At 40.0% G+C, this 115,343-nt stretch carries 104 protein-coding genes, 1 tRNA gene, 2 pseudogenes, 1 riboswitch and 1 other annotated feature (2 of these 109 running past the window's edge); of the genes and pseudogenes, 49 read left to right on the top strand and 58 right to left on the bottom strand.

The annotated features are described in order from the left end of the window. Positions 1 to 1,955: the 3' portion of a M13 family metallopeptidase gene (locus J6836_RS06395; RefSeq protein ID WP_219247798.1), read on the top strand. It extends 79 nt beyond the left edge of the window; only the last 1,955 of its 2,034 coding nucleotides appear in the window; the start codon falls outside the window, past its left edge; the stop codon is at positions 1,953 to 1,955. 209 nt (positions 1,956 to 2,164) lie between these two features. On the opposite strand, the gene sodC is transcribed toward J6836_RS06395, so the two are convergent. Beyond that, complete coding sequence (gene sodC / locus J6836_RS06390) at positions 2,165 to 2,689, bottom strand: superoxide dismutase family protein (protein ID WP_219247796.1); 525 nt, start codon at positions 2,687 to 2,689, stop codon at positions 2,165 to 2,167. A 517-nt stretch (positions 2,690 to 3,206) separates the two neighbouring features. Here sodC and J6836_RS06385 point away from each other — a divergent pair. Beyond that, positions 3,207 to 4,559: an MFS transporter gene (locus J6836_RS06385; protein WP_219247793.1), complete on the top strand. Its 1,353-nt coding sequence runs from the start codon at positions 3,207 to 3,209 to the stop codon at positions 4,557 to 4,559. 76 nt (positions 4,560 to 4,635) lie between these two features. Beyond that, entirely contained in the window at positions 4,636 to 5,481 is an 846-nt protein-coding gene (locus J6836_RS06380) for a phosphatidylinositol-specific phospholipase C domain-containing protein (protein WP_219247792.1), read from the top strand. A gap of 69 nt (positions 5,482 to 5,550) precedes the next feature. Here the strand turns inward: J6836_RS06380 and topA are convergent, their stop codons facing one another. Then, on the bottom strand, positions 5,551 to 8,157 hold the full coding sequence (gene topA, locus J6836_RS06375) for a type I DNA topoisomerase (protein WP_219247790.1): 2,607 nt from the start codon (positions 8,155 to 8,157) through the stop codon (positions 5,551 to 5,553). A 289-nt stretch (positions 8,158 to 8,446) separates the two neighbouring features. On the opposite strand from topA, the gene J6836_RS06370 reads away from it, so the two are divergent. After that, complete coding sequence (locus J6836_RS06370; RefSeq protein WP_219247788.1) at positions 8,447 to 8,704, top strand: DUF2498 family protein; 258 nt, start codon at positions 8,447 to 8,449, stop codon at positions 8,702 to 8,704. A gap of 92 nt (positions 8,705 to 8,796) precedes the next feature. Here the strand turns inward: J6836_RS06370 and sohB are convergent, their stop codons facing one another. Next, complete coding sequence (sohB, locus tag J6836_RS06365; RefSeq protein ID WP_219247786.1) at positions 8,797 to 9,843, bottom strand: protease SohB; 1,047 nt, start codon at positions 9,841 to 9,843, stop codon at positions 8,797 to 8,799. Positions 9,844 to 10,021: 178 nt separating this feature from the next. On the opposite strand from sohB, the gene J6836_RS06360 reads away from it, so the two are divergent. From J6836_RS06360 to J6836_RS06350, 3 genes are all read left to right on the top strand, one after another. Further along, positions 10,022 to 10,786 (top strand): YciK family oxidoreductase, encoded by a 765-nt coding sequence (locus J6836_RS06360; RefSeq protein ID WP_219247784.1) that lies wholly within the window; start codon positions 10,022 to 10,024, stop codon positions 10,784 to 10,786. A gap of 6 nt (positions 10,787 to 10,792) precedes the next feature. Further along, positions 10,793 to 11,383 (top strand): cob(I)yrinic acid a,c-diamide adenosyltransferase, encoded by a 591-nt coding sequence (gene cobO, locus J6836_RS06355; RefSeq protein WP_219247782.1) that lies wholly within the window; start codon positions 10,793 to 10,795, stop codon positions 11,381 to 11,383. A gap of 455 nt (positions 11,384 to 11,838) precedes the next feature. Further along, positions 11,839 to 13,986 (top strand): two-partner secretion domain-containing protein, encoded by a 2,148-nt coding sequence (locus J6836_RS06350; RefSeq protein ID WP_219247780.1) that lies wholly within the window; start codon positions 11,839 to 11,841, stop codon positions 13,984 to 13,986. A gap of 63 nt (positions 13,987 to 14,049) precedes the next feature. Here J6836_RS06350 and aphA read toward each other — a convergent pair whose 3' ends face one another. The 4 genes from aphA to rnm form a co-directional block, all read right to left on the bottom strand. Continuing rightward, positions 14,050 to 14,763 (bottom strand): acid phosphatase AphA, encoded by a 714-nt coding sequence (gene aphA, locus J6836_RS06345; protein ID WP_219247778.1) that lies wholly within the window; start codon positions 14,761 to 14,763, stop codon positions 14,050 to 14,052. A gap of 351 nt (positions 14,764 to 15,114) precedes the next feature. Then, complete coding sequence (gene rluB, locus J6836_RS06340) at positions 15,115 to 16,032, bottom strand: 23S rRNA pseudouridine(2605) synthase RluB (protein ID WP_219247776.1); 918 nt, start codon at positions 16,030 to 16,032, stop codon at positions 15,115 to 15,117. Positions 16,033 to 16,197: 165 nt separating this feature from the next. Continuing rightward, positions 16,198 to 16,818, bottom strand: a complete 621-nt coding sequence (locus tag J6836_RS06335) for an L-threonylcarbamoyladenylate synthase (RefSeq protein ID WP_219247774.1) — start codon at positions 16,816 to 16,818, stop codon at positions 16,198 to 16,200. A 148-nt stretch (positions 16,819 to 16,966) separates the two neighbouring features. Next, complete coding sequence (gene rnm, locus J6836_RS06330; RefSeq protein ID WP_219247772.1) at positions 16,967 to 17,863, bottom strand: RNase RNM; 897 nt, start codon at positions 17,861 to 17,863, stop codon at positions 16,967 to 16,969. A 140-nt stretch (positions 17,864 to 18,003) separates the two neighbouring features. Beyond that, positions 18,004 to 18,106: a sequence feature (Trp leader region), on the top strand. A 26-nt stretch (positions 18,107 to 18,132) separates the two neighbouring features. On the opposite strand from rnm, the gene J6836_RS06325 reads away from it, so the two are divergent. The 9 genes and pseudogenes from J6836_RS06325 to J6836_RS06285 all read left to right on the top strand — a co-directional run bounded on the left by J6836_RS06325 (position 18,133) and on the right by J6836_RS06285 (position 32,661). Continuing rightward, positions 18,133 to 19,707 (top strand): anthranilate synthase component 1, encoded by a 1,575-nt coding sequence (locus J6836_RS06325; RefSeq protein ID WP_219247771.1) that lies wholly within the window; start codon positions 18,133 to 18,135, stop codon positions 19,705 to 19,707. Further along, positions 19,707 to 20,280, top strand: a pseudogene (locus J6836_RS06320) (glutamine amidotransferase-related protein); the annotation flags it as partial. The gene J6836_RS06325 and the pseudogene J6836_RS06320, both read left to right, overlap by 1 nt. A 67-nt stretch (positions 20,281 to 20,347) precedes the next feature. Next, positions 20,348 to 21,340, top strand: a pseudogene (trpD, locus tag J6836_RS06315) (anthranilate phosphoribosyltransferase); the annotation flags it as partial. A gap of 1 nt (position 21,341) precedes the next feature. Beyond that, on the top strand, positions 21,342 to 22,718 hold the full coding sequence (gene trpCF / locus J6836_RS06310; RefSeq protein WP_219247765.1) for a bifunctional indole-3-glycerol-phosphate synthase TrpC/phosphoribosylanthranilate isomerase TrpF: 1,377 nt from the start codon (positions 21,342 to 21,344) through the stop codon (positions 22,716 to 22,718). Positions 22,719 to 22,779: 61 nt separating this feature from the next. Beyond that, positions 22,780 to 23,970, top strand: a complete 1,191-nt coding sequence (trpB, locus tag J6836_RS06305; RefSeq protein WP_219247763.1) for a tryptophan synthase subunit beta — start codon at positions 22,780 to 22,782, stop codon at positions 23,968 to 23,970. After that, entirely contained in the window at positions 23,970 to 24,776 is an 807-nt protein-coding gene (gene trpA / locus J6836_RS06300; protein WP_219247761.1) for a tryptophan synthase subunit alpha, read from the top strand. Before trpB ends, trpA begins: the two co-directional genes overlap by 1 nt. A 513-nt stretch (positions 24,777 to 25,289) precedes the next feature. Further along, a complete protein-coding gene (locus tag J6836_RS06295) occupies positions 25,290 to 27,461 on the top strand; it encodes a two-partner secretion domain-containing protein (RefSeq protein ID WP_219247759.1) in 2,172 nt (723 codons plus the stop codon). 812 nt (positions 27,462 to 28,273) lie between these two features. After that, positions 28,274 to 30,430, top strand: a complete 2,157-nt coding sequence (locus J6836_RS06290; RefSeq protein WP_219247757.1) for a two-partner secretion domain-containing protein — start codon at positions 28,274 to 28,276, stop codon at positions 30,428 to 30,430. A gap of 551 nt (positions 30,431 to 30,981) precedes the next feature. Then, complete coding sequence (locus J6836_RS06285) at positions 30,982 to 32,661, top strand: ShlB/FhaC/HecB family hemolysin secretion/activation protein (protein ID WP_219247755.1); 1,680 nt, start codon at positions 30,982 to 30,984, stop codon at positions 32,659 to 32,661. A gap of 327 nt (positions 32,662 to 32,988) precedes the next feature. Here the strand turns inward: J6836_RS06285 and ompW are convergent, their stop codons facing one another. After that, positions 32,989 to 33,627: an outer membrane protein OmpW gene (ompW, locus tag J6836_RS06280; protein WP_219247753.1), complete on the bottom strand. Its 639-nt coding sequence runs from the start codon at positions 33,625 to 33,627 to the stop codon at positions 32,989 to 32,991. Between the two features lie 417 nt (positions 33,628 to 34,044). On the opposite strand from ompW, the gene J6836_RS06275 reads away from it, so the two are divergent. Next, the gene (locus J6836_RS06275; protein ID WP_219247751.1) at positions 34,045 to 34,800 is read left to right on the top strand and encodes a YciC family protein; all 756 of its coding nucleotides are present in this window, start codon (positions 34,045 to 34,047) and stop codon (positions 34,798 to 34,800) included. 66 nt (positions 34,801 to 34,866) lie between these two features. On the opposite strand, the gene J6836_RS06270 is transcribed toward J6836_RS06275, so the two are convergent. After that, complete coding sequence (locus J6836_RS06270; RefSeq protein WP_255586337.1) at positions 34,867 to 36,666, bottom strand: SulP family inorganic anion transporter; 1,800 nt, start codon at positions 36,664 to 36,666, stop codon at positions 34,867 to 34,869. A 225-nt stretch (positions 36,667 to 36,891) separates the two neighbouring features. Between J6836_RS06270 and J6836_RS06265 the strand changes: the two genes are divergently transcribed. Further along, on the top strand, positions 36,892 to 37,449 hold the full coding sequence (locus J6836_RS06265) for a septation protein A (RefSeq protein WP_206086118.1): 558 nt from the start codon (positions 36,892 to 36,894) through the stop codon (positions 37,447 to 37,449). A 69-nt stretch (positions 37,450 to 37,518) separates the two neighbouring features. Here J6836_RS06265 and J6836_RS06260 read toward each other — a convergent pair whose 3' ends face one another. Then, on the bottom strand, positions 37,519 to 37,716 hold the full coding sequence (locus J6836_RS06260; RefSeq protein ID WP_219247749.1) for a YqaE/Pmp3 family membrane protein: 198 nt from the start codon (positions 37,714 to 37,716) through the stop codon (positions 37,519 to 37,521). 292 nt (positions 37,717 to 38,008) lie between these two features. On the opposite strand from J6836_RS06260, the gene yciA reads away from it, so the two are divergent. After that, a complete protein-coding gene (gene yciA, locus J6836_RS06255) occupies positions 38,009 to 38,437 on the top strand; it encodes an acyl-CoA thioester hydrolase YciA (protein WP_206086120.1) in 429 nt (142 codons plus the stop codon). A gap of 70 nt (positions 38,438 to 38,507) precedes the next feature. Here the strand turns inward: yciA and J6836_RS06250 are convergent, their stop codons facing one another. After that, positions 38,508 to 39,227, bottom strand: a complete 720-nt coding sequence (locus tag J6836_RS06250; RefSeq protein WP_219247747.1) for a TonB family protein — start codon at positions 39,225 to 39,227, stop codon at positions 38,508 to 38,510. Positions 39,228 to 39,353: 126 nt separating this feature from the next. After that, positions 39,354 to 39,527 carry a YciY family protein gene (locus J6836_RS06245; RefSeq protein ID WP_219247745.1) on the bottom strand — a complete coding sequence of 58 codons (174 nt, stop codon included), beginning with the start codon at positions 39,525 to 39,527 and terminating at the stop codon, positions 39,354 to 39,356. Between the two features lie 291 nt (positions 39,528 to 39,818). Here J6836_RS06245 and cls point away from each other — a divergent pair, with 291 nt between their 5' ends. Both cls and J6836_RS06235 read left to right on the top strand, forming a co-directional pair. Then, positions 39,819 to 41,279, top strand: a complete 1,461-nt coding sequence (cls, locus tag J6836_RS06240) for a cardiolipin synthase (RefSeq protein ID WP_219247743.1) — start codon at positions 39,819 to 39,821, stop codon at positions 41,277 to 41,279. Positions 41,280 to 41,301: 22 nt separating this feature from the next. Continuing rightward, positions 41,302 to 41,634, top strand: a complete 333-nt coding sequence (locus tag J6836_RS06235) for an HI1450 family dsDNA-mimic protein (protein ID WP_219247741.1) — start codon at positions 41,302 to 41,304, stop codon at positions 41,632 to 41,634. A gap of 35 nt (positions 41,635 to 41,669) precedes the next feature. Here the strand turns inward: J6836_RS06235 and J6836_RS06230 are convergent, their stop codons facing one another. From J6836_RS06230 to J6836_RS06195, 8 genes are all read right to left on the bottom strand, one after another. Beyond that, a complete protein-coding gene (locus J6836_RS06230) occupies positions 41,670 to 43,046 on the bottom strand; it encodes an SMI1/KNR4 family protein (protein ID WP_219247740.1) in 1,377 nt (458 codons plus the stop codon). 168 nt (positions 43,047 to 43,214) lie between these two features. Beyond that, positions 43,215 to 44,216, bottom strand: a complete 1,002-nt coding sequence (gene oppF, locus J6836_RS06225) for a murein tripeptide/oligopeptide ABC transporter ATP binding protein OppF (RefSeq protein ID WP_219247739.1) — start codon at positions 44,214 to 44,216, stop codon at positions 43,215 to 43,217. Further along, positions 44,213 to 45,202 carry an ABC transporter ATP-binding protein gene (locus tag J6836_RS06220; protein WP_219247738.1) on the bottom strand — a complete coding sequence of 330 codons (990 nt, stop codon included), beginning with the start codon at positions 45,200 to 45,202 and terminating at the stop codon, positions 44,213 to 44,215. The genes oppF and J6836_RS06220 overlap by 4 nt, the downstream gene beginning before the upstream one ends. Positions 45,203 to 45,213: 11 nt before the next feature. Further along, entirely contained in the window at positions 45,214 to 46,122 is a 909-nt protein-coding gene (gene oppC, locus J6836_RS06215) for an oligopeptide ABC transporter permease OppC (RefSeq protein WP_206086128.1), read from the bottom strand. A 13-nt stretch (positions 46,123 to 46,135) separates the two neighbouring features. Then, the gene (gene oppB / locus J6836_RS06210) at positions 46,136 to 47,056 is read right to left on the bottom strand and encodes an oligopeptide ABC transporter permease OppB (protein ID WP_219247737.1); all 921 of its coding nucleotides are present in this window, start codon (positions 47,054 to 47,056) and stop codon (positions 46,136 to 46,138) included. Positions 47,057 to 47,123: 67 nt separating this feature from the next. Continuing rightward, entirely contained in the window at positions 47,124 to 48,707 is a 1,584-nt protein-coding gene (gene oppA, locus J6836_RS06205) for an oligopeptide ABC transporter substrate-binding protein OppA (RefSeq protein ID WP_442959472.1), read from the bottom strand. Between the two features lie 147 nt (positions 48,708 to 48,854). Next, positions 48,855 to 50,462, bottom strand: coding sequence for an ABC transporter substrate-binding protein (locus J6836_RS06200; protein ID WP_374448108.1), 1,608 nt, complete (start codon positions 50,460 to 50,462; stop codon positions 48,855 to 48,857). Between the two features lie 501 nt (positions 50,463 to 50,963). Then, positions 50,964 to 51,608, bottom strand: coding sequence for a YchE family NAAT transporter (locus tag J6836_RS06195; protein WP_206086132.1), 645 nt, complete (start codon positions 51,606 to 51,608; stop codon positions 50,964 to 50,966). A gap of 498 nt (positions 51,609 to 52,106) precedes the next feature. Here J6836_RS06195 and adhE point away from each other — a divergent pair, with 498 nt between their 5' ends. After that, positions 52,107 to 54,815, top strand: coding sequence for a bifunctional acetaldehyde-CoA/alcohol dehydrogenase (gene adhE / locus J6836_RS06190; protein ID WP_219247734.1), 2,709 nt, complete (start codon positions 52,107 to 52,109; stop codon positions 54,813 to 54,815). A 177-nt stretch (positions 54,816 to 54,992) separates the two neighbouring features. Here adhE and J6836_RS06185 read toward each other — a convergent pair whose 3' ends face one another. Continuing rightward, entirely contained in the window at positions 54,993 to 55,622 is a 630-nt protein-coding gene (locus J6836_RS06185; protein ID WP_219247733.1) for a thymidine kinase, read from the bottom strand. Positions 55,623 to 56,154: 532 nt separating this feature from the next. On the opposite strand from J6836_RS06185, the gene hns reads away from it, so the two are divergent. Beyond that, positions 56,155 to 56,562 (top strand): histone-like nucleoid-structuring protein H-NS, encoded by a 408-nt coding sequence (gene hns, locus J6836_RS06180; RefSeq protein ID WP_219247732.1) that lies wholly within the window; start codon positions 56,155 to 56,157, stop codon positions 56,560 to 56,562. Between the two features lie 440 nt (positions 56,563 to 57,002). Here hns and galU read toward each other — a convergent pair whose 3' ends face one another. Together galU and rssB are read right to left on the bottom strand one after the other, a co-directional pair. Further along, complete coding sequence (gene galU / locus J6836_RS06175; RefSeq protein ID WP_219247731.1) at positions 57,003 to 57,923, bottom strand: UTP--glucose-1-phosphate uridylyltransferase GalU; 921 nt, start codon at positions 57,921 to 57,923, stop codon at positions 57,003 to 57,005. Positions 57,924 to 58,086: 163 nt separating this feature from the next. Beyond that, positions 58,087 to 59,097 (bottom strand): two-component system response regulator RssB, encoded by a 1,011-nt coding sequence (gene rssB / locus J6836_RS06170; RefSeq protein ID WP_219247730.1) that lies wholly within the window; start codon positions 59,095 to 59,097, stop codon positions 58,087 to 58,089. 125 nt (positions 59,098 to 59,222) lie between these two features. On the opposite strand from rssB, the gene J6836_RS06165 reads away from it, so the two are divergent. The 3 genes from J6836_RS06165 to J6836_RS06155 all read left to right on the top strand — a co-directional run bounded on the left by J6836_RS06165 (position 59,223) and on the right by J6836_RS06155 (position 60,895). Further along, positions 59,223 to 59,702 (top strand): YchJ family protein, encoded by a 480-nt coding sequence (locus J6836_RS06165; RefSeq protein WP_219247728.1) that lies wholly within the window; start codon positions 59,223 to 59,225, stop codon positions 59,700 to 59,702. A 97-nt stretch (positions 59,703 to 59,799) separates the two neighbouring features. Then, the gene (purU, locus tag J6836_RS06160; RefSeq protein ID WP_219247726.1) at positions 59,800 to 60,648 is read left to right on the top strand and encodes a formyltetrahydrofolate deformylase; all 849 of its coding nucleotides are present in this window, start codon (positions 59,800 to 59,802) and stop codon (positions 60,646 to 60,648) included. 162 nt (positions 60,649 to 60,810) lie between these two features. Beyond that, positions 60,811 to 60,895, top strand: a tRNA-Tyr gene (locus J6836_RS06155). 1 nt (position 60,896) lies between these two features. Here the strand turns inward: J6836_RS06155 and J6836_RS06150 are convergent. After that, the gene (locus J6836_RS06150) at positions 60,897 to 61,772 is read right to left on the bottom strand and encodes a LysR family transcriptional regulator (RefSeq protein ID WP_219247724.1); all 876 of its coding nucleotides are present in this window, start codon (positions 61,770 to 61,772) and stop codon (positions 60,897 to 60,899) included. A gap of 546 nt (positions 61,773 to 62,318) precedes the next feature. Between J6836_RS06150 and xthA the strand changes: the two genes are divergently transcribed. Further along, positions 62,319 to 63,131, top strand: a complete 813-nt coding sequence (xthA, locus tag J6836_RS06145) for an exodeoxyribonuclease III (RefSeq protein WP_219247723.1) — start codon at positions 62,319 to 62,321, stop codon at positions 63,129 to 63,131. A gap of 52 nt (positions 63,132 to 63,183) precedes the next feature. Here the strand turns inward: xthA and J6836_RS06140 are convergent, their stop codons facing one another. Genes J6836_RS06140 through J6836_RS06130 form a run of 3 tightly spaced genes read right to left on the bottom strand, consistent with a single transcriptional unit; the run spans position 63,184 to position 66,718 of the window. Then, positions 63,184 to 65,109 carry a DNA topoisomerase III gene (locus tag J6836_RS06140; RefSeq protein ID WP_219247721.1) on the bottom strand — a complete coding sequence of 642 codons (1,926 nt, stop codon included), beginning with the start codon at positions 65,107 to 65,109 and terminating at the stop codon, positions 63,184 to 63,186. A 3-nt stretch (positions 65,110 to 65,112) separates the two neighbouring features. Further along, positions 65,113 to 66,156: a selenide, water dikinase SelD gene (gene selD / locus J6836_RS06135; protein WP_219247719.1), complete on the bottom strand. Its 1,044-nt coding sequence runs from the start codon at positions 66,154 to 66,156 to the stop codon at positions 65,113 to 65,115. A 10-nt stretch (positions 66,157 to 66,166) separates the two neighbouring features. Continuing rightward, positions 66,167 to 66,718, bottom strand: a complete 552-nt coding sequence (locus J6836_RS06130; RefSeq protein WP_219247718.1) for an NAD(P)H nitroreductase — start codon at positions 66,716 to 66,718, stop codon at positions 66,167 to 66,169. Between the two features lie 368 nt (positions 66,719 to 67,086). Here J6836_RS06130 and sppA point away from each other — a divergent pair, with 368 nt between their 5' ends. The 3 genes from sppA (at position 67,087) to pncA (ending at position 70,768) form a co-directional block, all read left to right on the top strand. Beyond that, on the top strand, positions 67,087 to 68,943 hold the full coding sequence (sppA, locus tag J6836_RS06125; RefSeq protein WP_219247716.1) for a signal peptide peptidase SppA: 1,857 nt from the start codon (positions 67,087 to 67,089) through the stop codon (positions 68,941 to 68,943). Positions 68,944 to 69,110: 167 nt separating this feature from the next. Beyond that, positions 69,111 to 70,130, top strand: a complete 1,020-nt coding sequence (gene ansA, locus J6836_RS06120) for an asparaginase (RefSeq protein ID WP_219247714.1) — start codon at positions 69,111 to 69,113, stop codon at positions 70,128 to 70,130. An 11-nt stretch (positions 70,131 to 70,141) separates the two neighbouring features. Continuing rightward, positions 70,142 to 70,768 carry a bifunctional nicotinamidase/pyrazinamidase gene (gene pncA / locus J6836_RS06115; protein WP_219249411.1) on the top strand — a complete coding sequence of 209 codons (627 nt, stop codon included), beginning with the start codon at positions 70,142 to 70,144 and terminating at the stop codon, positions 70,766 to 70,768. Positions 70,769 to 70,862: 94 nt separating this feature from the next. On the opposite strand, the gene J6836_RS06110 is transcribed toward pncA, so the two are convergent. Beyond that, positions 70,863 to 71,117: a YeaC family protein gene (locus tag J6836_RS06110; protein WP_255586399.1), complete on the bottom strand. Its 255-nt coding sequence runs from the start codon at positions 71,115 to 71,117 to the stop codon at positions 70,863 to 70,865. Positions 71,118 to 71,286: 169 nt separating this feature from the next. Further along, positions 71,287 to 71,700, bottom strand: a complete 414-nt coding sequence (gene msrB, locus J6836_RS06105; protein WP_219247708.1) for a peptide-methionine (R)-S-oxide reductase MsrB — start codon at positions 71,698 to 71,700, stop codon at positions 71,287 to 71,289. A 355-nt stretch (positions 71,701 to 72,055) separates the two neighbouring features. Here msrB and gapA point away from each other — a divergent pair, with 355 nt between their 5' ends. Both gapA and J6836_RS06095 read left to right on the top strand, forming a co-directional pair. Continuing rightward, positions 72,056 to 73,051 (top strand): glyceraldehyde-3-phosphate dehydrogenase, encoded by a 996-nt coding sequence (gapA, locus tag J6836_RS06100; RefSeq protein ID WP_004254049.1) that lies wholly within the window; start codon positions 72,056 to 72,058, stop codon positions 73,049 to 73,051. 231 nt (positions 73,052 to 73,282) lie between these two features. After that, a complete protein-coding gene (locus tag J6836_RS06095) occupies positions 73,283 to 74,164 on the top strand; it encodes a D-hexose-6-phosphate mutarotase (RefSeq protein ID WP_219247706.1) in 882 nt (293 codons plus the stop codon). 64 nt (positions 74,165 to 74,228) lie between these two features. On the opposite strand, the gene J6836_RS06090 is transcribed toward J6836_RS06095, so the two are convergent. The 4 genes from J6836_RS06090 to fadR form a co-directional block, all read right to left on the bottom strand. Then, positions 74,229 to 74,981 (bottom strand): MipA/OmpV family protein, encoded by a 753-nt coding sequence (locus tag J6836_RS06090; RefSeq protein ID WP_219247704.1) that lies wholly within the window; start codon positions 74,979 to 74,981, stop codon positions 74,229 to 74,231. Between the two features lie 132 nt (positions 74,982 to 75,113). Further along, the gene (gene alr / locus J6836_RS06085) at positions 75,114 to 76,193 is read right to left on the bottom strand and encodes an alanine racemase (RefSeq protein WP_219247702.1); all 1,080 of its coding nucleotides are present in this window, start codon (positions 76,191 to 76,193) and stop codon (positions 75,114 to 75,116) included. A gap of 62 nt (positions 76,194 to 76,255) precedes the next feature. Continuing rightward, a complete protein-coding gene (locus J6836_RS06080; protein ID WP_219247700.1) occupies positions 76,256 to 77,557 on the bottom strand; it encodes a D-amino acid dehydrogenase in 1,302 nt (433 codons plus the stop codon). A 484-nt stretch (positions 77,558 to 78,041) separates the two neighbouring features. Beyond that, on the bottom strand, positions 78,042 to 78,758 hold the full coding sequence (fadR, locus tag J6836_RS06075) for a fatty acid metabolism transcriptional regulator FadR (protein WP_047756875.1): 717 nt from the start codon (positions 78,756 to 78,758) through the stop codon (positions 78,042 to 78,044). A 220-nt stretch (positions 78,759 to 78,978) separates the two neighbouring features. Here fadR and nhaB point away from each other — a divergent pair, with 220 nt between their 5' ends. Together nhaB and dsbB are read left to right on the top strand one after the other, a co-directional pair. After that, entirely contained in the window at positions 78,979 to 80,526 is a 1,548-nt protein-coding gene (nhaB, locus tag J6836_RS06070) for a sodium/proton antiporter NhaB (protein WP_219247699.1), read from the top strand. Between the two features lie 156 nt (positions 80,527 to 80,682). After that, on the top strand, positions 80,683 to 81,204 hold the full coding sequence (gene dsbB / locus J6836_RS06065; protein ID WP_219247697.1) for a disulfide bond formation protein DsbB: 522 nt from the start codon (positions 80,683 to 80,685) through the stop codon (positions 81,202 to 81,204). A 73-nt stretch (positions 81,205 to 81,277) separates the two neighbouring features. Here dsbB and J6836_RS06060 read toward each other — a convergent pair whose 3' ends face one another. The 3 genes from J6836_RS06060 to J6836_RS06050 all read right to left on the bottom strand — a co-directional run bounded on the left by J6836_RS06060 (position 81,278) and on the right by J6836_RS06050 (position 83,262). Then, positions 81,278 to 81,577 carry a DUF333 domain-containing protein gene (locus tag J6836_RS06060; protein ID WP_219247695.1) on the bottom strand — a complete coding sequence of 100 codons (300 nt, stop codon included), beginning with the start codon at positions 81,575 to 81,577 and terminating at the stop codon, positions 81,278 to 81,280. Between the two features lie 39 nt (positions 81,578 to 81,616). Then, entirely contained in the window at positions 81,617 to 81,949 is a 333-nt protein-coding gene (locus tag J6836_RS06055) for a DMT family transporter (RefSeq protein WP_219247692.1), read from the bottom strand. A gap of 119 nt (positions 81,950 to 82,068) precedes the next feature. Then, complete coding sequence (locus J6836_RS06050) at positions 82,069 to 83,262, bottom strand: sugar transporter (protein WP_219247690.1); 1,194 nt, start codon at positions 83,260 to 83,262, stop codon at positions 82,069 to 82,071. 405 nt (positions 83,263 to 83,667) lie between these two features. Here J6836_RS06050 and J6836_RS06045 point away from each other — a divergent pair, with 405 nt between their 5' ends. Then, complete coding sequence (locus J6836_RS06045; protein ID WP_219247689.1) at positions 83,668 to 83,889, top strand: DUF2594 family protein; 222 nt, start codon at positions 83,668 to 83,670, stop codon at positions 83,887 to 83,889. A 176-nt stretch (positions 83,890 to 84,065) separates the two neighbouring features. On the opposite strand, the gene J6836_RS06040 is transcribed toward J6836_RS06045, so the two are convergent. The 7 genes from J6836_RS06040 to J6836_RS06010 all read right to left on the bottom strand — a co-directional run bounded on the left by J6836_RS06040 (position 84,066) and on the right by J6836_RS06010 (position 90,454). After that, complete coding sequence (locus J6836_RS06040; RefSeq protein ID WP_255586336.1) at positions 84,066 to 84,347, bottom strand: hypothetical protein; 282 nt, start codon at positions 84,345 to 84,347, stop codon at positions 84,066 to 84,068. A gap of 168 nt (positions 84,348 to 84,515) precedes the next feature. Then, a complete protein-coding gene (locus J6836_RS06035) occupies positions 84,516 to 84,824 on the bottom strand; it encodes a DUF7677 family protein (RefSeq protein WP_219247687.1) in 309 nt (102 codons plus the stop codon). A 58-nt stretch (positions 84,825 to 84,882) separates the two neighbouring features. After that, positions 84,883 to 85,764 carry a protease HtpX gene (gene htpX, locus J6836_RS06030; protein ID WP_206086163.1) on the bottom strand — a complete coding sequence of 294 codons (882 nt, stop codon included), beginning with the start codon at positions 85,762 to 85,764 and terminating at the stop codon, positions 84,883 to 84,885. Positions 85,765 to 86,181: 417 nt separating this feature from the next. Next, positions 86,182 to 86,913, bottom strand: coding sequence for a cell envelope biogenesis protein TolA (locus J6836_RS06025; protein ID WP_219247685.1), 732 nt, complete (start codon positions 86,911 to 86,913; stop codon positions 86,182 to 86,184). 196 nt (positions 86,914 to 87,109) lie between these two features. Continuing rightward, a complete protein-coding gene (gene prc / locus J6836_RS06020) occupies positions 87,110 to 89,152 on the bottom strand; it encodes a carboxy terminal-processing peptidase (RefSeq protein ID WP_219247683.1) in 2,043 nt (680 codons plus the stop codon). Between the two features lie 19 nt (positions 89,153 to 89,171). Beyond that, on the bottom strand, positions 89,172 to 89,861 hold the full coding sequence (gene proQ / locus J6836_RS06015; RefSeq protein WP_219247681.1) for an RNA chaperone ProQ: 690 nt from the start codon (positions 89,859 to 89,861) through the stop codon (positions 89,172 to 89,174). A gap of 110 nt (positions 89,862 to 89,971) precedes the next feature. Then, positions 89,972 to 90,454, bottom strand: a complete 483-nt coding sequence (locus tag J6836_RS06010) for a GAF domain-containing protein (RefSeq protein ID WP_219247678.1) — start codon at positions 90,452 to 90,454, stop codon at positions 89,972 to 89,974. Between the two features lie 133 nt (positions 90,455 to 90,587). On the opposite strand from J6836_RS06010, the gene yebS reads away from it, so the two are divergent. The 3 genes from yebS to J6836_RS05995 all read left to right on the top strand — a co-directional run bounded on the left by yebS (position 90,588) and on the right by J6836_RS05995 (position 94,508). Then, entirely contained in the window at positions 90,588 to 91,814 is a 1,227-nt protein-coding gene (gene yebS, locus J6836_RS06005; protein ID WP_219247677.1) for a membrane integrity lipid transport subunit YebS, read from the top strand. After that, on the top strand, positions 91,789 to 94,128 hold the full coding sequence (locus J6836_RS06000) for a PqiB family protein (RefSeq protein ID WP_219247675.1): 2,340 nt from the start codon (positions 91,789 to 91,791) through the stop codon (positions 94,126 to 94,128). Before yebS ends, J6836_RS06000 begins: the two co-directional genes overlap by 26 nt. Positions 94,129 to 94,274: 146 nt before the next feature. Then, positions 94,275 to 94,508, top strand: coding sequence for a DUF1480 family protein (locus tag J6836_RS05995; RefSeq protein WP_206086170.1), 234 nt, complete (start codon positions 94,275 to 94,277; stop codon positions 94,506 to 94,508). A gap of 424 nt (positions 94,509 to 94,932) precedes the next feature. Here J6836_RS05995 and J6836_RS05990 read toward each other — a convergent pair whose 3' ends face one another. The 4 genes from J6836_RS05990 to ftnA all read right to left on the bottom strand — a co-directional run bounded on the left by J6836_RS05990 (position 94,933) and on the right by ftnA (position 97,372). Next, positions 94,933 to 95,280, bottom strand: a complete 348-nt coding sequence (locus J6836_RS05990) for a DUF2511 domain-containing protein (RefSeq protein WP_219247673.1) — start codon at positions 95,278 to 95,280, stop codon at positions 94,933 to 94,935. A 65-nt stretch (positions 95,281 to 95,345) separates the two neighbouring features. Continuing rightward, positions 95,346 to 96,242 (bottom strand): copper homeostasis membrane protein CopD, encoded by an 897-nt coding sequence (copD, locus tag J6836_RS05985; protein WP_219247670.1) that lies wholly within the window; start codon positions 96,240 to 96,242, stop codon positions 95,346 to 95,348. 1 nt (position 96,243) lies between these two features. Continuing rightward, entirely contained in the window at positions 96,244 to 96,630 is a 387-nt protein-coding gene (gene yobA / locus J6836_RS05980; RefSeq protein ID WP_219247669.1) for a CopC domain-containing protein YobA, read from the bottom strand. Between the two features lie 238 nt (positions 96,631 to 96,868). Then, positions 96,869 to 97,372, bottom strand: coding sequence for a non-heme ferritin (gene ftnA, locus J6836_RS05975; RefSeq protein WP_219247667.1), 504 nt, complete (start codon positions 97,370 to 97,372; stop codon positions 96,869 to 96,871). A gap of 294 nt (positions 97,373 to 97,666) precedes the next feature. On the opposite strand from ftnA, the gene J6836_RS05970 reads away from it, so the two are divergent. Continuing rightward, positions 97,667 to 97,897 carry a DNA polymerase III subunit theta gene (locus tag J6836_RS05970; RefSeq protein ID WP_206086175.1) on the top strand — a complete coding sequence of 77 codons (231 nt, stop codon included), beginning with the start codon at positions 97,667 to 97,669 and terminating at the stop codon, positions 97,895 to 97,897. 61 nt (positions 97,898 to 97,958) lie between these two features. Here J6836_RS05970 and yebF read toward each other — a convergent pair whose 3' ends face one another. Both yebF and J6836_RS05960 read right to left on the bottom strand, forming a co-directional pair. Next, complete coding sequence (gene yebF, locus J6836_RS05965; protein WP_219247665.1) at positions 97,959 to 98,324, bottom strand: protein YebF; 366 nt, start codon at positions 98,322 to 98,324, stop codon at positions 97,959 to 97,961. A gap of 191 nt (positions 98,325 to 98,515) precedes the next feature. Continuing rightward, on the bottom strand, positions 98,516 to 98,695 hold the full coding sequence (locus J6836_RS05960) for a YoaH family protein (RefSeq protein WP_219247663.1): 180 nt from the start codon (positions 98,693 to 98,695) through the stop codon (positions 98,516 to 98,518). Between the two features lie 124 nt (positions 98,696 to 98,819). On the opposite strand from J6836_RS05960, the gene pabB reads away from it, so the two are divergent. The 8 genes from pabB (at position 98,820) to mntP (ending at position 107,221) form a co-directional block, all read left to right on the top strand. Beyond that, a complete protein-coding gene (gene pabB, locus J6836_RS05955; RefSeq protein ID WP_219247661.1) occupies positions 98,820 to 100,199 on the top strand; it encodes an aminodeoxychorismate synthase component 1 in 1,380 nt (459 codons plus the stop codon). Then, entirely contained in the window at positions 100,183 to 100,743 is a 561-nt protein-coding gene (locus tag J6836_RS05950) for a CoA pyrophosphatase (protein WP_219247659.1), read from the top strand. Before pabB ends, J6836_RS05950 begins: the two co-directional genes overlap by 17 nt. A 278-nt stretch (positions 100,744 to 101,021) precedes the next feature. After that, positions 101,022 to 102,386 (top strand): L-serine ammonia-lyase, encoded by a 1,365-nt coding sequence (locus J6836_RS05945; RefSeq protein ID WP_219247657.1) that lies wholly within the window; start codon positions 101,022 to 101,024, stop codon positions 102,384 to 102,386. A gap of 652 nt (positions 102,387 to 103,038) precedes the next feature. After that, on the top strand, positions 103,039 to 104,004 hold the full coding sequence (gene manX / locus J6836_RS05940; protein ID WP_219247655.1) for a PTS mannose transporter subunit IIAB: 966 nt from the start codon (positions 103,039 to 103,041) through the stop codon (positions 104,002 to 104,004). Between the two features lie 82 nt (positions 104,005 to 104,086). Further along, positions 104,087 to 104,887 (top strand): PTS mannose/fructose/sorbose transporter subunit IIC, encoded by an 801-nt coding sequence (locus tag J6836_RS05935; protein ID WP_219247653.1) that lies wholly within the window; start codon positions 104,087 to 104,089, stop codon positions 104,885 to 104,887. A gap of 13 nt (positions 104,888 to 104,900) precedes the next feature. Continuing rightward, positions 104,901 to 105,752, top strand: a complete 852-nt coding sequence (locus J6836_RS05930; RefSeq protein ID WP_219247650.1) for a PTS mannose transporter subunit IID — start codon at positions 104,901 to 104,903, stop codon at positions 105,750 to 105,752. An 89-nt stretch (positions 105,753 to 105,841) separates the two neighbouring features. Beyond that, the gene (locus tag J6836_RS05925) at positions 105,842 to 106,300 is read left to right on the top strand and encodes a DUF986 family protein (RefSeq protein ID WP_219247648.1); all 459 of its coding nucleotides are present in this window, start codon (positions 105,842 to 105,844) and stop codon (positions 106,298 to 106,300) included. A 150-nt stretch (positions 106,301 to 106,450) separates the two neighbouring features. Continuing rightward, positions 106,451 to 106,639: riboswitch (yybP-ykoY riboswitch) on the top strand. After that, entirely contained in the window at positions 106,640 to 107,221 is a 582-nt protein-coding gene (mntP, locus tag J6836_RS05920) for a manganese efflux pump MntP (protein ID WP_219247647.1), read from the top strand. Between the two features lie 42 nt (positions 107,222 to 107,263). On the opposite strand, the gene rlmA is transcribed toward mntP, so the two are convergent. The 3 genes from rlmA to J6836_RS05905 all read right to left on the bottom strand — a co-directional run bounded on the left by rlmA (position 107,264) and on the right by J6836_RS05905 (position 108,666). After that, positions 107,264 to 108,088 (bottom strand): 23S rRNA (guanine(745)-N(1))-methyltransferase, encoded by an 825-nt coding sequence (rlmA, locus tag J6836_RS05915; RefSeq protein WP_219249409.1) that lies wholly within the window; start codon positions 108,086 to 108,088, stop codon positions 107,264 to 107,266. Positions 108,089 to 108,194: 106 nt separating this feature from the next. Beyond that, complete coding sequence (locus J6836_RS05910) at positions 108,195 to 108,395, bottom strand: acid-shock protein (protein ID WP_219247645.1); 201 nt, start codon at positions 108,393 to 108,395, stop codon at positions 108,195 to 108,197. Positions 108,396 to 108,465: 70 nt separating this feature from the next. After that, positions 108,466 to 108,666: an acid-shock protein gene (locus J6836_RS05905; RefSeq protein WP_219247643.1), complete on the bottom strand. Its 201-nt coding sequence runs from the start codon at positions 108,664 to 108,666 to the stop codon at positions 108,466 to 108,468. 401 nt (positions 108,667 to 109,067) lie between these two features. Here J6836_RS05905 and J6836_RS05900 point away from each other — a divergent pair, with 401 nt between their 5' ends. Further along, positions 109,068 to 109,538 carry a GNAT family N-acetyltransferase gene (locus J6836_RS05900; protein WP_219247641.1) on the top strand — a complete coding sequence of 157 codons (471 nt, stop codon included), beginning with the start codon at positions 109,068 to 109,070 and terminating at the stop codon, positions 109,536 to 109,538. Between the two features lie 66 nt (positions 109,539 to 109,604). Here the strand turns inward: J6836_RS05900 and J6836_RS05895 are convergent, their stop codons facing one another. The 3 genes from J6836_RS05895 to J6836_RS05885 form a co-directional block, all read right to left on the bottom strand. Continuing rightward, on the bottom strand, positions 109,605 to 110,342 hold the full coding sequence (locus J6836_RS05895) for a phosphatase (protein WP_219247639.1): 738 nt from the start codon (positions 110,340 to 110,342) through the stop codon (positions 109,605 to 109,607). A 218-nt stretch (positions 110,343 to 110,560) separates the two neighbouring features. After that, positions 110,561 to 111,817: an alanine racemase gene (gene alr, locus J6836_RS05890; protein ID WP_425299627.1), complete on the bottom strand. Its 1,257-nt coding sequence runs from the start codon at positions 111,815 to 111,817 to the stop codon at positions 110,561 to 110,563. A gap of 222 nt (positions 111,818 to 112,039) precedes the next feature. Beyond that, entirely contained in the window at positions 112,040 to 113,023 is a 984-nt protein-coding gene (locus J6836_RS05885) for an aldo/keto reductase (RefSeq protein WP_219249407.1), read from the bottom strand. Positions 113,024 to 113,123: 100 nt separating this feature from the next. Here J6836_RS05885 and J6836_RS05880 point away from each other — a divergent pair, with 100 nt between their 5' ends. After that, positions 113,124 to 114,017, top strand: coding sequence for a LysR family transcriptional regulator (locus J6836_RS05880; RefSeq protein WP_219247637.1), 894 nt, complete (start codon positions 113,124 to 113,126; stop codon positions 114,015 to 114,017). 199 nt (positions 114,018 to 114,216) lie between these two features. Here the strand turns inward: J6836_RS05880 and J6836_RS05875 are convergent, their stop codons facing one another. The 3 genes in view from J6836_RS05875 to J6836_RS05865 are tightly spaced (at most 8 nt apart) and all read right to left on the bottom strand, a layout consistent with a single transcriptional unit that may run on beyond the window. Beyond that, positions 114,217 to 114,711 carry a hypothetical protein gene (locus J6836_RS05875; RefSeq protein WP_219247635.1) on the bottom strand — a complete coding sequence of 165 codons (495 nt, stop codon included), beginning with the start codon at positions 114,709 to 114,711 and terminating at the stop codon, positions 114,217 to 114,219. 8 nt (positions 114,712 to 114,719) lie between these two features. Next, entirely contained in the window at positions 114,720 to 115,196 is a 477-nt protein-coding gene (locus J6836_RS05870; protein WP_255586335.1) for a structural protein, read from the bottom strand. Positions 115,197 to 115,200: 4 nt separating this feature from the next. Next, positions 115,201 to 115,343, bottom strand: the 3' portion of a protein-coding gene (locus J6836_RS05865) for a phage holin family protein (RefSeq protein ID WP_219247633.1). 136 nt of this gene lie beyond the right edge of the window; only the last 143 of its 279 coding nucleotides appear in the window; its start codon lies off the right edge, out of view; the stop codon is at positions 115,201 to 115,203.

Genomic DNA, 115,343 nt, shown 5'->3' with positions numbered 1-115,343 from the left:
CTTACGGGCAACAAAAAATTGTTTTATCCGATACCATTAACCCTGGAAATGATTTCTACCGTTATGTGAATGAAGATTGGATAAGCAAAGCAAAAATCCCAACGGGCATGCCTCGCATTAACTCTTTTGTTGATTTGTACTTAAATACCGAAAAACAAACTCAAGCAATTATTGATGAACTGCAAAAAAAACCTGAAAACGAGTTGGATCATAATCAACGTAATATCCGTAATTTATACCAAAGTTTCCTGAACGAAGACGCCATTGAAAAAGCAGGCCTTTCCCCTATCAAACAAGATTTAGCTGAGATTGCAAAAGCAAAAAATCATCAGGATATCAGCCAGCTAATGACGAACCCAGATTTCAACTCATTGATTTCTTATTGGGTCGATTTAGATGCAAAAGCCCCTGAAACGTATGTTCTGTATATTGGCCAAGGGGGTTTAGGGTTGCCAAATCGGACTTATTACCTCGATGATACCCCGCAGATGCAAGATATACGAAAAAGTTATATTGCCTATATAGCGACTATGTTGAAACTTGCGGGCGAAAAAGACGTTGAACAAAAAGCACAAAAAATCTTCGAGTTAGAAAAAGCGGTCGCAACGGTGCATTGGAGCCCTGAAGCACGCCGTGACACTATCAAAAACTACCATGCTATGTCACTGCCTGAAATGAAAAACTATACCCAAGGCTTTGATTGGAATGACTTTATCAACCGCTACAACCTGACTGACAAACAACTTGAAAAAGTGGTAGTAGAAACAGACAGCGCTGTTGAACAAACCGCTAAAATTTTCGCGAAAACGCCCGTTTCTACATTAAAAGATTATTTAACATTCCAATATATTAGCGACCATGCTCGCTATTTAAATAAAGCTGTTTCTGATGCCAACTTTGATTTTTATTCGAAAAAACTCAACGGGGTAGAGAAACAACGTACTCGTCAAGAACGCGCTTTACAAACAGTAAATTCATTACAAGGTGAACCATTAGGGCAGATCTATGTTGAAAGATATTTCGACCCACAATCAAAAGAAAAAATAAAAGATTTAGTCAGTTATGTTCGAGGAACATTTAATTCTCGTTTGAAAGATAACGACTGGATGGATGAAAATACCCGCCAAGAAGCCCTGAAAAAACTGGAACAATTCACCGTAAAAGTAGGCTATCCCGATAAATGGAATGATTTCAGCAGTGTTAATTTAAAACCTGATTCACTATTGGATAACTATAAGCAAGTCGTTGCATGGTCTTACAATGATATGTTGAGCAAAATTGGGCAACCTGTGCGCAAGTGGGAATGGGGAATGACACCGCAAACGGTGAATGCCTATTTCAACCCAGTGCAAAATGAAATTGTCTTCCCGGCGGCAATTTTACAAGCACCATTCTTTGACCCAAATGTTGATCCTGCTTATAACTATGGGGCTATCGGCGCCGTTATTGGTCATGAAATGGGTCATGGCTTTGATGACCAAGGCAGTTTATACGACGGCACAGGCCAGCTACGCAATTGGTGGAGTGAAAGCGCCAAAAAACATTTCAAAGAAAAAACCGAAAAGTTGGTCGAACAATACAATGCATTTGACGTTGATGGCTTAAAGGTTAATGGACAATTAACCCTAGGTGAAAACATTGGGGACTTAGGCGGGCTAAATATCGCGTTGAGTGCTTATAAGCAGTTTGCCAAAGAGAATTACCCTAATGGTGAACCACCAATTATTGACGGCACAACCGGCTTACAGCGTTTTTTCATCGCATGGGCACGTACATGGCAAGAGCTGTCGAATAAAGAGTCTGAACGCAATAAAATTATGACTGACCCACACAGTCCAAACCAATTCCGTGCCAATGGTGTCGTGCGTAATATCGATGATTGGTACCAAACCTTTGGTGTCGATAAAGACAACGCCCTCTATTTGGAACCTGAAAAACGTATTCGTATTTGGTGATGGGTGAAAAAAAGCTCGGTATATTTTCCGAGCTTTTAAACCGTGTAGTCAGTTAAGGACTTCCCCTTGACAGTTTAGGCCTTGCTTTAAATAGTTTGCGTTGTGGCTAGGCGGCAAGTGAAGCTAAGCCCTAGGAGCATACACCAGTATGTGATTAGGGTTAGCAAGCGCAGCCAACAACGCCACAGCGTAAAATATGACGAGCAAAGTTATTTGATGACGCCACAGGCCATCCTAGCCCCACCACCACCTAACGCTTCTGGATTATCTGAATAATTATCGCCACCCACATGCACCATTAGCGCACGGTCTTGCACATCTTTCAGTGTTTTTAAACGTGGTGCTAAAACCGCATAATCGGCATTACCTTTGCTATCTGCTACCAAACCAGGTAAATCCCCCAAGTGCCCTGAATTATCATATGGCCCTTTGTGAACACCCGTTTTTGCTGGGTCTAAATGCCCTCCCGCTTTTAGTGCAGGAACGGGTTTACCGTCTTTTTCCCCTGGCTCGCAGCTTGGATTTTCGTGAACATGGAAACCATGAATACCGGATTGTAAACCTGAAAGTTTTGGTGTGAACAGTAATCCATACTCAGTTTCAGAGATAACTACCTCACCAATAGTTTTACCTTCACCGGTCGGTGTTGCTTCTTTTAATACCACTGTGGATTGTGCCGCATAGGCCGTGCCCGCTGTCAGTAAAGCAGCGAGCAAACACATTTTTAACTTCATATTGCCTCCAGTAGATAACATTTATCAATCATTCCTTCGACTTACCTTATGGTATGTAAGGCAAGAATTATTACTGTTAATTCATCAGTATTAATAACTGTACTTAAACTAACATAAATTTGTTATCACATTGGTGTTACATTTAGCTTTAGTTAATAAATGATAGTTATATCACAATCAGCTTTGTTAATTTGCCCTTCCTAAATCACTTTAATAAGAATGACTATACCGTTACCCCTTCGCAGTAAAAATTTCATTTCAGTATGTTTACGTAAAATAAGCTGTTGATAAAAAATGTTAACATGCTGTGAAAACGATCACAGTATATTATTTTTATTTCGCCTACATTTCAGACTATTCATTTCACATGAAATAAATAAGAAATAAAAATTTCATAAAGCCCCGCAACGTTAAAGCAACTTAATTAAAAAAGAAGAGCTGTACCTTACGAATAAAACGAGCTAGCAAAAATAACACTATGTTTTCTTAAATTTTTATAATAAGTGGAAAATAGATTATGAATACTCTTGCCAAAAAGTTTGGTTTTTCAGCACACACCATCATTCAACTTATTTTTATTACCGCCAACGCCCAATTATTGTATGCCTTTTGGGATTTGCGGAACTCCTTACCACTCGGCTTTCCTGTCGCAATGGGGATCACTGACGCACAAGCAGGCCAACTCTATTCAATGCAAGGATTAGTTATTTTGTTAGGTACTCTGGCTCTCGGTTGGGTCGGTGACAGGTTTAAAGTGCGTGTGATTATGTTAATCACTACACTCGGGGTTGGCTGTATTTCTCTTTTTATCGCCTTAAACTCACCAGGCTTAAGTATGCCGACTCTACTGTTATGCTTTTTCTCTATGTTATTACTCAGCGAAGTGTTATTTAAACCCGCCAACTTTAAAGCCGTCAGCTTATCAACCACCAAAGAGCACCAAGGTGTCGCATTCGGTATGTTTGAATTTGGGCGAGGTTTATTGGCATTTTTGATGAGTTTATTATGGGCAGCAATGGTTTACTACGAAGCCAGTAGCCGCACCATGATGATCACATCATCAATTATTGTACTCGCAACTGCGATACTCATTTTCTTAGCTGTACCGAAAGACGCCCGAGTCAGTGAAGATGCGGATACCGTAAACTCTGTAAAAGAAGCCCTGCTTGGTGTATTAAAAGTCATTAAGTTGCCGATAGTTTGGGTAACAGGCCTTAACGTTTTTTGTATTTACGGTACCTTTGTGGCGGCGGGTACTTACTTTGCCCGTTTCTTACAAGCAGGTTATGGTGCCTCCGCAACCGTCGCTGCGGTATTTGTATCCGTAGTGATTGCGCTGCGAATGTTACCGTTATTATCCACATTGCTGGTCACTTTAGCGTTTAAATCCACCGCCCATTTTATGCGTTTTATGTCATTTATTCTGGTGATTTTACTCGCGGCTATCGGTACTTTATTCTACATGAACCCCGCTTCTATCACGGAGTTTATGGCGGGCCAAGCGCCTGATAATATCATTAGCCCAGTGGTTCGTAACACCATAATGGTCTTGATGTTATGTGCCTCTGCATGCTGCTTTATGATCCGAGGCGTCTACTATGCCCCAATCGGTGAATTTGGGATTGATAAAAAGCATGCATCCGCAGCAATGTCTTTGGCTATTACGATTGGTTACCTCCCTGCGCTACTGGCACCATTAATTTTGGGTAAAATCATTTTTAGCCCACAATTAAATGAACAAGGGCAAGTCGTCAAAGAAATTCTCACGCCAACAAATATTATTGGTAATGTTTTTATTGGGTTATCTGTCTTAACATTAATCGCCGCGTTACTGTCTTGGACCGTTATTAAAATGAAAAAATCGCAATAAAACATTATATTATAACGATATGAGCCGTTACAATAACGGCTCATTGTCTATTTAGAAAACGGACTAGGTAAGCACTATGCAAAATAATAATTATATTGATTGGCTCAAATATGTCGCAGATGAATTGTCCGTGACGGATTTATTAATCCCAGGGACTCACGATGCCATCACATCAACTTGTGATCAGCCCTATTACCAAACCCAGACATTATCACTAGCAGAGCAGCTTAACTGCGGCGTTCGTTTTTTTGATTTAAGGTTAACTCGCAATTTGAACATTGCGCACCGTGAATGGCATAGTGACATCATGGCTGAAGACCTTTTCCAGTGTTTTATTTCTTTCCTTGATACACACCCTACTGAATTTATCATTTTACGCATTCAAAATGCCAATGAGAAAAAAGATGATTTTGAGGCCTATAAACAAGCTCTGGTCCCATTTATTGAACCTTACCTAAAACATCTTTTACTACCTGAACAAATCGATGAAAACACCTTTAAATGGCCATGCGTAAAACAGCTAAGAGGTAAAATTTTAGCGATTGAATGTGCGCCTCCTGAACTGGGCGTTTCAACATTAGAGGATGGCACTCGTTGGGCACATAATTGGCATCAGAATCCCTTGATTTCATTACAAGATAATTGGAATGGCCCTGAGGTTCAGGAAAAAATTAATGATATCATGTCATTAATTCATGGTGGCGATAATATCAATGAACAACAACTCATACTCAATCATATTAGCGCGACAAATGGTCATCTAGGCAGCCCAATGGCGTATGCAGATATCATTAACCCTATTATTCGCAATGAATTAGCGACGTTAGATAAGTCTACGCAAAAAGGCATCTTAATTTTTGATTTTATTGATGAAGATTTAGCGAAAAAAACGATTAAAGTAAATCAATTACAATCTGTTTAGTGCAAAAAAAATGCCAATCAATAACAGATTGGCATTTCTATTTTTAACCTGAAAAGTCACCTTAACAAATTACTTTTCTTTAACTTCCCACTTACCGTCAACGTAAAAAGCACTCCAACCTGTTGCTTTACCGTCTTTTTCCGAAGAAACATATTGTTGCTTGGTTTTACGGCTAAAACGAACGACGGTCGGGTTTCCTTCACCATCTTCCGCTGGCGCTTCTGCTAAATAAGCAAGCTTTTCAGGTAGTCTATCCTTAAAGCGTTGCAACTCAGCCACTAATGGCGCGCGTGTTTCTCTGGATTTCGGGAAAGTATTGGCTGCAAGGAACACCCCAGCCGCACCATCACGCAATACAAAGTAAGCGTCAGATTTTTCACACGGTAATTCAGGTAGTGGAACAGGATCCTCTTTCGGTGGTGCAACTTCACCACTTCTTAAGATCTTACGTGTGTTTTTACACTCTTCATTGGTGCAACCCATGTATTTACCAAAACGCCCCATTTTCAGGTGCATTTCAGAGCCACATTTGTCACATTCAATGACAGGGCCATCGTAGCCTTTAATACGGAATTCGCCTTCTTCGATTTCATAACCTTCACACGCAGGGTTATTACCACACACATGTAATTTACGTTGATTATCAATCAAATAGCTATCCATCGCTGTGCCACATTTCGGACAACGACGTTTCGCTCTTAGCGCGTTAGTTTCCGCATCATCCCCTTCAAGTACGTTGAGCACTTCATCTTCAGGGATCAGGTTGATGGTTTTCTTACAGCGTTCTTTCGGTGGTAATGCATAGCCGCTACAACCCAAGAATACCCCTGTGGATGCCGTACGGATACCCATATGACGCTCACAATCAGGACAGGTTATTGATGTAATAACCATTGGATTGGTACGCATTCCACCTTCTTCTGGATCTTTTTCCGCAACATCAAGTTGGGTACTAAAATCAGAGAAGAATTCATCAAGAACCGCTTTCCACTCGGCATCATGGTTTGCAACATGGTCGAGTTGGTTTTCCATTCGTGCAGTAAAATCGTAGTTCATTAAATCGTTGAAGTTTTCTTCCAAACGATCTGTAACGATTTCACCCATTTTTTCTGCATAGAAACGGCGATTTTCAACTTTAACATAGCCTCTATCTTGGATAGTGGAAATAATTGCTGCATAAGTTGAAGGACGACCAATTCCACGTTTTTCAAGTTCTTTAACCAATGATGCTTCACTAAAACGCGCTGGCGGCTTAGTAAAGTGCTGACTTGGCAATAATTCGATTAATGATAGCTCCGTGCCCACTTGAATAGGTGGCAAGGTTTTATCTTCATCGTTTTTGCGCAGTGCAGGCATCACTTTCGTCCAACCATCGAAACGTAACGTACGCCCTTTGGCTTTCAGTTCAAAGTCTCCCGCTTTCACTGTTAAAGTCGTCGAGTCATATTTCGCAGGCGTCATTTGACACGCAACAAACTGGTTCCAAATTAATTGGTACAGCCGTTTTGCGTCATTTTCCATATCTTTTAGTGAATCAGGTAGTACATCTACACTAGAAGGACGGATGGCCTCATGCGCCTCTTGAGAATTATCTTTGCTGCTATACACATTGGCATCTTTCGGCAGATATTTAGCGCCAAAGTTGTCATTAATATAGCCACGAACCATGTCTAACGCATCTTGGCTCAAGTTCGTTGAGTCAGTACGCATATACGTGATGTAACCCGCCTCATACAGACGCTGAGCCATCATCATGGTTTTCTTCACCCCAAAGCCTAAACGTGTACTTGCCGCTTGTTGCAATGTCGAGGTGATATAAGGTGCACTTGGTTTACTTGATGTTGGTCGGTCTTCGCGGTCAATGACCTCAAAGCGCGCTTTTTCAAGTAATTTTACCGCCGCAGTCGTTTGCGCCTTATTAACAGGCTTAAACGATTTACCTGCTTGTGACGTGACTTCCATGCGTAAATTCGCAATGTCTTTGTCTGCTAAATCTGCATGCAATTCCCAATATTCTTCCGGAACAAATGCTTTGATTTCTCGTTCGCGCTCGACAATCAGTTTTACAGCAACAGATTGAACACGTCCGGCAGACAAACCTCGCGCCACTTTTTTCCACAATAATGGGGATACCATGTACCCCACGACGCGGTCCATAAAGCGACGAGCTTGCTGGGCGTTAACCCGATCAATATTTAGCTCACCAGGGGTATCAAATGCTTGAGTGATGGCATTTTTCGTGATTTCGTTAAAAACAACACGACTAAAACGCGAATCATCACCGCCAATCACTTCTCGCAAATGCCATGCGATAGCTTCTCCCTCGCGGTCCAAGTCCGTTGCGAGGTAGATATGATCGGCATCCGCCGCCAGAGATTTCAGCTCAGAAACCACCTTTTCCTTACCCGGTAGAATTTGATAATTCGCCTTCCAACCATGATAAGGGTCTATACCCATGCGATTCACGAGTGCATCACGTGGATCTTTTTTAACTTTCTTTGTTTTCTCGGTAGATGAGCCTGTACTCTTTTGTGAGCCGGTTTGTGAACCAGAGCCGCTTTTCGGCAGATCACGAATATGGCCGACGCTGCTTTTTACAACGTAGCCACTGCCAAGATACTTGTTAATTGTCTTGGCTTTTGCCGGGGACTCCACGATAACAAGAGCTTTACCCATATTTACCTTTACCTAAATATCAACAATGACGCACTTTTACATAAAAATGCGCAAAATGAGAATCTGTTTTTTATATTGCGACACAATCACAATATATCAATATATTTTCAATCAATTATTTGTGTTGAAACAAAACTTATAATCTCAGTCACGTTATTCTACAAGCCATGAAAGTCTTCTAGCTGACTGATTTTAACCATATAAAGGCATTAAGCCATAATTGAAAACCACACACTCTACCTGATAAAATGCTAGAAGCAACCAATTATTTTTTCAAGGGAGCCCTATTATGCAAGACAATCTTCAGTACATTACAAAAACAGAGTTACTTGAAAAAGCTAACGATATCATAAAGAAACATGACGAGTATATTCACGGGATGTTTGTAGACACTGTAGAACAGCATCGTGGTACACTGGTTTTTAAAGGGGAATTTTTTCTCGATGAAAATGGTATCCCAACATTAAAAAGTACCGCTGCTTTTAATATGTACAAACATCTTACGCATGTTCTTTCTGAACAATACCAATTACGTGAAAATGACTAATTAACATTCAATAATTGATAAAAAATTACCGGCATTAGTGCCGGTAATTAATAGTAGAATTAAAACAGAATATTTGCGAGGCGACTATTCATTTATAACATCGGTTTTTGACCACGCTGCCACCAGCGTAATAAAAGGTTATCCACACTGTTTGCTGCACTACCCATGACTTTGTCCATCATTTTTTTACTCATAACATAACGAACACCGACAATCTCTTTCGCGTCAATGGCATCAATAATAATATCATCACTTACGCCAATGCTATCTACCAGCCCTTTTTCCAGCGCCTGTGAACCGTACCAGTATTCACCCGTTGCAACCTTGTCAATATCTAACGAAGGCCGATTTTGATGAACAAACTGCTTGAAAAGGTCATGTGTTGAATTTAAATCTTCCACAAACTTTTTACGACCTTGCTCGGTATTTTCACCTAACAAGGTCAGTGTTCTTTTATATTCACCGGCAGTATGAAGTTCAACATCCACATCGTGTTTCTTTAATAGTCGATGAATATTGGGAATTTGCGCCACAACACCAATAGAGCCAATAATCGAAAATGGCGCTGCGATAATTTTATCTGCAATACAAGCCATCATATAACCGCCACTTGCCGCCACTTTATCCACAGCAACCGTGAGAGGAATATTCTTTTCTTTTAATCGGCGCAATTGTGATGCAGCAAGCCCATAACCATGAACCATACCACCAGGGCTTTCCAAACGAAGTAAAACTTCATCTTGCGCGTCAGCAACTGCAAGAACTGCACTGATTTCTTCTCTTAAAGACGCAACTTCACGTGCATCCATACTGCCTTTAAAGTCTAAGACATATAAACAAGGCTTTTTAACGGAGGTTTGCCCAAGTTTTGCCCCAGTTTTCTCGCTTTTTGATTTTGCTTTCTGCTGTTTTTTGAATGCCTTGAGCCAAGCTTTGTGCTCAGATTCATTCATTTTCACTTGTTGCATTTGGCGTTGACGTTCACGATAATTTTCACCTAAATCAGTGAGTTTTAACGAACCTTTAGCGCCTTGGCGACGCATACCTACACCAAAGACAAAAACAGCCAGCAAAACAATCGCCACCACAATAGTGACAACTTTTGCTAAAAATAATCCATACAAAGAGAAATACTCCACAACATGATCCTTCTGATATTTATCTTCAACGCAAAAATAATCTCACGATTATGGCTAAACAACCAGAAAAAAACGTATTTGTCGCCATAAACTACGTAGATATCTATGTTAGATTAGCCAAAAACTCGAATCAGTGCGATGATACTGTTACATTTACTTCACAAATATAGGAAAGAATATGCTTCAATATCAGCCTAGACAAGACCTATTGAAAGGCAAAACGATACTCATCACCGGCGCAGGCGATGGCATTGGTCGTGAAGCCGCCCTGACCTATGCCCGGTTTGGTGCAGCGTTGATCCTTGTTGGAAGAACACAACGTAAATTAGATGCCGTTAGCCAAGAAATCACCGCAATTTCTGGTAAAGAATCCCCATGCTATGTTTTGGATTTATTAACAGCAACTGAAGAAAATTGCCAATCATTAGCTACTCAAATATCTAAAAACGCCCCTTATCTAGATGGTGTTTTGCACAATGCGGGGATCCTTGGCGTTATCGCCCCCATTGCAGAACAACCGACCCAACTTTGGCATGATGTCATGCAAATTAACGTGAATGCGACTTTTATGCTCACCCAATCCCTACTCCCTTTGTTATTGAAAGCGCCAAATGCATCATTAGTTTTCACCAGCTCAAGCGTCGGAAAACAAGGGCGTACTGGTTGGGGAGCCTACGCCGTCTCTAAATTCGCGACAGAAGGCCTAATGCAAGTGCTTGCTGATGAGTATAAAAATAGCCATTTACGCGTAAACTGCATTAATCCGGGTGGCACTCGAACCAGTATGCGTGCAAGTGCATTTCCTGAAGAAGACCCACAAAAACTCAAAACTCCAGCGGATATTATGCCAATTTACGTCTACTTAATGGGCGATGATAGTATCCGAAAAACAGGAAGCAGCTATGATGCACAACCGGGTCGTAAACCGGGTGCAGCGGAGTAATCGACTATGTCACAAAGCCGACATGAAGAACGCCAACAACGCTTAAAAGAAAAAGTGGATGCACGTATTGAAGCGGCTCAAATTGAGCGTGGGATTATCATTATCTTTACAGGCAATGGTAAAGGTAAAACTACTGCGGCATTTGGTACCGTCTGCCGAGCCATCGGCCATGGTAAAAAAGCGGCTGTTGTGCAATTCATTAAAGGGGGCTGGGATAACGGTGAACGCGAACTCTTAGAACCACTTGGCGCACCTTTTTTTGTGATGTCCACTGGTTTTACGTGGGAAACTCAAAATAAAGAAACCGACACCCTTGCCTGTCTTGAAACTTGGCATCATGCCAAGCGGTTGTTAAGTGATCCTCAATATGATTTGGTTGTCTTAGATGAGCTAACCTATATGCTTAGCTATCATTACCTTGGCTTAAACGAGGTTATGCAAGCTTTACAGAGTCGCCCTGCCAATCAATCGGTTATTATTACTGGTAGAGGATGCCACCGTGATTTAATTGATTTAGCGGATACGGTCACTGAAATGCGCCCTGTCAAACATGCGTTTGATATTGGAATTAAAGCGCAAAAAGGCATTGACTGGTAAACGATTAAAATTAACTTAGCAATAATAAGCTTAAATAAAGCGATTGCTAAGTTTTCTTTTTATGCATGGTAAATCTAATAGTTCGCATTTATTCCAATTTCCGTGTTAAATTATATTTGTCACTTTAAAAAATTAATTACCTCATCAATTTACCTAATGTTTTAGCCAAATTTCATTCTCTTTAATATAAATTGCTACGTGTTATTCCTTGAGTAAATACACCGTAAATCAAAATACCCATCACTGACAACCCAATTGATTTAATTAAGTTTAATGATAAACCTGCGCATTTATCCTAGCTTTATTCACATTTGGTTATTATTCAACAGTCAATAAAAATCCAGCTCATGTTAATATTATTAAATTTATTTAAATTTATATTTCTGCATAATTAAATTGCAATTATGGATTAATAGTTATCTTAGATACTGTCTATTTTAATTTAAGGGATATATATGAAAAATGATTCAATAAATAATTTCAATGTACCTACATTGAAGTTCAAACCTTTATTTCTGTGTGTATCAATGATTATCGGCTCAACGACAATTGCTCAAGCCGCAATTACACCAACAAATGGTGCCGGTGTTATGGTCCAAGGAAATGGCCCTACTGTTGTTTATATTAATCGACCTTCTGATAGCGGCGTTTCTCACAATATTTATAGCCAATTTGATGTCGACCAAAAAGGCGTTATTTTAAATAATAGTGCAGGTATGTCGAATACCACCCTCGGCGGGAAAATTGGCGGTAATGGGAACGTTGCGGGTAAACGCGCTAAAGTGATCCTAAATGAGGTCAATTCAAATACGGCAACAACCTTAAACGGTATGATTGAAGTCGCTGGCGGTAAAGCACAAGTCATTGTCGCGAATGCGTCAGGTATTACCTGTAATAATTGTGGATTTATCAATACCAACCGCAGTACATTAACCACAGGGAAAGTTTCCATAGATGGTAATGGCTTAGTCAATGACTACAATGTGCAACAAGGGAAAATTTCCATTAATGGCAATTTCAATTCAAGTTCACCTACTGACCTAATTGCGCGTTCAGTCGCTATCAACGGTGCAGTCTCAGCCCAACATTTAAATGTTGTTGCAGGAAATAACCGAGTCAATGCAGCGGGTGAAGTCGTAGGAACAACAACCGCATTAGGAAGCAAACCAAGCGTTGGTATTGACGTTTCTGCTTTAGGCGGGATGTACGCAAATAAAATTTCGTTAGTTGCGACCGAAACAGGCGTCGGCGTTTCAAACTCCGGTGATATTATCTCCCAGAATGGTGCTATTACTCTGGATACTGCGGGTACTGTTAATAATATTAACGGTAATATTAACTCTGCAAATACCCTCAATGTCAATGCAGCTGGCCTGACAAACAGTGGCACGATAGCTGGCACAAAAAACGTCAATATTAAGGCTGCTGGCACCGGTTCCGTTAATAACGACCGTGGCCGCATTAGTTCCCTCAATAATGATGTTAATATCAGCACATTAGGTACATTATCGAATAACAACGGCACCATTGAAGCACAGCAAAATGTGACTACATTATCTGATTCTTTCATTAATGATAATGGTGCTGTGAGAGCGACGAAAGGAAATATTAAAGTTCACGCAACCAATGTTATTTATAACCGTGATTATTTAACTAGTCAAAATGACCCAAATAAAGGGTTTATCGCTGGGCAAGATGTTAATATTGATGCAGTGCGTATTGTAAATGAAAATTCCAATATCACCGCAGGCAGAGATGCCACTTTAAATGTTCAAAACTCGATTGAAAATATGGCAAACAGTAAGGTTGTCGCCAAGCGTCGTGCTGAAATCAACACTATATATTTAACTCAATCTAATTCTGAACTGAATGCCATTAATGGCCGTATGGATCTTGATGCTTCCGTGGCATTAACCAATGATTCACTCTCTAAAATTCATAGTGGTAAACTGCTAAATGTCAATGCAAATCAATTGACTAATTCAGGTTCAATTATTTCTGACAATGGTAAGTCTGAAATCAAAGTGAACATGATGAGTAACCTGTCTGGTTATATCAAAGGCAAAAATTTAGCCATAACTGCGCATTCAATTGAAAATCAATCCGGCCTGATTCAAGCTGAAAATAATTTGGATATTCAAACAAGTCATTTAGGCAACAGTTACAGTTCTGGATTTAAACAAGTGAATGCAAAATTTGGTTTAACAGACCAAAACGGCGGTTTACAAACCAATGATGGCACCATCAAAATTAAAGGTGATACCCTTTATGGCATCTATGGTTCTATTGCTGCAAACGTGAATAACAACGATGCTGCACGTAATGATGTGGATATTAAATTAAAAGCATCGTTGAACAATAATTATGGCCAAATTACGAGTACTAATAACCAGAAAGTTGATGTGGGTTCACTCGAAAACTATTCAGGTAAAATGGCTGCTGGTAAAAATATGACCATTGAGTCAAAAAACCGAGTTAATAACCAGTATGGAACCATTAGTTCTAACGGCACAACTAAAGTCACAAGCCCAATCGTGACAAATGGTACAACAGGAACTATTACTGGTAACCGTGTTGTTATTGATGCAATTGTGAATAACTAATACTTATTTTAATGCAGTAAAAAAGGCGACTCTTAAGTCGCCTTTTTCATATTCAAAATTTAATTAAAATTCTGAATTAATCACTACTTCTTCACCAAAACGCCCTGCTTTTGGCAGCGGTTGGTAAGATGAGTTTGCCGCACGTAAAATACGAACACCACGAATACCTAACTCATGAGCCGCTGCGATATCCGCATCTGCATCACCATAATAGATAGTCAGTTTGTGGTCACGCATCCAGCTTACTTTATTATTTTGACCAGGCTCATCGCCAGCAAAAATAACTGGTTGCATTTTATCCGCAGGGATAGCTAAGCCCTCTTGAACATACTTAGTGGCAGTTTCAGTTTTTGTCTTCGTACGCCCTGTGATGAAATAAACGGTATCACCGCGGTCTAAGTGCATTTTGACTAAATCAATACCCACTTGTTTTGGCATACTGAATTTGTCCCACTCATTATTCATTTTTTCCCAAAATTGCTGGTTTTTCAGATAGCTAAAATCATTTGGGGAAAACTCAAGTTTACCACGGTAAAAGCCTGGGCTAGAAAATAACACTGTATCGTCGATATCAAAGCCTACGGCCATTGGTGCTTTGCCTTCTAGGCTTTGCTTGATTTGTTCAATAGAAACCCAATGAATAGGTTGCTGTTGTGCTAATTCAACAACGGTAACGCCCGGGCTGACGGTTTCTGGCATTGGGATTTTGGCTTGAGACGTTGCCGTAAACGTTAAAGCTAATGCAACCGCACTCAGCGTCAGTGTTATTTTTTTCATCTTTTATCCTTATCGAGTTTATCCACGTATAAACCATTCTTTATTAATTTGGATAAACCACATTTATTCGTGTAAGTAATAGACGTTGCTGCTTATAGTGTTCAGGAGTTTATAAGTACGTTTTGCAGCAATTATGTGAGTTGAATCTCACACAGGGCCTGATGGTAAGTTTTTTAGTTACATTAAAATGAGACGAATATCTCATTTTAATTATCTATTGCAGACAGCTATCGCCTTTCTGTGAACTGAATCAGTAATTTCACATAAATACCCAAGCTAACCTATTATTTTTAGGGATAAAAAAAGCGATGGTGTTATGCCATCGCTTCTTAATAATAACTACACAGTAAATTAGATGCGTGTACGACGCTTAGCAGTCGGGCCTGAGGATTGGCGTTTAGATGCAGGCCGTGAAGCCACTTGCGTGTGACGTTTCACGGCACGGCGAATTTGATTCGCTTTAATTCTACGTTGGTCGCGCTCAACAGCAACTTTGCTTTCAGTTTCAACTGGCAGCTCAACTAATTCACGTAGGTAGTTAGTTTGTTCTAAACCTAACTCAGTCCAGCCACCACGCGGTAGGCCTTTTGGTAAATCGATATCACCATAACGCACACGGATCAAACGGCTAACTTGTACGCCTACGGATTCCCATAAACGGCGAACTTCACGGTTACGTCCTTCCGTTAAGGTGACGTTATACCATTGGTTCATCCCTTCACCACCGCGATAAGAGACGGTTTTAAAAGATGCAGGGCCATCTTCGAGTTGAACACCTTGGGTTAACTGGCGGATTTTTGCATCGTTAATTTCGCCAAAAACACGCACTGCGTATTCACGTTCAACTTCACGACTTGGGTGCATTAAGCGGTTAGCTAACTCGCCGTCTGTTGTAAATAACAGCAATCCACTGGTATTCACATCAAGACGACCAACGGCAATCCATCTTGCCCCTGTCAGTTTTGGCAGACGTGTAAAGACCGTTGGGCGCCCTTCAGGGTCGTGGCGTGTACACAACTCACCTTCAGGTTTGTAATAAGCCATCACACGGCAAATTTCTTTTTCAGCTTCTTTGATTGCCAATAAACGGCCATCTAAACGAATTTTGGTTGATGCTTTGACTTCGACACGGTCGCCCAAAGTGGCGATTTTACCGTCTACACTGATCCGACCTGCTTGCAGGAAGGTTTCGATTTCACGACGTGAACCATGCCCAGAACGAGCAAGGATTTTTTGTAATTTCTCTGTATTTTGCGGTTTAGCGCTCATGTAACCCTCTACTGTCGCCTTCACAGGCGTCAAATAACTTTTTGCCCAGTACAAAAACGAGTGCAAAAAGTCATGAATTTGAAAACCCGCGCATTATACACAGGTTTCCCCTGAACCCCTACCATTTATCACGTTATCGCACTTTCGATGCCTAAACGGCTTGTTTTATTCAAATGGTGATGGATCGCCAGTGCCAACACGTGCCACAACCGGAGTGTCATCAGTGAAATCAATGACTGTGGTTGGTTTCTGGCCGATATAACCACCGTGGATCACTAAGTCCACTTGTTTATCTAACAAATCACGAATTTCTTCTGGATCCGATTGGGTAAAATCATCACCTGGCATAATCAAACTCGTTGACATCAGTGGCTCGCCAACCGCTTCCAGTAAGTCTCGTGCAATCGGGTTTGATGGAACACGTAAACCAATTGTTTTACGTTTTTCATTCATCAAACGGCGAGGCACTTCTTTGGTCGCTTTTAAGATAAACGTGTAATTACCTGGGGTATTATTCTTAATTAAACGAAATACCGTATTATCCACGTGTGCATAGTTAGAAAGCTCAGAAAGATCACGGCACATTAACGTAAAATTGTGGTTAGCATCTAACTGGCGGATACGGCAAATTCGCTGTAATGCCTCTTTTTCTTCTAAGCGACAGCCAATGGCATACCCTGAATCTGTAGGATAAACCACCACACCGCCTTTATTTAGGATCTCAACACTTTGGCTGATTAACCGAGCTTGTGGGTTATCCGGATGGACATAAAAAAACTGGCTCATATATACCTCAACAATTTGGTATCGACAGCATCACCCGGCAAAACACCTAAAAATGGCACTATCTCTTTGTTCAATGGAATGGTTAGTTTTAAACTAATCACTCTCTGTATCTTGTTATTTTACACCGACCTGCCAATACATCAACGAATTAGCTGTTTTTTACCTCACTCCACAGCGCCCAAACCGCTTGGTCGTCATTCGGTAACCAGAGGTTTCGCCCCAATTCAATCCAAGAACAAGGGCGATGGAAGTCAGAACCCACAGATGTTCGCAAATCGGCGTTTTTTGCTAGCTCTGCTAAATACTGCTTTTCATTAGGAGGTTGTTGGCAATGGGAAATCTCCATTGCATCGCCACCATGCGCTTTGAAATGCGCAATAACCCGTTTTAACCATTTATTTGAAAGCTGGTATTTAGACGGGTGAGCTAAAACGGCCACGCCACCTGCGGCATGGATAGCCTCAATGGCAGCTTCAATACTACACCATGTTGCAGGCACATAACCTGTTTTGCCTTTAGACAAATAGCGTTTAAACACATTGTTGATGGTTTTTTCTTTGCCAATTTTCACGATATATTGTGCAAAATGCGCACGTGTTACTTGCCCACCACCCGATATGTTTTGTGCATTCTCCCACGCGTCTTCAATACCCGCTTTTTGTAAGCGCCGTCCCATCTCAATTCCACGCTCTTCGCGCCGAGCCGATTGCTCAGCAAGGAGCGCTAGCATTGCAGGGTGTTCTGGGGAAAAGTTTAAACCAACAATATGGATTTCAATATTTTCCCATAGCGTTGAAACCTCAACACCATTAACCAGCTCAATCGGCTTTTCGTTATCGCGTAAATATTGCCTCGCTTGCAGTAAACCGTCGCACGTATCGTGGTCGGTGATCGCTAAAACATTGATGCCTTTTTCAATCGCCCGCTCGATTAACTCCTCTGGCGTTAAATCCCCATCGGAAGCCGTCGTATGGCTATGTAAGTCGTAGCGAGTGAGTAACGGTGTCGACACAGGTTGCAAGGTGATATCGTCTCCAATTTCCATAAATAGCTATTTTTTCCTAAAAATTAACAAAGTACTTGACACTTTCAAGGTGATCCAGTTTACTAGTACGCAAGATGGCTTACAGCCAAAATTATTCAGTTTATCCAGTGAGGCACATTATGGCTTTAATTAACTTAACAAATCGTTGGTGGCGTGACTTCCCAAATTGGGCGGAAGCCGCACACGCATAGTTAAACCATGCCTCAGTGCCAAACCCGCCCTTCGTACGGCGGGTTTTTTAATGTCTAAAATTAGCTTAAGGCAACAAAATGAACAAACAAAACACCACATTAGCACATTTTACGTATCTGGATAGCCCAATTAACTATCAGCCAGATCCAACGCTGTTATTCAATCACTTATGTCATGCCGTTCCATCAACCATGTTGCTGGAGTCTGCTGAAATCAACAATAAAGCTAACTTACAAAGTTTATTGATTGTTAACAGTGCGCTACGTATTCGCGCTTTTGGCCAACGTGTCGAAATTGAAGCGTTAACATTAAACGGCCAAGCCTTATTGCCTTTGCTGTTAGAACAACTTTCTGCATTGATTTGTGCTCACACCATTGAAACCACTTTATTGACCGTCACCTTTGAACAACCTAACGCGGCTTTAGATGAAGATAGCCGATTAAAAGCAGCATCATGCTTAGACGTGTTACGTGCATTGCCAGCCTTAGCGCAAACCTATTCCACTAAACCAGAAACCGTATTTGTGGGCGGGTTATTTGCTTATGACCTTGTGGCCAACTTTGAATCTATTCCTGAAGTTAAGGCAGTCAATCAGTGCCCTGATTACTGTTTCTTTGTGGCAGAACACTATTTAGTGATCGACCATCAAAATCAAGCGGCGCGTATAAAAAGTTGCATTTTCAACCAAGACACACAATCGCTAAACTCGGTTAAACATCGTCACAATGAAATTATTGCGTCTTGCCGCCCATTTTTACCTGCGCTGCCTTTGCAAAGTGAGCCTAACTTCCAAGTTACCTTGAGTAAAAATGACCAAGAATATTGCGCTATTGTCACTTCCCTAAAAGAAGCAATTTATTGTGGGGATATCTTCCAAGTAGTGCCATCACGTAAATTCACGATGCCATGTTCGCATCCGCTGATTGCGTATCAAAAACTTAAGGCGCAAAACCCAAGTCCTTATATGTTTTATATGCAAGATCAGGATTTCACGCTGTTTGGTGCATCGCCAGAAAGCGCATTGAAATATGCCACCAGCGACCGAAAAGTGGAAATTTACCCTATCGCGGGTACTCGCCCTCGCGGCCGTAATGCTCAAGGGGATATCGACCTCGATTTAGATAGCAGAATTGAACTTTCAATGCGTACCGATGCAAAAGAATTAGCGGAGCACATCATGCTGGTTGACCTTGCTCGTAATGACCTCGCGCGAATTTGTGAGGCTGGTAGCCGCTATGTAGCAGACTTAACCAAAGTGGATCGTTATTCCTTTGTAATGCATTTAGTTTCTCATGTGGTCGGGACGTTGCGCCACGATTTAGACGTTTTCCATGCTTATCAAGCCTGTATGAATATGGGTACATTAACGGGAGCACCAAAAGTGAAAGCCATGCAATTAATTGCGCAATATGAACAACAGCGTCGTGGCTCCTATGGTGGTGCGGTGGGTTATTTCAATGGTAGAGGCGATTTCGATACCTGTATCGTCATCCGTTCAGCGTATGTCGAAAACGGCATTGCAACCGTGCAGGCAGGCGGTGGTGTCGTTCTGGATTCATCGCCTCAAGCAGAAGCCGATGAAACCCGCAATAAAGCACGCGCGGTGATCCGCGCAATTGCCCAAGCCCATCAAGTGAAGGAGTTATTCTAATGGCGAATATCTTACTGCTCGATAATGTGGATTCTTTCACTTACAACTTGGTCGATCAATTGCGCGCAAGTGGCCACCAAGTGGTTATTTACCGTAATACCGTGAGCTCAAAACATATTTTATCCGTTTTAAACCAAATGAGTTCACCCATTTTAGTGTTATCACCAGGCCCAGGGAAACCGAGCGAGGCAGGCTCAATGCCTGACGTTTTAAAACAGGTTATCGGCAAAATTCCTGTGATTGGGATTTGCTTAGGTCACCAAGCCATCGTTGAAGCATATGGCGGCGTTGTTTCTTCTGCTGCTGAGATTTTACATGGTAAAGCGTCCCTTGCTACCCACGATGGGCAAGCGATGTTTGCTGATCTCGAAAACCCAGTTTCCGTGGCTCGTTACCACTCTTTAGTGGGTAGCCAAATTCCTGAAACACTGACAATCAGTGCACAATCCAACGGAATGGTTATGGCCGTGCGAAATGAGCAAGACAGAGTGTGTGGATTCCAATTTCATCCTGAATCTATTTTAACAACGCAAGGCAAACAGTTGTTAGAAAACACCGTGGCGTGGGCTCTTTCTACACCCAATGCAAGCACCACAACTCATTCGCACTAACGGGATATAGAGAGCCAATTATGCAAAATATTTATGATAAATTATTCAAAGCACAGCCACTGACACAGCAAGAAAGCCAGTATTTATTTAATGCCATTATTCAAGGTGAGTTGACTGAACCACAACTAGCCGCTGTTCTCATCAGCATGAAAATGCGTGGTGAACAACCCCAAGAAATAGCAGGTGCTGCCCTTGCTTGCTTAGAAAATGCCCAGCCATTCCCTCGTCCTGACTATCAATTCAGTGACATCGTGGGTACCGGTGGTGATGGCGCAAACAGTATTAATATCTCAACGGCTAGCGCATTTGTTGCCGCTGAAGCAGGAATTAAAGTTGCTAAGCATGGTAACCGCAGCGTATCCAGCCGCTCTGGGTCATCAGATTTATTAGCCGCTTTTGGTATCGCGCTGGATTTAAGCGCCCAGAGTGCACGGGATACTTTAGATGATTTAGGGGTGTGTTTTTTATTTGCACCGCAGTATCACAGTGGTTTTCGCCACGCAGCACCCGTTCGTTCACAACTGAAAACACGGACATTATTTAACGTTCTTGGGCCTTTAATCAACCCAGCTCGCCCACCTATCGCGCTAATTGGTGTTTATCAAGAATCACTTGTCAAACCAGTAGCTGAAACCTTAGATATGCTTGGTTTTACCCGTGCAGCTGTGGTACACAGTGGAGGGATGGATGAAGTTTCGCTTCATGCCACAACCCAAGTTGCTGAATTAAAAGACGGCGTACTGCATCATTACCAATTAACTGCGGATGATTTTGGCTTAACGCCATATCAATTACGTGATTTAGAAGGCGGTACACCAGAAGAAAACCGTGAGCTATTAACCCAGTTGTTACAAGGGCATGGTAAAGCCGCTCATGAAGCTGCCGTCGCAGCTAATGTGGCGATGTTAATGCGAATTAACGGCCATGAAGATTTAAAACAAAATAGCGAACATGCTCTCGCGATTATTCGCAGCGGCAAATCATTCGATCGAGTCACCGCGCTCGCTGCAAGGAACCCATAAAATGAAAGCGACAGTATTACAAAAAATTGTTGATGATAAAGCTGTTTACCTTGTTGAACGCAAAGCGAAACAACCCTTAGAGAGCTTTTTTTCCACTTTACAGCCAAGCCAACGTCGTTTTTATGACGCGCTAAGCGCTAAGCGCCCTGTCTTTATTTTGGAATGTAAAAAGGCGTCTCCATCAAAAGGGTTAATTCGTGAAGATTTTGACCCTGAAGTGATTGCAAAAACCTATGCGCCTTATGCGTCTGCGATTTCTGTTCTCACTGACGAAAAATATTTTCAAGGGAATATGGAATACCTGACTATTGTCAGTAATACGGTTAAACAACCTGTTTTATGCAAAGATTTTATTATCGACCCATACCAAATTTACCTTGCTCGCCATTATCAAGCTGATGCTATTTTATTGATGTTATCGGTGTTAAATGACGAAGAATATATTGCTTTAGCGGATGTTGCCCATCAACTCAATATGGGTGTTTTAACCGAAGTGAGCAACGAAGAAGAATTAGAGCGCGCCATTAAATTAAAATCTAAAGTGGTGGGGATTAATAACCGTGACCTGCGCGATTTATCTATTGATTTAAATCGTACCCGAGAATTAGCACCACGTTTAGCACCAGAAACGATTGTGATCAGTGAGTCTGGTATTCATCTGCATCAGCATATTCAATCCCTTAGCGAATACGCTAACGGCTTTTTGATTGGTAGCGCGTTGATGGAACAAGATGACCTCGCAAAAGCATTGCAAAAATTGCTGGTCGGTGAGCATAAAGTGTGTGGTTTGACTCGCGAACAAGATGCAAAAACGGCATTCGACGCTGGCGCTTGTTTTGGTGGGTTAATCTTTGCGGAATCCTCCCCTCGAAAAGTGACACTGTCACAAGCCGAGCGTATCGTTCATTCGGCCCCACTAAAATATGTTGGTGTATTTCGCAATCAATCCGTCGACTTTGTCGCTCATATCGCAAAAAAGCTAGCACTTTTTGCCGTGCAATTACACGGAAATGAAGATCTGCAATATATTCAGGAAATTCGCACCCACCTGCCAAGTTATTGTGAGGTATGGAAAGCACTGGACATGTCGCACGCTAACTTCTCTGAATACGCGACTCAAGATGTTGATGTTCTATTACTCGATAATGGCCAAGGTGGAACAGGGAAAAGCTTCGATTGGTCAGCGATTCCAACAACCGCAAAACAAAAGTTAATGATAGCTGGCGGGTTAAATCCTCAAAACTGCCTTCAAGCCTCTAAATTACTGTGTAATGGGTTGGATTTTAACTCTGGTGTCGAAATTGAGCCAGGCATTAAGAGTGAGCAAAAAATTAAATTAGTGTTATCAACGTTACAAGCTGAATCAACAGTGCAATAAAGCGAAAAGATAAAACTAAACCAATAAATTATGTTTTAACTGATGAGATGGATAACAAACAATGAGCAAATTAGATCCGTATTTCGGTGAGTTTGGTGGGCAATATGTGCCAGAGATTTTAATCCCTGCACTCAATCAATTAGAAGATGCCTTTATTACCGCCCAAGACGACGCTGAATTTATCAAAGAATTTCACGATCTCCTTAAAAACTATGCAGGTCGTCCAACAGCGTTAACGCTGTGCAAAAACCTCACCGCAGGCACCAAAACAAAACTGTATTTAAAGCGTGAAGACCTTCTTCATGGTGGCGCGCACAAAACCAACCAAGTATTGGGCCAAGCGTTACTGGCTAAACGCATGGGTAAAACAGAAATTATTGCTGAAACTGGTGCAGGGCAACATGGTGTCGCAACAGCCTTAGCTTGTGCGCTTCTCAACATGAAGTGCCGTATTTATATGGGAGCCAAAGACGTTGAGCGCCAGTCTCCTAACGTATTTCGTATGAAACTGATGGGTGCAGAGGTTATCCCTGTCCACAGTGGTTCCGCCACGCTTAAAGATGCTTGTAACGAAGCATTGAGAGACTGGTCTGGCAGCTATGATAAAGCACATTATTTACTAGGTACCGCGGCAGGCCCTCACCCTTATCCAACTATCGTACGTGAATTTCAACGCATGATCGGGGATGAAGCCAAACAGCAAATTCTTGAAAAAGAAGGCCGTTTACCCGATGCAGTCATTGCATGCATTGGTGGTGGCTCCAATGCAATTGGTATGTTTGCATCTTTTATCCCTGAGGAAAATGTCAACCTCATTGGCGTGGAACCTGCGGGCTTAGGCATTGAGTCAGGGCAACATGGCGCGCCGTTAAAACATGGTCGCGTGGGTATCTACTTTGGGATGAAATCCCCAATGATGCAGACTAATGAGGGACAAATAGAAGAATCTTACTCTATTTCTGCGGGGTTAGACTTCCCTTCAGTTGGGCCACAACACGCACATTTAAACAGTATTGGACGCGCAGAATATGTCTCTATTACTGATGACGAAGCGTTAAATGCATTTAAACTATTATCACGTAAAGAAGGTATTATCCCTGCATTAGAATCCTCACACGCTTTGGCTTATGCGTTAAAAATGGCAGAGCAAGAACCCAATAAAGAGCAATTATTAATTGTCAATTTATCGGGCCGTGGCGATAAAGATATTTTCACAGTACATGATATTTTAGCCAGTAAAGGGGAAATCTAATGGAACGTTACAACCAGCTTTTTGAGCGTTTAAATAACCTAAATCAAGGTGCATTCGTTCCCTTTGTAACATTAGGTGACCCTGATGCCGAACTCTCGCTGAAAATTGTTGATGCTTTAATTGAAGGTGGCGCTGATGCACTGGAGATTGGTATTCCATTCTCAGATCCACTGGCAGATGGCCCGACTATTCAAAATGCCAACTTGCGTGCATTTAAAAGCGAGATTACACCGACAATTTGCTTTGAATTACTGAGCCGTATTCGCGAAAAACACCCAACCATGCCGATTGGTTTATTGGTATATGCAAACCTTGTGTTCTCTAATGGCATCGAAAACTTTTATATTCGTTGCCAAAAAGCAGGCGTAGATTCTGTTTTAGTTGCAGATGTTCCGATGAGCGAATCAAAGCCTTTTCGTGAAGCCGCACTAGCCCATGATATTGCCCCTATTTTCATTTGCCCACCTAATGGTGACGATGCTTTATTACAACAAATTGGCGAACACAGCCGTGGGTATACTTACTTGTTATCAAGAGCTGGCGTAACGGGTACTGAACAACGCGCTCAAATGCCATTAACGCATTTGGTTGATAAGCTTAAGCAATATCAAGCCGCCCCTGCTCTTCAAGGTTTTGGTATTTCTGAACCAGCCCAAGTCACTGAAGCCATTGAAAATGGTGCTGCAGGTGCGATTTCAGGATCCGCGGTCGTTAAGATTATTGAAAATAACCTTGAAAAGCCAGATGTCATGCTTAAAAAATTGACGGAGTTTGTGATTAAAATGAAAGCAGCCACTCAAAAATAATATATTTAAAACTTGAGCCATCCAATTTATCGGATGGCTTTTTTAATTATTAATACACTATATTCGGGTTAATTGTTCATTTATTTATCTAAATTATTTTTATTTATTACAGTTTTTTAATGAAAAACTTTCACAACCATCAGTATCATTAATTTTTAATTACCAAATAATAAAATACAAAACTATCAATCCATTTTAATAAACATAAATAACATTAAATCATTAATTTATTAATCATTATTTCATTTACGCATTACCCCCTACGTATCAACCATTAAGTAACCTGTTACGGAGTAAATATAATTGATTAATTTAATTCGATTTAATTTAAAATTAAAAATAAAACACCCCTAATAAATATATAAGGGTGTTTTGTTCTATTAATATTTACCTTGCCCTACTTAAGTACAATTAGATTTTATTAAAAATAATAATAACGCATAATCCTTACGCTTTAATGGAATTTTAATTAACTATTTTTAATTTTATCTATAGTCAATTTTAGGGATATTTATGAAACAATTTAATCATGGATCTATCAGCCAATCTATGCTGAAGATTAAACCGCTGTTTTTAAGTGTATGTGTTATTTTAGGTTCTGCTTCTGTTGCACAAGCCGCAATCGTCAACACTAACGGTGCTAGTGTTATGAACCAAAATAATGGTCCTACTATTGTTCATATCAAGGGTGCAAGCGATAAAGGTGTTTCTCATAACATCTACAGCCAATTTGATGTTGACCAAAAAGGCGTTATTCTGAATAACAGTGTCACCAATACAAATACCACTCTTGGTGGCCAAATTAATGGTAACCTCAATTTAAATAACGGTAATGGCCCTGCTAAAGTTATTCTAAATGAAGTTAACTCCACAAAAGCAAGTACCCTCAACGGCGTGGTTGAGGTAGCTGGTAATAAAGCACAAGTGATTGTTGCTAACGCATCGGGTATTACGTGTAATAACTGTGGCTTTATTAATACAGACCGCGTCACTCTGACAACAGGTAAAACGATGGTCTCAGGTGGTGAGATACTTGGTTATAACGTAGAAAAAGGCCAAATAATCATCAACAACCGCCTACAAACCGATTCACCAACGGATATAATTGCGCGTTCAGCCGTGATCCAAGGTAATCTTAATGCTAAAGAAATCAACGTCGTTGTGGGAAGTAACTTTGTTGATGCGAAAGGTAATTATGTCACCAACGTTCAACCTGCAGGTTATTCATCCGGAGTCGGTATTGATGTGTCCGCATTAGGTGGCATGTATGCTGATAAAATCACGTTAGTTGTAACTGAAAATGGTACTGGCGTATATAACTTTGGCAACATAGCTGCAGGCTCTGGAGGCCTTAATATCGATTCAAAAGGCCTTGTTTATAACGAAGATGCCAAAATAAATTCCAATGGCAAAATTAATATCAAAGCTAACTCAGGGTTATACAATTACTCACAAATTACGAGTAACGGTGATATTGATATCAACACTAAAAATTCCCTCATAAACAATATTCGTGGTCAGATTAAATCCAATAGAGGTAGTGTTGTGTTAACCACAGGAGCCGATATTGATAACCGCGCGGGTATTGTTGATGCTCAGCAAGATATCAAGATTGTATCCGCTCACCTGCTTAACACCAACGGTTCAATCAAAGCTAACCGTGGCGATATTGATATACGTGCAACAGGCACCATTGAGAACGAATACAGAGAAAACCATTACAACTTACATAACAACCTCATTAATGCAGATAACCGCGGCATCAGAGCAGGTGATAACGTTACCATTAACACAGGGAAACTGTTAAATAATAACTCAACAATTTCAGGTCGTGATATTGCGATTGATGCGCGTATTGGAATTTCCAATGCTGGTGGTAGTCAAATTGTAGCAAAACGCCGTATTGATATAGATTCTGATATATTACAAAACACAAATTCACTCATCAAAGCCACTAATGGACAAACAAATATCACGCTATCTAATAATTTAATGAATGATGCTTTTGCATCAATAGATAGTGGAAAAGCGTTAAATATTAAAGCCAATAACGTTCATAACCAAGGTTCTTTAGTCTCTGGTGCTGGAAAATCTAAATTCGATGTTTATCTCTTAGACAACCAATATGGCTACATCAAGGGTGTTAACTTAGATATTAAAGCTACAAGTCTCATAAACAACCGTGGTTTAATTACGGCTGACAATAATGTTGTTATCAACGCAACCACCCTGAATAATAGAGACGCTAGCTATTTTAATGCTTATGCAAGCAAGTTCGGTGTTGCAGGAAGAACGGGTGGTATTTATGCTGAAGATGGCGCAGTAGACATCAATGCAAATAACTTAGATAACTATTCTGGTACTATCTCTGCAGTCGGAAAAGAAAGAAGCGGAGCTAAAGGTGATATCAATATTAAACTGAGAAATGATTTAGACAACCGTTACGGTAAAATCCAAGGTGATAGATCAATAAATTTAGATGTAAATACGTTAAACAATACTTACTCAGGTTTAGTGAATGCAAGTAAAGATTTAACCATCAATGCATTTACTTATGTTACTAATAATAATGGCCGTTTAAGTTCCAATGAAACAACTACAATTACAAGTTCTGCAATTTACAATAGCCCATATGGACAGATTGTAGGCAAAACTATCATTATTGATTCACCTTATTATAACTAATTCTCGACCTAAAGAGGCCTAACGGCCTCTTTTTTATCCTAATTCAGAGTTAGGTAAAATAAAAAAATATAACAAAATTAAAATAAACCAAAATTATCATTAAAAATCATATTTAGTTAAATTTATCTAATATCAACAATTCAAAATTGCCATTTAAAAAATAAAAGCGAGTAAAAACACTTAACTACTCCATATTGGGATTGCATTCAACAGATTGACACCAAAAAATATTCAATTAAATAATATAGATTTTCTTGCTATATTGGACCAATCAACACCAAGCAGTTTTATTTGTTAAGCCATCATAGTTAACATAATTTATTTTTATTAAAACCTATTTTAATGATGATTTAATAGTGAAAAACCTGATGGACTTTAAAGTTGATTGTTAATTTATTCATCTAAATTATTTTTATTTATTGCAATTTTTTTAATGAACAACTCTAACAATCATCAATATCATTAATTTTTGATTATAAAATTATTTACCACCTTAACAAGCATAAACAATATTAAACAATTGGTTTATTAATTATTATTGCATTTACGTATTATCACCTGTGTATTAACAACTACATAATCCGTTAAGGAGTAAATGCAACCAATTGATTTCACTCACTTTCAAATAAAGATTAAAATTAAAATACCCCAGATAAATATATAAGGATATTTTATTCTTTTAATATTTACCACGCTCCACTTAAGTACAATTAGATTTTTTTAAAAATAATAATAACGCATAATTCTTACGTTTTAATGGAATTTTGATTAGCTATTTTTAATTTTATCTATAGTCAATTTTAGGGATATTTATGAAACAACTTAATCATGAATCTATCAGCCAACCTATGCTGAAGATTAAACCGCTGTTTTTAAGTGTATGTGTTATTTTAGGTTCTGTTTCTGTTGCACAAGCAGCAATCGTCAACACTAACGGTGCTAGTGTTATGAACCAAAATAATGGTCCTACTATTGTTCATATCAAGGGTGCAAGCGATAAAGGCGTTTCTCATAACATCTACAGCCAATTTGATGTTGACCAAAAAGGCGTTATTCTGAATAACAGTGTCACCAATACAAATACCACTCTTGGCGGCCAAATTAATGGTAACCTCAATTTAAATAACGGTAATGGCCCTGCTAAAGTTATTCTAAATGAAGTTAACTCCACAAAAGCAAGTACCCTCAACGGCGTGGTTGAGGTAGCTGGTAATAAAGCACAAGTGATTGTCGCTAACGCATCGGGTATTACCTGTAATAACTGTGGCTTTATTAATGCAGACCGCGTCACTCTGACGACAGGTAAAACAATTGTCGCGGGTGGTGAGGTACTTGGTTATAACGTAGAAAAAGGCCAAATTATCATTAATAGCCGTCTACAATCAGATTCACCAACCGATATTATTGCACGTTCTGCAGTGATCCGTGGTGATATTAACGCAAAAGAAATTAATATCGTTGCTGGGAATAACTTTGTTGATTCGAAAGGCAATTACATCACTAACGTTCAAGGTGTTGGTGCGACAACGCGAGTTGGTCTCGATGTGTCCGCATTAGGCGGCATGTATGCAGATAAAATTACATTAGTTTCAACTGAAAGTGGTATTGGCGTATCTAACTATGGCAATATGGTTGCAGGCTCTGGTGGCATTAATATCGATTCAAAAGGCCTAGTCTATAATCAAAATGCAAAAATGAATGCAAATGGCAAAATTAATATTAAAACCGGCTCAGGGTTATACAATAACTCAATAATTATGAGTAATGGCGATATTGATATTAATACCAATAATACAATCTTAAGCAATACGAGTGGCCAAATTAAATCTAATGGTGGTAGTGTTAATTTAACAACAGCATCAAACATTGATAATCGAAGTGGTATTGTAGAGGCACAACAAGATATCAATCTTGTATCAGCTAACCTACACAACACCAACGGTTCAATCAAAACTAACCGTGGTGATATTGATGTTCGTGCAACGGGCACCATTGAAAACTATTACAACCTACGTAATAACGTCATCAATGCAGATAACCGCGGCATCAGAGCAGGCAATAACGTTACCATTAACGCAGGTAAACTGGTAAATAGTAACTCAACAATTTCAGGCCGTGATATTGCGATTAATTCGCGTACTGCAATTGTCAATGATAGTAATAGTGAAATTGCTGCTAAACGCCGTATTGATATTGATGCTGAAACATTACAAAACAGCAATTCGATGATCAAAAGCACCAATGGCCAAACGAATATCACCCTATCTCATAACCTCATAAACAATGGTTATGCAGCAATCAGCAGTGGTAAGGCATTAAATATTGAAGCCAATACTATCTATAACCAAGGTTCCTTAGTTTCAGGCGCAGGCAAATCTAAGTTTGATGTTTATAGCTTAGTTAACCAATATGGCTACATCAAAGGAACTAATTTAGATATAAAAGCTACTAACGTCACAAACAACCGTGGTTTGATTACTGCTGACAACAATGTTGTTATCAATACAACCTCACTGGATAATAGCTATGCAAGTGGTTTTAATGGTTATGCCAGTAAATTTGGTGTTGCAGGTAGAACAGGCGGTATCTATGCCGAAGACGGTGCTGTTGACATTAATGCAAATAGTTTAAATAACTATTATGGTATTATTACAGCGGATGCATCTCAAAAAATGGGAGCTAAGGGCGATATCAATATTAAATTGAGAAATGACTTAGATAACCGTTACGGTAAAATCATAGGTACAAATACAGTGAAATTAGATGTGAATAAGTTAAACAATACTTATTCAGGTTTAGTGAATGCTGGCAAAGATTTAATAATTGATACATTTACCCGTGTTGATAACAATAATGGTCGTTTAAGTTCTATGGGAACCACTAAAATTACAAGCCCTGTAATTTATAATAGTCCATATGGACAAATTTTAGGTTCTACTATTATTTTAAACACACCTAATTATTACTAATTAGTAACCTAAAGAGGCCTAAATAGGCCTCTTTTTCATCCTAATTCAGAGTTATATAAAATGGAAAAGCATAACAAAAATAAAACAAATCAAAATTGTCATTAAAAATCATATTTAGTTAAATTTATTTAATGCCAACCATTAAAAATCACCACCTTAAAAAAATAAAAGCAAGTAAAAACACGTATTTACTCTATATTGGAATTAAACACAACATATTGATATTAAATAACATTCAATCAAATTATATAGATTTTCTTGTTATATTGAATTAATCAACACTAAGCACTTTTATTTACCCACCCATCATAGTTAACATAATTAATTTTTATTAAAACCTATTTTAACGCATAATTTAACAGCGAAAAATTTAATGATTTTGTTATTTTATAAAAAACAACATAGGGATATGTACATGAAAATCACCTTCAATAACGATAGGTAAAAACAAGAAGTATCTCATTTAAAAAAATATTTTTATCTAAAGACATTATTAGCTATGTTTTTAAGATCATTTTTTTAGCTTTCATTTAAGAATAAAAGTGGTGAACATGAATTTCCGTTTTCTTTTTTTATCTAGCACTCTGCTCATTTTTCCATTTTATGTTGCAGGTGACCCCTCTCAGGCTGTTAATCAGCAAATTAATAATCAAATTAGCCAGGATAAATCTCGTCAACAACAAACGCAGCTAGATACCAAAGATGTCTTAGGAAAAAAACAAGAACGTGCAAATAATATTTTGGTTTTCGACGATGAAGAACATTGCTTTGATATGAAGAAAGTTATTCTCGTCTCTGAACCAAAACTGCCCTCCATGCGCCCTCTTGAAACATATGCAAACCAAGTTGTGGGGGTCTGTATTGGCATTAAAGGTGTCGAAACACTCGCTAAGGGGCTACAAGATAACATTATTAAATCGGGTTATGTTACAACAAGGGTCAATATCCCTGAGCAAAATATCAGCGAAGGAATTTTGACGTTAGAAATTATTCCCGGAAAAGTCGCCAATGTGAAATTATCTGAAGATAGCGATACCTATATTACACTGGGTGCAATCATGCCCGCAAAAGAAGGTGATATTCTGAATATTCGCGATATTGAACAAGGTTTAGAAAACTTGGAGCGTATTCCTGGCGCTAAAGCAAATATTGAATTATCCCCTGGTAAAGAATTTTCAACATCCGATATCACTATACAAAGGGAAAAATCGCCTCATGTTAACGTCGGAGGTTATTACAACAACTCAGGCAGTCGCCAAACAGGCAAAGATCAAGTCGGAGTGACAATCTATGGTAATAATCTGACCAGTCTTAACGATACCGTTTATATCTCAGCAGGAAAAAACCTGAAAAACCAAGAGCGATACAGTACAAGTAATGCCGCAATTTACTATGCTGTTCCCTACAATTATTGGCTTTTTTCTCTCTATGCCAGCAAAAGTGATTATAAACAAACTATTAAAGATGTCGTCAGTTATAAATACCACGGTGACAGCAAATATTACAATGCCACCGCCAGTAATGTTTTTCTGCGTGGGCAAACATTCAAAGATACCGCATCTATTCAATTAATTAAGCGAAAATCAGAATATAAACTGGAAGATGTTAAACTCTTATCTCAAGAGCGCAACTTAACTACGTTTAAGGTTGGCGTAAATCACCGACAAAACATTGATAACGCCACGTTGGATGCTTCCCTTAATTACCAACGAAATGTTCCTTGGTTAGGTGCTGAGCAAAGTTGGGATATGAAATACGGGGACGCAAGCCATATGGCTCGTGTATATACCCTAGATGTTTCGGGTATGATCCCTATCGTTTTTGATGATTTTGTGATGAGTTACAACCCGCAATTCTTTTTACAATACACTAAGGATAGGTTAACCATTCAAGACCAATTTTCGTTGGGTAATCGGTGGACAGTGCGTGGCTTTGATGAAGAATATTCACTTATTGGCGATAAAGGCTTCTATTTAAGAAATGAATTTAACTTTTATATTCCAGGTTTTTCTTTCTATCCTTATTATGCAATTGATTATGGCCGCGTATTTGGTGGTGTGTATCCTCTTGGTATTTATTCCGATGACCAACTTTTAGGAACGGCGATTGGTATGCGAGGGAACATGAATATCTTCAGCTATGATTTATTTTTAGGTGCCCCACTGTATAAGCCTAACGAATATGAAACCAATAGCGTCAACGCAGGGTTAAATGTTCAATGGTTTTGGTAGTGTAATCATTCTGGTCTTTTCACTTAAAACCAAATGCAGTTTACTCTGTATTTGGTTTTTTATTTAACTCTGTGACTATTACTGCACTTTATTAAATAGACTTATTATTTCGCTCTTTAAAATTTTATTAACCTAATTTCTTAAATAAGAATAATTCCCACTTAATTTAAAATCTATTTATGTGAATTAATTGTTACAGTATTGTGCTTTTGTTTTTAATAAGATGAAAAATGAAAAATCCGGGAATATAAATACCCCCGGATTTCCTACTGCACTCTATTCCATCAGAATTCAGGTATTAACCTGTATTGCATCCTATCAAACTTATTAGAAGCGATAACCTGCTCCAAACATAAATACAAATGGATCTAAGCGAGTATCTACTTTTTGCTGTACACCACCTGCTTTAAACTTAACATCCGTTTCAATATTCATCCACCAAACTGAGGCGTTTAACATCCAGTTATCGGTCAGCATGTAGTCCATACCCGCTTGTGCCGCAAAGCCCCACGAGCTCGATAAATCGAGGTCTGTTAAACCGTAGCTTTTACCATTATTATTGAATTTTTCATCAAAGAAGAAGGTATAGTTCAAACCTGCGCCTAAATAAGGGCGTAATTTATCTTCTTTACTACCAAAATAATATTGCGCCATTAAAGTTGGTGGTAAATGTTTAACGGTTGCAATATTACCTGTTGGACCTGTACCTACTTTATGTTCAAACGGCGTTGCTGCTAATAATTCCACACCGATATTATCGGTAATCATATACCCAAAGGTTAAACCTAATTGAGTATTATTATTAACACCAAACGATCCTAAACTACCTAATACATTATCAGATCCTGCATTAGGTCTTACAGTTGCCGTACCAGCGCGAAATAGAAAATCGCCAGCTTCATGTGCAATAGAAGCAGCTGGAGCTAAAGTAGCAGCCGCTAATACAAGCGCAGTGAGTTTTTTCATTATCAATCCCATTCCTGTGTTTTTATTTTAGTGAAATATATCGCATTATATAAATTGATGTTCAAATCAAGATCACATCTTTTACCAATTTATAGGTAATCCAATAAATATAGTTTTATTATTCCATCTATTCTTTTTTTAATTTTGATTTGAATCAATTTTTGGAAAATAACTAACAAAATAAAATTTTAATCCTTACTTTGATATATTTATTCCATATTTTAAACATATATTTTAAATGCAATTTAAGTAATTTTAATTAGCCCCTTCAATTAATTTGGTTAAATATTGATAATGATTCCCTTTGCATGCTGACCTTAACTTCCCGAATATTCTTATCTTTCTCTACCTCTATGTCTGATACTCGGTTACAATTGCATTAAAATTTTGATTCCGTTTGTAGATAGGAGCAGTTAAATGTCCATTTCGGCCAACTCACTCATCAGTGACAGCGTTAATTTTTTCAAAAATCAACTGAGTGGCCTTTTCACCATTGTTGTCTTAGCAACGGCGGTAAGCCTCGTGATTTACGCTATGATGATCCCGAATGAACAAATGATTGGTGTGCTGGCTCAAGCACAAAGCCAAATGATTGAGTCTGGGAATGCAGGTTTACAAGATTGGATATTAGGCCTTTCAGAACAAGACAAAAGCAGCATCCTACGCGTTTCCTTTGGGTTAATTCTTTCGGTTACGTTAGGCAGCTTAGTGCTTATCTGTGGCACTTTATCTTATATTGCAGGAATGTCCCGTGGTGAAGAGATGAATGCAACACAGGCGCTTAGCGCTTCATTAAGCAAAGCCCCTTCTCTATTTTTGTTACTTGTTGTTTGTTCGCTTCTTATTCAACTTGGTATCACGATTATGGTGCTTCCCGGTATTGTTCTGGCGATTGGTTTTTCTCTCGCGCCAGCCATCTTAATTAGTGAAAAAACAAATCCATTTAGTGCGATGGGTAAAAGCTGGAAAATGGCTTATGCAAACTGGCGTATTGCACTACCAATGATTTTAATTTGGATGGCAGCACAGATGCTAGTGAGTGTGTTATTAAGTAGCTTACAGCTGAACCATATTGTCCTTAACGGTATTTCATTCTTATTGAATAATATCGTCGCCGCCTTCGCCTTAATTTATTTCTATCGTTTATATATGCTAGTCAATAAAAACGCTTAATTTTCCTTTAAAAAAGGGAGCCAGTTGGCTCCCTTTTACTTCTCATGTTATCACTTAAGAAATATCTTAATTATTTTCTGACTTCAAATTAAATGGTTCATCAAGTTCTTCACAATCTCTTTTTTGTTCTAAAGTGTTCATCTCTTCTTGCGTTTTTCTGTCTTCAACACATTTAATTTGGATTTGTTGCTTACTTTGAATCAAACGAATTGCAAAATAAATATCGGGCACAACTAATAAATCATCATCTGAACGCGTAATTTTGTTTTGTTCTAGCCAACGTTTAATTGATGTACGGCGCCCTGCCAGCACCAACGTAACGCCTTTGGCTTTCAAAGACGTAACGATGTCATTAAGGGTTGAGAATACACTTACATCATTATGGGTAAAACTCACCGCTGCATCGACGATAACCCAAGCAGGCCTCTTTAATTGGTTATCTAAATGTTTATTCAAGCGTTCTTTAAAGTAATTCACGTTAAAGTAGGTTAACGGGGAATTAAAACGATAAATTAAAACACCTTCAATCGGTTGAATGTCATTATCTGATGTCATCGAATGCAACATCCCCTGCTCATCCACACCAAGTTGTTGGTCAGTCGGCCTAAATATCACTCGGATAAACTGTAATAAACCTAATAATACCGCTAAGCCAACGCCACTAATTAGCCCAACGAGCAGTACAGCTATTAACGTAAAGACGCATAAGAAAAAAGCTTCTCTATTACGCTTACGCATGGACAAAATACTGCGAAAACTAATTAACGAAAACGTCGAAACGACCAGCACCATTCCTAACGCAGGCATCGGAATATATTCCAATAAATCCATAGAAAATAGCAATACGGCTAAAATCGTTAATGCCGCAACAATAGAAACCAGTTGCGTTTTTCCCCCCATCATATCGTTAACCGCAGTACGACTACTTGCTGCACTTACTGCAAAGCCTTGGGAGAACGCAGAGGCAATATTGGCTATCCCTAACGCACGAAGCTCCTGATCTGCATCAATGGCATAACCGTTTTTGCTGGCAAAACTGCGTGCCGTCATCATAAAGCTCACAAAGCTAATTACCGCCAAGTTCATTGAGGGGATAACTAAGTCTCGTAGCAACCCTGGTGGAAACTCAGGCATAGGTATAGAAGGCAACCCATCGCCTAAATTCCCAACAATACTAATGCCATATTGCTCAAGGTTAAAAACAATACTCGCTACTGTTGCAAGAACCATTGCTATCAATAATGATGGCCACTTGCTACGCACTCGCTTGATAACCAATGTGATTGCCAATGTTGCCACAGCAACCAGTAACGTAGGTATATGCGTTTGTGTTATAGATTGAGGAAACGCGATAAGGCGTTCGATAAAACCTGCAGGTAATGTGGTAATACCAAAAATTTTACCGACTTGGCTCACCACGATGGTTAGTGCTACACCATTTAGCAAGCCTTGTAGTATCGGGCGAGATAGAAAATCCGCAAAGGTTCCTAGACGGAATCGCGCCGCTATCAAGCACCAAATCCCTGTCATTAAGCTCATTACGATGATTAACTGCCAGCGAACATTTTCATCCCCCATCGCTAGCGGTGCAACAGCAGCGGCAATAACTGCACAAGTTGCCGCATCAGGGCCGATGATTAATTGCTTCGAGGTTCCAAATAAGGCGTAAAAAAACATAGGGAGGATACAGGCATACAAACCAACAATGGCGTTTACCCCCATTAATTCGGCATAAGCAATCGCAACAGGTAATGCTACTGCCGCAACTGACAACCCCGCTTTCACATCCGGCCCTAAGTCTGAAAGCTGGTAGTTAAACAGCGTTTTTAAACCCGGCATCCAGACAAATAACTTCGCCTTTATCATTGGGGAAAAATACCTATAAATTAGTAAGTTAAAATATCTAAAACCTTATTTATAGCTGAACTAATAAAGTTTATCTAGAAGTAAGTCAAATAATAGTAAAATTGTGCAAATATGATTGGTAACAAGGCATGTTTATTGGTAAAAAGGTGCAAACTTTTAACAATTAATGCCAATATCGGTTAAACTACTCTATTATCTTGACGTTGAGGCGCTGTATTCACTGTTATGAAACAACTTATTGATTTTATCCCTCTGATTATCTTTTTCATCGTGTATAAGCGATATGACATTTTTTACGCCAGTGGTGCCTTAATGGTTACTACACCGCTCGCGTTGTTAGCCACTTACCTTATTTATAAGAAAGTCGAAAAAGTCGCCAAAATAACCTGTGCGATTGTGATGGGGTTTGCTGCCTTAACACTCATTTTCCACAGTGATGCCTTCATTAAATGGAAAGTCACTATTATTTATGGCGCATTCGCAATCGCGTTATTATTCAGCCAGTGGTTTACTGAGAAACCGCTCATTCAGCGAATGCTGGGAAGTAATCAAGAAATTAAATTAGCCGACAGTTATTGGAACAAGCTTAATAGCGCTTGGGCAATCTTCTTTGTTTTTTGTGCTGTCTTAAATATTTATGTCGCCTTTTGGATGGCGCAAGATATTTGGGTGAATTTCAAAGTATTTGGACTAACCGCTGGGACACTGATTTTTACTGTGTTAAGCGTGGTGTATATTTTCAAAAATATGACCAAAGAAGCAGTTGAAAAGCACGAAGAGTGATCATTTATCTGAGTAATAAAAAAACCTGCTTAATTTGATTAGCAGGTTTTTTTGTTTTGAATCTAGTTTCTAGTTTCGGTTCTGCCCAAACGCCTTTTCAATTTTTTTATCCGTATTGTATTGCGATAATGCATATACAGACCAAATAGCGGCAGGCAACCACCCAATTAATGTTAGTTGTAAAATCAAACAAATTATTCCTGCAAATGGACGTCCAATCGTAAAAAATTGCAGCCATGGTAATAATATTGCCAAAATGAGTCTCATACACCCTCCCCAAAATACTCATCAAAGATTTACGGTTTAAGTATAGGCAATCTAATCAATTGACTAAATACAAAAAACACTTCTAGCCTTTTCTTTGCAAAACTCTAACTTTCCGTCGAAATTAAATACAGTACGACGATGTTCTGCTCTATTTATTGTATTTTACTGGCTAAATACGTTTCATTGGCGATAATTGAGTAATAAGTCAGTGCTTAGAGTTTACTTGAGTATCAGTAATTTGCTATAAAAGCTAACTAGACGTTTTTATCCCCTTTTTTAATAAGAGTTAAATATGCAATTACCAAACGGTGAATTGGTTTTACGAACCCTAGCCATGCCAGCGGACACAAATGCCAATGGCGATATTTTTGGTGGCTGGTTAATGTCACAAATGGATATTGGCGGTGCTATTCTTGCAAAAGAAATTGCACTCGGCCGTGTTGTTACCGTCGCAGTGAATGGCATAAAATTCCAAAAACCTGTCGCCGTCGGCGATGTCGTCTGTTGCTACGCACGTTGCTTAAAAACGGGTAAAAGCTCAATTACCATTAATATTGAAGTGTGGGTGAAAAAGGTCGCAACTGAACCTGTTGGCCAGCGCTACCGCGCAACTGATGCTGTCTTTACTTATGTGGCGGTAAATGATGACAATACCCCGCGGGAGTTACCAACCGAAAAACAGCACTTTCAATTGGCGAGTTCTGAGCAAATCACTGAATAACTATTTGATTCTCTGTGATATAAAAAAAGCACCTGTTAGAAGGTGCTTTTTTATTACATCGAACAGTGAGTTACACTTGGCTAACTGTACCATCAAGTTTGAAGTAAATTTCGGTGACATAGCCTTTTGCCGGTTGTTTTTCGAATGTCCAACGGTTCATTGCGCGTTTAACATCTCGCTCAAACAAACCCTTAGGTGACACTTCAACAAATTCGATATTCGTCACACGGCCACCATCATCAATATCATAACGCACTTTAACATAGCCCTCTTTTCCTAAACGACGCGCACGTTCAGGATAAACAGGAGCTTGTTTATGTAATGCCCGAGGGCCACTTTTCGCGGTAGACTGGCTATTGCTCGCCCCGGTATTTTTCGCTGTCGTGACAGGGTTATTGTTGGTTTTCGGAGCCGTTGCATCTGATTTGATGTTATTCATCGCAAGTTGTTTTTCAACTGGCTTCACATCTTCTTTAATTTTTTTCTTCTCTTCCTGTTTTGGTTTTGGCTTTTTCTTCACTTCAGGTTTTTTCTTCGGTAATACAATTGCCGGTTCAACCACAGGTTCGGGTTCAGGTTCGATAATCGGTTCTGGCTCAGGTTCGACAGGCGTTTCAACTTCTTGAACAGGCTCTGACGCTGGTTCTGGAGCAGCAAAAGCAACCATCGCAATCGTCATTGGCTCAGGATCCTTCGCCAAATGAGGTTGATTAAAAATCCATGCCATTGCAAGGCCAGCATGAATAGATAACGAAATGACGATAATTAAACTCCAACGGATCCAACGCATATGCAATTTCTACCCTACACCAGTCTACCTAAAAGAATATAATCGCTAGTTTAAATGCAAATAGCAATCATATTCAATAAGGTTTGTCGTACAAAGTGAAAAATGTGAATGTACGCCTTAATAACCCTACTCGATCCATTGAGTAAAGAGCAGTGAGTGTCGACGGCGATAAATGTCGATTTTGCGCATCGCATAAATGTGCATGTTACGTCTTGAATGCCCTTCTAGCCAGCGTCGACGGCGACGCTGTACTTGTCTTAACATTCTCCAACGACCGACTTCATGCCTACTACGTCTCATTTCTTTGCCCTTTTTTATGAAAAAAATCATGTAAGAAAAATATTATATTCCTTTGAAAAAAAGAGCCAAGAAGAACTTTTAGAGGGCCTTTTCAGAACTGTAATTTAATTTCAAAACTTAACTATTCATTAGCGAAATTATTATTTCCTTATGAATTGTCTATTACACAAAGCTTTTACTGCAAAATTTTGCTAAATTCTATTAAGTTAAAATATTGCTCACTGTTTTTTCAGGTAAAACTTCTTTTCTTTGATGTTGTTTCCCCTATTAGCGAGAGGCATTAAATCCATTATGGCAACTGTTTATACCCTTATGAGTTGGCTTCTATTTTTCCTTTACTGGCTACTTATTGCAGCGATTACTGTTCGCATTTTAGTAAAAAGAAGGCCAGTGACCTCTGCAATGACATGGTTATTAATTATTTATATCCTTCCTTTAGTTGGGATCATTGCTTATGTCGCCTTTGGTGAGCTTCATTTAGGGAAACGCCGGGTTGATAAAGCGCACCAGATGTGGCCTTCTGTCGCCACATGGCTCGAAAACTTACGCCATTCAAAGCATATTTTTTCTAGTGAAAATAGTTCTGTAGCAGAACCTCTATTTCAACTTATTGAAAAACGCCAAGGCATAGCTGGGGTTAAAGGAAATCGCATCCAGCTATTAACCACTTGCGAAGATTCATTAAAAGCCATTGTGAATGACATTAATAATGCACAACATTCTATCGAAATGGTGTTCTACATTTGGCAGCCTGGTGGTTTGGTTGATGGCGTGACGGAAGCCCTGTTAAATGCCGCGAAGCGCGGTGTTAAGTGCCGTATTATGGTTGACTCTGCAGGAAGTTGGCACTTTTTCCGCAGTGATTATCCTGCAAAAATGCGTGCAGCAGGTATTGAGTTTGTCGAGTCACTCAAAGTCAATTTAATGCGTTTCTTCTTACGCCGCATGGACTTACGTCAACACCGTAAAATCGTCATTATCGATAACTATATTTCATACACTGGAAGTATGAATATGGTCGATCCCCGCTATTTTAAACAGGACTCAGGTGTTGGTGAGTGGATTGATATTTTAGTGCGCATGGAAGGCCCTGTGAGTACCACGTTAGGGATTGTGTATGCCTTTGACTGGGAAATGGAAACAGGCCAACGTGTATTGCCGCCAGCGCCTGACAGCAATATTATGCCGTTTGAGCAAGCCAATGGGCACACCACCCAAACTATTGCATCAGGCCCCGGTTTCCCTGATGAACTCATCCAACAATCGCTGATGACCGCTATGTTTTCTGCTCGCAAGCAGTTGATCATGACGACACCTTATTTTGTTCCTAGCGATGATTTAATGCATGCAATTTGTACCGCTGCTATGCGTGGTGTGGATGTGAGTATTATTATGCCAAGGCAGAATGATTCGTTCCTCGTTCGTTGGGCAAGCCGTTCATTTTACAGTGAATTGCTTGAGGCTGGCGTAAAAATTTATCAATTTGAAGATGGCTTATTGCACACCAAAAGCGTTTTGGTAGATGGTGAGCTCAGTTTAGTGGGCTCTGTTAACCTTGATATGCGCAGTTTATGGCTAAACTTTGAAATCACTGTCGTTATCGATGATAAAAGTTTTGGTAGCGATCTGACGTTAGTTCAGTATGATTATATGGCTCGCTCGACACGCTTAGAAATTGAAGAATGGGAACAGCGCCCATTCTGGAACCGTGTGGTTGAGCGCGTTTGTTATTTCTTTAGCCCACTGTTATAGCGTAACTGAATTAGGAAAGGTCATGACTGAGAAACACAATACACATTTGATCGATGAAGACGATATCATTGAAATGGCTTATGACCTTTTCCTCGAAGGCGCAATGGATAACCTAGAGCCTGCCGACCAACTGATTTTTGCCTTACAGTTTGAAGACTCAGGTGCGGCTGAAATTGTTGATTTAACGGATAGTTGGCAGGGTATTCTGGCAAATGAAGCAAATTTATCCCAGTTCAGTGAAGTGATTATTGGATTAGCGAAAACTCCCGATGACGAACTCGACGATATTTTTGCTCGCGTCTTAATTAGCCGCCATCCTACAGAGCCTTTCCATCATATCCTGTGGAAAAAATAACATGCTGTTGAGGGGCATTCGCCCCTCTTTTATTGCTAAGTAAAATTCCCTTCAATAGCAAATTTCTTAACAAAGCGAATAATGTTATTTCGGATATATTCATCTTTTTCTTTCGGGTATTTTTGCCACGCCATTTCTAAATAAGCAATCCCTTCAGCGGTCATTGTCTCAGTTCGAATAAAAGATTGGACTGCAATTAATGCCACTTGTGGATTATCGGAAATCATAGCGGGAAAATACTGGTTTATTTTTGACGCCAATTGAGTGTCTGCCGCTGCGGCATAAAGTGCAGCAACTGTAATATCTGGGTTATTATGGCAAAAAAGATGTTGAAAGCTCTCGACTTTCACATCATTGAGTTCTTTAAGAATATACCCCGAGAAGCTCACAAAATCAGCACAATCAGTCTGTTTTAACCGTGATAGTATCAGTGATTGATAACATGTAAATTGGTCTTTTTGGTACCAAAAGATAGATTGAACAGCGAGCTTATTGAGTTCACGATCCTCACTTTTCAATGCATTCATTAAATAAAGCTTTGATACATTAAAAGAAAATTTCGCCAGCACGCTTAATGCTTTTTGGCTTAATTCACTATTTCCATTCTTAATGATTGATTCTAAAAATAAAGCACCATCATTTGATAATCTAGGCAACTTGGTTAAACCATTGAGAACATCAATATGTTTAACATCACTATTCGCCTGTGAATATAAAGAGAGTAATATTTGTTCATTACCTCCTAGTCGATGACCAAACCAACTGGTTTCATAGCCTTGAATAACTTCATCTAACCAACGTTCATACCATTGTGAAAAACTCAGTTCGTAAGAAAAGAAGAAAGGCTGATTAGAACCACACCAATGGTTTGTATAAATAATCCGCCCTGCATATTCCCCAGAAATTACCAATAATAAATCATATTCACACCCACAGGTTCCAAGGTAAAAAACACCTTGGTGAATATAATTTTCTCTTTCATCGAATTCTTCATCACTGCAATCATCATCAAGGAAAGTCAGTTTTTGCCATTCCTCTTCGCTCATATCAGGGCTTAAAATAGAAGGTAAAGCCGCTGTTTGATCAAAGCGGCTTTCGCTATCTTCAAAACGGACAATGCCGTAATAAGGCCCTAACCCCCCATTACCAATTTGTGTTAGAAATTGCACAAAATCTTGCGGTAATGTCGCCCCTGTTCGCTTTTGCCATTTTTCAATATCGGCCAAAGCAATGACAGGGTTTAGTTCGTATTCATGACTGTCTGCACCAAATAGGTCTAACTCGCTATCCACTTGTTTAACTAGTGGAATTTTTTCTCGAATTCGAGTTAATACATCGTTCGGATACTGTTCATTAATCTGCTGCCATTGGCGTAAAATCGCCTCTTCATCCTGTGAAAAATCAGTCGCCATTGATTTTTAAGCCCTTATTTATATGAATAACTAATTTATTAACATATTTTACATTCATTATTCATTAACAATTATCTGAACACGGCTAAAAACGTTATTTTTAAGATTAATAACAAAAAAGCAGAGTCAATCGACTCTGCTTTTTACGTTAATTGTGATTTAAAGACATTACAGTGGGTCGATTTTCAAACAAGATACCGCATGTTTAAAGCTTCCCTCTAATAGCGGACGTGTTTTGGCACACCCCTCATCTGCCAATGGGCAGCGAGTCCTGAAAACACAACCTGAAGGCGGGTTAATCGGCGATGGCAATTCCCCCTCCAGTAATTCAATGGTTTTATTTTTTTCCTTGTCAGGGTCTGGCACGGGAACCGCAGACATGAGTGCGCGAGTGTACGGGTGCAACGGGTTATTATAGACCTCATCATAGGTACCTAATTCCACGGCATGCCCTAAGTACATCACTAATACTCGGTCCGAAATGTGCTTAACCACTGCTAAGTCATGGGCAATAAATATCAGCGATAATTTCATTTCGCGCTGTAATTCTTGCAGTAAATTCACGACTTGCGCCTGAATAGATACATCCAGCGCAGAAACTGGCTCATCACAAATAACCAGTTTTGGCTCTAATATCAACGCCCTTGCAATACCAATTCTCTGGCACTGCCCCCCAGAGAATTCATGGGGATAGCGGTTAATCAAGTTTGGTAATAACCCCACTCGCATCATCATCGCTTTTACCTTTTCGGTGATTTGCGATTGTGGCATTTTTGGGTGATAGGTTTTTAACGGTTCAGCAATAATATCACCAATGGTCATTCGCGGGTTCAATGATGCCAATGGATCTTGGAAAATCATTTGGATATCGCTGCGCACACTGCGCCATTCTTTATCGCTTTTGCCTAATAGGTTTTGACCTAACCAGCTGACCGTACCATCCGTTGCTTTGACTAAACCGATTAATGCACGAGCAAAGGTGGATTTACCACAGCCAGACTCCCCAACCACACCCAAGGTTTCCCCTTCATATAACCGAAGCGTCACCCCATCTACCGCTTTTAAACTTTTATCGGGTTGCCAAAACCACTGCTTTTTATCCCTAATGGAAAAATGCACTTTTAAGTCATTCACTTCCAATAAAACAGGCCTATTTTCATGAGTCGTCATACTAATTCCTCCATAGGCTTAAAGCAGGCACGCAGACGGGTTTGAGCGAAAGAAGACAAGGCAGGTTCACTCTCTACACATTGTTGGGTTGCATATTGGCAACGCGGTGAAAATGGGCAACCTTTTGGTAACCTTAATAAATTTGGCGGGTTACCCGGTATGGTTGCCAGGCTTTCATCATCCCCATCAAGCCGTGGAACCGCCGCTAGCAGCCCCAGAGAATACGGGTGGGATGGCTGATAAAAGATATCTTTTGCAGTGCCATACTCCATGGTACGTCCCGCATACATCACCAACACTTTGTCACAAACACCCGCCACAACACCAAGGTCATGAGTGATCAAAATAATCGCCGTATCAAACTCATCTTTCAGTTCATTCAGCAACGTCATGATTTGCGCTTGTACTGTCACATCTAACGCCGTTGTGGGTTCATCCGCAATCAGTAATTTTGGTTGGCACAGTAGTGCCATAGCAATCATCACCCGCTGGCGCATTCCACCTGAAAATTCATGGGGATACATATTCATGCGCTTACGCGCTTCTGGCATTTTGACCGCATCCAACATTTTCACTGAAGCTTCAAATGCCTCACTTTTCCCCATTCCCTTATGGAGCATCAGCACTTCAGATAGTTGCGTACCAATTTTTAAATAAGGATTCAATGACGTCATTGGGTCTTGGAAGATCATCGAAATTTCTTCTGCCCGCATCCGATTTAATTCTTTTTCTTTTAAATTAAGAATTTCACGACCATTAAACATCGCTGAGCCATTGATTCGGCCATTTTTTGCAAGAAGCCCCATTAACGCAAATGCGGTTTGTGACTTCCCTGAACCCGACTCCCCGACAATCCCCAAGGTTTCGCCGGCTCGTAAGTCAAAGTTGAGTTTATTGACCGCCGTAACATCGCCATCTTGAGTGGAGAAAGTTACACTCAAATCTTTAACCGATAATAGAGGGCTTTTAGTTGAATTTATTGACATAACATATCCCTCTAGCGGTCTTTCGGGTCGAGGGCATCACGTAAGCCATCGCCGATAAAGTTAAAACAAAACAGCGTGATAACCAGAAAACCAGCTGGGATCAATAATAACCACGGTGTCACTTCCATTGAGTTTGCCCCATCACTGAGTAAAGCGCCCCAGCTGCTAAGCGGCTCTTGTGTCCCTAGACCCAAAAAGCTGAGAAATGATTCAAACAAAATCATGCTTGGTACTAATAACGATGCGTACACCACCACCACACCCAACACGTTTGGCACGATATGGCGTAAAATAATATGCCGTGTGCTCACCCCGCAAACTAATGCCGCTTCAATAAACTCTTTGCGTTTTAACCCCAGCGTTTGTCCACGTACAATACGCGCCATATCCAACCAAGACACCATCCCAATTGCGACGAAAATCAATAAGATATTGGTGCCAAATAAGGTCACTAAAAGGATAACGAAGAACATAAATGGAAATGAATTTAAAATTTCCAATAAGCGCATCATGATTGAGTCAACTTTGCCACCCACATAGCCTGCCAGTGAGCCATATAATGTCCCAACCACCACCGCCACCAGCGCAGCAGCAACACCGACCATCAGCGAAATGCGTCCACCAATTGCGACACGCACTAACAAGTCACGCCCTGAGGCATCGGTACCAAAATAATGACCTGTCGCCATATCTGGCGGCATGGACATCATCTCCCAATCAGTATCGTCATATAAAAATGGCGATAGCATCGGTGCAAAAATCACAAACAACGTGATTAAAAACAACACACATAGGCTAAAAATCGCGGCGCGGTTATGCATAAAACGGCGACGTGCATCTTGCCATAAACTGCGCCCTTCAATATCCAATTGCTCTGAAAAATTCGCCAGAGCTTCACTATTTTTTTGATTCGAAATCATAGCGGTTCTCCGATTAGTAGCGAATTTTCGGGTCGATGACGGCATACAGCACATCGACAATAGCATTAAATGTAATGGTTAATATCCCAACTAAAATGGTTAAGCTCAGTACCAAGGAATAATCACGGTTAAGCGCGCCATTAACGAACAACTGACCAATTCCCGGCAAACCAAAAATAGTTTCAATCACCATCGAGCCAGTGATAATTCCCACAAATGCGGGCCCCATATAGGAAAGCACTGGGAGCAACGCCGGTTTTAATGCATGGCGTAGAATGATAGTTCTTAGCGGTAAACCTTTAGCACGTGCAGTACGGATAAAGTTTGAATGCATAATTTCTATCATTGAGCCGCGAGTAATACGGGAAATACTAGCAATATAGGCTAATGACAATGCCACCATTGGCAAGATCATATGTTTCAAATTACCACCGTCCCAGCCACCACCGGGGAGCCATTTCAAATGAATGGCAAATATCAGCACCAAAAGTGGTGCTACAACAAAGCTTGGGATGACAACCCCCGTCATGGCAAACCCCATGACTGTAAAGTCCCATTTAGTATTTTGATTAAGGGCAGCGATGACTCCTGCCGTGACACCAAATAAAACGGCGACCACAAAGGCAGTTGCCCCTAGTTTTGCAGAAACTGGGAACGCCTTCGCCACTAAGTCGTTGACGCTATAGTCTTTATATTTAAATGAAGGCCCAAAATCACCTTGTGAGAGTTGAATAAGGTAGTTGAAGTACTGCTTATACATTGGGTCATTTAAATGGTATTTGGCTTCAATATTTGCCATGACCTCAGGCGGTAACTTACGTTCACCCGTAAACGGGCTACCTGGCGCTAAGCGCATCATGAAAAATGAAATGGTAATGAGAATTAAAAGAGTCGGGATCGCCTCAAGCACCCGACGCAAAATAAATTTCAGCATTGCTCGTTCCTACTTCTATTGCCCATTAGGCTAATATCTGGCCCCTTACGGAGCCAGAGCATTGTTATTAGTGTTTGATAATATACAAATCTTTAGTATGTAAGTTATCTAATGGGTCTTTGCCGCTATAACCACCCACATACGGTTTCACCAAACGGGTGTTAACGTAGTAGTAAAGCGGAACAATTCCTGAGTCTTTATCGAGTAATTTTTCAGCTTGTTGATATAAAGCTGCACGTTCTTCGTCCGTTTTCACCTGTAATGTTTTCTTCATTACAGCGTCAAAGTCCGTGTTTTTATAGTGAACAGTATTATTACTGCTGTAAGAAAGCAGCATATTCAGGAATGAAGAAGGTTCGTTATAATCTGCGCACCATCCTGCACGGGCTACATCATAATTACCTTGATGACGGCTATCCAAGAAGGTTTTCCACTCTTGGTTTTCCAGTTTAACGTCTGCACCAATGTTTTTCTTCCACATAGAAGACGCGGCAATCGCAATACGTTTATGTAAGTCTGAAGTGTTATATAATAAGTTGAATTTTAATGGATTTGCTTTGTTATAACCCGCTTCTTCCAACAATTGTTTGGCTTTTTCATTGCGCTGTTCCTGAGTCATATTGGCGTACCAGTCTGGTTTCTCAGTTTTCATACCGCTGGTGAATGGTGGAGTAAAGCCATAAGCAGGGATATCCCCTTGCGCTTTTACTTTATAGGTAATCGTGTCTCTGTCCATTGACAGTTTTAACGCTTCACGAACACGCGGGTCGTTAAATGGTGGTTTTTCGTTATTAATTTCATAGTAGTAAATACACAGATAAGGACTTACACGTAACTCATTGGGCATATTTTGTTGTAAGCTTTTAAACTGCTCAATCGGTAAGTTACTGTACGTCATATCAATTTCACCACTTCGGTAGCGGTTTACATCAGTTACTTCAGAGGAAATTGGCAGGAACGTCACTTGGTCAATAACGGTATTTGCATTGTCCCAGTAAGTTGGGCTGCGCTCTAATACAATACGCTCGTTAACGGTCCAATCTTTCAGTTTATACGCACCGTTACCGACAAAATTTTGAGGTTGTGTCCATTTCGCACCATTTTTTTCAATCACTTTTTTGTTCACTGGCGACATGGATGAGTGCGCTAATAATTTAGGAATATAAGGCACAGCTTCGCTAAGGGAGATCACTAATGTTTTATCATCAAGGGCTTTAACACCTAGTTCTTGCGGTTTTTTCTTGCCGGCAATAATGTCGTCAACATTTTTGATATGAGCATATTGTAGGTAACTTGCATATGGCGATGCGGTATCTGGGTCTGCTAAGCGCTGCCAGCTGTAAACGAAGTCTTCTGCCGTGACAGGGTCACCATTTGACCATTTTGCCCCATCGCGAATTTTAAACGTCCATTCGGTAAAATCTTTGTTTTCCCAGCTAGTTGCTGAGCCAGGTAAAATTTCTCCATCTGGTCCAACAATGGTAATGCCTTCAAATAGATCCCTTGCTAAAGCGGATTCAGGCACACCTTCAATTTTGTGTGGATCTAAAGATTGTGGTTCTGAGCCGTTATTTCTCACCATCACTTGTTTTTCAGCAAGTTCAACGCCTGCTGGAACCGTCGCAGCAAAACTGGTTGCTATTGACCCCATCGCTAACCCAGCGGTCACGCTAAGTGCAATAATCGATTTATTGATTAATTTACTCATCTTATCGGTTACTCCCATACATATTTATTATGATTGTGTGTTGATGCAGGTTTATCTTAGAGATAAACACTTTTTATAATTATTTGGATATTATTTATTAGGTTCACTTATATATAACCGTTTAATATCCATATAATCAAGGGGGTCTTTACCTTTAAATCCACCAACGGTGGGTTTTACCATACGTGCGCTGACACGATAATAGACAGGAACTAACGCAGAGTCCTTGTCTAGCAAAGCTTCAGCTTGTTGATAAATCTGATGACGCGCTTGTTCATTTGGCGCAGTTAATGCTTGTATAAGCAATGCATCAAATGCAGTGTTTGAATAAAAACCCGTATTATTGCTATTGTCCGTTAACATCATATTTAAAAATGCCGTTGGTTCATTGTAATCGGCACACCACGTTGCCCTTGCAACATCGTATTGCCCTTCATGGCGGCTTTGTAAGGACGTTTTCCATTCCTGATTTTGCAGTGTAACTTTAGCGCCAATGTTTTTTTGCCACATAGAAGCGGCCACAATAGCTTGCTGTTTATTTTGATCTGACGTGTTGTATAACAACGAAAATTGCAGAGGATTCTCTTTGGTATAACCCGCTTGTGCCAATAATTCTCTCGCCCGTTGATAACGCTGTTCAGCGGGTAAACTAGCCCACTGCGGAGCAACAAAATTTCCATTATTAATAAACGTTGGTGTAAAACCGTAAGCCACAGTTTGGCCTTGGTTGATGATTTTATTCGTAATAGTTTCTCTATCTAACCCTAATTTGATTGCTTCCCTGACTCGCGGGTCATTAAACGGTGGGCGTTTATTATTAATTTCATAATAAAAGGTACACAAATAAGGTCTTACATATAGCTCATTGGGCTTTTCTTGCTTCATTTTTTGATAAAGCGCAGGCGGAATAGCGGAATTGCTAATATCGGTTTCACCACTGCGATAGCGGTTGATATCACTGACTTCTGACGTAATAGCAAGGAATGTCGCTTGGTCTATCTGGCTCTGCGCGTTATTCCAATATAACGGGTTACGTTTTACCACAATGCGCTCGTTAACCACCCACTTATCAAGTAAATATGCCCCATTACCCACAAAGTTTTGTGGTTGAGTCCATTTATCACCATATTTTTCAATTGTTTGTTTATGTACAGGTTTCATAGCGGTATGGGATAACATATCGACAAGATAAGGCACAGGGTGGCTCAATGTGACTTGTAAATGGTGAGGATCTAAGGCTTTTACGCCAAGTTCATTGACAGGCTTTTTACCTGCCAGAATGTCATCCGCATTTAAAATATAGGCATTTTGCAGGTAACTTGAATAAGGTGAGCCAGTTGCTGGGTCCGCAAGCCGTTGCCAACTATAGACAAAATCTTCTGCCGTGACAGGGGTTCCATCACTCCATTTTGCATCTTCTCTGAGTGTAAAAACCCATGTAATGTAATTATCATTTACCCAGTTTTTTGCCACACCCGGTGTCACTTTCCCATCGACATCGGTATAAACTAGGCCTTCTAACAAATTTAAAATAATATTACTTTCAGGAACCCCTTCCACTTTGTGAGGGTCTAGGGAAGCCACTTCTGAACCATTGTTAATCACAATTGATTGTACAGGTTTAACGAGATTGGCACTCATTGATGATGCCGTAAGAAATAATGACAGTGCTCCCAACCCCATTGCCGTTCTTATCATTTTTTCCCTCATGATTAGCAACCTTCATAGTGATTAATTAAATTTTTTAGCTAGCCGAACATGGCTGAATGTATCCGTCACAAACAAATAATCAAAACAATTAATTAACATTTGTTAGTTAAAAATTTCATATCAATCTTAAAATAACTTTGCAAAATAAACATTAAAACCTTTAAATTCAACGTTATATCCACACTCTCGCTGTATAGTAAATTACAACTCCCTCTCACTCATCCAAACATATCATTAACAAACACCAATTAAAATAGTGAATAAATTTACGCAGCTCACAATTCCTTACTTTTTATCCCTGATATAGCAAAAAATGCGACATTAAATTACAGATAAGACTGTTTCTATTGCTGATTGTTTATTACAAAAAAGGGGAATTTACGACATATCCTGCTGTTGGATACTTTGAAGCTGTATTGGGAAGGAAGTAATTTATCTCAATGCCGCTGCCAGCAAAAATGCATAACAGCGGCATTGGAAAGAAATGGCTTAGAGTAAACCGGGGAAGAGTGCTTTCACACCAGTGACGATAAATTCGATGCCAAGGGACATCAGTAATAACCCCATGATCCGTGTGACAACGTTGATCCCTGTTTGCCCTAAATAACGCACTAATAACGAGGCTGAGCGAAACAATAACCAACAACAAAATGCAAAGAAAATACTGGTTAGAGCTAACCCCAAGAAATTCTGCCAACCGTGCCACCTTGAGGACCAAACAATACAAGAACTTATTGCCCCCGGTCCTGCCATCAGCGGTAATGCTAAGGGCACAACACCGATACTGTCACGAACAGCAGTTTCTGTTTTTTCTTGTTTATTCTGTTTATCTTCACCTATTTTCCCACTGATCATCGACATCGCAATGGTGACAATCAATATCCCCCCTGCAATACGGAACGAATCAATAGAAATCCCAAATAATTGTAAGATTGAATCGCCAATTAATAATGAGGTACATAAAATAATAGCAACGGAAGTATTCGCAATAGTATTGGTTTTATTCCTCCCTGCATTACTTTGATAGTTAGTCATACTGATAAACACAGGTAAAATCCCCACAGGGTTTACCAATGCAAACAAACCAATAAAAAACTTAATATAGCCCGATAAATCAAGTAATGCGGCGCTCACTCATTCATTTCCTTAAATAACTCTAGTTAGAGATTTATTGATGTCTTCGTTAATTTTATCACTGATGTAGCAAATTTTCTTGAGCAAAGCACTATTTTCTATCAATGTCTCTTTTTCCCCCATTTTTTGTTAGCTTTATTTTCAATTTCGACTTATTTAACTTACTTATGTGAATATTAATTAATACCGCGCCAACACTTTTTCAAACAGAACAAAAATAGTCATGCTGAAAGGTGTCAGCTTGCGATTTTCGTGATTTAGATCACTTTATTTAATTCCTGTTTTGTTAATCTATCCTTAACTGATAGACCGAGCTATTGATAAACTATTCATCAATAATTCACGTTTTAACAAGGTTTTTAAGCCAATAGGCGATGATGAGCTGCGTTATTATTAATATTATCTATACTTTCTTTTTTAGGCGGTCTTTTTTCAACCTATTTATAGATACATTGCTCATTGGCTTAAAAAGTTTAACATTTATCAGGAGTAATCTATATGTCCGTAACTAACGTTACCGAACTCAATGAACTCGTTGCTCGTGTCAAAAAAGCTCAACGCGAATTCGCTAGTTTTTCGCAAGAAAAAGTAGATGAAATATTCCGTGCTGCTGCCCTTGCTGCCGCTGATGCGCGTATCCCTCTAGCAAAACTCGCTGTAGAAGAGTCTGGAATGGGTATTATTGAAGATAAAGTGATCAAAAACCACTTTGCTTCAGAATATATCTATAATGCATATAAAGACGAAAAGACCTGCGGTGTACTTTCTGAAGACCCAACATTCGGCACAATTACAATCGCAGAACCTATTGGGATTATCTGCGGTATTGTCCCAACCACGAACCCAACATCAACAGCGATATTTAAATCCCTGATCAGCTTAAAAACCCGTAATGCCATTATCTTTTCTCCACATCCTCGTGCAAAAGTAGCAACTAACCGCGCAGCTGAAATTGTGCTTAATGCCGCTATCGCAGCAGGTGCACCAAAAGATATTATTGGTTGGATTGACTCACCATCCGTTGAGTTGTCCAACGCATTAATGCATCACCCTGATGTTAACCTGATCTTAGCGACAGGTGGCCCAGGCATGGTGAAAGCCGCATACAGCTCAGGTAAACCTGCTATTGGTGTCGGTGCGGGTAATACCCCTGTTGTTATTGATGAAACTGCAGATATTAAACGCGCTGTGGCCTCTATTTTAATGTCCAAAACCTTTGATAACGGCGTTATCTGTGCATCTGAGCAGTCTGTTGTTGTTGTTGATGAAATCTATAACCAAGTACGCGAACGTTTTGCAAATCATGGTGGTTACTTACTGCAAGGTAAAGAGCTCAAAGCTGTTCAAGATATCATATTGAAAAATGGTAACCTGAATGCGGCTATCGTCGGCCAACCTGCTTATAAAATCGCTGAAATGGCTGGCATCACTGTACCAGTGAATACAAAAATTTTAATTGGTGAAGTGAAACTGATTGATGAATCAGAACCTTTTGCCCATGAAAAATTGTCTCCACTGTTAGCGATGTACCGTGGCAAAAACTTTGAAGATGCGGTGTCAAAAGCGGAACAATTGGTTGAGATGGGCGGTATTGGTCATACATCTTGTTTATATACAGACCAAGATAACGAACATGAACGTGTGAATTATTTCGGCCAAAAAATGAAAACAGCTCGTATACTGATCAACACCCCTGCTTCTCAAGGCGGGATTGGTGACTTGTATAACTTTAAATTAGCCCCTTCTCTCACACTCGGCTGCGGTTCTTGGGGTGGTAACTCCATCTCTGAAAACGTTGGCCCTAAACATTTGATTAACACCAAAACTGTGGCGAAGAGAGCTGAAAATATGTTGTGGCATAAACTTCCAAATTCAATCTACTTCCGCCGTGGCTGTTTACCTATTGCCCTCGAAGAGATTGCAACTGACGGCGCAAAACGTGCATTTATCGTTACCGATGGCTACTTATTTAATAATGGCTATGTGGATGAAGTGGTTAATGTTCTCAAAAAACACCATATTGAAACTGATGTTTTCTTTGAAGTTGAAGCCGACCCAACGTTAACAGTTGTTCGCAAAGGTGCGGCACAAATGCAAGCTTTCCAACCTGATGTCATTATCGCATTAGGTGGCGGTTCCCCAATGGATGCGGCGAAAATCATGTGGGTTATGTATGAGCACCCTGAAACGCATTTTGAAGAACTGGCATTACGCTTTATGGATATCCGTAAACGTATTCACCGTTTCCCTAAAATGGGCGTGAAAGCAAAATTAGTGGCTATCACAACCACATCAGGTACAGGTTCTGAAGTCACACCATTTGCAGTTGTAACCGATGATAAAACAGGGCAAAAATACCCATTAGCCGACTATGCATTAACGCCAAATATGGCAATTGTCGATGCTAACCTTGTAATGAACATGCCAAAATCATTAACTGCTTTTGGTGGTTTAGATGCGGTCACCCACGCATTAGAAGCTTATGTCTCTGTGTTAGCCAATGAGTTTACCGATGGTCAAGCATTGAAAGCACTAAGCTTATTAAAAGATTATCTGCCAGCGAGTTATCATGAAGGTGCCAAAAACCCAGTAGCACGGGAACGTGTACACAATGGTGCAACCTTAGCGGGTATTGCCTTTGCTAACGCTTTCTTGGGTGTATGTCACTCAATGGCACACAAACTTGGCTCTGAGTTCCATATTCCTCACGGTCTTGCGAATGCGCTATTAATTTGCAACGTTATTCGTTTCAATGCGAACGATAACCCAACCAAACAGACTGCATTCAGTCAATACGACCGCCCTCATGCACGTCGTCAATATGCTGAAATTGCCGATCATCTCGGTCTAACAAATCCAGATGACCGTACGGGTGTTAAAATTGAGAAGCTATTAGCGTGGTTAGATGAAATTAAAGCTGACTTAGGTATTCCTAAATCCATCCGTGAAACAGGTGTTGCTGAAGCTGATTTCTTGGCGCGGGTAGATAAGCTATCTGAAGATGCTTTCGATGACCAATGTACTGGTGCAAACCCACGTTACCCATTAATCTCTGAAATCAAACAGCTCTTACTAGACTCTTATTATGGCCGTGATTTTGTGGAGAATACTGGTGCACCATCTGCTGAAATTAAAGTAGAAAAGAAAGTTGTTGAAAAAAAAGCAGCAACTAAAAAAGCAACAGAGAAGAAAATATCTAAAAAATAATTTTTTAGAATGATTAAATAATAAAGGCACTGCTAACACAGTGCCTTTAATGTTTTACATGTTAAGTAATGATATTAAAAGCAATCGTATCTAAGATAAACTAAACATCAACGTTCTCATTAAAATGCCCACTCACCTATTCTAAAAATAGCGCATTATTCACTTTTTACTTATTTTTTAATTGAAGTGAATAGCTTTTTTAGGAATACTCCCTGCATTCATTAATTTAGCTTGTTCAATCGCATCTGAATAATGCTTACGGCACACGGAGATATACTTCTCATTTCCGCCTATATCCACTTGTAGCCCCTCATATACAGGGATCCCATCACTCCCTACACGTAAGACCTTATTCGCTTTACGACCGCAGTAACACACCGTTTTAAGCTCAACCAGCTTATCCGCCCAAGCAAGCAAATATTGGCTTCCTTCAAATAACTGACCTGCAAAATCAGTGCGTAACCCATAACACAAAACAGGAATATCACAGTTATCGACGATATCGCATAATTGTTCTACTTGCTCTTTTGTTAAAAATTGACACTCATCAATAAGCACACAATGCACTTTTTGTTCATTATTTTCACGTTGAATTACCTCCGCCATATTGGTCGATGGCGAGAATAATAATGCTTCAGCTGATAGCCCGATACGTGAAGATACCTTCCCCAAAGCGAAGCGATTATCAATTTCTGCTGTGAATATCAACGTCTGCATCCCTCTTTCGTTATAGTTATACGATGACTGTAACAAAGACGTCGATTTACCCGCATTCATCGCTGAATAATAAAAATAAAGCTGAGCCATCTTGCTGTTTCCTCAAAAATTATATTCAAAATAATTTTATCATAAAACATATCCTCAGATTAACAATAACCACTCCACCTTACTTTACTTATTGAAAATTTAACTCTTTTTACGTAAACATATCTGTATTTTATACTTATAATGATTATCTTATATGCGATAAAAACCAATCTGATATTATCAATAAAACGTTTTTACTGATGCGCAATACGACAAGAAACCTCATCAAAAAAAGAAAATTTAAGTTAATCCCTAACATCAGTTCATTTTGAGTAAAAGTAAAAAAGACTTTTTACTCATTTTACAGAATATTAAGTTAGTGAAACTTTTTCTTATTGCTATTTTTTTCATTAGTTCTGTTATTGATAATAGTGGTATATATATCTACGAAAAGTTTATATTTCTTTTGTAAAAAAATTGCATTCGTTAAAGATTACTTTTAAACTAGGGGTGTAATTTAGCTATTGCAGAATTTAAAATAGCATTCTATTATTACTGTACACATGCCAACAAATAATTTGAGACCAGGAAAATGAGCGAATCATTAAAAGCGTTAAATAACATCCGTACTCTTCGTGCTCAAGCTCGCGAAGTTACTTTAGAATCTTTAGAAGAAATGCTGGAAAAATTAACGGTCGTTGTTGATGAACGTCGTGATGAAGAAAGCCAAGCACGCGCTGAATTAGAAGAACGTAACCGTAAATTAGAAAAAGTTCGTGAAATGATCCTAGAGCAAGGTGTAGATTTAAATGATCTCCTGCAAACTATGGATTCAGGTAAAACAACAAGCACTCGTGCTAAACGTGCTGCACGCCCTGCTAAATATAAATATGTTGATGAAAACGGCGAAACAAAAACGTGGACAGGCCAAGGCCGTACACCAGCTGTGATCAAAGTTGCTATTGATGCAGGTAAATCTTTAGACGATTTCTTGATCTAATCGCCTAAACGCTAATTCTAAACACCCTTTTTAAAAGGGTGTTTTTGCTTATAGCCCTATATATTGTTTTATATTAGTCTGTGTTAAAAATGCGTTTATGCATATAAAACCAGCATTTTCATTTCAATTGCTTCACATCTACTCACTTCAAATGTGTATTCTTCGTTACTCAACGACCTAAAAAATTAAATAAAATATTATAATAGTAAAGAAATGTAATCTTAATTAGAAATGATAGGTGCATAGACAAGAGTTTATTGGCCCACCCTGTAAACCAATTTTCAATACTTAAACCATAAAAACCAGGTTCCACAATGTTGCATTCACAATGTAAGATATACCTCTTAATACTTAGTCATTCACATTAATATAGCCAATTTACTTGCATAAAAAAGGCTAACAGATAAAGTTAGCCTTTAATGAAAATTGACAGATTGGGACTATTTAGTTTTATTTAATGTTGATGATAACTCTTTCACCCATTGGGTAAAATCATCGCCCAATGTATCGTGTTGAATTCCATATTCGACAAAAGCTTTCATGTAACCTAATTTATTTCCACAGTCATGGCTTTTACCACATAAGTGGTAGGCCTCAACGGGCTCATTATTTTCCATCATTAAAGCAATTGCATCCGTTAATTGAATTTCATCGCCAGCACCTGGGGCGGTTTTTGCTAATGCATCCCAAATTTTCGCTGATAATACATAACGACCAACTATGGATAAATTAGATGGCGCTTCATCTTTTTTGGGTTTTTCAACCATACGTAAAATCTTTTTACTGTCGCCTGGTTGAAGATTTTCACCATTACAATCCACGATACCGTAATTAGAAACTTCATCTTCAGGAACGGGTTCAACTAAAATTTGGCTGGCCCCAGAATCCTCAAAATGTTCAAGCATCTCACGCAAATTAAACTTGGTTAAATCTGTACTATAGCGGTCTAAAATCACATCAGGTAAAATGACAGCAAATGGCTCTTCACCAACCAGAGGTTTAGCACATAAAATTGCATGACCTAACCCTTTTGCAATTCCTTGGCGCGTTTGCATAATCGTGACATGACTTGGGCAAATAGATTGGACTTCATCCAATAATTGACGTTTAACACGAGCTTCTAAAATAGCCTCTAACTCAAAGCTTGTATCAAAATGGTTTTCAATTGAGTTTTTAGAAGAGTGTGTAACAAGAACAATCTCATTAATACCCGCAGCAATACATTCATTGACAACATATTGAATCAACGGCTTATCAACGATTGGTAGCATCTCTTTAGGGATAGCTTTCGTTGCAGGCAGCATCCTTGTTCCTAATCCCGCAACAGGGATCACCGCTTTACGCACCTTACGCTGTGTCATTTTATACTCCAGAAAATTTCGATACACCTTTGCCTCATTTTACAAAGAAGTGGATGAGGCCTTTTAAGTGCGCAGAAGTATATCAGGAATTGTTAATGAATAAATAGCGATGAGTCTTATTGAGTTTATTTAGTCCTTGATTATAACTCTTTTTAAGATAACGCTAATTTTCAGGATTAAACATAAGTTTTATTTTCTGGCTATTATTACGAATTAAACACTGCCAAGCCGTTCCTTTTATTTCTAAATGATTTGGATGGTAGAATTTTAGAGCGCCCAATGGAATGCTTCTGTCCAATTTAAAATGAGATTTTTCTGTAGTCACTTGTGCCTCTAAGCCTGCGCTTGCCATAATAATGGCTTTATTTTGGGTATTAAAATACCCAAGAAGTAAAGGAAAATGGCCAGTAAATCCTGAGTCTTCTAGTAAATGATTTATCTGGTTAATAATTTTATTAATATTCGGTAATTTTTTATCTGGATAGCTCACTGCATTTTTCAATAAATCGTTAAATACCACCCGGATCAAAAATGCGGCCATAATCCCCTCTTGTGCAGAGCGCTCGGTATCAATGCAATAGAAACCGATTTGACTCTCTGAAATTGGTGCTAAATCTAACAGCAAGCCAAATCGATTGGCTTCATTCAATTGGCGATAATTAATTCGGTAACCATTAACAATTTGGTGCACTGGTGGCTGCAATTGCTTTAAGACTGTTAACATATCTTGCGTATTACTTTGCATCAATGCAGCAATGTGGTGTATTTCATCACCAACCTGAGCACTAAGGTTATCTTCCTCAGGATAAAGCGCAGACAAAATCGTGATTTTGACTTCATCTAAATTCTTAATAGGTTTGAGCAAAGCATCCTTAGCACCAAGACGAAACATGCGGTCAAGTTGGGTAAAATCTGTCGTTGCAGAAATAACAATCACTGGTGTGTTGATATTCCTAGCAACTAATTCACGCATGAAGTCTTCCCCATTCATTACTGGCATATTAAGATCACAAAGAATAATATCAGGTTCAATTTTCGCAACCGTCAACATCTCAATAGCTTGTTGACCATTGCTCGCGGTATAGATCTCTATCTCCAAACTTTCTAAGTAAGTTTTCAAGATAGTACAGAAGGTGATTTCGTCTTCTATTATCAATATTTTTCTATTTTTCATTTGATACCTACCGCAATGACCCTGTTTAATTAACAATACTATTATTCATATTATAAAATCATTTTTCACCTATCATTTGAGTATAGTGATTTTTCAATCTTCTACTTATTTTTATTGAGAGTATTATGTATCAACAAGAAGAAAGTAAGTGCCATTGTGGCAGCAAAGCACAATTTGAACATTGTTGTGCTCCATTCTTGCGTAGTGAAGCAACCCCAGAGACGCCTGAGCAGCTTATGCGCTCGCGTTATAGTGCCTATGTACTGCATAACGCTAATTATCTTATTGAAACATGGCATCCTGATTGCAATGCACAAAATTGGCAGCAAGAAATCACAAATAGCTTCGAACAAACACAATGGTTAGGGCTCCGTGTTATTAGTTCTTCTTATGCTAAAAATCCCGATGAAGGTTATGTCGAATTTTCGGCTTGCTTTATTGATGAAAAAGCTGATCATAAACAGCTTATTCATGAACGTTCCCGCTTTATTCGTTTGAATTCGCGTTGGTATTATCTCGATGGTATTACCCCCAAAGTTGGACGTAACGACTTGTGTCCCTGCGGTTCTGGCAAAAAATATAAAAAATGCTGTGACCAAAACTAATACTTTTCGTTATAAACACTATTTACCTACATGAGTTCATTGCGCCGTATGTTATTTGCCTAAAAAAGGCTCTGTTAGTTAAGGATTAGACAGTTTCATGCAACACAAAATTGTACAAAAAAAAATCCTCAGGACCATTTGCCCTGATGCGAAAGGATTAATCGCAAAAATCACCAATATTTGTTACAAGCACCAACTCAATATTGTGCAAAATAATGAATTTGTAGATCACCATACGGGCCGTTTTTTTATGCGTACCGAACTTGAAGGCATTTTTAATGATGAAACCCTTCTCGCTGATCTTGATGATGCGCTACCCGTTGGTTCAAAACGTGAGCTGAATGCTTCTGGTCGTCGTCGTATTGTCATCATGGTGACTAAAGAAGCGCATTGTTTAGGTGATTTATTAATGAAGAGTGCTTACGATGGGCTAGATGTCGAAATCGCAGCCGTTATTGGTAATCACGACACATTGAAAAACTTAGTTGAACAGTTTGGTATTCCATTCCATCATATTAGCCATGAAGGCTTAACTCGTGAACAACACGATGAAAAAATGACGGCGCAGATTGATCAGTATCAGCCTGATTATGTGGTGCTTGCAAAATATATGCGTGTTTTGACACCTGAGTTTGTCCAGCATTACCCTAACCAAATCATTAATATTCATCATTCCTTTTTACCTGCTTTTATTGGTGCTCGCCCTTACCACCAAGCCTATGAGCGTGGTGTGAAGATTATTGGCGCCACAGCGCACTTTGTGAATGACAACTTGGATGAAGGCCCTATAATCACGCAGAACGTGATTAACGTTGACCATACATTCACAGCGGATGATATGATGCGTGCTGGCCGTGATGTCGAAAAAAATGTCCTAAGCCATGCGCTGTATTGGGTTTTAGCGCAACGTGTATTTGTATATGGCAACCGTACTATCATTTTATAAACAAATACACGCAAGCCCTTTTTAGTCGTAATTTGTTGTATTTACAAGCATTGAGAACAAAAAAACAGCAAACGAATGTTTTATTGGAAATTAATGCTTTACAGCGGCGCGTCATTTGATATGATGCCGCCCGCTGTGAACGATTACAGCAATTCAAAATCTGGTGGGATACCCAAGCGGCCAAAGGGAGCAGACTGTAAATCTGCCGTCACAGACTTCGAAGGTTCGAATCCTTCTCCCACCACCATCTAAAGAGATTCAACACCCAATTTATCAACAACCCCCATAAAACGATTTAATACACTTGAATGTGCCTTTGACTTATAAACATAACATTCGCTCTGCCCCAATAATTTATTCAATGATATATATATTAATGACTTATCGATTAATTCTTCTTCAGGATAGTGATCTATAATGCCAATAAAATCACCATCTTGAATAAAACTCTGGCAACAACCAATATTATCCATTTGCCTCACACTCACTTTATTATCGAGCGTTTCAATCTTTTCGAGTAAATCACTCATCAGTGAACTTTTATAAAATGCAGGATCACAAAGCCACGTACTTTCTTGTAATAGTGCGACAAGGTCATGATTAAATTTTTCATAAAGTTCTTTACGACAATAAATACCCAATGGGGAATTTTCTATTTTTTTTTGTAATGAAAACCGTTCACTGACAACTTGTTCAGAACTTAAAATGAGTGTGTTACCATCATAATCAACTATTTCATCTACCTCATCATAGTTAAACCTTAATATATTCACTTGTACATTATTTTTATGAGCTGCTTGATAAAGATTAATCAAATGATTTTCCTTTCCCCAGTCATAATAAATATTCGCTTCATTGACAATATAACCTGAAAAGTGTTTTTTAGTGATTTCCTTCTCCTGCAAATAAAGATCTCTAAGATCATTATAAAGTTCCTGGCCATCCTTAGTTAATGTCATTCCAAATTTTTCTCGTTTAAAAAGCCGTTTACCTAAGCTTGTTTCGAAGTCCTTGATAGACTTAGCGATAGGAGGCGTCGTTCGGTTCATCACTCTCGCAGCTTTACTTAACGAGCCATTCTCAACAACCGCCATAAACGCCTCTAATTTTCTTGAAAAGAACATATCTATGACCCCATTCTATTTATTAATATGTTAATCAACAAAATTATTATCCAGTAGATAATAAGTTGATTATCCCATAACCAAAATCATTCAATAAAAAATAAAATTTAATTTTTTATTGAATGAGTAACAATATTTCATAAAAGTATTTTTATAATTTCCAACATAGCAAAGCAATATATTATACTGTTTCTTTTGATTATTTTTTATGCCACCACTATTAAATCACATTAAAATACAAATAACCAATTGACTTTAAATGAAATTAACGATGGTTATTTTAAATAATTAATAACCATTTTTTAATCATCAACCATAAATTTATATTACAGATAATTTAATCATATATAATAAATTATAAATAATTAAATATATCCTTATTTATTTTTATTATAGCTACCGGCTATTGTTACTTTGATAGTTTTTTTTAATTAATTATTATTTTGTATGAGCATTAGGCAGTAATCGGTATCATATGGGTTACAGTGACGGTTGCATCTGATAGAATTAGCGATAGGAATACTAAAAATAGGTGATAAAAAATTCATGAAATTCATATCGTTTAACATTAATGGTCTTCGTGCTCGCCCGCATCAACTTGCCGCCATCATCGAAAAACATCAACCAGAGGTCATCGGCTTACAAGAAACCAAAGTGCATGATGATATGTTTCCATATGAAGAGGTTAGCAAGCTCGGTTATCATGTTTTTTATCACGGCCAAAAAGCGCACTATGGTGTTGCTCTCCTTACTAAAAATGAGCCTATTGCAGTTCGTAAAGGCTTCCCAACCGATGATGATGAAGCCCAACGTCGAATTATTATGGCTGATATTCAAACAGAGCGTGGCTTACTCACTGTTGTTAATGGTTACTTCCCTCAAGGTGAGAGCCGTGACCACCCAACAAAATTTCCAGCAAAAGAAAAGTTTTACCGTGACTTACAAAATTATGTTACCTCAACACAAACTGCGGATTCCCAATTGCTAATTATGGGTGATATGAATATCAGTCCAACAGACTTGGATATTGGTATTGGCGATATCAACCGTAAGCGTTGGTTAAAAACAGGTAAATGTTCATTTTTACCTGAAGAGCGCGAATGGTTAGATAAACTCCTAGGCTGGGGCTTAGTTGATACATACCGCGCTAAAAACCCCGACGTTGATGACTGCTATTCATGGTTTGATTACCGTTCAAAAGGTTTTGATGATAACCGAGGTTTACGCATCGATTTATTGCTGGCATCAAATAAGCTGGCTGAGCGCTGTATTGCAACCGGTATTGACTATGAAATCCGTGGAATGGAAAAACCGTCTGACCACGCTCCTGTTTGGTCCGAGTTCGACTTAAGTAAATAGCTGGTACCCCATATATAAAAAGGCACTCATTTGAGTGCCTTTTTCGGTTTGGTTAATCTGATTTCTTTTTCGTTTTCTTTGTAGTTTTAGTGCTTTTCTTACCACCCTTACTTGGTGCCGGTGGTAGCTCTCGAAAAGCGCGTAAATTAGTGGATTGGCGAGCATAATGAATAAGTTGCATCAATGTTTCACTCAGCGGATGCATAAAATCATCATACCGAGTTTGCTTTTCACTGATTTGAGTCAAAACAGACTCCCAGTGCGCTGTCATATCAGGCAAAGTCGCCATATCAGGCAACACATGAATTAAGGCTCTTCCTGCGGGCGATGAATGAATATAACGCCCTTTTTTATACAGAAACTGGCGTTTAAACAAGAGATCGATGATCCCTGCTCGAGTTGCTTCTGTTCCCAAACCGTCTGTTTCTCGCAATACTTTTTTTAATGCTTTATCTTGAACAAATCTGGCAATACCCGTCATAGCAGATAATAAAGTGGCGTCAGTAAAAGGCCTCGGTGGCTGAGTTTGCCTTTCAACTACTTCCCCTTTTTCGCACAAAAGCGCATCATCTTTAGCAACAACAGGCAACGGCATACCATCATTTTCAGCATCACGCTCTTTGCCACCTAAAACAACTCGCCAACCTGCTTCAGCCAAGAATCTCGCTTTGGCAATAAATTTACCATTTTCAATTTCCAGTTCAATCGTACATTTGCGAAAAACTGCATCAGACATAAATTGGATAATATATTGGCGTGCAATTAACTGATAAATATTACTTTCATTTTCCGTTAATTTTACAGAGGTCGTTTTTGCCGTAGGAATGATGGCGTGGTGAGCATCGACTTTTTTGTCATCCCAACAACGATTTTTCTTATCTAATTCAGGTAGTTCAAATTCAGTAAGATCGGGCTGATGAACCGCAATCGCATTTAATACGCTATGCCGACCCGCAAAGTGTTCATCCGGTAAATAACGGCTATCCGAACGCGGATAAGTGATCAATTTGTGGGTTTCATATAAACGTTGGCAAATATCCAACACTTCTTGAGCACTTAACGCATATTTTTTGGCGGCTTCAATTTGCAGTGCTGATAATGAAAAAGGCAGTGGTGCAATTTCAGACTCACGCTTATCTTGATACAGCGTGACAATTGCGGGTTTTCCTTCAATTCGGGAAACCACATGCTCAGCAAGCGGCCGATGAAATAAACGCCCTTCTTCATCCTGATAATCAATGCAAGACTCGCTCGGTTGCCAAGTCGCCACAAAGCGTTCATCTTTTGGGGTGACAATGTGCGCTTTCACTTCAAAAAAGTCTTTAGGCACAAAGTTTTCTATTTCTTCATCACGCCTTACCACCAGCCCTAATACTGGAGTTTGTACGCGACCAACCGAAAGAACGCCTTGATAGCCACCACGCTGCCCAAGTAACGTATAAGCGCGAGTCATATTAATGCCATACAGCCAATCGGCTCTTGCTCTGGCAAGGGCAGAAACACACAGTGGAATAAACTCACGGTTTTCCCTTAACCGCTCAATAGCACGCTCTACCGCTTGAGGGTTAAGGTCGTTGATAAGGCAACGTTTTACTGTTTTTCGTTTTTCTGCATCAAGTTTTAGATAATCGAGCACTTCATCCACCAGCAACTGTCCCTCTCTATCAGGGTCTCCTGCATGGATAACGACAGTTGCTTGTTTGAGTAGTGCTTCGATGGTTTTCAGCTGTTTGGTTACTGAGGGGCGTGGTTTTAACTGCCACTTTTCGGGAATAATCGGCAAGTCTTGTAAATTCCAACGCGCATAGCGAGGCTCATAAGCATCGGGCTCAGCCTGTTCAAGAAGGTGACCAATGCACCATGTGACCGTTTGACCATCACCACATTTTATAAAGCCATCCCCTCGTTGATGAGGTTTTGGCAATACATCGGCAATCGCCCTAGCGAGACTCGGTTTTTCCGCAATAAACAAACGCATGAATTAATCTATCACTTCAACTAATGGGACATTGTCCTGATGGGGTAATAATTTTCCGATAGACTGTAACAAAACACCTTGCTGCTGTGCAATCTCTTTAATTTTAGCAACTTCTGACGGTTTTACAGCAATCAACAGCCCACCCGAGGTTTGCGGGTCACACAATAACTGGCGCTGCATATCACTCATAGGGCCAATAAGATGACCATAACTATCAAAGTTGCGTGATGTTCCACCTGGGACACACCCTGCTTCAATGTATTTTTCAACATCGGCTAATTTTGGCACTTTTGTAAACGAAATTTGAGCTCGAACCCCAGACCCTTCGCAAATCTCGCTTAAGTGACCAAGTAAACCAAAACCCGTCACATCCGTCATTGCCGTGACGCCTTCAATCGGAGCAATCACTGCGCCGAGTTTATTTAGCTGGCACATAGTTTCTGCGGCTAGGTGCTGATGCTCTTCTTTGAGCAAGCCTTTTTTCTCAGCGGTCGTTAATACGCCAATACCCAGTGGTTTTGTTAAAAATAGCTCACAATCCGCGGTTGCAGCGCTGTTTTTCTTCACATATTCCGTGTTCACGACGCCAGTGACAGCCAAACCAAAAATAGGCTCAGGCGCATCAATAGAGTGTCCACCTGCAAGGGAAATCCCTGCATCTGCACAAGCTGCGCGACCACCTTCAATCACTTCACGTGCAACCTCAGGAGGCAATTTGGCGATCGGCCATCCTAAAATCGCAATCGCCATAATCGGCTTGCCACCCATAGCAAAAATATCGCTAATGGCATTGGTTGCCGCAATGCGCCCAAATTCAAATGGGGAGTCAACGATAGGCATAAAGAAATCTGTGGTACTGATGATCCCAATACCATTACCTAAATCGTAAACGGCGGCATCATCTTTAGTTTCATTCCCAACCAGCAAATGTGGGTCATGAAATTTGGCTTGTTCTGTATGCAGGATTTGCTCTAACACTTTCGGGGCAATTTTACAGCCGCAACCCGCACCGTGACTGTACTGCGTTAATCTAATTTTCTCAGTCATTACTGTTCCCTTAAAAATGTGTGATAAAACCGTCCATATCTGGGGTTTGGACTTTTGTTGGTGCTTTAAGTTCTGGCGTACCTAAATAAAGAAAACCAACGATACGGTCATTTTCTTCGCAGCCTAACCCTGCACGTACAACGGCATCTTCTGTCCATGAGCCTGAACGCCAAATCCCACCAAAACCTTGTGCAACCGCTGCCATTTGCATTGCTTGAACCGTGCAACTCGCTGCAACGAGTTGTTCCCATTGTGGCACTTTAGGATGATCTTTAATTTTCGCAATCACCGTAATAATTAATGGTGCTCGAAAAGGGGCATTACGCGCTTTTTCTTCGACTTCTGCGCCTAACTCACCTTCAATCGCTGCTTTTTCAAGCAATTGACTAAAGCGTTTAATGCCATCATCCTGCATGATAACAAAATGCCAAGGGCGTAACGCACCGTGATCTGGCGCTCTCATGCCAGCCGCAAGAATGTTGTTGAGTTCTTCGCCTTGTGGCGCAGGTGTAGTGAGTCTGGAAGCTGAACGACGGTTCAACAAAAGGGTTAAAGCATCCATATTTGTCTCCGATTAAGAGTAGACTGATTTGATAATCATTCAATCAGGTAATTATACCCACACAACCTATTGTTATAGTAAGCTTATCGTTAAACTGTGACTCTGCTTGCCGATTAACGTGAGTTGCATTAATTAGATTATTAATTCATTGAATTATATCATTTGTCATGAGTGAAAAATATCATTGTGACATTGTATATCGCGCATAACAGATTTGTTATGCATAAAAAATGATTCATTAGTAAATAACTGTATTGCTAATGAGTGAATTAGAAAGCAGTATCCAAATATAATTTGCAGCTCAAATCAGTGGCAAACAACTGAAGCCAACACCCTTGTGGTGCAAAATATACAGGATAGGAGAAAAAATGCGTCAACTATGGGACATCCTCGCCACCATCTTTAAAATCAGTTGGAAGGCACTTAACTTTATTCGGGAATTCGTTTTTAACGCAATTTTCCTTGTGCTGTTCTTTATTGTGATTGGGTCTTTTGCCCTTTATCAATCAGAATCTGAGCCTGAAAAAAATTACTATGGTGCGTTGTATGTTGACTTACAAGGTGTCGTCGTTGACCAAGTTTCTGCGCCAGACCCATTTGGGCGTATGAGCCGTGAGTTATTAGGCACCTCAAATAACCGAATGCAAGAAAACTCCCTATTCGATATCGTCGACACCATTCGCACCGCCGCCGATGATGACCGTATTACAGGGATGGTTTTGCGCCTTGATAACTTAGTGGGAGCGGATCAGCCTTCCCTCGCTTATATCGGCAAAGCGATTGCACAATTTAAGAGTAAGGGTAAACAAGTTTACGCAGTAGGCAGCCATTTTTCTCAACCTCAATATTACCTTGCAACCTTTGCCGATGATATTTACCTTACCCCGCAAGGCTCCGTTGGCTTATACGGCTTCGCGACAAACAGTATTTACTACAAATCTCTGTTAGAAAAACTGAAAATTAGCAGTCATATTTTCCGTGTCGGAACGTATAAATCTGCGGTTGAACCAATGATGCGTGATGACATGTCCCCTGAAGCGCGTCTTGCGAACCAGCAATGGTTAAATGCGTTGTGGAACAATTATTTGGATGCGTTAGCAGCTAACCGTAAAATGACGAGTTCACAAATTTTCCCTGGTGCAGATGCTATTCTTAGCCAGCTACGTGCAGTCAAAGGGGACAGCGCTCAATACGCATTAAAACAGAAATTGGTGGATAAAATTTATACCAATGAGCAAGTCGAAGAGCTTCTCAGCAAGCATTTTGGTTGGAATAAAGATGCTAAGCAATTCAATAATATCAGTATCTATGATTACTCTGCGAAAATTGCCGACACCACCACAAACCAAGGTGGTAATATTGCGGTGATCATGGTGCAAGGCGCGATTATGGATGGCCCTCAAACACCGGGTATTGCTGGTGGTGACACCATTGCAGCACAAATACGTGATGCTCGCCTTGATGACAATATCAAAGCCATTGTCCTACGTGTGAATAGCCCAGGAGGAAGCGTTAGCGCATCTGACCTTATTCGCAGCGAATTAGCCTCTGCCCATGCCGCAGGCAAACCCGTTGTAGTTTCTATGGGTGGCATGGCAGCATCTGGTGGTTACTGGGTTTCCACACCTGCGGACTATATTATTGCGAGCCCAAGTACACTAACTGGCTCAATTGGTATCTTTGGCGTGATCAATACCTTTGAAAAATCATTGGATTCTATTGGGGTATACACTGATGGGGTTTCCACCTCACCACTGGCTGATATTTCCATCACGAAAGGGATCAACCCACAATTTGCCGATATGATGCAAATTACCATTGAAAATGGTTATGACACCTTTATTAATCTTGTCGCAAAATCACGAAATAAAACCCCTGAGCAAATTGATAAAATTGCCCAAGGCCGTGTTTGGATTGGACAAGATGCACTAAAAATTGGCCTTGTCGACCAGCTAGGCGATTTTGATGATGCCGTGGATAAAGCCGCAGAATTGGCTAAACTGTCTGATGTACAACTAGATTGGATGAAGCCAGAGTTATCCTTTATGGACCAGCTACTGCTTGAGTTAACCAGTAATGTCCAAGCAACAATGCCTGATGTTCTGCAGATATTTTTACCACCCGCGGTTGCGACTGATATTCGTCAACAAGCTCAATTTTTCTTGAAAATGAATGATCCACAAAACCGTTATGCATTTTGCTTAAATTGCGCTGAAATTAATTGATTTTCATCCCCTCTCGCTTATGGGAGGGGATTTCTCTCACAAGACACTCAAATTACCTCATTTCAATCTGCAAATTCGTAATTTAACGATAGTAATACACGCGTAATTACGTCAAAATTCAGATAATTATTTTCATTTCTCCATGCGCGAATAAATTAGGTAATCAAATGCAGAAGAAATCTATTTATGTCGTCTATACGGGCGGTACCATTGGCATGCGCCACTCACCACAAGGTTACATCCCAGTTTCTGGCCATTTACAAGCGCAATTGGCTCAAATGCCTGAATTTCACCGCCCAGAAATGCCTGAATTCACTATCCGTGAGCACCAACCGTTAATTGACTCTTCTGATATCACACCTGAAGATTGGCAACTCATAGCCGATGATATTCGCTTAAACTATGCGCTATATGATGGTTTTGTTATTTTACATGGCACAGACACCATGGCGTTCACGGCCTCTGCACTTTCTTTTATGTTTGAGAACTTAAAGAAACCGATTATCGTGACAGGGTCACAAATACCACTGGAAGCGTTACGTTCTGATGGGCAAACTAACCTATTGAATGCATTGTATTTAGCTGCGAATTACCCGATTAATGAGGTCGGGCTATTTTTCAATAATAAATTGTACCGAGGTAATCGCACAGTCAAAGCTCACGCAGACGGTTTCGATGCCTTTAGCTCGCCAAACTGCTCGCCGTTGATGGAAGCCGGCATTCATATTCGCGCTTTCAATGCTTGCCCTGCACCTATTGGTGTGGGTGAATTCAAAACTCACCGCATTACCCCTCAACCTATTGGCGTTGTCACACTCTACCCAGGTTTATCGATTGAGATTGTCCGTAATATTCTTCAGCAGCCCGTCAAAGCATTAATTCTGCGTTCTTATGGTGTTGGGAATGCCCCGCAGCAGCCTGAATTACTGCGTATTCTACGTGAAGCTACAAATCGTGGGATTATTGTCGTCAACCTAACACAGTGCATCTCAGGACGTGTAAATATGGAAGGCTACGCCACAGGGCATGCTCTCGCGGAATCAGGGGTAATTAGCGGTTATGACATGACTTTTGAAGCGGCGTTGAGTAAATTACATTACTTACTAAGTCAAAATTACACACCTGCGCTGATCCGCGAATTAATGCAAAATAATTTACGCGGTGAATTGAGCTACGCTGATGAATAACTGAGGAAATGATGAAAACGGCCTTATTGCTAGTCGATTTACAAAATGATTTCTGTACAGGCGGCTCGCTCGCCGTGAATGAAAGTGAACACGTTATAGACGTGGCCAATAAAGCAGTCACGGTTTGCCAACAAAAAGACATCACCGTCATTGCGAGTCAAGATTGGCACCCTGCGGAGCATTTAAGCTTTGCTGAAAATTCAGGTACACAAGTTGGCGATATTGGTGAACTTAATGGATTGCCGCAAGTATGGTGGCCTGTACATTGTGTTCAAGGCGGAAAAGGTGCAGATTTTCATCCCCGATTAAATACACAAGCTATCCAGGAAACGTTTACCAAAGGCGAAGACCCGCAAGTTGATAGCTATAGTGCTTTCTTTGATAACGACAAAGTGAGTCAAACACGCTTACATGCATGGCTACAAACTCAAGAGATCAATCACTTAATTATTATGGGGATTGCGACCGATTATTGCGTTAAATTTACGGTGCTTGATGCCTTAAATTTGGGCTACAGCGTCGATGTGTTAGTGGATGGCTGTCGTGGTGTTAATTTAACCGCTAATGACAGCCAGAATGCGTTAATCGAAATGGAACAGCAAGGTGCAAAACTTATCACCTTAGATGATATTGCCTAATCGAGCATTCACCTCGGCGATGTTTTCTCCTGTTCAACCTTCCGTGAGAAAACATTGCCATTTCAAATACCATTGAAAATAATACCGTTTTAAATCACTCGTTATTTTGCGGTTTGAGTGTAGCTAACATTTCCCCTTGGAACATCGTTTTGAGCTCTTGCTTGCTCTTCATGGTGATCTCACCGTTTGTCCCTACCGTCATATGCTCCGGATTATGGTTGTTGCGTGATTGCCACAGCATCACCATCTGCAAGCTATGTTCTTTTTGCTCCGCGGTTAAAGGAACCCCATCAGGCCATTTACCTAGCTCAACGGCAGTAACGAGGCGCTCATAAATCTCTGGGGTCATCACTGCAAGTAATTGCTCAATATATTTTGGGTCAACTTCTACGCTCACGGCACCGCTCCTTCGAAAATGTAAACTGACTTTTAGTTAAACTGCTTTTTTATTTTTAGCTGAATCGTTATTGCTCGCGAAGGCTGAACACAAAAAATGGACTTCAGCACCCTTCAGCTGCCTATCCACGGGTCTTCTCACCTGATTCTTCATCCAAAAAGCTTAAGGATGCTGAATTAATACAGTAACGTTGCCCTGTTGGCATAGGGCCATCTGGAAACACATGCCCTAAGTGTGCATCGCAATTTTGACAGCGAACTTCAATGCGGTGCATTCCATGAGAGAAATCTTCAATGTATTTGATGGCATGATCATTCACTGCTTCATAGAAGCTCGGCCACCCACAACCTGCATCAAATTTGGTCTCAGACATAAATAAAGGTGTACCACAGCACAGGCATTCATACACACCCTCTTTACGGTTATGCAATAATTGACCACTGAATGGCGGTTCAGTGCCTGCTTGCTGTGTAACATAGCGCTGCATCTCATTTAAATCTGAAATATCAACGTGTTGTTTATCTTTATGTGACATGACTTACCCACGTATTTAAATAGTTTGTTTGGTTGATGACTATCATACTGCATTTTTTAGCAACAAAAAATTAACAACAATATTTATAAAACTATTCTAAACTAAGAAGCATCTTACTTTCCGTTTTGATTTGTGAAGCGTATCACATATATCACTGATAGATGGTTTCATTATGCCGTACAATCCCGATAATACGTGCGGCTGTATTTGCCGCTGAAATGGCTGACAAATAAGCAGTTAGTGGTATCAGAATTGATTTTTTTCAATAATTGACACGATTCCGCTTGACGGCTGGCAAGGTTTTGGTAACTTTAACTACAACTTAATTCACGAATAAATAGCTGGTGGAAATACTATGACTATCAAAGTAGGTATTAATGGTTTTGGTCGTATTGGCCGTATCGTTTTCCGTGCTGCACAAGAGCGTTCTGATATCGAAATCGTTGCTATCAACGACCTGCTCGATGCAGAATACATGGCTTACATGCTGAAATACGATTCAACTCACGGTCGTTTCAACGGTACTGTTGAAGTTAAAGATGGTCACCTAGTTGTAAACGGTAAAAAAATCCGTGTTACTGCAGAAAAAGATCCTGCAAACCTGAAATGGAACGAAGTCGGTGTTGACGTAGTTGCTGAAGCGACAGGTATCTTCCTGACTGATGAAACTGCACGTAAACACATCCAAGCAGGCGCGAAAAAAGTTGTTCTGACTGGTCCTTCTAAAGATGACACCCCAATGTTCGTTATGGGCGTTAACCACAAAGCTTACGCAGGTCAAGAAATCGTTTCTAACGCATCTTGCACAACTAACTGCTTAGCTCCACTGGCTAAAGTTATCAACGACAAATTCGGTATCGTTGAAGGTCTGATGACCACTGTTCACGCAACAACTGCAACTCAGAAAACTGTTGATGGCCCTTCTCACAAAGACTGGCGTGGTGGTCGTGGTGCTGCTCAAAACATCATCCCATCTTCAACTGGTGCTGCTAAAGCTGTAGGTAAAGTTATTCCTGAGCTGAATGGCAAACTGACTGGTATGTCTTTCCGTGTTCCTACTCCAAACGTTTCAGTTGTTGACTTAACTGTTCGTCTGGAAAAACCAGCAACTTACGCACAAATCTGTGACGCTATCAAAGAAGCTGCTGCAGGCGAGCTGAAAGGTGTTCTGGGTTACACTGAAGATGACGTTGTATCAACTGACTTCAACGGTGAAAAACTGACTTCTGTGTTTGATGCTAAAGCGGGTATCGCACTGAACGATAACTTTGTTAAATTAGTTTCTTGGTATGACAACGAAACTGGTTACTCAAACAAAGTATTAGACCTGATTGCTCACATCTCTAAATAAGAGCTGTTAAGTAATTAGTCTGACTGAGCCGCCTATTGGCGGCTCTTTTGTATCATATCGAATACTGCATCAACATTTTTACTCACTTCATTTATCTTTAATCCATTATTCGATACTGTATAAACATGCTTTTCGTAAAATTTAAGATAAGTGCCAAACATCGCACAAATCTGCCACACGCAAAACGTATAATGCGTATTAATTCTGTCTCCACTAACACAGGCCGATACCATGCACGAAAAAATTTTTGCTCTACCCGTCATTAAACAACTTTCTGCCTATATCACCCAACGTCAATTAGGTGACTTGCCACTGATTGTGGTTTCTCACCCAAAAGTGCGTGGTGCAGTGAGTCTACAAGGCGCTCATCTCATTGATTGGCAGCCTGCTGGGCAAAAACCTTGCCTCTGGTTAAGCTCTGAAAGTGCGTTTAAAGACGGTGTGGCTATCCGCGGTGGTATTCCTATCTGTTGGCCATGGTTTGGCCCTGTAGCAAGCCCTAGTCACGGATTTGCACGTATTTTACCTTGGCAGTTTACTGCCCATAATGAACATGATGATGGCGTGATTTTAACTTTCACGCTCACCGACACAGAATATACCCGTAAACTATGGCCCCATGAGTTCACCTTGATTTTGCGAATGAAACTCGGTGAAACTTGCGAGCTTGAGCTCGAAAGTTACGGTGATTTTGAAACGACAGCGGCATTGCACACTTATTTCAATATCAGTGATATTCATAAAGCCACTGTTTATGGCCTTGGTGGTCATTATTTCGATAAAGTCGCCGATAAAGAAGCGCATGAGTCTGAACCGTTAAAATTCAATAAACATACTGACCGCATCTATTCAGAACCTGAAGAGTACAGCCTACTACGCGATGATGGCTGGAACCGCACGATTGAACTGCATCATTACCATAACAGTGATGTGGTGTGCTGGAACCCTTGGGCGGAATTATCATGCAGTATGCAAGACATGCCGAATAATGGTTATAAACAAATGGTCTGTGTTGAAACGGCCAGTATTAATGTGCCAATGAAAAGTGATGCGCAGCACCCTGCTCGCCTATCTTTAGTGATGGTGAGCCGCGATAATAAACCGCAAGATTGATATTGAGATAAAATAAAACCCCAGTAGGATCACCCTCTGGGGTTATATGATTGTTAACTACCCATTAGAATGTGTAAGTTACACCCGTCCACATAATCGCAGAAACGGATTTGTTAACCATTGGGCTATCTTTAACTTCACTTGGCAGACGGTCAACACGCCCCATCGCAAATACAGTCCAATTTTCGTCGAAACGGTAGTTACCTGTGACTTCCATATACGGCGTCCAGCTTGAGCCTGGGTTATAGCGTTTTAAACCACTGTTACGGGATTCTTTTGAAGAAACACCATATTCATAACGGTTTTGGTTTTTGCTATCCCATTTGATACCCAAGCCCGGTGTGATTGACCATTTGTCACCTTCGAAACCATACAGGTACGCAAACTCACCACGAATACCGTTGCTGATCCCAAGGATATCCCCTGAAATATTGGTGCGCAGTGTTCCCCAGTCGGCTTTATGGCGATAAGTTAAACCTGTCATGACGGTATCACGGCGGCGGTCTAATTCACGCATCGCTTTGTCATCATTGTCTTTAGGTTTGAAAAATTGTGGGTAATAGAATGCATCTAAAGACAGTTGATCTTGCGTGTCATTCCACAGGTAGTATCCCGCCGCTAATGTATGAAAGTAAAAATTTTCACTGTCATAATTTACAATGGGTACGGGTGTAATGTAATCACGCGACTTGATACCTTTATACGGCGTAGATTGTGCCAATACTGAGCCACCAACAGACCATGTTCCCGCTAAAGCAGCACTAGATAACACGCTCAACGTCACAGCAAGTGTGGTTAATTTAATTGTTTTAGACATATTTAAACCTAAAAATAATGAGAAATGGATCAACGCTATATGTTATATCAATATAGTAAGATTCCCAATATTCATAATCTAAATCACATTTAAAGCTAAATCTGTGAAATTATTTACAGCATTGGTTAACAATTATTCTACGCTTTTTTCGTAACGAACAGGAACTCTTTTTGCAAGGGCACACATTAATTCATAGCCGATTGTCCCCGCGGCTTGTGCCACGTCATCTACGGGTAGGTTTTGCCCCCACAATTCGACTTTTGTACCTAACTTCACATCGTCACAGTGGGTAATATCAATCGTCAGCATATCCATAGAAACTGCACCGAGTAAACCACAGCGTATTCCATTGCACCAAACGGGCGTACCGTTCGGTGCATGGCGAGGATAACCATCCGCGTATCCACATGCCACTGTCGCAATACGCATAGGTTTTGATGAGGTAAATCGGCTACCGTAGCCAATTGACTCACCAGCCGCAATATCGTGTATCGCTATCACTTCTGATTGCAGCGTCATCGCGGCTTTTAGCGAGTATTGACGAATATCTGCTGATTTACCACTTGGCGATGCGCCATACAGTAATATCCCCGTCCGTATCCAATCATATTGCGTATCTTTATGCCAAAGTGTCGCACCCGAATTCGCAATACAAGTTTGTAGAGACAAGTGGCTAAATTGCTTAATTTGTTCAAATGGTTCAGCAACCCCTGTATGCGTATCTGAATTAGCAAAGTGACTCATTAATGTTACTGAGGCAACATTTGACATACCCGCCAGCCGTTGAACAACCACTTGATACTCTGCGGCAGTAAAACCTAAACGATTCATTCCACTATTGAGTTTTACATACACCGAAATTGGAGAAGATAGTTGTGCATTTTCAATGGCATAAAGTTGCCATTCACTGTGTACACTGGTGGTTAAATGATACTGGTCGATTGCGCCTAAATCTTGTGGCTGAAAAAAACCTTCAAGCAATAATATTGGCCCTTCCCAACCTTCTTCACGCAACAAAATAGCTTCTTGAAGATCTAACACCGCAAAGCCATCAGTCGCTTTCAGGGCAGGCCAAATATGTTTAATACCATGACCATAACCATCCGCCTTCATGACTGACCATATTTTTGCTGGCCCAGAGTGCTGACGCACAACGGATAAATTATGTTGTAAGTTGTCTAAATGAATAACGGCACTAATTGGGCGTGGCATCTTAATTCCTTAAATACATGTCTATTTTTATGTCAGCACATTGATTATCTAACCTAAATAAATTAACGCGCGGGGTTCAAATGCCCACCTGCCACTAATTTCGTATTAAACCCATCTAAATACCGTGATACTGATAAATCATCAGAGGCAATATCAGGTGTATTTCCTGAAATTAAATCTGCCAGCAATTTGCCCGCACCGCATGCCATCGTCCAACCTAATGTGCCGTGCCCCGTATTCAAATACAAGTTGCTATACGCGGTTGGCCCGACAATGGGTGTACCATCCGGTGTCATTGGTCTGAGACCTGTCCAAAATTGCGCTTGAGCAATATCGCCACCACCTTGATACAAATCTTGTACCACCATTTTCAGTGTTTCACAGCGTTTTTTCAGAACCTCTAAATTAAAACCGACCACTTCTGCCATCCCGCCGACACGTATGCGTTCATCAAAGCGTGTCACTGCAATTTTATAGGTTTCATCTAAAATGGTGGAGGCTGGTGCTCTTTTGGGGTCAATAATTGGCATCGTCAACGAGTAGCCTTTAAGTGGGTAGACAGGGATTTTAACCAGTTTTTGCAATATTGCTGTGGAATAAGACCCCATAGCAACCACATATCGGTCCGCTTGCAGAATTTGGCCATCAATAAGTACACCACTCACACGCTGCCCTTGCGTTAAGATGTGTTCAACTTGCACACCAAATTGGAATTTTACCCCTGCATTTCTTGCCATCTGCGCCAACTTCTTGGTGAATTGCTGGCAGTCACCCGTTTCATCATTCGGTAAACGCAATCCACCTGTTAATTTGTGCTTCACAAATTCGAGCGCAGGCTCCGCTTTCACCAATTCGTCAGAGGTTAATAGCTCATACGGCACACCCTCTTGTTGTAACACAGCGATATCGTTCGCAGCATTATCAAATTGCTTTGCAGTGCGAAACAGTTGCAGCGTACCCCCTTGGCGCTCCTCATAATGAATTCCGATATCATGTCTAAGTTCACGCATGCAGTCGCGGCTATATTCAGCAATACGAACCATTCGGCTTTTGTTCATTGCGTAATGCTGGATATCACAATTTTTGAGCATTTGCCACATCCAACGCAGCTGGAACAACGACCCATCTGGGCGGATCGCCAGTGGTGCATGCTTTTCAAACATCCACTTCACGGCTTTCAAGGGAATTCCTGGGGCACCCCATGGCGTTGCATACCCGGGTGAAACTTGCCCTGCATTACCTGCACTGGTTTCTTCAGCAACATCGTGTTGCCTATCCACAACAATGACTTCATGGCCCTCTTGCGCCAAATACCATGCTGTTGTCACACCAATAACACCCGCACCTAACACTAGAATTTTCATAGAGCCCTCAGCCGCAAAATGATGATTTATTCATTAGAATAATATTCTAGTATTCTTTTGCCAATGCAGTGAATTAACACTTTTAACAATTCAGATAAAAAATTCAATTATTGTCACAATATATTTACAAAATAGATTTTTATTCTGATGGGTACAATTGAATGTTTTTATTTAAACCTTATTTATCAATTAATTACATTAAAACAAAAACAATCTAGGAAGTTAACGTGATGTTTTTTAGTAGAATCTATCAAATAACTAGAACTTACTCTTGATTACATCTACATTCACCAAACCTTATCTTCATGATATTATATATTGCAAAATACAAAATTAACAGTTTATTGCTTTATTAAACACTTTATGTCGATTGTTATATCGCACATTATCAGTAAGAGCTGATAAAACGAGAGACTTAGAATGACTCGCAATAAAAAAGCCAGCAATCATCGTTGAATGCTGGCTTTAAGCATTGAAACTTTAATTAGCGGATATGCGCTAAATCAGATGGCATATTGCCTTGCATGGAGTGCCAAATTAGGCCACTTTCCTTACCGTAATTACGCACACACTCCATAATACGGTCATAAGCTTGCTCACGGCACAGGTGACTCAATTGCTGATAAAAGCTTAACGCTAAACGCCTTGCTTCAGGGTTGGAAAAGTAATACCGGCCAACGCGCGTGTATAAACCTCTTAACCCATTAATAATCAACCCATAAATTGGGTTACCTGACGCGAAAGCAAGGCCACGGAAAATGTTATAATCCAAATCGCTAAATGCATCTGAATTGTCTTCCACTTTTTCTCTGCCCGCTAATACTTCTAAAGACTTTTCTGGGTTGTTCCGAAATGCTGTTCGGATAAAAATCGCGGCAATATTTGTCCGTACCGCCAGTAAATTATCAATCAGTTGTGGAACTCTATCGTGATCTAATCGGGCGAGTGTTTCTAAAATATTTAACCCCGACGTTTCCCAATAGTTATTCACCTTAGTTGGCTTACCATGTTGGATGGTTAACCAACCATCACGAGCCAGACGCTGTAACACCTCACGTAAGGTAGTGCGTGTTACACCAATTAACTCAGACAGTTCGCGCTCAGCGGGCAAGATTGAACCTGGTGGGAAACGGTTGTTCCATATACTTTCAATAATGTACTCTTCCGCAAAACCTGCCGGGCTTTGAGCTTTAATAACCATATTTTTATTATTCCAAACCTTTTAAACGGATATTGGGGAAAGCATACCAGATTGTCGTCTTCTGATATAGTTAGACTCAAAATAAAGAGTGAAGCAAATCATAGAATTTCCATATAATTCATACATTATCAATTAGCAAATAGACTTAAAATTCTTAAAAGATAAGAGTAGTATGTTGTGGAACGTGAAATAACATCCAATAAGAGGATAACGAACCATAATGGATTTTAGTTTAAAAAGTGCATTTTTGAAAAACTTTCTGGGTAATTCCCCCGATTGGTACAAACTTGCCATTATTATATTCCTGATAATCAACCCAATTGTTTTCTATTTTGCCAGCCCATTTGTCGCGGGATGGCTATTGGTGATTGAATTTATATTCACACTCGCAATGGCATTAAAGTGCTACCCATTGCAACCCGGTGGCTTACTCGCTATCGAAGCAGTGCTTATTGGCATGACAAGCCCTGCGCAGATTTCCCATGAAATTAGTAACAACCTTGAAGTGGTTTTACTGCTGATCTTTATGGTCGCAGGCATCTACTTCATGAAGCAGCTTTTGTTATTTGTTTTTACCAAATTACTGATAAACGTCCGTTCTAAACGAATTCTGTCATTAGCTTTTTGCTTAGCAAGTGCGTTTTTGTCTGCTTTTTTAGATGCGTTAACCGTTATAGCTGTCGTGATCAGCGTTTCAATTGGTTTCTATTCTATTTATCACCAGTATGCCTCAAATCAGCACAGTGATATTGACCTGCAAAATGATGGGTTTATCGATAGCTGCGAGAAAAAACAAACGTTAGAGCAATTCCGTGCATTTTTACGTAGCTTAATGATGCATGCAGGGATTGGTACGGCACTGGGTGGCGTGATGACCATGGTCGGTGAGCCGCAAAATTTAATCATCGCAAAGCATGTTAATTGGGATTTCATCACATTCTACATACGTATGGCACCAGTCACAATCCCAGTTTTTCTATGTGGTTTAATCGTTTGTTTTCTCGTCGAAAAATTCAAATTGTTTGGTTATGGTGCCGAACTGCCAGATAGTGTTCGCCAAATTTTAACCGACCATGACAAAAAAATGACAGCAAAGCGCACGAAAAAGGAACAAGCACAGTTATGGGTACAAGGGTTAATTGGTATTTGGCTAATAGTCGCCTTAGCGTTCCACTTGGCTGAAGTTGGGCTTATCGGTTTATCCGTGATTGTATTAGCCACTGCATTTTGTGGTATTACTGAAGAACACGCACTGGGTAAAGCGTTTGAAGAAGCACTCCCATTCACTGCATTATTAACGGTCTTTTTCAGTATCGTAGCCGTGATTATTGACCAACAGTTATTCACGCCTTTTATCCAGTTTGTATTACAGTCATCTGAATCTTCTCAGCCATCACTATTTTACCTGTTTAACGGGTTATTATCCGCGGTCTCTGATAACGTCTTTGTAGGCACTGTATATATCACTGAAGCCATGAAAGCGGCAAACGAAGGGCTTGTTTCACCAGAGCAATACCAATTCCTTGCGGTTGCTATCAATACAGGGACAAACCTCCCATCCGTTGCAACACCGAATGGGCAAGCGGCATTCTTATTCTTACTAACCTCCGCACTCTCGCCATTGATTCGTTTATCATATGGTCGCATGGTTTGGATGGCTCTGCCTTATACTATTGTCATGACCATTGTGGGCTTATTAGGTGTTGAATACTGGCTCGTACCAGTAACTTATTGGATGGAATCCATCGGTTTGATTACGTTTGGATAGGGATTATACTCAACATCAATCAGGCGTTTTATCAGCGCCTGATTGTAATGTTAGGTAAAACCTAACTCGAAATGGCATTTATTTTGCTTTAGGCGCTTTTTTTATCAGGCAGATAGGGGCAAAATGTGCGCATCACTCAATTAGGATATCTCAAGTATGTTCCGATTTTTTAACTACTGCTCACAAGGACGAGGCGCATGGCTATTGATGGCCTTTACAGCCTTTATGTTAGAGTGTGCGGCATTATATTTTCAACATGTTATGAAGCTACAACCTTGTGTAATGTGTATTTATGAACGCGTTGCATTGCTAGGTGTTATGTTTGCAGGCTTAATTGGTGCGATCGCCCCCCGAAATGTCATTATCCGCTGGGTAGCTATTGTTGTTTGGATTTACGCTGCATGGCGTGGTTTAGATCTTGCATGGGAACATACCATGCTGCAACTTTACCCTTCTCCATTTGCTTCTTGTGATTTCTTTGTCAACTTCCCAGATTGGTTGCCATTACAAGAATGGGTGCCTGCGATGTTCGAAGCAACGGGTGACTGCTCAGTTAGGCAGTGGGCATTTTTAGGCCTTGATATGCCGCAGTGGTTGATTGGTATTTTTGCTGCTTATATTTTAGTGGCAGTTATTGTGTTAATTAGCCAATTTTTCCCTGCTAAAAAGTCATTTTAATCACAAACGAATTCACTAAATGCAAAAAGCCCCTAATTGAAGGGGCTTTTCTTTTATAATGCTGGAATAAATATTAAATACAGGCACCACTTTGTATCGCATTTGCGGCACAACGTCTACCATTGGCAAATTGGCAAACTGCCGTTTTATCGCCATTTAATTCAAGTGTTAACGCAGGTAATCCCCCCGCAGAAACACAAGCCTCTTGGATCCCAGGTCCTAAATTAACCACTTGCTTTGCATACTGAACTGCAGAGTTATCAACGGTTTTATTCACTTCTGAGCTTCCACAAGCCGATAACATCACTGACATTACACCCGCCACAGCAACTGCCATCACAGGTTTTAATAACTGGCTGACCTTTCGCCCCATGCTCTTTCTCTCCTATAAAACCGCTGTCATCCCTTGCACTTAATGCGTGCTACTTTTTGAAAATAAATTGATTACTAAAACACCAACTATAATTAATAGCATACCAATAATTGCAGGTAAATCGAGTTTTTGGTTATAAATAAAAATTGCAGCCACTGAAACTAATACAATCCCTAAACCAGACCAGATAGCATAGGCTATCCCTAGCGGCATCACTTTCACTACCTGCGATAACCCCCAGAAAGAAACACCATAGCCAATAATGACAATTAAAGATGGCCAAAAACGGCTAAAACCATCGGAGGCTTTTAACGTGGTAGTTGCAATCACCTCGGCAATAATAGACATCAAGAGAAAACTCAGACCTTTCATTAGTGATCCTGATTGTTGTATTAAAAGATAAAATATAGCAATAAAACAGAAAAAAGCTCTGCATGCTTTAAAAGCGCTACAGAGCTTATTTAACAATCTATTTAGTTAGCATATTAATGTTACGTGACTGGGGCCAGCTTATCACTCAATGTTTGGCTATAACGTCTGAATAAATAGAGACACAAAATAAATGCTATTACGCCAATAACCGCGCCCACGTAACCAATTCGCGTCATCCCCATATGCACAATCACTTGGTTACCTAGCAACGCCCCGCCACCGATCCCAATATTAAAGATACCCGAGAAGATAGCCATTGCTAAGTCCGTTGCATCCGGTGCCAAATCAATCACTTTCACCTGCATACCTAAACTAATGCACATCATCGCAATTCCCCAGAACACAGACAAGGTGATCAATGACCAGGCATTGCCTCCCATAGGCAATAGCAACAACAGGCATAGCGTCATTAAAGCTATCGCTGATGGCAAGAATATTAATGATAGTTTTGTACTATAGCGGCTAAAAATAACGCTACCAATAATACCTGCCGCGCCAAAAATCAGCAGCAATACGGTGGCAAAGTTTTGGCTTTGATGTGCTACATCACGAACAAAGGGCTCAATATAGCTATAGGCAGCAAAGTGTGCTGTCACCACTAACACCGTCAGTGCGAACATCCCAACTAGCGCAGGGCGTTTAAATAACACAGGGAGACTTTTCAATGAACCTGAATGTTCACTTGGTAAGCGAGGTAAAAAACGGATCAGTGCAATCATTGTGAATAGCGCCACGACACCAATACACAAGAAAGTCACTCGCCAGCCTAAAAACTGCCCAATAACGCGACCAATTGGCAGCCCTAAAACAGTGGCTAATGCAGTCCCCGTTGCTAACAGGCCTAGCGCTTGAGCCTTCTTACCTGCGGGTGCAACACGAATAGCCAAAGAAGCCGTAATCGACCAGAAGACCGCATGAGACAGCGCAACACCCACACGCCCAATAATCAGCACGTCAAAGTTCCACGCAAAGCCCGTAACAATATGACTAATAATAAAAATAACAAACAAGAAGCCCAGTAACTTACGACGTTCTATTTTACTGGTTAATAACATTAATGGTAATGACATCAACGCCACCACCCACGCATATATGGTGATCATCAACCCTGTATGCGCTACCGTCATGTCAAAACTGGCCGCAATATCACTTAATAATGCAACAGGGACGAACTCTGTTGTATTAAAAACGAATGCAGCAACCGCTAGCGCTAAAACGCGGATCCAAGCGGTTTTTCTTGATACTTGTGTCATTATTTATCTTGCCTTCAGTTTTCCATAAGCGAATGACACAAATCAGTTACCGACTTATGACGATGGCATATGGGAAATATATGTTTAGAACCAGACTGAAACGATTAAGCGGTGTTTTATTGTTCTATACGCCGTATTTTTGTGAATTGTATCACAACTATTTGGCTATTTTAAAGCTCGCTCTTGATATTGATAATCAACATCAAGCACTAAAGCCCAATATCAAACCTCTCTAAAAAAATATCACGACAAAAATCTTGCCAACGTTTCCAAAGAATTAATCAAATACATCATAATTTGCATGCTTTATATTCGATTACATGCATCTTATTTATCTGAAAGCACATATTATTTTTTCTATGCTACAATCCATAAAATTACTTTTTATCTTAAAGGATCGATTTAATGAAAACCCATTTTCCTACTGAGCCTGATGTCCACGCACTTGCCGATGAAGTAACATGCTTAAAAAATTTGGTCACCCATATGCTTAAAGCAATTGGCCAAGCTGATGCAGGTAAGATTTTGATCAAAATGCAACGTGAAGTTGCTCAAATGGAAGACGAAAAACAAGCAGAAACTTATACAAGCATCTTAGAACAAATTAAAACAGGCTATCGCCAATAGATTATTTAGCGATAAATGCTATTTAAAGCACAAAAGTATTCAAGAATGGATTAACTGCACAAATAACTAAGTTTTTGTTATCAAAATCATCTATCTTTATTTACGAATTAAACCATTCTTTATTCATTTAGCTCCCCCTTCAAAACCCTATGAAGGGGGCTTTTTTTTGCCTTTAATTATTGCCCTGCTTGCGTATACAAGTCATTACAATAATTAGCATACTCATCTAATGTTGTGTTCTTCGTTTGCTTATCCCAACTTTTTTGCTCTTCAAAAGCCCAAACGCGAAACACTTGTCCTAAATTTGCACCTGACATCCCAACTTCTTTGTATATCCGATGATAAAACCCTTGATCTGATTGGTAAATTTCAAATTTTATGGGGACAAGCCGTGCAGGGTTAGGCGCAGTTTGAAATGAATTACCGAAAAGTATTGTTCTAACAAGAATGTCCATCATTGCTCCCATATAAAATTAAACACATGCTAAATTATCCATAGTTAGAATTAATATAGCTTATTATGGAAGATATTAATGGCTCGCTATCAAATAAATAGGTATTTTTACGTGATAAAAATAAATGACGAGTCAGTTTTAGCTGATTTTCTAAAAATTTATATTCTCGTTTTAATTAGCGGGTATGCAATACAGCTCAGTTTCCCAATCCTCATATGGCGGGTCAATAACATATGAATGGTCGTCATACCAACGAATATAGTCTGTTGCGCGTTTTTGCGCGTGCTTGAAGTTAGTGACATCCCCATTTTCATCAAGTTCTAGGGTATTGATTAAGATGGCATACACTTGCTCAACTAAACTGGGGTTGTCAGCGCATAGTTCGACATAATCAACATCACTTAACATGTAGTGGCTACCACTAGTCATAAAATACGCGAAAGTTCTCAGTGCACCACTGACACTCGATGAAAGTCTCATTGCTATCCCTATAATTATTCCATAAAAAAAGCCACTTCAAATGAAGTGGCTTTCTGTACTATTTCAAATATTCGCCTGAGCGAAGTGCTTCAATTCGTTTGTCTAACGGCGGGTGAGACAGGAATAACTCACTGAATGCTTTACCACGTCCGTTAATACAAAATGCCATCAAACGCCCTTCCTCTTGCGGCTCATAACTGGTTTTCAGTCTTTGCAGTGCCGCGATCATTTTTTCGCGCCCAACTAATTTTGCAGAGCCTGCATCAGCATGGAATTCACGATAGCGAGAGAACCACATGGTAATAATGCTCGCTAAAATACCGAATACAATTTCCAGCACCATAGAAACTGCAAAATAAACCATTGGGTTACCGTTGCTACTTTCACTTTCGTTATCATTGTTTGACATAAAGCCTGCCGCTAATTGGGCAATGATACGAGAAATAAAGATAACAAAGGTATTCACAACACCTTGCAGTAACGTCATTGTCACCATATCACCATTAGCGATATGACTGATTTCATGAGCAATAACCGCTTCAGCTTCATCGCGGCTCATATTTTCAAGTAACCCGGTGCTCACTGCAACTAGAGATGCATCACGACGAGCCCCTGTTGCAAAAGCATTAATATCAGGCGCATGGTAAATCGCCACTTGAGGCATTTGAATGCCCACTTGCTGCGCTTGGCGCTGAACCGTCGTCATTAGCCACTGTTCAGTTTGGTTACGTGGGTTTTCAATAACTTCACCACCCACCGATTTCAGTGCCATCCATTTAGACATCAGCAATGAAATAAAAGCACCGCCGAAACCAAACAAGCCCGCCATAATCAGCAAGCCTTGAACGCTACTTCCGCGAATACCGGTTAAACTCAAAATTATTCCAAACACAAACATTACTGCTAAGTTCGTGAGCAAGAATAAAGCAATTCTCATCATTTTTTTGCATTCCTTGGTAAAAACTAAGATCACGTAGAATTTACTTTATAAATAAGGTTTTTTCACACTATTTCAAGTCAATTAACACGAAAACAGTAAAAAATAACATAACTTTACACTGTGAGACTAAAAAAGAGGGAAACGTCCCATTACCGCTCTTTTCATTGAAAGTCCAAATTTTAAATATTTGTTTTAAAAGGGTCAATTCATAACCATTTCAATTTAAACTTATTTTTAGTTGAATCGAGAAAGCTAATTTTTGAAGGGTATGATTCTTAATAATGTATTTATCAGCTCTTTTGATCACTTTCTTAGCCTGATAAGCAATAGTTAGGATTTCGTTTACAAAAAATAATGCCACACAGCGGTGGCATTATCATCACAATATAATAGGAAAATAGCGAAAAAACACGTGCCTTAATTAGTTTTCTCTTTAGCGACTTTTGCCGCTTTTTCTTTTGTTGCTTTAGCTGATTCTTTATCAGCTGCTTTGGTGGCTTTTTCTTTAGCGGCTTTAGACGGTTCTTTGTCTGTTGCCTTAGTCGCTTTTTCTTTTACTGCTTTTTCTTTATCTGCTGCTTTGCTTGCCTTTTCTTTTGTTTCTTTCACTGCATCTTTTTTATCTGCGGCTTTTGAAACTTTTTCTTTTGTCTCTTTCACGACATCTTTATCCGCCGCTTTAGACGCTTTTTCTTTTACTGCTTTTGCAGATTCTTTATCCGCTGCTTTGGACGCTTTTTCCTTTGTTTCCTTCACAACATCTTTATCTGCGGCTTTGGAGGCTTTCTCTTTGACTGTTTTTGCGCTATCTGACGCTTTTGTCGCTTTTTCACTCACAGTTTTGCTTGCTTTGTCCCCTGTCGATTTAATTGAATCAGATACAGAAGGTTTGCTGGATTGTTTCGCCACTCCCGCACCAATTACAGCACCAGCTGCGCCCGCTTTGCTGTTTATATCGTTTTTTAATTCAATGGTACACACTTGCTCTGAACGGCTGGTCGAACCATCGTTACAAATAAATTTGCCATCTTCACAGCGGTCTATCCCACCTTTACTGCCCGAGCACGGGTAATTTCTTGCACTCGCGCTGTTGACCGCAGAAACCATCATGACACTAACAGCTATTAATCCTAAAAGTAATTTACGCATGGTATTGCCTCATGTTTAAGGGAGCTACACCAAAAGTTTAGGATAAATTAAGCAAAGGTAAAGAAAATCCATAATTAGGATATTACGTTAATTTCAATAATATTTTTGTTCTGACGTAAAACGCGTAAAAAAGTATAAGATAGAATTTTTAGTGCAAAAAAAAGCCAGCTTTCGCTGGCTTTACATGAATTTAGAACTACTGGTTACCTGATAGCATTTTGGTGCTTTGTTTTGACAAATCAACCGCCATCTTCACAGTTTCATCCAAGTATGGGTCTGGTGCTTCGTAATCCTTTGGTAAATCATCCAACTTCTTGAGGAGTGGTTTACCTTCTTTTGCATTACGTTCATTTATTCGTTTTAGTTTCGTCGCTTCGATTTCATCATCTTCTTTCTTACGCTCTGCATAATTTAATGAAATCAGATTTTTACTTTCTTTACTCACTTTATAGCGCGCGATATCTTCATCGATATAATTGAATTCACGATCCTGACTGATTCTATCGAGGTGTTTAGTTTTAATGGCTGACAAATCAGGTGAAATATCACCAACTTTGCTGTAATTCGCAGCAGGAATGCTATCCCACGGCAACGCATTATCTTCAAAGCTTTCACCTGTTTCAGCAGGATCTTGCCCCGTTGGCATCACCACATCAGGGGTTACCCCTTCACGCTGCGTACTGCCACCGTTCACACGATAAAACTTCTGAATGGTATACTGCACAGAACCTAATGATGGCCATTCTGGTTTCAGCATTTGATCATAAACACGACTTAAACTGCGGTGTTGTTGAACAGTGCCTTTACCAAAGGTTGGTTCGCCCACAATTAAAGCACGACCATAATCTTGCATTGCAGCGGCAAAGATTTCAGACGCAGATGCACTGAAACGATCCACTAAAACGACCAATGGCCCTTTATAGTAAATCACATCATCATCATCGACATCTTGGCGTACTTGACCATTGTTATCACGAACTTGAACAATTGGCCCTTTTGGAATAAACAAGCCTGATAATGAAACAGCTTCTGTGAGTGCCCCACCACCATTGCCACGAAGGTCAATGATTAACGCCGAAACATTGTCTTTCGCCATGTTCTGCAGTTGAGTTTTCACGTCATTGGTTAGACCCACGTAAAAACCAGGGATATCCAGCACAGCAACCTTGTCTTTACCTTGTTGTTTAATCGTCAGTTTTACTGCACGATCTTCCAGTCGGATCTGCTCCCGAACTATGGTAACGATATGTGGCTTCGCCCCTTTAGTATCAGAAACGACTTCCAAACGAACTTGGCTACCTTTTGGCCCTTTGATCAACGCAACAACATCATCCAGACGCCAACCTACAACATCAACAATCGGTTTGCCCGTTTGACCAACACCGATAATTTTATCACCGACTTTCAACTCTTTGCTCTTAGCCGCTGGGCCGCCAGCAACCAGTGAGTTGATCACCGTATTTTCGTCATCTTGCTGTAAAACAGCACCAATCCCTTCTAATGAAAGGCTCATTTCAGAATTAAACTGTTCTGTATTACGAGGAGAAAGATAACTAGTGTGCGGATCGATTTCACGGGCAAATGAGTTCACAATCAACTGAAAAACATCTTCACTTTGCGCTTGGGTTAAGCGACGTAGCGCAAAATTATAGCGCTTAGTGAGCTTCTCTTTGATTTCTTTGTCATCTTTGCCTGAAAGCTTTAAGTTTAACCAATCATAACGCACTTTTTGATCCCAAAGATGGTCAAGCTCTTGCTTGTCTTTCGGCCAAGGCGATTTTGAACGGTCAACTTCAATCGAATCCGTCGCATTTAAATCAATCGGTTGTTCTAAACGCGCTAATGCATATTTAAAACGTTCGAAACGTCTTTCCTGAGACAGGTTATACAGGTCATAAAACGTATCTAATTTGCCATCTTCAAGCCATTGACCTACTTTTCCTTTATCTTTGGCATATTGGTCAACATCGGATTGAAGTAAAACATTATGACCGAAATCTAACATGTTAAGATAACGGTCAAATATTTTCCCAGAAAACGCTTTGTCTAAATCAAATTGGCGGTAATGTGAACGCGTAAACCGTGAGGTCACCCTTTCACTGACTGTGCCGTGCTGTGCGCTCTGTTTTAAGACAGGTAACTGAGCAGCAGTGACCGGAGCCACCGCTTGAGTATTAGCGATTGCACTGCCGAAAGTCGCCAGACTAACGACAAATGCAACTTTAAGAAGTTTGTTCATGACCTGATTGACCTCCGTATCAGAACTTTAAATGTTCCGCGCGTACAATCATTGCCAGTCCAGTTGGCAATTGAACCCTAACACCGTCTTTCGCAATTTCCAACACAGAGGCGTCCATCAAGCTGCTACCGACTTTCACTTTCAAAGTTTGACCTATTGTAAGTGCATTGATATCAGTGACTGATTTCAGATTTTGCTCAGGTGCTGGGTTGTTACGACGTGGAGTTTTCGCTGATGTATTTTGCGGGCGTTCTTTATTGTCTGATGGGCGACGACGTGGTGCTTTGTCTTTAGCAGCATCTGGGTTACGAGCAGGTTTGTCACCCACTTTTTTCGCTGCTGGGCGTTTTTGCGTTTTTTGTTCGGCACGTTGTGCTTGAACTCGCGCTTTCGCCTCAGTTAATTGCTGACGAGCATGAGCAATGTGCTCAGCATCTAGCTCACCGCAATCTTCGCCATTTAGGTCAACGCGTTTTGCGCCTTCTTTAACACCGTAAAGGTAGCGCCAGCTTGAAGTATACATGCGTAACGCAGAACGCAATTGCGTTTTGCTAATACCATCTTCGTCTGTCAAACACCCTACGATATCTTGAAAAATTCCGACTTTTAACGGACGTGCTTCGCCTTCAGCGATAAAACAGCGTGGAAAACGCTCTGCTAGAAATGCGATAACTTCTTTACTACTATTCAACTTAGGTTGATTTTCCATGAAATTTCCTGATAACAACGATTTTGCCAACCTCACGGGCATGAACAAGCCGACATTATAATCGTGTTGCTGACAATTGCCACGTTACTATTAATTTTACAGCCCAATATTTAGTAATATTTTGGCATAGAACACATTGCCAGATGTTGACACAACTGGTTTACAAGGTGTTGTAACCCTTTTTCATCTTCTTGGTCGAATTGGCTAATATTTGGGCTGTCGACATCTAAAACCCCGATATTTTGACCATTTACCACTAGCGGAAAGACAATTTCAGCATTACTAGCAGCGTCACAAGCGATATGACCAGGAAAAGCATGAACATCTTCAACACGCTGAACTTGGTTTTCACTAAATGCTGTACCGCAGACCCCTTTACCGAATGGAATTCGAACACATGCAACTTTTCCTTGGAATGGACCTAAAACAAGTTCTTGCCCATTGCTCAAGTAAAAGCCAACCCAGTTCACTCCATCTAAACGTTCATATAATAACGCACTGGTATTTGCCAAGGTTGCAATTAAATCATATTCTCCCGCCAATAATGCAGAGAGATTATCTGAAAGTTCGAGATAATACTTCTTTTTATCCATAATTATTTCTAGTAATAATCAAGTAATTAAAATACACATATGTAAGAGTAATGCTAAGGTTACCAAGTTGTCACTTTGAGGTAAATTTTTTTACACTAGATTACATCTAGGCAAAACCCTAAAATGAGCAAATATGAATCACATTAATCATACTGACTTGATTTTGCAACGTTGTAGTCACTGCAATCAAAAAATTTATACGCCGCCATTTAGCCCGCGGCAGGTGATTATTTGCCCACGGTGTACCTCTCAACTCAATGATGGTCGCTCATGGTCATTAAGCCGACTGTCTATTCTTGCCATCACGCTGCTAATGCTTGCACCCATTGCATTTTGGCAGCCACTGATATCGATTCACCTATTAGGCAGCCAAATCAATGCCAACGTTATAGATGGTATTCGATTAATTAATCAGCAAGGTGACCCCATAACTGCCAGTATAGTGGCTTTTTGTGCAATTGCCGCCCCTTTACTGCTGCCTATATTAATTTTGTCGTTACTGATTGGCCAAAAAATCGGGTTAAACCTTAGGCCTATTTTATTGGTTTTAAGCCATATTAAAGAATGGGTTATGCTCGATGTTTACCTAATTGCACTGGGTATCGCCGCTATTAAAATGCAAGATTATGCCAGTGTATTTATCGGCCATGGCTTGGTTGCATTTATCACAATGTCTGTTTTGAGTCTGTTGATCCTCATCCACATGAACCTTGATGTGCTATGGAAAACCTTTTATCCCATCGAAGAAAAAGGTTCGCAAGCAGATGCAATTACCTGCACAGCCTGCCATTATACTGCCCCGCCAAATAAACACGGTAAATGCCAGCGTTGCCATCGCCCAGTGCAATATCGGGATCCTTATAGCTTACAAAAAACGTGGGCCGCACTGATTGCTGCCATGGTATTGCTGTTTCCTGCTAACCTAATGCCCATTTCTACTTTTTATTTAAATGGGCAACGGCTAGAGGACACAATCTACTCGGGGGTCGTTACCCTAATAGATTCGGGTAACTGGCCAATTGCACTTATTGTTTTTATTGCCAGTATTTTAGTCCCGTTTATTAAAATTATTATCATGATTTTGTTGCTATTTTCGATTCATCTTAATAGCAAAACTGACCCAGTCTTACGCATGAAACTACTGAAGTTTGTTTCATGGATTGGCCGTTGGTCAATGTTAGATTTGTTTGTTATCGCATTAATGATGACACTCGTTAACCGGGAACAACTAATGTCCTTTACCATGGGGCCTGCCGCGCTTTATTTTGGCACCGCCGTGATTCTAACGATTTTAGCCGTTGAATGGTTAGACAGCCGTTTAATTTGGGATTCTTATGGAAAAACAAAACCCACAAAATGAACCTTCTGATGATGTTGTAGAAGCCATACAACGCCGACGTGCGCGTATTTCGCCTTTTTGGTTGCTCCCCTTAGTTGCTATCTTTATTGCAGGGTGGTTGTTATTCCAGCATTGGGTCGAGCGTGGCACAGATATTACCATTGAATTTACTTCAGCCCCCGGTGTGGTGGCGAATCGTACCCCTATTCGTTACCAAGGTGTTGAAGTGGGTTTAGTTCAATCGGTAGCAATCAGTAAAGATATGAAAAATATCATCGTCACTGCCAGTATCAACAAAGATATGCGCTCAGCATTGAATTCAGGAACTAAGTTTTGGCTGGTTACACCCAAAGCCTCACTTGCTGGTGTTTCGGGATTAGATGCGCTTGTCGGCGGGAACTATATTGGCATGTTGCCAAGCACGGGTTCTGAACAGTTTTCTTTTGTCGCACAAGACACACCTCCGCAGCAAAATATTGACCAAGGAGAGCTGCTCATACACCTTGCTGCCTCTGATTTAGGTTCATTAAATGAAAACTCGCCTATTTATTATCGCAAAGTCCCCGTTGGTCATATTTCAGGCTATACCGTTTTACCTGATGACCGAGGCGTATCCATCTCCGCTATCGTACAAAAACGCTATGCAAATTTAGTTCGCAAAGACAGTCAGTTCTGGAATGTTTCTGGTTTACAAGGCAGCTTCGACCTAAGGTCTGGCGCAAATATCAAAATGGAAAGCCTTTCTGCGGTGATTAATGGTGCGGTTGCATTTGACTCCCCAGAAAACAGCCCACAGGCTGAAGAAGGTCAATCGTTTGTTTTGCAAAGTAGTGCCGATATGGCTAATGAAGCAAAGCAAAATGCTGAATCACCACTGAATTTAACCTTATGGGCTCATGACACTTTTGGTGTCAATCAAGGGCAGCCCATTGTTTATCGAGGTATTCAAATTGGCGAAGTGTTACAGCGTCACTTGAATGCCGATAAAGTTGACTTCAATATTGCGATTTATGATGAATATCGCCATTTAGTCCGTGCAGATAGCAAGTTTGTGGCGAATAGCCGCGTTGATGTTCAATTAGGGTTAAATGGCCTTCAGTTTCAAGGAGCGACACCACAGGAGTGGCTTGATGGCGGGGTTCATTTAATTGCAGGTAGTAGTCAAGAAAAACTCCCTGTAACATTCCCACTCTATCGCAGTGACGAAAATGCCAAAGCGGGTATTATTGGTGTTTCACCACCAACAACAATTACACTCAACGCAGCAACACTACCCGACATCCAAACAGGCTCAGTGGTGCTTTATCGTCAATTTTCTGTTGGAAAAATTATTGCCATTAAGCCGACAAAATCGGGATTTGCCATTGATGTCAATATTTCCAGCGAATACCGTCATCTCCTCACAGATAACAGCGTTTTCTGGGCCGAAGGCGGTGCAAAAGTAGAACTCAACAGCAATGGCTTAACCGTTCAGGCTGCCCCGCTCAGCCGAGCAATTAGTGGTGCAATTAGCTTTGATAACTTTGATAGTTCCACGGTCAACAAAGCTCGTCAGCATACATTGTATCCCAACGAAACCGCTGCAAAAGCCATAGGCAGCGTTGTCACATTAACCACTTTTGATGCTTCTAAGCTTTCTGAGGGGATGCCAATTCGTTATTTAGGTATTAATATCGGCCAGATTGAATCCTTAAAGCTCTCTGCGGATAAACGGGAAGTGCAGGCCAAAGCAATCCTCTATCCTGATTACGTAAACACATTTACCAAATTAGGTAGCCGTTTTGCCGTTGTCACACCTGAATTATCCCCTGCTGGCTTAAACAATTTAGATAGCTTGCTCCAACCTTACATTAGTGCCGAACCTGGCCGCAGTAATAAAAACCGTTACCAATTTGAATTGCAAGCCGCCAATATTACTGATTCGCGTTATTTAGATGGGCTGACAGTTTACCTTGATGCGACTGATGCGGGCGCTATCCAAGTAGGAACACCACTTTTATTTAGAGGATTAGAAGTTGGTGTAGTGACAGGCTTATATTTGGGAGAGCTTTCCGATCGCGTTTATGTTGCTACCCGTATTGGTAAAGAATACCAATATTTGGTGCGTGATAATACCCAATTTTGGTTATCTTCTGGCTTCAATCTTTCCTTTGGTTTAACGGGTGGTGTTGTAAAAAGTGGGACATTTAAGCAATTCATTCGAGGTGGTATTGTGTTCGCAACCCCGCCAACAGTGCCATTAGCCCCTAACGCTAAGCCTGAACAGCACTTCATTCTGAAATTAGAGCCGCCTAGCGATTATTTGGAATGGGGAACGGCCATTCCCAAAAAATAACCTCTACAAAGGTGCTTGTTAACATGACAATGCACCTTTTTCTTTTTATTCATTAAAATTTATTTTGGAAATAGATTCCATTTATACTATGCTTAATTTCGTTGGACTGAATTTGCACAGCTAAAATCAATCAATGAGGTGTAATTATGTGTATAGTTAAATTGAAAATATCTTCCTATGAAATCAATGATGCCGTTATGGAGACCCATAAAAGCGATACAGTAAGTATCCCCTGTGATTCTGATACCGATTTTTGTATGCAGTTAGACGGTTGGGATGAACACACGAGTATCCCTGCAACAATTGATGAAAAACCTGTGTTGTTATATCGCCACCGTTATGACAAAGAAAATCATCATTGGGTTATGAAAGTTGCTTAGTCTTTTATTCAGTAATCAAGTGGTCGATACAAAGATGATTGGCTTATTATTGATGGGTCAATATGTGCGAAAGCAAAATGATAGGCAAAAAAAGAGGCCTGGTAGATTCCGATTACCGGGCCTTGGGAAATGGCTCTGGCAGAGCCGTGCGCTAAAATTGCCATTGAGACGTAACAAAGTACACCTTAATACTAGCTTTCAATGCACGTTCTTACCACATTAATTATCAATTATTTTACATATTATTAACACAATTTATTGTTTAATTTTCTAATATTGAACTATTTGTTCAATAGGTTGTACCTATGTAAGCAATCAATAAAACCTTTCAATCAATTATCTATTTGATATATAACACCCTTTTAAATAATCGATGTTTTTTCCTTTTCTCTTTTTTGCAATGATAAAACCGCTATAAAAAGGCCTACTTAGTGTCACATAATTTCGCAGCAGCTTCTTTCAAAGGCAAAACACGTTCTTCAACACTTTTTGTGGTCTCAATCGGTTTCAGTAATACATCGATTGGTTGGCCTTTAATTTCTTTATTATTCATTTGGGTTGCTGCGATATCATTTAATGGATACTGCATTAACGTCGCTGGGTTGATCACCACCAGCGCCCCATTACTGCGACACTCTAACATCACCTCTTCACGTGTAAATGGCCAATCATCACCAAATTGTTTTTTACTAACGGATGTTAAAGGGGCTGCAACAGCCGCGCTAATTGTTCCGCCAACCAATAATAAGCAAATAATGAGTTTAGATTTCATTGAAATGACCTTGTTAAACGAATGCGATAATAGTTCGCTATTATCAAATAAATAGAATGGTTTTGCTACACAGGTTGATACGTGGCAAAAATGGCTACCGCTAAAATTGCCATTGTTCCAAGCAATAATTCGACCCAACTATTGATGATAAGATAATTGACTTGCCCTTTTTGCTTGATCCTTGGCACGATATAATAGCGATTAATTGATGCCAGCATCATCATTCCCATGACCAATACAATCTTAAACCAAAGCAGCGATTGATATTCTGAACCGGAATAGGCCATCGGCCATTGTGGTAAGATGCTTATTGCGCTAATAACACCAGTGATGACCACCAAAACGACTGCAACGTGCCCATAACGCGAGAACCGCTTCATTGTCTTAATAATTTGCGCATCCATTCCTGCGACAAGTTCACGTTTATTACGTAAAAACTGTATACAGATTAAAAATGGCCACAAACCCCCAAACCAATAGGCTGAACTAATAAGATGAACAAATTGATTAAAGCGATGAAGCGCACCAACAAGGCCATCTTGCATCGCTGCATGGCCGATGAGTGCGTGTAACCCAAGAAGAATAATAGATAGAATTAAAATAAGGTACAGGCGGATCTTGATAGATTTAACAAACAAAACCACCAATAAAATCACCGAGAATAGTAGCTCCCAGCGCCAAATTTGGCCAAATGATGTCCCGAGTACACCCTGCCAAATATCCCAATCCGTCGCGTCCTCCCAGCCATCCCCCATTAAACCCGCTTGTGCTAACATCCAGCCCAAAACGGTCACAATGGTCACAACAGCACAGAAGTTAATACCTTTATTTAAATAACGACTAATCAAATAGCTAAATTGCCCACAACTGAGCAACGCCGCAAATATTGACATTCCACACATCAATATTGCAGCGATAAAATGAATAAAACGAATTAAGGTATAAAACGCTTCAAGTGACATATTATTTCACTGTAAAGCTATAGGTCCCTTTGGTTTTATGACCATCAACTGAAACAACACTCCAGTTAACATCGTATTTGCCTGACGTCAGTTTATCTTCAACAGGCACAATCACTTTAGTATCATTGTTAGGGTCTAATGTGGCTTTCCCTGTTTTGATAATATTTTTTTCAGGGCCAATAATAGACACCTTCGTAAAGTTAACTTCGATGCCTTCAGAGAAATTTAGCGTGATTGACTCAGGTGTTTGCTCAACCGCAGCGCCTTCCGCTGGAAGTTGGTCTTTTAAATGAGCATGGGCAAAAGCTTGTTGGAAAGACATTCCTAAGAATAGAACGGCAATCGCACTTAATTTGCGCCATGAAGATTTAATATGGGTAATTGGCATAGTAACCTCTTAATTTGCAGGTGAATTTAGAATATTTGCCAATCATTATACGGAAAAAAATGGTTTGTGCCGCTTAAAAACGGGATTTAAGGACTCATCCTGTGAGTATTCACACAAAATGAAAAGAAAAAGGCTTATGAACATTGAAATTAACCACTTTTGTCCATAAGCCTATTAGGGTCTTTATACATCAAATAGATAGATTACGTTTGAGTAATAACCTATTCACAGCACAAAATTAGATGTGTGCAGCAGATGACAGATTTTTTAAATCTTTGTCTAGTAAGAATAGCGCTTTACCAGACTCACCCACCATATCCAGTTTATCCAACACAGATTTAAATAATTTCTCTTCTTCGTGCTGTTCTGCAACGTACCATTGTAGGAAATTGAACGTTGAGTAATCTTGTGTTGTCATCGCTAAGTGCGCTAATTTGTTAATTTCACGCGTAATCAGTTGCTCGTGTTCATACGTTTGATTAAAAACATCGGAAATAGATTTAAAATCAACAGGTGGTGCCGCAATTTGACCTAATAGTGGCAATGCACCTGTGTCGCTAAGGTAATCAAACAAACGCTGCATATGTTCCATTTCTTCTTGAGAATGTGCTTTTAAAAAAGCAGCGGCGCCTTCGTAGCCTTTATCGCTACACCACGCACTCATTTGCAAATAAAGATTTGCAGAGTAAAACTCAAGATTTAATTGTTCGTTTAATTTTTTGACCATATCAGTAGTTAACATATTTTTTACCTTAATGTTTAAATATTCCTGAGGCTATTATGCACAGTATTACAATAATTAAAACCCCAAAACATTCTGAAAACAAAAAAATCCAATTTACTGATTATTAATAACTTTTGTTAAAAACAACAATAATCAATCTCATTATCTTTCACTGTTTTTAAAGTTATTAATTAAATATAAATCTATATTATTTTGATTATATTTTCACGTTCTTTTCGATAAAGAATTGAGACTTCTTCTCATTTAATCGCTACAATATTCCTAAGCCCCATTATGTGATAGAGAATTAAAATGAGCCACAATCTTGCTTTATTACCCAAAGATGAAATGGATAAGGTTAACGTTGACTTATTGGCATCTGGCGTTGCATTCAAAGAACGCTATAACATCGCCATCCTTGCTGACGCTGTTGAGCGGGAGCAACCCGAGCATTTGAGGGAGTATTTTAGAGAACGGCTAGTTTATTACCGTCAGTTATCACAAAATTTCTCACGGTTACCGTACGAACCTAGAAATCGTTAAGAAAAAAGAGGGGATAACCCTCTTTTCAATTTTTCAATACAAACAGTTGAATACTGTCGAATTATTTAGACGTGTTATACGTTACAGTATTGTTTTGGCAATCCACTGAAACAGAATAATGCAGGTCAGATTTTGACCCTCTAACCACTAACGGAATGGTATAGCCTGTATCTGTCTTCGTGACTTCACTATCGTTAACCCAAGCAACGGCTTTTTTACCGAGTGCGGCTTTTTCTTCAGCCCAGCGTGGTAAACGATTGTTCATAAAATCACTTTTAACCTGAGCCGCAATTTGCGGTTCAGTTAGTGCACCACAGCTCACAAACGGTGCAGCCTTACCTTCTTCCTTGTTAACACTTAACGCAAATGAACTAAAAACAAGAGCACACGTTCCCAGAGCAATAGCAATCTTTTTATTCGCTTCCATACTCTCCTCCGATACCTAATTGTTAGGTAAAGATTTTTGATTAGTTTTGCTGCTCATTTAAGCCTATAGAAGGTGTTAAATTTGCGCGTTATCTGTAAGTTTTTTTCTAACGACATTGATAAACAGAATGACTTAACTAATATTAATCTATCAGATTCATGTATGAATGTTAATAGTATGTTTACATATTATTAATTTTCATCATCAAAACGGACATGAATTTGCTCTTTGCCCTGATGTTTCTCGCGAATTTCTTGTGCAACAAGTGCAATTGCTTCTCCACTACTCATGCCGTCAGCCATTAATTGGTGAATTTTCTCTACTGCTTCTTGCTGTTCTTCATGATTAAGTGCGGGTATTCCTGATAACATGGTTTAAACCTCATTCATAAAAGACTAAAATCAATAATTAAGATTTTAACATCTCTGCGATTATTAAGATAAGAGTATCTGTTAGTCTGGCCAGAATCATTTGCGAAGAAATAAATTTATCACCATGACGATTAATAAAATTCAGTTACCATACAGCCCAACAGCGGCAATCGATTATTTTACGCCTCTCGCTCATCAACCTTGGGCGATGCTATTGCATTCAGGCAATGCGAAACACTCACATAACCGGTTTGATATTATTGTTGCTGACCCTATTACAACACTCATAACCTATCAGTCGCAAACAACAATTACAGAACAAAATCAAGAAGCTATTATTTCTGAAGCATCACCATTCACCCTGCTTCAAGCGCAGCTTGATAAGCACCATGCGAATCAAATATTGGATAACACCCTACCATTTAATGGTGGAGCATTAGGTATTTGGAGCTACGACCTTGGCCGCCGTATTGAAAAAATCCCAGAAATCGCGAAAACTGAATTAACATTTCCCGATATGGCTGTGGGTATTTATTTATGGGCGCTAATTGTTGATCACCAAGATAAAACAGTGACATTAATTAGCCATGAAGATGCCGAAGCACGCCTGACTTGGTTGCAAAGTCAAAAAGCATCACGCAAAAATAAATTTAAGCTCAATACGCCATGGCAATCCAATATGACTGAAGGTGAATATCAGCAAAATATTGCGCGTATTCATGAATATTTGCGTAGTGGTGACTGTTATCAAATTAATTTAGCACAGCGCTTTAAAGCTAAATATAAAGGAGATGAATGGAATGCGTTTCTGGCATTACTTGAAACAAATGGTGCCCCATTCTCTTCCTTTATACGTCTACCCGAAAATACCGTGATTAGTATTTCCCCTGAACGCTTTATTTTATTACAAGACGGCGATATCCAAACCCGTCCAATTAAGGGTACACTTCCACGTTTAGAAGATGAACAAGAGGATTTAGAACAAGCGCAAAAGCTGGCTAATTCGCCTAAAGATCGTGCTGAAAACCTGATGATAGTTGATCTATTACGTAATGATATTGGCCGCGTTGCCAAACCGGGAACCGTTAAAGTACCTGAATTGTTTGTAGTTGAACCATTCCCTGCCGTTCACCACTTGGTTAGCACTATCACAGCTAGATTAGACAGCCCTTACCAAGCCACCGATTTATTGCAAGCGTGCTTCCCTGGTGGGTCCATTACAGGGGCGCCCAAAATTCGTGCGATGGCGATCATCGAAGAGCTAGAACCTCATCGTCGACATGGATATTGTGGTGCAATAGGCTATATTAGTTTCTGTGGCAATATGGACACCAATATTTCTATCCGAACTTTACTGACCTATAAAAAGCAAATTTACTGCTGGGCAGGCGGTGGCATTGTGGCAGATAGCCAAGCGGATAAAGAATACCAAGAAACTTTCGACAAATTGAGCCTTATTTTACCTTTATTAGGAGCGTTAAATTCGGATGACCGAGCTGAATAACTTTATCAACCGTTTTCAGTTTACTTTACCGGCAACCCGTCAGGCACAGCGCCAGACGGGGAAATCGGCTGCGGTTTTATTACCGATTATTAATAAACCTAACCCAACGCTGCTGCTAACCCAGCGCTCCCCATTTTTACGCTCCCATGCTGGGCAAGTGGCCTTTCCGGGTGGAGCAAAAGACCCCGAAGATGGCTCATTAATTCACACTGCGCTGCGTGAAACTTTTGAAGAAGTCGCCATCCCACCTGAAAAAGTGAAGGTGCTGGGCCAGCTTGCTCCACTGCAAAGTTATGGGGGTTATGAAGTCACTCCTGTTGTTGGTTTGCTGCCTGCCAATATTCAATATCAGGCAAATCCAAGCGAAGTCGCCTCAATTTTTGAAGTTCCACTCTTTGACGCATTGTCATTGCGGCAACACAAATATGTGGATATCAAACGTTCAGGCCGTGAAAATCGAATTTTTTTCTATTGGTATAATGGTCATCTCGTTTGGGGGTTGACAGCTTCTATTCTTCACCAATTAGCATTACAATTAGATTAGCCCTGACAACACAAATCACTATGCAAAATCGATTTTTCAAATGAAAATATTCCGCTAACTTTTATCTGCTTCCCAATCATTCCTAATTTTATTAATACGGCTGTATAAATTTAAAGCAAAATACAAGCAGATTGTGCTATTTACAATCAATTATTCCTAAGCAACTACCTTATTTCAAAAAATACTTTAAACTTACTGGTTAACACTACTAAATAACAGTAAAGTAGCGCCTTTTAAAATAAAGCACTCTATTTTCAACTTTTTTTAAGGAGTCCTGCGTGATAAGCGTTTTCGACATGTTTAAAGTGGGCATTGGCCCGTCAAGCTCTCATACCGTTGGTCCAATGAAAGCTGGTAAAGAATTTGTCGATGATTTAGTGAGCAAAAATCTATTGCCTAACGTCACTCGCATCTCTGTTGACGTTTATGGGTCATTATCGCTTACTGGTAAAGGGCACCATACTGATATCGCCATTATTATGGGGCTAGCAGGTAACTTACCTGCCACCGTTGACATTGAATCTATCCCAACTTTTATTAAAACGGTAGAAGACACAGAAAAATTGCCTTTAGCTAATGGTTCTCAATTAGTTGATTTTCCACGTGATGGCGGCATGAATTTTCGTCAAGATAACCTTGAATTACACGAAAATGGCATGACCATTCATGCTTTTGCTGGAAATGACGAAATTTATACCAAAACCTATTATTCAATCGGTGGCGGTTTTATCGTTGATGAAGAGCATTTTGGTCAATCAACGGTTGATAGCAAGCCGGTGTCTTACCCATTCAATTCAGCTGATGAATTACTGCTAAATTGCAAAAAATCAGGTTTATCGATTTCCAGCCTGATGATGAAAAACGAACTCGATCTTCACTCAAAAGAAGAGATCGATGCTTACTTTGCTGATGTTTGGCACACCATGCAAGCATGTATTGAGCGTGGTTTAAATACAGAAGGCGTGCTTCCTGGCCCATTGCGTGTGCCGCGTCGTGCGCCTGCACTCAACCGTATGGTGACGTCTTCCAGTAAACTATCAAATGACCCAATGAATGTCATTGACCTCATTAATATGTATGCCCTAGCGGTAAATGAGGAAAATGCAGCGGGTGGACGTGTTGTTACTGCGCCAACTAACGGTGCATGTGGGATTGTTCCTGCGGTGCTGGCTTATTACAACCACTGCATCGAGCCTGTCACACCAGAACTCTATTTGCGTTATTTCTTAGCGTCAGGCGCAATTGGTATTCTGTATAAGATGAATGCGTCTATTTCAGGTGCTGAAGTCGGTTGCCAAGGGGAAGTGGGTGTTGCTTGTTCAATGGCCGCCGCAGGCCTAGCAGAGTTACTCGGCGGTAGCCCTGAGCAAGTGTGTATCGCCGCTGAAATTGGTATGGAACACAACTTAGGACTGACTTGTGACCCTGTCGCGGGCCAAGTTCAAGTGCCATGTATCGAACGCAATGCAATTGCCTCAGTCAAAGCTGTAAATGCGGCGCGAATGGCTATTCGTAGAACCAGCGAGCCTCGTGTTTCCTTGGATAAAGTCATCGAAACTATGTATGAAACAGGGAAAGACATGAATGCAAAATACCGTGAGACCTCTCGCGGCGGTTTAGCAATCAAAGTCCAATGTGACTAATTAAACCTGTTTCATCCCTCTAACGCCCTTCTGATCATCCGAAGGGCGTTTTTATTCCCCATCCATACAATATTATTCACTGTTATCCACTAACCCTTCTGTTATCAGCAAATTTTTTTAATCAATCTTTCCTATGAACCAATCAATTTATGCCTTATTTCATTTGATTTTGGCAATACACACAATCGCAAATCAATACTATTTTATTCTAAAAATGTATTTTGTTAGTTCACTTAACGCTGTATTCATCATACAAAATTGATTATTTTTTACTCGCAATGTCAATACCAAACACTTTTTTAGCTATTTTCTGTTACCGATAACAATAATTTATCCTGCAAAATAATTAATTAAAGAAATTAAATCACAATAAATAACAAATAAATAATTATTAATTGTGAATTATTAAGTATTTTTAGGTATATTCTTATTTTTCTGACGCGAAACAAGTTTTTAGGTTAAAACAAAATGATATGCTACAAATGTACTTCATACTAATAATTCAAATAGCTGACTCGTGACCGCCATGAGTAAATTGTAATTATTCAGCTAATATTATGATACAGGGGAAATTGATAAAAAGGAGTCTAACTTTAGTGTCCAATTTATCTACAGATAATATTTCGTTTTATCTATCAATGAGGGAAAAATAGTGAGTATAGCTATTATGATTGGTACCCACGGAGTCGCCGCTGAGCAGCTTCTCCGAACCACCGAAATGTTAATCGGCGAGCAAGATAATGTCTCGTTTATTGATTTTATCCCTGGGGAGAACGCAGACACCCTGTTTGAAAAGTACACACAAAAACTGACTGATTTAGACACCTCTAAAGGGGTGCTATTCCTTGTCGATACTTGGGGAGGTAGCCCATTTAACGCAGCTAGCCGTATTGTGAATGAACACGATAATTACGACATTATCACCGGTGTGAATGTTCCAATGCTGGTTGAAACCTTTATGTGCCGCGATGATAACCCTTCCTTGGATGAGCTTATCACGGTTGCATTAGAAACGGGTCGAGGCGGTGTTCGTCCATTCAAATTCAAAGAGGTTGAAGCACAACCAGCGCCTGTTGCTGCAAGCACGCCACCACCTGCGCCAGCTCGAAAAGCAGGTCCTGGTGAGCATATGGTGATAGCCCTTGCGCGCGTTGATGACCGTTTAATTCACGGCCAAGTTGCAACGCGCTGGACAAAAGAAACTCAAGTCAAACGTATTATCGTTGTTAGTGATGAGGTCGCAAAAGACCAAGTCCGTTCGACACTGTTAAAACAAGTTGCGCCTCCTGGGGTTACTGCTCACGTTGTTGACGTTGCGAAATGTATTCGCGTCTATAACAACCCGAAATATGCGGGTGAGCGAGTGATGTTGTTATTTACTAACCCAACTGATGTTAAGCGTATTGTTGAGGAAGGTGTGGAGGTTAAATCCGTCAATATTGGTGGTATGGCATATCATGAGGGTAAAACTATGGTAACCAATGCGGTTTCCATCAACCAAACTGATATCGATGCCTTTAATTATTTGAACGACAAAAAAATTGAGCTAGAAGTCCGCAAAGTTTCATCAGACAGCAAAGTCTTCATGATGGACTTAATTAATAAGCTCAAAAAATAATGTGTTATCAAACTTTTAATTTTGCTTTTTAAACCATTACTCAAACAGATTTTAAAACTTGTTGGTTACAGGAGATTAAACAATGGAACTTACCGTTGTTCAAATAGTACTGGTTTTCATCGTCGCATGTATCGCCGGTATGGGGTCAATCCTCGATGAATTCCAGTTTCACCGCCCTCTCGTTGCTTGTACGCTTATAGGTATCGTTCTGGGAGACATGAAAACAGGTATCATCATCGGTGGTACACTGGAAATGATAGCGTTAGGTTGGATGAATATCGGTGCGGCGGTTGCACCTGATGCGGCTTTAGCCTCTATCATTTCAACTATCCTAGTTATCGCCGGTGGCCAAAGCATTGGTGCGGGTATTGCCTTAGCAATCCCACTGGCTGCTGCGGGGCAAGTATTAACAATCATCGTTCGTACTATCACCGTTGCCTTCCAACATGCGGCTGACCGTGCTGCAATCAGTGGAAACCTGACATCCTTAAGCATTATTCACGTCAGTGCATTAGTTCTACAAGCGATGCGTGTTGCGATCCCGGCACTTATTGTTGCTATTTCTGTCGGTACATCTGAAGTTCAACACTTATTAAGCTCCATTCCTGAAGTTGTGACCAGCGGTCTGAACATTGCGGGTGGTATGATCGTCGTTGTGGGTTATGCGATGGTTATCAACATGATGCGTGCTGGCTACTTAATGCCGTTCTTCTATTTAGGCTTTGTCACCGCCGCATTTACAGACTTCAACCTTGTTGCCCTCGGTGTCATCGGTGTGGTTATGGCTGTTCTGTATATCCAGCTCAGTCCAAAATACAACAAATCGCAAGTTGTTGTCACACAAGGCAATAGCAACAATAACCTTGATAACGAATTAGACTAGGAGGAGCGCAAACATGGTTGATACAACTCAGTCTACAGAGAAAAAACTGACACAGAGCGATATTCGCGGAGTGTTCCTGCGTTCCAACTTATTCCAAGGTTCTTGGAACTTTGAACGGATGCAAGCCCTCGGTTTTTGTTTCTCAATGGTACCTGTTATTCGTCGTCTTTATCCAGAAAACAATGACGATAGAAAACAAGCCATTAAACGTCACTTAGAGTTCTTTAATACTCACCCATATGTTGCCGCCCCTGTTCTTGGCGTGACCATGGCGATGGAAGAGCAACGTGCGAATGGTGCCGACATTGATGATGCTGCAATAAACGGTATCAAAGTAGGTTTGATGGGGCCTTTAGCGGGTGTTGGCGACCCAATATTCTGGGGAACCGTTCGTCCTGTATTCGCAGCATTAGGTGCGGGTATCGCGATGACAGGTAGCTTACTTGGCCCTGTTCTGTTCTTCGTTTTGTTTAACTTAGTCCGCTTATTAACCCGCTATTATGGTGTTTCATACGGATATAAGAAAGGGATTGATATCGTTCAAGATATGGGCGGTGGTTTCCTGCAAAAACTGACGGAGGGAGCATCCATACTCGGTTTATTCGTTATGGGGGCCCTTGTTAATAAATGGACCCATGTGAATATCCCGCTTGAGGTTTCGCGCATTAAAAACCAAACCACGGGCTTTGAAGATATTACAACCGTCCAGATGATCCTTGACCAATTAATGCCAGGGTTGGTTCCTCTACTGCTCACATTCGGCTGTATGTGGTTATTACGCCGTAAAGTGAATGCACTGTGGATTATTATTGGTTTCTTTGGTTTGGGTATTTTAGGTGCTTGGCTGAAATTCTTAGCACCATAATTTTTTCTAATATTTAATCAAGGGAGGTTGCAGCCTCCCTTTTTTAATTTTAAGCTTTGTCATATGTTTACTTAGTCAAGGGCGCACCAATGACCTTAAATGATGCTATTCTCGCCTTTATCATTTTGATCATGCTTGTATATGCTATTTATGATGAATTTATTCAGCATTTGCTAAAAGGTAAAACGCTATTAAAAATTAACTTAAAACGAAAACATCGCGTTGATGCCATTATTTTTATTGTTTTAATCTGTATTGTTATTTATACAAATATTGTTCGACATGGTAATTTATTAACCACTTACTTATTAATGATTACTATATTTATGTCAGTCTACTTGGCATTTATTAGAACACCCAAGCTATTTTTTAAACAAACTGGTTTTTATTTTGCCAATACTTTTATTTCTTACGATAGAATAAAGGCAATGAATTTATCCGAAGACGGTATTCTGATAATAGGTTTAGAGCAAAAGAAAATTCACATCCAAGTATCACATCTTGATGATTTACAACGTATTTATGAGTTTCTTATTAATCATAAATAAACGTTATATATATTCATAGAAAAACTAAGGTTAATTAAAAATATAATTAACCTTTTTTTCCCATTAAACCAATTGATAATAATTCTCACTACCGTTTAATATCCACAATTAATTAAGTGTTGCCTTTAAAATAAAATGTGGTATCTTTCTTTCCACGTCATTGGGGAGTAGCCTGTTCTGGAAATATATTAATTCCAGAAAGTCCGTATCAACATACTCGTTTGGTTTCAAACGTGGTGCGGACACCATAATCTGGTTGGCAAGACCATAGACACATAAACACACCTTAGGTTGGGGGTAGTTTATGTGTATATGGAAACACCCAACCGAGGTTATGTTATGAGTTTTTACGCTACCCTTATCTTAGCCCTAGCGCTATCAATGGACGCATTTGCAGTTGCAATTTGCAAAGGTGCCGTCCTACATAAACCCCGTTTTAGAGAAATTCTTCGTACTGGATTCATATTTGGTTTTATTGAAGCCATCACGCCTATTATTGGTTGGGGAATTGGTATTCTCGCTAGCCAATACGTTATTCGTTGGGATCACTGGATTGCATTTGCGTTATTGTTTGTTCTAGGCGCTCGCATGATTTGGCAGAGCCTTAAAACAAAAGATGATGAATGTTGTTCAAAACCCTCAAGCCACAGCTCAACTAGCCTAATCTTTTCAGCAATTGCCACGAGCTTAGATGCGATGGCGATTGGCTTAGGTCTCGCTTTCCTACAAGTGGATATTGTTCATACCGCAATGACCATCGGTTTAATGACCATGATTATGGCAACTATTGGTATGATGATTGGCCGTTATGTAGGACCATTATTAGGAAAAAAAGCAGAAATTATCGGTGGTGTGGTATTAATTGGTATTGGGTTTAATATCCTGTTTGAACACCTCGAATTATTTATGTACGCACCATAAGAGTTTATTGCCCCCTACTTTTCTTAGGGGGCTTTATTAATATTATACGGCTTGATATTGATAAACCCGAATTAAAAAATCTGCCGTATAATTTTTCACTTCAGCTTGCTGCAAATTCTGCTTCACGTCTTCAGACGCTCGCCACGCAAATGGTGTCATTGCTAACAATTCATACGCCTCTTGACCCGTTAGTGCCATCTTATAATTTAATCGGCTTTCATCCATTAATTTAAAATTAGGCAAATCCTCGTCTTTAACGGGGTGCAACTTAACTTCATCATAGATAAGGGCTTTTAATTCTTGCAGATGTTCTGCTGCTGGAGTGACAGTAATTAATATGCCGTTATCGACCAATACTCTGCTTAACTCTTCTGCTTTACAAGGCGCATAGATACGCACAATAGCCCCTAAACTTGTTTCAGGGAAAGGTAAACGATGGCTAGTACCGACGCAGAAATTAACTGATTTATAGCGTTTAGCCGCATAACGAATCGCTGCCTTTGACACATCCAAACCAAAAACTTGGATGCCCCCAAATTTATTTTGCAGTGTTTGCCAAAAATAGTCAGTGTAATACCCTTCACCGCAGCCAATATCCAATAACGATAATTGGTTTGAAGGTAAAAATTGAACTAGTTTTTCAGCTACTTGGTCACGCATGGGTTGATAGTGCCCTGCATCAAGGAATTGACGGCGCGCTTGCATCATTTCGGCGCTATCACCAGGATCTTTCGAACGCTTGTGTTGCACAGGCAGTAAATTAACATACCCTTCTTTCGCGCAATCAAATTGATGATTTGCTTCGCAGCGATAACTATGGTGAGTTTGTAAGAGAGGTGTAAAACAAAGTGGGCATTGATAATTCATAAAGGTCACTGATCGCAAAATAATAGTCAGTATACCATAGAAGCAACGATGCAGCGCCATGGAAAATATCCCATGGCACCGTGACGTTAGCGAAACTTATGACTGATTATTTCGCTGATTTACTTTTTTCAGCACTCTTTTCTTTCGCTGTTTTTTTCTCAACTTTTGCTTTCAGGTGAGATGATTTAGCCGCTTGGTGCGACTGTGCGATAGGTGAAATAGGCTCAGATTTAACGGTTGTATTTGCTAATGCAGCACCAGAAATAGCAAATGATAATACGGTTGCGATTGCGACTAATTTTTTCATTTTTTCTACCTTTAAATTTGATATAAATCTTACATTAAAATACAAAGATAATTGTCACAGATTTTGGGTATTATATTGCTTTGTTGGTTTCTACCGTTTTGCTTTTATCCTCTTTTTTCTCGGCTTTTGATTTATTAGCATGGTGGGTTTTCGCAGTATGCTGAACTTTGGCTACATGAGTCATAGGTTCATTTTTTACTGTTGTATTCGCCAATGCAGCACCAGAAACAGCAATAGACATAACCGTTGCAATTGCTAATAACGTTTTCATTTTTGTACCTTAGAATTTTAAAGCAAGGATGTTCTTGCAACACTAATAAAACACAAATGAATATTCCCCCGCAATAGGACAAATTTAAAGATTTATAAATATTTTATAGGTTATTTTTGCGTATATATATTTGCAGTTTGTTGATTATTTATTTACTTTTCCTTTCTTTTTTTATTATAAATGAAATCAAAAAATACTCTTTAAAAACAAAGCATTAGTTATTTTCCGCTTTTGATTTCAATTTTTTAATTATAATCACCCATTTAAAATCAATTAATTTGTTATCGCTTTTTTTAGTTTGTCTACACAAATTTAGCTTACCGATACTTTTATAACTTGCTTTCACCTTTTGTTTTTGGTTTTAATAAAATTATATGCAATGACATTATTTAGGTAAAAAAATGAAAGTTCGATTAGCCTCACCAACAGAAGCCAAACGGTTATGGCTTATTCGCAATCAAGCCATTCGTCATGGCTGTAAAACTAGTTACGACCCAGAAACGATTTGCAATTGGACGCCTGATGAAATGCCCCTAAGCTACATAAGTATGGTTGAGAACAACCCATTTTTTGTTGCTGTCAATGAACGTGATGAAGCCATATCAACAGGTTTTTTAAATTTAGAATCAAATAGTATTGATGCGATATTTACTCTACCAGAGTATATGGGGCATGGCGCTGCGGGCTTAATATTGGATGCAATAAAGGCCGAGGCGAAAAAACGAAAAATAAACACCCTGACCTTAGACTCATCCCCGAATGCAGAACGTTTTTACCAAAAGCATGGGTTTACATCTATTCGCCATGATAATTATTATTCCGTACTTGCTCAGACTAATCTCGCGTGTATTCACATGAAAATAGCGTTGTAAGACAAAAAACAAAAGCCGTTAATTTATTTAGCGGCTTTATTCTTTGCAAATTATCTCATTAACTGACTAAAAATCGGCAAATTCAGAGATTGGCTTACGTCCATGGGATTCAAGAAAATCCAACACTCGACGTGGGGTCACATTTAAGATTTGTGATTGAGGAAAATCAATCGATTCCAGCATTTCCACTACGCGATCAAAACGCCCTAAATAACCCGCAAAATGAGAATCAGAGCCTAGCGCAACCCAGCCCCCTGTTTCTTTTACCGCTTTCGCAATCTCTAGGCAGTTTTGTTGACTCCCCGCTCTTGAATGGAGAAATGATGAGTTATTCATTTCTAACGCCACATTGCACTCTTTGGCGGCTTGAGCAACCGCTTTAATATCAATCGGATATTTAGGGTTACCAGGATGCGTAATAATTTGTACTTTTCCACTGCGGATCGTCGCAATCATTGCTTCGGTATTATCTGCAAGGCTTTGTGGTTCAAGAACGGGTTCGTGAAAACCAGCGAGAATAATGTCTAAGTGGCGAGCAATTTTTTCATTACAGTCTGTTTCACCTAGCTTATTTTTAATATTGGCTTCAATGCCATACAGTAAACCGACACCATCAATAATCCGTGGCAAAATAGGCATATTACCAAAATGCCATTCATGCGGTGCATCTTGCATTTCGGGGCCATGATCGGTGATCGCAAATAGCTTTACCCCACGGCTTGCCGCCTCGGCAAAATATTCATTAACCGTGCTGTATGCGTGGGTGCTGGCAATGGTATGGGCATGTAAATCAACTTGATACATAAATAATATCCTTCTTATTCTACTATTTGCTTTCTGAGTCTATCCGCTCAGACAAGGTTTAACCAAGCTAACATATCAACGTAGAGGTTTCGAGAGTCATTCATCTAAACAGCACTTTATTAGCACATAACAATATATTGCACAAAATCCCAGGCCACTTTTAGGATAAAAAAACCCGCAATCAATGCGGGTTAAAATATATTGAGTGAAAAATAAGTTTAATCCACTAAGACGCGTTTATTGGTAGCTCCCCAAAGGATAGACATTTCTGTAAATAATGCACCGCTGATGTCTTCTACTTCTTCAGCTGTAACCTCTGCATTACCTTGTTTGCCAAAGAACACCACTTCATCACCCGGGCGTACTTGTTTTAAATCGGTCACATCCACCATCACGGTATTCATTGAAGTTTTTCCTAATACAGGCACTTTCTGGCCGTTGATCAGTGCATGCCCTGTATTACTAAACACACGACGATAACCATCCGCATAACCCACTGGAATATTTGCTAAAACAGAGTCACGTTTTAATGTAAAGGTACGGTCATAGCCGACAGTGTTACCTTTCGGATAATGATTTACTGAAGCTATATTTGATTTCAATGTCATCACACGTTTGTAGTCGTTTGTTGCAACAGTATCACCATAAAAAATACCACCAACACGCACCATATCTAACCATGATTCAGGCACAGTAATTGTTGCATAAGTATTCGCAACATGCAGTGTGACATCTTCACGTTTTAGCCCCGTCTCCTTCAATACTTGTTGGGACTCTTTGTTAAATTTAGCAAGATCTTTGCGGATTTGAGCCTCATCTTCTTCTGGGTAATGGGACATAATGCCGACAATTTTTAACTGCGGTAACTGTGAAATCATCTTCGCTTCATTAAGACCCGCAGGGGTGCTAACTTCTAAACCATTACGTGACATACCAGCGGAATTTAACGCAAGGTGGATAGGAATGACTTTATTTTGCTGTTTCGCAATGGCATTTAAGCGCTGCGCCATTTCTAAGTTACCAATCAATTCTTCTGTTTGGTACTGTGTCGCTTGTGCCATTTCCTTTTCAGTTGCACTTCTAACGCGCATTAAACGGCCTTTAAAACCAAGGTCTCTCACGGTTTTTAATTCTTGGTTATTGGTCACGCCAATACATTGCACATTGTTAGCAATCATCACTGGTGTGACTAATGAGAGATCATGCCCATAAGCATCACCTTTGAGAACGGCACACATGGATGATTTATCCCCTAATAGCGCTTGAACTTTTTTGATATTAAAATCCAATGCACTTTCTGAGATTTCAATCCATGAATTGTTCACAACCACAGGCTGTACTTGCGCTGCTGGCGTTGCAATTGAAGTATTATTTGTGTTGGTTGGCTGCTGACAAGCGGTTGCCGCAACAAAAAGAGGAAGTAATGCCAGATATTTTAAACGAAATGCCACAAGGTTTTCCTTAGCTGTTGTCATGTCGCCCCAACTCATTATTTTTATGATTACAGGACATGGAAATATACACAAAATGTATAACTTCTTTGGATGATAGCAACTTAAGAAAATTGAACAAGTAATAATTCACTTTAGCTGCATAAAAAACCAAATCACCTTACAAGATCATTTCGTATTGATAATATAAAGGCATCCATTAAATATCAGATGCCTAAACACTATTATTCCCTGATTAATCCCTATTTAGGCATTAATTCCCTTCATACCCTCAACAGAATATCGGGATCCCGCTGGTTGGAAACGGTCTATAGCATGTTTGAACTGACTTAAGTCCTCTGGTGTTAAATGAATATCAGCCGCACCAAAATTGTCTTCAAGATGTTTTACTTTATTAGTTCCCGGTATTGGCACAATGTTATCTCCTTGAGCCAACAACCACGCCAGTGAAATTTGTGCAGGTGAACATGATTTTTGCTCCGCCATCTGAATAATAAAATCAGATAATGTGCTGTTAGCTTTGAGGTTCTCAGATGTAAAACGTGGTAATCCGTTTCGAAAATCGCCATTTTCAAACAAACTCTTATCATTAAAACGCCCCGTTAAAAATCCACGCCCTAAAGGGGAATACGGCACAAAACCAATACCTAGTTCTTGGCAAGTTGGCAAAATTTCAGCTTCGACATCACGCGTCCAAAGGGAATATTCTGTTTGAACTGTGCTAACAGGAAATACAGAGTGTGCCTGTTTAAGTGTAGCCGCACTCACTTCAGATAGCCCTATATGTGCAATTTTTCCTTCAGCAACTAATTGCGCCAATGTTTCCATTGTCGTTTCTATCAATGCTTTTGGATCTAGGCGATGAATGTAATACAAATCAATACAATCGACACCTAATCGACGTAATGAACTTTCACAAGCACTACGAATGTATTCAGGGCTATTATCAATTCTGCGCTCATATTCCCCTGGACGGCGTACAATGCCACACTTTGTCGCAATCTTGATTTCCACATCCGTCTGTTTAAGAAAATCCCCAATCAATTCTTCGTTATGAAAATTGCCATATGTATCGGCTGTATCTAGCATTGTGCAACCAAGTTCAGCCGCCTTATGTAGCACAGCCATCGCCGCCTGATCATCTTGTGGTCCATAGAACTCACTCATTCCCATGCAGCCTAGTCCAATTGTCGAAACTTCGAGCCCATTTCCTAAAATACGTTTATTCATCATCTGCCCCTTGGTTTATTTAACGTATTTGAGTATATTTTCCTAAAATAGCTATTCATATGGGTAATATTAACAATCAATTTTCCAAAAATGGAAAGTGGTGAGAAAAAAGATGAACTGGGATGATGCCAAAATATTTTTAGCTATTGCTCGAGAAGGCACGTTAAGTGCTGCATCCAAGGTATTAAAACTGGGCATTGCAACAACATCACGGCGCTTAGAACGACTCGAAGAAGCATTAGGCGTTCGATTATTCACACGCGATCAGCTTGGTTATAAACTTACGGATGAAGGAAGTGCGTTAATTTCACAGGCAGAGGCTTTAGAGCAAGCAGGCTTCGCATTTAGCAATGCCGCGCACAAAAAGAATGAAAACGTTATGGGGCATGTTTGCTTAGCAACCGCGCAAGGCTTAGCTGACCACCTTATTATCCCTGCTCTACCATCGTTAACTGACGTTAATCCTAATCTAACAATCGAAATTGTCACAGGTGTTTCAACCGTTAATTTGCATCGACGAGATGCCGATATTGCCCTACGAATGGTGAGACCTGATAGTGGTAATGTACGGATCCGCAAATTAGGTACTCTTGGTTTCGGCCTTTATGCCTCAGAAAGCTATTTACAACGCAGACCAAATCCAGATAGGCCTAACAACTTAGAACATGATGATTTTATAGGTTGGTCTGAAGCACAGCAGCACCTTAATTCTGCGCAGTGGTTAGAAAAAACCCTCAGAGGAAGACCTTGCCGGTTGACCACGACCACCATGTCGGCTCAATTTAGTGCTGTACAAACCGGTCTCGGGCTTGCAGTTTTACCACATTTTATTGCAAGAAAAATGGGTTTAATTTGCCTACAAAATGATATTGGTTGCGACCAATCAATTTGGTTAGCCATTCATTCTGACCTCGCCCATTCACGAAGAATACGTGTTGTCGCCGATTTTTTGACTGCATTAGTTTATGATAATCAAGAAATTTTGATGCCATAAAAAAAGCCCATTTTTACATGGGCTTAAGTCGTTATTTTGCTAGTTAGTGCCAGCGCGTTCTTATTGGGGGATTATTCCCACTCAATTATTTACACATAGCGTAACTTATTGATTTATATAAAACAGAATTAACCTAGCGGGTTATGATACCGTCACCAATACCGTCACAATGAAAAGTGAACAATATTTATACAGTAATCTATCGATACGATTCGAGTAATTTTTCTTTTGCTGCTAGGTCGATAATACATAAATTAAGGGCCCTTGTGTTTTCATCGGCACGATTAGACTCACGCCCATAGATTTCAAGTGTGCTTCGTAGTTGTCGAGAAAGTTCACTGGCCTTTGCTCTCTCAGCTCTGCAGGTATTGGCGTTATCGGTACCATCAGTTTTTGTTTCCGCGGCACTGGTTTCGAACTGCACGCTGTCAAAGTGATTAAGAACACGCTTAAGCAAATCGTCTGTGCGCATCGTAGCACGTTCTTTCTGTTCATTGTATATCACCACCCTATTTTGTTGTTCTGCATCTGCATGCTTGCGCTGGTCGATGTTAAACGCTAGGTCTTTCTCATCTTCCTGTTGCCCGGCAATCTGTTTTGTCATTTGCTGGTTATCAGAAAAAATGCCGCTAGTCATAAAACCAGCGGCAAATGAGAGAGCCAAAGCGATTAAAGCTGTAATCACTTTATTCATGGCATCACCTAGATCAGTGCAAACGCACGTTCAAACACATCATCAACGTACGGCTGCTGACCATTTTCAACATGAACAATAGCTTTAGCCAATTTAATTGATATTTCTTTATTGAATACATCTAGGCAATCATGGCGGTCAAATCCTGTTTCTTTACAGACGCGCTTAATGTAGCCCTCCGTGTTGTTTCGGTCTTTCGCTGGCGCCCACCGTTCTATAATTTCCTCAACAGTGTCAATTTTTCCACAACCAATACCCGGTTTACCTTTATGTTTAGAGTACGTCTGCAATAGTTTCATTAATGCTCGTATTCCATATTCATGACTAACAAAACGGCAATGACGAGGTTCAATTTTTGAATCAAATGGCAATTCTCCCTGCCATTTATTTTTCGGATTATAGTCAATGTTACCCGGATTATTATTTCGAATCCCACGAGCACCAGAATTCACATAACCATCTTTAAAGATTTGTTGTTTATCCACTAGGTCACCCCACTTTTTTAATTAACTGCATGACATTGCCGCGCTTAGCAAACAGCGCAGCACAAAGGAAAATATTGGGAATTAAGTTCTGTAAACCTGCTTGATAGCTAGGATCGAGATAGGAGTAGACTGGTACCGATATTGAGT

The sequence above is a fragment of the Providencia sp. R33 genome, assembly GCF_019343475.1.
Taxonomy (GTDB): domain Bacteria; phylum Pseudomonadota; class Gammaproteobacteria; order Enterobacterales; family Enterobacteriaceae; genus Providencia.
Note: the sequence above shows the minus strand (reverse complement) of the source record. Positions and strands in the feature narration are given on the sequence as shown.

Bases quoted from the DNA above. Each gene is read 5' to 3' on its own strand.
- purU (WP_219247726.1), top strand. From the start codon at position 59,800: ATGCAACACAAAATTGTACAAAAAAAAATCCTCAGGACCATTTGCCCT.
- yebS (WP_219247677.1), top strand. From the start codon at position 90,588: ATGAATCACATTAATCATACTGACTTGATTTTGCAACGTTGTAGTCAC.
- J6836_RS05990 (WP_219247673.1), bottom strand. From the start codon at position 95,280: ATGAAATCTAAACTCATTATTTGCTTATTATTGGTTGGCGGAACAATT.
- rlmA (WP_219249409.1), bottom strand. From the start codon at position 108,088: ATGAATTATCAATGCCCACTTTGTTTTACACCTCTCTTACAAACTCAC.
- J6836_RS06350 (WP_219247780.1), top strand. From the start codon at position 11,839: ATGAAAAATGATTCAATAAATAATTTCAATGTACCTACATTGAAGTTC.
- oppC (WP_206086128.1), bottom strand. From the start codon at position 46,122: ATGATTTCGAATCAAAAAAATAGTGAAGCTCTGGCGAATTTTTCAGAG.
- J6836_RS06185 (WP_219247733.1), bottom strand. From the start codon at position 55,622: ATGGCTCAGCTTTATTTTTATTATTCAGCGATGAATGCGGGTAAATCG.
- J6836_RS06220 (WP_219247738.1), bottom strand. From the start codon at position 45,202: ATGTCAATAAATTCAACTAAAAGCCCTCTATTATCGGTTAAAGATTTG.
- hns (WP_219247732.1), top strand. From the start codon at position 56,155: ATGAGCGAATCATTAAAAGCGTTAAATAACATCCGTACTCTTCGTGCT.
- aphA (WP_219247778.1), bottom strand. From the start codon at position 14,763: ATGAAAAAAATAACACTGACGCTGAGTGCGGTTGCATTAGCTTTAACG.
- J6836_RS06130 (WP_219247718.1), bottom strand. From the start codon at position 66,718: ATGGATGCTTTAACCCTTTTGTTGAACCGTCGTTCAGCTTCCAGACTC.
- J6836_RS06050 (WP_219247690.1), bottom strand. From the start codon at position 83,262: ATGACACAAGTATCAAGAAAAACCGCTTGGATCCGCGTTTTAGCGCTA.
- J6836_RS06010 (WP_219247678.1), bottom strand. From the start codon at position 90,454: ATGGATAAAAAGAAGTATTATCTCGAACTTTCAGATAATCTCTCTGCA.
- ftnA (WP_219247667.1), bottom strand. From the start codon at position 97,372: ATGTTAACTACTGATATGGTCAAAAAATTAAACGAACAATTAAATCTT.
- J6836_RS06045 (WP_219247689.1), top strand. From the start codon at position 83,668: ATGAAAACCCATTTTCCTACTGAGCCTGATGTCCACGCACTTGCCGAT.
- J6836_RS06265 (WP_206086118.1), top strand. From the start codon at position 36,892: ATGAAACAACTTATTGATTTTATCCCTCTGATTATCTTTTTCATCGTG.
- J6836_RS06360 (WP_219247784.1), top strand. From the start codon at position 10,022: ATGCTTCAATATCAGCCTAGACAAGACCTATTGAAAGGCAAAACGATA.
- J6836_RS05895 (WP_219247639.1), bottom strand. From the start codon at position 110,342: ATGTATCAAGTTGATTTACATGCCCATACCATTGCCAGCACCCACGCA.
- fadR (WP_047756875.1), bottom strand. From the start codon at position 78,758: ATGGTTATTAAAGCTCAAAGCCCGGCAGGTTTTGCGGAAGAGTACATT.
- J6836_RS06245 (WP_219247745.1), bottom strand. From the start codon at position 39,527: ATGAGACGTAGTAGGCATGAAGTCGGTCGTTGGAGAATGTTAAGACAA.
- mntP (WP_219247647.1), top strand. From the start codon at position 106,640: ATGAGTTTTTACGCTACCCTTATCTTAGCCCTAGCGCTATCAATGGAC.
- J6836_RS06285 (WP_219247755.1), top strand. From the start codon at position 30,982: ATGAATTTCCGTTTTCTTTTTTTATCTAGCACTCTGCTCATTTTTCCA.
- J6836_RS06235 (WP_219247741.1), top strand. From the start codon at position 41,302: ATGACTGAGAAACACAATACACATTTGATCGATGAAGACGATATCATT.
- J6836_RS05970 (WP_206086175.1), top strand. From the start codon at position 97,667: ATGAGCCACAATCTTGCTTTATTACCCAAAGATGAAATGGATAAGGTT.
- topA (WP_219247790.1), bottom strand. From the start codon at position 8,157: ATGGGTAAAGCTCTTGTTATCGTGGAGTCCCCGGCAAAAGCCAAGACA.
- J6836_RS06090 (WP_219247704.1), bottom strand. From the start codon at position 74,981: ATGTCTAAAACAATTAAATTAACCACACTTGCTGTGACGTTGAGCGTG.
- pabB (WP_219247661.1), top strand. From the start codon at position 98,820: ATGACGATTAATAAAATTCAGTTACCATACAGCCCAACAGCGGCAATC.
- J6836_RS05910 (WP_219247645.1), bottom strand. From the start codon at position 108,395: ATGAAAAAATTAGTCGCAATCGCAACCGTATTATCATTTGCTATTTCT.
- J6836_RS05875 (WP_219247635.1), bottom strand. From the start codon at position 114,711: ATGAATAAAGTGATTACAGCTTTAATCGCTTTGGCTCTCTCATTTGCC.
- J6836_RS06060 (WP_219247695.1), bottom strand. From the start codon at position 81,577: ATGGGGCGAAAGGTCAGCCAGTTATTAAAACCTGTGATGGCAGTTGCT.
- yobA (WP_219247669.1), bottom strand. From the start codon at position 96,630: ATGCCAATTACCCATATTAAATCTTCATGGCGCAAATTAAGTGCGATT.
- J6836_RS06000 (WP_219247675.1), top strand. From the start codon at position 91,789: ATGGAAAAACAAAACCCACAAAATGAACCTTCTGATGATGTTGTAGAA.
- J6836_RS05925 (WP_219247648.1), top strand. From the start codon at position 105,842: ATGACCTTAAATGATGCTATTCTCGCCTTTATCATTTTGATCATGCTT.
- J6836_RS06270 (WP_255586337.1), bottom strand. From the start codon at position 36,666: ATGATAAAGGCGAAGTTATTTGTCTGGATGCCGGGTTTAAAAACGCTG.
- sppA (WP_219247716.1), top strand. From the start codon at position 67,087: ATGCGTCAACTATGGGACATCCTCGCCACCATCTTTAAAATCAGTTGG.
- J6836_RS06325 (WP_219247771.1), top strand. From the start codon at position 18,133: ATGAACAAACAAAACACCACATTAGCACATTTTACGTATCTGGATAGC.
- J6836_RS06295 (WP_219247759.1), top strand. From the start codon at position 25,290: ATGAAACAATTTAATCATGGATCTATCAGCCAATCTATGCTGAAGATT.
- J6836_RS06040 (WP_255586336.1), bottom strand. From the start codon at position 84,347: ATGATGGACATTCTTGTTAGAACAATACTTTTCGGTAATTCATTTCAA.
- J6836_RS06385 (WP_219247793.1), top strand. From the start codon at position 3,207: ATGAATACTCTTGCCAAAAAGTTTGGTTTTTCAGCACACACCATCATT.
- J6836_RS06165 (WP_219247728.1), top strand. From the start codon at position 59,223: ATGTATCAACAAGAAGAAAGTAAGTGCCATTGTGGCAGCAAAGCACAA.
- xthA (WP_219247723.1), top strand. From the start codon at position 62,319: ATGAAATTCATATCGTTTAACATTAATGGTCTTCGTGCTCGCCCGCAT.
- J6836_RS06035 (WP_219247687.1), bottom strand. From the start codon at position 84,824: ATGAGACTTTCATCGAGTGTCAGTGGTGCACTGAGAACTTTCGCGTAT.
- trpB (WP_219247763.1), top strand. From the start codon at position 22,780: ATGAGCAAATTAGATCCGTATTTCGGTGAGTTTGGTGGGCAATATGTG.
- selD (WP_219247719.1), bottom strand. From the start codon at position 66,156: ATGACTGAGAAAATTAGATTAACGCAGTACAGTCACGGTGCGGGTTGC.
- J6836_RS06230 (WP_219247740.1), bottom strand. From the start codon at position 43,046: ATGGCGACTGATTTTTCACAGGATGAAGAGGCGATTTTACGCCAATGG.
- yebF (WP_219247665.1), bottom strand. From the start codon at position 98,324: ATGGAAGCGAATAAAAAGATTGCTATTGCTCTGGGAACGTGTGCTCTT.
- J6836_RS06025 (WP_219247685.1), bottom strand. From the start codon at position 86,913: ATGCGTAAATTACTTTTAGGATTAATAGCTGTTAGTGTCATGATGGTT.
- J6836_RS06200 (WP_374448108.1), bottom strand. From the start codon at position 50,462: ATGATAAGAACGGCAATGGGGTTGGGAGCACTGTCATTATTTCTTACG.
- J6836_RS06380 (WP_219247792.1), top strand. From the start codon at position 4,636: ATGCAAAATAATAATTATATTGATTGGCTCAAATATGTCGCAGATGAA.
- nhaB (WP_219247699.1), top strand. From the start codon at position 78,979: ATGGATTTTAGTTTAAAAAGTGCATTTTTGAAAAACTTTCTGGGTAAT.
- J6836_RS06110 (WP_255586399.1), bottom strand. From the start codon at position 71,117: ATGACCCCAGAGATTTATGAGCGCCTCGTTACTGCCGTTGAGCTAGGT.
- J6836_RS05960 (WP_219247663.1), bottom strand. From the start codon at position 98,695: ATGTTATCAGGAATACCCGCACTTAATCATGAAGAACAGCAAGAAGCA.
- J6836_RS05885 (WP_219249407.1), bottom strand. From the start codon at position 113,023: ATGAATAAACGTATTTTAGGAAATGGGCTCGAAGTTTCGACAATTGGA.
- J6836_RS05900 (WP_219247641.1), top strand. From the start codon at position 109,068: ATGAAAGTTCGATTAGCCTCACCAACAGAAGCCAAACGGTTATGGCTT.
- J6836_RS05905 (WP_219247643.1), bottom strand. From the start codon at position 108,666: ATGAAAACGTTATTAGCAATTGCAACGGTTATGTCTATTGCTGTTTCT.
- pncA (WP_219249411.1), top strand. From the start codon at position 70,142: ATGAAAACGGCCTTATTGCTAGTCGATTTACAAAATGATTTCTGTACA.
- J6836_RS06150 (WP_219247724.1), bottom strand. From the start codon at position 61,772: ATGTTCTTTTCAAGAAAATTAGAGGCGTTTATGGCGGTTGTTGAGAAT.
- J6836_RS05995 (WP_206086170.1), top strand. From the start codon at position 94,275: ATGTGTATAGTTAAATTGAAAATATCTTCCTATGAAATCAATGATGCC.
- rluB (WP_219247776.1), bottom strand. From the start codon at position 16,032: ATGAGCGCTAAACCGCAAAATACAGAGAAATTACAAAAAATCCTTGCT.
- prc (WP_219247683.1), bottom strand. From the start codon at position 89,152: ATGAACAAACTTCTTAAAGTTGCATTTGTCGTTAGTCTGGCGACTTTC.
- copD (WP_219247670.1), bottom strand. From the start codon at position 96,242: ATGTCACTTGAAGCGTTTTATACCTTAATTCGTTTTATTCATTTTATC.
- J6836_RS05930 (WP_219247650.1), top strand. From the start codon at position 104,901: ATGGTTGATACAACTCAGTCTACAGAGAAAAAACTGACACAGAGCGAT.
- sodC (WP_219247796.1), bottom strand. From the start codon at position 2,689: ATGAAGTTAAAAATGTGTTTGCTCGCTGCTTTACTGACAGCGGGCACG.
- oppB (WP_219247737.1), bottom strand. From the start codon at position 47,056: ATGCTGAAATTTATTTTGCGTCGGGTGCTTGAGGCGATCCCGACTCTT.
- adhE (WP_219247734.1), top strand. From the start codon at position 52,107: ATGTCCGTAACTAACGTTACCGAACTCAATGAACTCGTTGCTCGTGTC.
- alr (WP_219247702.1), bottom strand. From the start codon at position 76,193: ATGCCACGCCCAATTAGTGCCGTTATTCATTTAGACAACTTACAACAT.
- rssB (WP_219247730.1), bottom strand. From the start codon at position 59,097: ATGAAAAATAGAAAAATATTGATAATAGAAGACGAAATCACCTTCTGT.
- proQ (WP_219247681.1), bottom strand. From the start codon at position 89,861: ATGGAAAATCAACCTAAGTTGAATAGTAGTAAAGAAGTTATCGCATTT.
- J6836_RS06335 (WP_219247774.1), bottom strand. From the start codon at position 16,818: ATGAGCCAGTTTTTTTATGTCCATCCGGATAACCCACAAGCTCGGTTA.
- gapA (WP_004254049.1), top strand. From the start codon at position 72,056: ATGACTATCAAAGTAGGTATTAATGGTTTTGGTCGTATTGGCCGTATC.
- J6836_RS06290 (WP_219247757.1), top strand. From the start codon at position 28,274: ATGAAACAACTTAATCATGAATCTATCAGCCAACCTATGCTGAAGATT.
- alr (WP_425299627.1), bottom strand. From the start codon at position 111,817: ATGACAACAGCTAAGGAAAACCTTGTGGCATTTCGTTTAAAATATCTG.
- ompW (WP_219247753.1), bottom strand. From the start codon at position 33,627: ATGAAAAAACTCACTGCGCTTGTATTAGCGGCTGCTACTTTAGCTCCA.
- J6836_RS06095 (WP_219247706.1), top strand. From the start codon at position 73,283: ATGCACGAAAAAATTTTTGCTCTACCCGTCATTAAACAACTTTCTGCC.
- J6836_RS06370 (WP_219247788.1), top strand. From the start codon at position 8,447: ATGCAAGACAATCTTCAGTACATTACAAAAACAGAGTTACTTGAAAAA.
- J6836_RS05935 (WP_219247653.1), top strand. From the start codon at position 104,087: ATGGAACTTACCGTTGTTCAAATAGTACTGGTTTTCATCGTCGCATGT.
- htpX (WP_206086163.1), bottom strand. From the start codon at position 85,764: ATGATGAGAATTGCTTTATTCTTGCTCACGAACTTAGCAGTAATGTTT.
- trpCF (WP_219247765.1), top strand. From the start codon at position 21,342: ATGAAAGCGACAGTATTACAAAAAATTGTTGATGATAAAGCTGTTTAC.
- rnm (WP_219247772.1), bottom strand. From the start codon at position 17,863: ATGGAAATTGGAGACGATATCACCTTGCAACCTGTGTCGACACCGTTA.
- J6836_RS06140 (WP_219247721.1), bottom strand. From the start codon at position 65,109: ATGCGTTTGTTTATTGCGGAAAAACCGAGTCTCGCTAGGGCGATTGCC.
- oppF (WP_219247739.1), bottom strand. From the start codon at position 44,216: ATGACGACTCATGAAAATAGGCCTGTTTTATTGGAAGTGAATGACTTA.
- dsbB (WP_219247697.1), top strand. From the start codon at position 80,683: ATGTTCCGATTTTTTAACTACTGCTCACAAGGACGAGGCGCATGGCTA.
- galU (WP_219247731.1), bottom strand. From the start codon at position 57,923: ATGACACAGCGTAAGGTGCGTAAAGCGGTGATCCCTGTTGCGGGATTA.
- oppA (WP_442959472.1), bottom strand. From the start codon at position 48,707: ATGGGGTCAATAGCAACCAGTTTTGCTGCGACGGTTCCAGCAGGCGTT.
- msrB (WP_219247708.1), bottom strand. From the start codon at position 71,700: ATGTCACATAAAGATAAACAACACGTTGATATTTCAGATTTAAATGAG.
- J6836_RS06275 (WP_219247751.1), top strand. From the start codon at position 34,045: ATGTCCATTTCGGCCAACTCACTCATCAGTGACAGCGTTAATTTTTTC.
- J6836_RS05950 (WP_219247659.1), top strand. From the start codon at position 100,183: ATGACCGAGCTGAATAACTTTATCAACCGTTTTCAGTTTACTTTACCG.
- J6836_RS06080 (WP_219247700.1), bottom strand. From the start codon at position 77,557: ATGAAAATTCTAGTGTTAGGTGCGGGTGTTATTGGTGTGACAACAGCA.
- cls (WP_219247743.1), top strand. From the start codon at position 39,819: ATGGCAACTGTTTATACCCTTATGAGTTGGCTTCTATTTTTCCTTTAC.
- J6836_RS06260 (WP_219247749.1), bottom strand. From the start codon at position 37,716: ATGAGACTCATTTTGGCAATATTATTACCATGGCTGCAATTTTTTACG.
- J6836_RS06250 (WP_219247747.1), bottom strand. From the start codon at position 39,227: ATGCGTTGGATCCGTTGGAGTTTAATTATCGTCATTTCGTTATCTATT.
- cobO (WP_219247782.1), top strand. From the start codon at position 10,793: ATGTCACAAAGCCGACATGAAGAACGCCAACAACGCTTAAAAGAAAAA.
- ansA (WP_219247714.1), top strand. From the start codon at position 69,111: ATGCAGAAGAAATCTATTTATGTCGTCTATACGGGCGGTACCATTGGC.
- yciA (WP_206086120.1), top strand. From the start codon at position 38,009: ATGCAATTACCAAACGGTGAATTGGTTTTACGAACCCTAGCCATGCCA.
- trpA (WP_219247761.1), top strand. From the start codon at position 23,970: ATGGAACGTTACAACCAGCTTTTTGAGCGTTTAAATAACCTAAATCAA.
- J6836_RS06055 (WP_219247692.1), bottom strand. From the start codon at position 81,949: ATGAAAGGTCTGAGTTTTCTCTTGATGTCTATTATTGCCGAGGTGATT.